The following is a 111,637-nucleotide window of genomic DNA, read 5'->3' on the forward strand; positions in this document are numbered from 1 at the left end:
GACGCGACAGCCGGGCCGTCAGCCTGCCCGCACCCGTCACAACAAAGCGAAACAGCCCACCAGTTGACCTGATGAGCCGTCACGAAACTTCGAGGCTAGCCGGGTGATCGAGGGGGACGCGGACGTGTTTTGCCTGCTGGTGGGCGGTGGCCCCTCTCCGACGCAGAGGGGCCACCGTTTCGGGTCCGGATCGGCGATTCAGATGCTGATGTCAGCGGTGAAGGCGGCCCACGCCGTCTCCGTGACCTTCAGCCCGGGGATGGCGGTGTCCTTGGAGTCCCGGATACGCACCATGGCATCGGCGCCGGGCAGGGCGACCTCGACGCAGGCACCACCGGAGTCGTTGCTGTACGAGGACTTGAACCAGGCGGGCTCTGCGGACATGGCGGGGTTCATGGCGTGTGTATTGATGGCTATTTCCACTCTCGTGCTAGTTGGTGCAGAAACCCGGCTGTGCGTGCCGGAGGCAGGGCGCTGTCGCGCATGGCGTCGAAGCGGCGGACGTTCCGCTGCACGTCGAACCGCTCGTCGGTGACACTGATCGTGTTCCACATGTCGACCTGGACCACGGGGTCGAGCGCACCCGCGAAGTCGAGCAGAATGAAGTTGCTCTCCGAGCGGTACGTGACCACGTCATGCGTCAGGATCTGGATCGTCACGTTGTCCAGCTCCCCGAGATCCGCGATCTCCTTGTACTGACCGAGCATGACCTCCTGGCTCCCGACCATCCGCCGGACGGCCGTCTCGTCCATGATGACGCGGAGTTCCAGAGGCTCTTCGGAGCGGGTGATCAGCTCTTTTCGTTCGAGACGAAGCCTCACGTTCTGATCGATGTACTCGCTGGTGGTCTCATCGACCGGTTTCGCGGTCTGGTAGAGCGCCCGCGCGTACGCCTCCGTCTGGAACAGGCCGAAGACGAAGCTCGGCTGGAAGGCCCGCATCACCGTGGCGTCCTGCTCAAGGCCCCGGTACGTCGGCATCTTTGACGGCATGAACGCCTTGTAGGGGGTCCAGGGCTCCTTGCTCAGCGACTCCCGGTGCAGCTGAAGCAGCGTTTCCAGGTCCTCCTTGGGGAGGTCCGGATCCAGGAAGTCGATGAGCGCTTCCAGATCACCCACCCGTGGCAGGTCGTTCTCACCGATTTCGACCCTGGCGAGCTTGGTGTGCGAGAAACCCAGCTCGCCCGCCACGTCCCCAAGGGTGAGCCCCTTCTTCTCCCGGAGCTTCCTCAGCTCCTTGCCGAGCTCCCTACGCCGGAATGTCGCTCCGCGCTTCGCTGCCACTGCTGCCCTCTCCCTGTTGGTGCTCGTCGCGCACTGTGCCCGGCCTCGGCAGGGGGCGTGTACCGAGTGTCCCACCCCGTACCCCCCTTTGAACAAGGCCCTGTTGGGGGTCAGGCATGTGCCAATTCCCCGGGAGTCACCAACGCGCTTGCACAGTAACTCTCCAATGCATCACGGTAGTCGCATCGGCACTTGCAGTGACTGTGAAGTGCAGAAACTCGCTTTTCTGTGCGAGAGGCACCCTCCTCCCGCTCCCCCTTCATGCCCCCACGGAGGACTGGCCCATGACTCTCGCGGAAGCGCACCGAGCACCCTTGCCTGGACGCCCCGAACCTCCCGACGCGACCGAAGCGGTCATCGGCGCCATGGAAGTGAGCATCACCCGTGCCACTCCCCCGGGCCGGTCGACGCTCACGGAGAGCGACCGGCGGTGGCCCGGCCGACTGCGCCTCATCGCCCGGTCGTACCTCCGGCTGTGGGCACTGGAGCGCCTGACGGACAGCGTCGAACTTCTGATCACCGAGTTGGTGACGAATGCTCTGCGGTACGGCCGCGCGGACGCGATCGGGGTGCGGGTACTCCGTACCGCACGCGTGGTACGCATCGAAGTGGCGGACGGGACGCCCGTAGCCCCGACGGTGCGACATGCCTCCGCCCTCGAAGAGTGCGGGCGGGGCCTCTTCCTCGTCGAGGCGATCGCGGACGACTGGGGAGTCGGCGACGGGGGCGCGGTCATCTGGTGTGCGCTCTCCCTTACCGAAGAGCCTTGCGCGTGAAGCCTGTTCCGTCGGAGCCGGTCCGTGAATCGCCCGTAGTGCAGGAATGGCTGATCGACCTGCCGCCGACCAGCAGTGCCGGCGGCCTCGCCCGCATTCACACACGTACCTGTCTGACCGTGCTCGGCTGGGACGGCAGCATCGGCGCCGCTACGGAGATCACGGACCGGCTCGTCCGTAACGCGCTCGTCCACGGATGCCCTCGCGCCGGGCATGTCATGGACATCCGACTGCGCCTCGCGCTCACCGAGACGCGCCAACTCCTGATCGAGGTCAGCGACCCCAACCCGGCGTTCCCGGACTTCGGCGCAGCCGTACGCGGACTCCGGGGGCGTGGCCTGTGGGAGGTCCACCGCCTGGGCGGCAGCGTCTCCTGGTTCCTCCCGCACCACACGAACGGCAAGACCGTACGCGCCCTGGTCAACCCTGGCCCGTCCGACTGAATGGAGAACACCGTGACAACCGCCGAGCAGCGCGAAGCGTTCCCCCTCACCCCGCCCGGAGGCCGTATCCCCTACAGCGCGGAGGCGCCTTCCGGTCCCCGGACCCGACCTTGGGCGCTGCGGTTCGCCCGGGTGCCCGAGGCGACCGGGGCGGTCCGCGTCCCTGCCCATTTCTACGACCACGAGCGCCAGGTCAACCTGTCGTACGACGGGGGCCTGCTGACATGCATGGCCAACACCCACTCGCCGACCGTCCCCGACGGCTCGACCACCAACCCGCCCCCGCTGGACGAGGGGCCGAAGGACTGATGGCCGCACCCATCCTCGTCATCGCCGCCGACGACGACTGGCCCACCGACCGGGTCGTCACCGAACTCCAGCGGCACGGGGCCGAGGTCTTCCGCATGGACACCGCGGACTTCCCGCAGCGGCTCTCCCTGGCCGGAAGGATCGACCAGGAGGCGGCTTGGACGGGCGGGCTGTCCACCGAGCACCGAGCGGTGGACCTGGTGCGGGTCGGCGCGGTGTACTACCGCTCCCCCGGCGCGTTCCGCTTTCCCGACGGGCTCTCCGGGCCCGAGGAGAGGTTCGCCGCGTCCCAGGCCCGGGCCGGGCTCGGCGGCATTCTCTCCTCGCTGGCGGCCGATGTGGCCCACCCGGGGTCCGACTGGTGGGAGCCGGTCCGGGGGACGCCCCGGCATGTGCTGGTCGAGCGGTGGTTCGAGCCCGGCGGAGGCGGGTGGCAGGCCGTCGACGGGCCGGCGGACGAGGAGGGCTGGGCGGGCGCCGTGTACGCGGACCGCACGCTGGTCACCAAGGTGGGGGCCACGCACGCGGACCGGGCCGACCCGGAAAGAGTCGTGACCGGGCATCCCACGTCGTCCTCGACCGCACCCGGGCTCGTCGTCTCGATGCTGAGGCACGGCCGCCTGATGCCTGGTCATCGACTGCTTGACCTGGCCACCGGGTCCGGATACAGCGCGGCGCTGGCCTGCCACCGGCTGGGCGACGACCGGCTGGTGACCACGTTGGACGTCGATCCATACCTGACCCGGGCGGCGGCCGAACGGCTCGACCGGATCAGCCGGCACCCGGTGGTCGTGACGGCCGACGGGACCGGCGAGCTGCCCGGCATCTTCGACCGGATCGTCTCCATGGTGTCGGTCCCCCGCATCCCCGCGTCCTGGCTCGCGGCCCTCGCGCCCGGCGGCCGGCTCGTCACGACGATCACGGGCACCGGCCTGATCATCACGGCCGACAAGACGGAGGACGGCGGTGCGCGCGGGCGGGTCGAGTGGGACCGGGCGGCGTTCATGGCCACGCGTACCGGCGACGCGTACCCGCCCCCGCTGAACGAGCTCTTCGCGAGCAGCTCCGAAGAGGACGGAGAGACGAGCGTGTCGCCATTCCCCGTGCTCGACGTCATGCGGGCGTGGGAGGTGTGGTCAACGCTGACTCTGCTCGCCCCGGGCATCGAGCACCGCACCGGCACGGGTCCCGGCGGCAGCCGCATGGCGTGGATGCTCCACCCCGACGGCTCCTGGGCCCGCGCCACCACGCACCCCGGCGACCACACCGCCACCGTCCACCAGGGCGGCCCGCGCCGCCTGTACGACCTGCTCGACGGGGTGCGGTGGCGGTGGATCGAGGAGGGCGAGCTGCCGGTGTACGGGGCGGAGGTCACCGTTACCCCGGAGGGCGTGACGACGCTGGCGCGTGGAGGGTGGACGGCGGTGCTGTAGGAACGTCGGGCCTGGCACTACAGATCGATCCGTCCGGTCAGCCGCCAGTCGAGGTACGTGGCCAGGTCGGGGGCCACCCAGGTGCGGCTGTCGTTCTCGCGGTTCCAGGCGAGGACGTCGGGGCGGTCGATCGTGGAGAGGAGCGCGAACAGGTTGCCGTTGCCTGCGTCCGCGAAGAAGAGAAGCGGGGCGAACGGCATGTAAAGGGTGGCGAACCAAGCGTCCCCGCGCAGACTCTGGCTTCTCGGCGGCGAGGCGCTCGGATGACCAGACGAGGCCGTCTCCGTACTCGTCCTCGATGCCGTTGTCTCTCATAGGAGGGCGGCGAGGTCCGTGGGGAGCACGTGGCCGAGAACCGTCGCGCAGTTGGTCAGCGACGGCTCGGGTGCGGGAATCTGGAGAACTGCCGTGCCGGGTAGGGCTGCAACGGCTTCGGTCCACACAGTTGCTTCGGCCTCCGGGATCAGCTGGTTGGTCGCTGGGTGGAACAGTACGGGTAGTCCGGCGCGACCTGACGAGGTAGGGAACCGGGGGAATCGTGGACCAGGGTTTTGACAAGTTCACCACTGATCCGGAGGCGGCGCGGGAACGCTATCGCTCCGATATGCGGGTGTCGCGCAAGGCTGTGCGGGAAGTGGCCCGGGCCGACCTGCCTGCCGCGCACTTCGGGCTGGGAATCACCCTCGTGGTCAGTGTGGTGACGGGGCTGTTCAGAGGCGCGATCATCGGAGGCTTCGTTGTCGGGTTCTTCGGCGCGGTGTTCCTTGCCTCCACGGCCGTCATGTTCCTTCGCGGAATCAGAGGGTTGGACGCAGGGCGACGGGCCTACCTTTCCACCTTTGGCTGGGCGAACTGGTTCTAGGGCCGCACCGCCCACCCCGGCACGCAGGATCCTGCCGCCCCGTCTCACGGCGTGCTTGTCCCCTTCACATTCACGCCGTCCTCCCCGCTCAGGAACGGTTCGGCCTCGGCCACAGAGCGGAACCTGCGACGTGGGTCGGCGTCGACTCCGGCGCGCGGAGGCACCTGAGCCGTTCGGCCCCCGGGCCGGACGGCGGAGCCCGGCACCGTCACCAGCCACTTCGCGTCGGTGCTTGATCAGGGGATCTCGGCCTGAACGTCAGCTGCTCCTGACTCATCAACAGCGTTTCGTGGCACTACTGCCACGAAACGCCAGGAGGTGCGTCAGTTGTGCAGGGCAAGCATCGAGACGGACCTTGGTCCCCGGCCGCTGATCGCCGGTGGCGGCTGTCCGGCACCTTGCGGCCCAGCCCGGCAATCTGACGCACCAGTGCCTTCGCTCTGGCTTGTACGTGCTCCCGTACGCGCGAAGCTGCGTCGCACCAGTTGGTGCGACGCAGCTTCGGTGAAGGCAAGAGGTCAGATTCGCCGGCGGGTGGCGAGATCAATGGGCGGCTCCAAGCGCCGTTGCCGCTCGGCGGCCTTGGCCTGCTTCTCCTGCTCGTGGGTCTCGATCTGCTGTTCGTAGCGTTCTTGGAAGTCGGGGTGGTCGAAGCGGTCGTCGTCGTTCATGGCCGCGATGGCCTGGAGCTGCTCGGCCGGGGTACGGAACCCGGCGATCAGCGGGCTGAGCCGGTAGGCACCGTTGCCTTCCTTCCACACCATCCGCGCGAAGCCGAGATGCTGGAGTGCGCGGGTGACCTTGGACCGGGTGATGCCGATCTCGGCGGCGATGGTTCCGTGGGTGACCAGGCAGCGCCCGCCCGGCTCCTGTCGGCCCAACAGATGGATCAGCACCGGGTAGGCGGCCGGGGGCATGCCTCGGGGTGCGAAGACGAGGGCATTGTTGGCCGTCCAGACGTATTCGGGGGCCGCGGGCTCCACAGCGATCGTCATGACGTCCTACCCTTCTTGACGGCGCGGGCCTGGGCGCGCGTCTTGTCCTCCCGGAGCGGCTTCTTCTCCGGATCCGGCAACTGCCGCAGTTCTTTGAACGCCCCGGGCAGATCGGGGTTGTCCTCGATGGCGTCCAGCAGCGAGAGTTGGTCCACCTTCAGTGTGCCCTGCGCCCTCATGCCCGGCCTCGGCTCCACCGGCACCCTGCCGCCGCGCAGCGAGAGCCGCGGGTGCAGCTGGTAGAGCCCTGCCTTCACCTTCGCGGTGACTCCGAGGCTCCCAGTGTCCTTGAGCGACCGGGAGATCTGCGACTGCTTCACCTTCAGTAGCTCCGCCAGCCTGCTCTGCGTCGCTTCGACCGTCCCGCCGGGCCTCTGCATTCCCATCATCCGGATGATCAGCCGCAGGGTGACAATGTCGTCCCGGTAGTAGTCCGACAGCCAGCACAGAAATTCCTGGCTGTCCATCACGAAAGCCTCGCCCAAAAACCCATCGCTGGTGACAGGCGGCTCGACACTGGCCCGGTAACCGTCGGGCAGGTTGACCACATTGGTGCGCCGCAATGCCCCGGGCGCCCGAAACGCGCTGGGCGGGGGAGGCGGAGGAGCTCCGGACGAAGCCGGCCTCCGGCGCGGCTGCTGCTGGGGCTGTGCAGTCATCGCGGCAATCCGCTCCTCAAGATCAGTGGAACCAGGCACCGGCAGCATACGCCCGCGATTGTCCCCCCGGTGCACTTTCGTGTTCCCCCGCTGCACTTTCGGCGTGTCGCTATCACCCGGGGGTAATAACTCGTTCCCTTGGCTGCCTGGAGGCGCCCACGGTGACCACCGCCCCGGATTGTCCCCCCTGTGCACAATCTGAGGGCCACTTCGCGCTACGCACCCGGCGAATTGTGCCCCCACTACACAAAGCGCCGTACCTTTATAACCCCCGGGTGATAACTGGCCCATCGATTTATCACCCCGGGGTGATATTCGAACCGCCACCAAAACCCGCTGACCTGGGGCGATGAAAAATCTTCCCCCCTTCTAGAGCGTGTGCGCGCGTGATACCGAAACCCGCAGGTGCAATCAACCACCGACACGCCCCTGCTTCGCTGCCGCTCTCGGGCGGTCTGGCCCCGAGCTGACGTGGCTGAGGCTGCTTCGCGTGCGGGCCGGTGAACCCGTACGGACCGTAGGCGGCATCAGCGGCTCTGAGTCTCGGGCGGTGCTGGCCGTGACGGACAAGCACCAAAGGGGAGTGGCTGATCCCTGTGGGGGGTTCCGCCGCCCGGCCCAGGGGGCCGGGCGGCTCCGGTGCCTCCGCGCCCCGCAGTTCACCCTCTCTCCTGTCGGGGGTGCCGTTCGCCGGCTGAGGCCCGAAGCGCTCGAAAGTCCAGAACTGGCCGAAAGAACCGAACGCGGCATCAGCACAAGAACGAAGGGACCCTGTCCGTACCTGGGTTCTAGTGGTTGTCGCCCTCCCCCCCCCATTTCAGGAGTGGCGATGGACTTCGACTTCCGGGAGGAGGGACCACCCCGGCACCCAACTCCCCGCCGCCCCGCACTCCCCCGCCGCCGCGTACGACCGCAGTGCCCCCAGCCCCGGGTGTGGGTTGTCGCGGTGCCAGAGGAGGGAGTGGGGGTAGACCGGGGTCGGGTTGGTGATCGGGATGCGGCGGAGGGCGTGGGTGTCGGGCCAGATGAGGCGAGAGTGTTCGCCCATGAACGTGGCCAGGGCCGGGGTGTCCGCGATGGTGTCCAGCAGGACGTCCGAGCCGAAGTTCGGGCCCGTCGCCTCGATCGTTAGGGCGAACTCCGCCGACAGCTCCTCGTAGTACGCGCCCCACTCCGTACCGGGGGCGATGCCCGGCATCCAGATGCGGTGGCCCACCAGGTCGGTGAGGGTCACCGAGGGGGCGTCGGCCAGGGTGTGGGCGGGGCCGGTGAGGAGTTGGAGGGGTTCGTCCAGGACGCGGGCGGACGCGATGTCGTCGGGGAGGGGGTGGCCGGGGGCGGCCACCGCGCGGAACGTCGCGTCGAGTTCGCCGGTGCGGAGCGCGGCGACGGCCGTGTCCATGCTGACCAGCATCATCACGTCGAGGGCGATTCCGGGGTGGGCACGGTGGAAGGCGCGCATCAGGCTCGACTGCGCGGTGCGGGACGCGATCACGTCGACGCGGAGCGGGCGGCTGCCGGGGCGTACGGACGCGCTCGCGCGCTCGGCGGCGGTCAGCAGTTCGCGTGCGTGGGGCAGGAACGCCCGGCCGTCGATGGTGAGCTCGGCGCCGCGCGGCACGCGCGTGAAGAGGCGTACGCCGAGGGCCGCCTCCAGGGCGGCGATGCGCTTGGACACGGCCTGCTGGGTGACCGCGAGGTCGGCCGCGGCCTTCTGGAAGCCGCCCGCTTCCGTGACGGCGACGAAGGTGCGCACTGCTTGGAGGTCCATGGTGGGCAGCCTAGTGAACAACCGCTGGTTGTGCCTCGGTCCGCCGATGGTTGTTTGACCTGCGGTTCCGTCGAGCGGTTAGCTCTCACCCGGTTATTTCGGGTTGTACGGGTGAGGCGGCATGGGCAGAAGAGCGTTGGGGCGGCCGTTCGGCTGGTTGTGGGCCGCCTACGCCGTGAGCGCGTACGGGTCGGGGCTCGGGTTCGGTGCCCTGCCGCTGCTCGCCGTGCTGGTGCTGGACGCCGGGCCCGCCCAGGTGTCCGCGTTGTCGGCGGTCGGGCCCGCCGTGGGGGCGCTGATCGCGGTGCCGCTCGCGCCGTGGGTGGAGTTCCGGCGTAAGCGGCCCGTCATGATCGGGATGGACCTGGTCCGGTTCGCTGCCATGGCGTCGATCCCGGTCGCGTACGCCTTCGGGCTGCTCGGGTTCGTCCAGCTGCTGGCGGTGTCGGCCGTGGTCGCCGCGGCGAAGATCGCGTTCGGCGCGGCGAGCGGCGCGTATCTGAAGATGCTCGTCCGCCAGGAGGACCTGCTCGTCGCCAACGCGCGGTTCGAGTCCACGAACTGGAGCTCCATCGCGGTCGGCCCGCCCCTCGGCGGCGCGGCGATCGGGGTCTTCGGGCCGGTCACCACCGTGGTGGCCGACGCGCTCAGCTATCTGCTCTCCGCGCTCGGCATCACCGCGATCCGGGGCAAGGAGGAGGCGCCACGACCCAAGGAGGAAAGCCCGCTCGGGGCAGGAGCGCTGCTCGCCGGCTGGCGGCACATCCTCGGACACCCCGTGCTGCGGGCGCTCTACCTCAACCAGGTGCTCGTCGGCGGCCTGATCATGGCCACCGAACCGCTGCTGGCGGTCCTCCTGCTGCGCCGGCTCGGGTTTCCGCCCTGGCAGTACGGTCTCGCCTTCGCCGCTCCGTGTCTCGGCGGGCTCATCGGCTCGCGGCTGGCCCGCCGGGTCGTCGCCCGCTACGGCCGCGACCGGGTCTTCCGGACCGTGGGCACCCTGCGCGCGGTCTGGCTGATCGGGCTGGTGTTCGTACGGCCGGGTGTCGTCGGGCTCCTCACGGTCATGGCCGTCGAGCTGGCCATCATCGTCAACATGAGCCTGTACGGGCCGGTGCTCTCCACGTACCGGCTGGAACACACGCCCAAGCACCTCGTCGCCCGCATGCTCACCGCCTGGTCGATCGGGCAGCAGGCGTCCATCGCCGTGCTCACGGCGCTCGCCGGGCTGCTCGCGGACGTCACCGGACCGCGCCCGGCCCTCGCGGTGGCGGGGGTGCTCATCCTGGGCACGCCGCTGCTGCTGCCGGGACGGCGGAGCCGTACGGCACGTCCCGAGGCCGAGGTGGCCCCCAGCCGCTCATGAGGACCTGGGCGCGGGCGACGGGCGGGCATCAGCGGCGCGGCCGTCATCGCCGTGGCCCCGCCGTGTTCCCCGGTCTCCGGCCGGCGAGGTCCCGGTCCGCGGAGGGCGGCACGGGACCTCGCCGGTCGGAGATGTTCTCACCGCGACGCGTCCCCGAAGCTGATCGGTGCGCCCGATCCGTTGACCGCGCGAAGGGCGCTCGGAAGGGCCTCCATGCTCTGGCCGTCCCAACCGGTGAGAGTGATGTCCACGCTTTCTCCGGGCAGCAGCGTCACCAAGCCGCGGTCCGCACGGGCCTCGGGGTGCAGGCGGTCGGCCTGGAGCAGCAGATCCCGTACCAGGGTGTGCGCGGTCACCGTCACCTGAGCGCCGCCGTCCTGCGGGGTGACCTTGACGACGGCCTCGGCCGGCGGGTACGCGAACTCCCGGTCCGCGACCGCGAAGTGCAGAGCGCGCAGGCCGTCCGCGTCGGCGACGAGGAACTCCCGTCGCGGGTCCTGCGCCGTGGTCAGGGCGGCGGGGAGTTCCAGATCGGTCACCCCGCGCGCGGGGACGTCGAGAGCGACGCGCTGCTCGGCCCCCACCGCGCCGTTGACGTCGAGGCGGCGCAGGGAAACCTCACCGCTCCAGGGCGTACCGCTCTGGTTGACCGCGGTCAGGGCCGGCCGGCCGTCGATGTGCCTGAAGGTGAGGAGGCGGTCGGCATAGAGGCGGCCGAGCGCGTGGTAGAGCGGCTTCTCGCGTTCGTCGCCGTCGATGGCGGCCCAGCTGGTGACCGGCCAGCAGTCGTTGAGCTGCCAGAGGATCACTCCGGCGCAGTGCGGCCAGTGCGCGCGCCAGTGCTCGACACCGGTGGTGACGGCGCGCACCTGGTTGACCTGGGTCAGGTAGTGCCAGGTGTCGTAGTCGGCGGGGGCCGCGAAGTGCGGGGCGAGCCCTCGGGCGAGCTTGCCGTTGCCGTCCTCGGCCTTCTGGTGGTGCAGGACGCCGGGGGAGTCGGGCGTCAGGGGATCATCGGTGACCGCACGCCTCAGCGTGGCGTGGGCCGGAGGAGCCTGCCAGCCGAACTCGGCGACGAAGCGGGGCACGTCGTCGCGGTAGGCGGCGTGGTCGAGGCGGTTCCACACCTCCCAGGAATGGCTGGTCCCGTGGCCGGGGTCGTTGGGGTGCAGGTCGCGCGAGCCGGACCAGGGGCTGCCCGCCCAGTAGGGCCGCGTCGGGTCGGTGGCGGCGACGACGCGCGGCAGGACGTCCAGGTAATAGCCCTCGCCCCAGGTCGCACCGGCCAGCTCGGGCTCCCAGTCCCAGTCACGGAAGCCCCACAGGTTCTCGTTGTTGCCGTTCCACAGGACCAGAGAGGCGTGCGGCATGAGGCGGACGACGTTCTCGCGGGCCTCGGCCTCGACCTCCGAGCGCAGCGGCTCCTCCTCGGGGTAGGCGGCGCAGGCGAAGAGAAAGTCCTGCCAGACCATCAGGCCCAACTCGTCGCAGATGTCGTAGAAGGCTTCGCTCTCGTAGACACCGCCGCCCCAGACGCGTACGAGGTCCACGCCCGCGTCCGCGGCCCGGGTCAGGCGGCGCCGGTAGCGGGCGGCGTCGACGCGCGTGATCAGGGCGTCGTCGGGGATCCAGTTCACGCCGCGCACAAAGGTCCGCACGCCGTTGACCACGAGAGTGAAGCCGCTGCCCGCGGCGTCGGGGGACGTGTCCAGCTCGACGGTGCGGAAGCCGACCCGGCGCTCCCACCGGTCCAGCGCCTCGGTGGGCGCGTCGGCGTCGGTGAGGTTCAGCGTGCAGGTGTACAGATGCTGTTCCCCGTAGCCGCGCGGCCACCAGAGGTCGGGGTCCGGCACCTCGGCCTCGACGATGGCCGTCGTGGAACCCGGCGGCAGGTGGACGCCCGTCTCGATGCCCGCGATGTCCAGCACGGCGTGCAGGGCGCGCTCGGCGCCGCGTGCGGAGCGCTCGACCCGCAGGTGCAGCCGTACGCGCCCGGTGCCGTCGGGGGCCACAGTGACCTCCGGGCGGACTTCGGCGATCCGGGCCACCGACCAGTGCTCCAGGCGTGCCTGCCGCCAGATGCCGGCGGTGACCAGGGTGGGCCCCCAGTCCCATCCGAATGAACTCGCCATCTTGCGGACGAAGTTGAAGGGCTCGGGGTAGGCGTTCGGACGTGGTCCCAGCAGGTCCCGTACGCGTTCCGCCTCCTGGTAGGCGGAGGTGAAGTCGACCTGGAGAGGCGTGTCCCGCCCGGGGTCCGTCCTGCCGGTGATGTCGTACCGGTAGGAACGGTGCATGTTGCGTGTGGTGCCGAGCAGTCGGCCGTCGAGGCGGACCTCGGCGACGGTGTCCAGGCCGTCGAACACGAGATCGGTGCGCTCGTGTCCGGTCGCGTCCGCCGTCGCGGTCAGACCGGTGCGGTAGGACCAGTCGGCACGGCCGACCCAGGCGACCTCCGTCTCGTTGAGGTCCACGAAGGGGTCCGGGATCAGCCCGGCGTCCAGCAGGTCCGTGTGCACGCAGCCCGGCACGGTCGCGGGCAGTCGGGCCGCCTCGCGCAGGGTGTCGGGAGCCTCGTCGGGGACGTGCCGGGTCGGGTTGAGGCTCAGGGTCCAGCCGCTGGTGAGGGGCGTGCTGACCTTCATGCGTACTCCTTGATCGCTCATTTGGTCGCGCCGGCGGCGAAGCCGTTGTAGATGAATCGCTGGAGCGCCAGGAAGACGGCGAGGCTGGGCACGATGACGAGTGCCGCACCCGCGGAGATGACTTCCCAGTGGGCGCCGTAGGGGCCCTTGAAGCGGAACAGCGAGGTGGAGATGGTGCCGAGGCCGTCACTCGGCATGTAGAGGAAGGGGATGTAGAAGTCGTTGTAGACGGCGACGCCCTTGACGATGACCACGGTGGCGACGGCCGGCTTCAGGAGCGGCAGGATGACGCGCCGGTAGATCGTGAAGGAGTTCGCGCCGTCCAGCCGGGCCGCCTCGTCGAGCGAGACCGGGATCGACCGGATGAACTGGAGGAAGATGTAGATCGACACGATGTCGGTGCCCATGTAGAGCAGGATGGGCGCCCACCGGGTGTCCATCACTCCCATCCCGTCGACGATCTGGTACGTCGCGACCTGCGTGGTCACGCTGGGCACCAGCGAAGCCACCAGGAACAGCCCCATGACCAGCTTCTTGAACGGGAAGTGGAAGCGGTCGATGGCATAGGCGGTCATGGACCCGATCAGGACGGTGCCCAGGACCGAGAAGACCAGGATGAACGCGGTGTTCCCGAGGGCGCGCAGCATGTGGCCGTCGGTGAAGGCGACCGCGTAGTTGTGCACGTTCAGCCAGTTGCCGGGCAGGGCCAGCGCACCGTCCTCCGCCATCTCCCCGCTGCTGCGGAGCGAGGTGAGGAGAACCGCGGCGAGAGGCACCAGGACCATGGCGCTCGCGAGCACCAGGGAGAGGTACTTGAGGAATGAAGCGAGGCGGCTGCGCAACGGCGTGTCCGCCCTGCGGGGGGTCGACGCCGATTCGGTGACCGTGATCATGACCGCTCCACCTTCTCGTCCGGGAAAAGGGCCCGCTGCAACCAGGTGATCAGCAGGACGAGCACCAGCAGGACGACCGCCGCGGCCGAGGCCAGGCCCGTCTTGTTGAAGTTGAACGCCAGCTTGATGGTCTGGATGACGAAGGTCTGGCTGTTGTTGGCGCCGCCGGTCATCACGTACGGGATCTCGAACACCGACAGAGCTCCTGAGACCGCGAGGATGACGCTGAGCGAGAGGATGGGGCGGATGCTCGGCGCGATGATGTGCCGGAACTGCTGCCAGCGGCTCGCCCCATCCAGCGCGGCGGCTTCGTACAGCTCCGGCGGAATGGACTGGATGGCGCCGATGAACAGCACCATGTTCAGCCCCATGAAGCGCCACACCGAGACACCCGCGAGCGAGGTGTTGACCAGGTCGGGATCGCCCAGCCACAGGTGGGGGCCGGCGCCGAACCAGTGCAGCACCGTGTCCAGGGTGCCGCCGGGCTGGAAGAAGTAGAGGAACACGAAGCCGATCGCCACACCGTTGATCAGGTAGGGGAAGAAGAGGATGCCCTTGAAGAGATTGCGCAGGCGGGTGTTGAAACTGAGCACGGTGGCGAAGTAGAGCGCCAGGCCGATCTGGACGGCTGATCCGGCGAGGTAGAAGAGGCTGACCCAGAAGACGCGGAAGAGCTGCGGCCTGGTGAACAGTTCCGTGTAGTTGTCCAGACCCACATAGGCGCTCGTCGGGCTCAGCCCGTCCCAGTCGGTGAGGCTGTAGGAGAAGAGGCTGACCACCGGCACGCAGGTGAACGTCACCAGGAAGGCGAGCGGCACGGCCAGGTAGAGCCACGGGGTGAACCAACGGTTTCCGCGGCCGCGGCGCGCCCGGACGGGGGGCTTGTGCCGTACGGCCTTACGAGCGGGTGCGGCGGACACGTCCGGCGGCGCCAGGTTACGAGCGGGAGGTGTGCGGCCCGCAGTGCGCGGTGCGCTCATCCGGTCCTTCTTCCGATCGCCGCTGCGGTCAGCGGCACAGGTGGGCTGCGTACGGTGGGGGCCTTCCGGCGGCCGGCCGCGCCCGGAGATGTCGTCGGCGCTCCGGGCGCGGCCGCTGCGGGAGTCCCCCGGTCTCTGCGGGTGGCCGGTCAGCCGATGGCCGCCTGGGCCTCCGACCACCTCTGGTTGAGGTCCTTCAGGACGCTGTCCAGGCTGCCCCCGGTGGTGCCCCGCGCCGTGTCGACGATGCGCTGCGGGTAGTCCTGGGCGTTCAGACCGACCTCGGACGCCTTGTCGATCTCGTCCACCTGGGCCGTCTTCTCGTTGACGAGGTGGACGAACTCGACGCCTGCGGCCTCGAAGGGCTTCAGGGGGGCGGGCAGTGCGGTGCCCTTGACCGAGGAGATGGACAGGGCAGCCTGGGCGTCACCGGACTTGTTGATGTACCAGTCCAGCCAGGCCCTCGCGGCCGCCTTGTTCTTGGAGTGGGCGCTGACGCCGTACTGGTAGTCGGGCCGCACCACCGAGCAGAAGTGGCCGTCTTTCTGGGTGGGGAAGGGCATGAAGCCGATGTCGTCGGGATTCCTGCCCGCCTCCTTCGCGGCGGCCTGCATCTGCACCACGGCCCAGGAGCCGAGCCACATGGTGGCGACCTTGCCAGTGCCGATCAGCTTCTTGGAGTTCTCCCAGTTGGTGGTGGTCGGATCGGCTTCGGTGAGTTTGTTGTGCACGATGTCGTACAGCAGCGAGTCCACGGTGTGCAGATCCTGCCCGGCCGCCCAGGGTTCCTTGGTGGTGGCGAGTTTGTCGTTGGCCGCCGGGTCGCAGCTGGGCGAACCGAGGGCGTTGCCCCAGTTCGTCATCGGCCACCCGTCGTGGTAGTTGGTGTAGTAGGGCGTCGCGCCGGTCTTGTCCTTGATGGCCTGCAGCGCGTCGATGAACTCCTTCGGTGTGGTCGGCCAGTCGGTGACGCCGGCCTGCTTCCAGACGGCTTTGTTGTAGACGAAGCCGTTGGCGGTACCGATGTTGGCGATGCCGTAGACCTTGCCGTCGACGGTGGCGCGGTCGGTGAAGTCGTACGTCTTCGACAGCTCGGCGGCGGAGCCGAGGGGAGCGAAGAAGGTCGGGTACTGCTTGAGCGGCACCGCGTTGGGGATGGACAGGACGTCGCCGTAGTTCTCGCTGTTCAGGCGGATCTTGACGTCGCCCTCGTAGTCGGTGAGGCCCTGGAACTTCACCGTGACGTTCGGGTACTCCTTCTTGAACCGCTCGGCGTAGCCCTTGAGCGTGCCGTCCTGCACCTGGTCGGTGCGGTTGGTGAGGACCGTGATGGTGCCGGAGACCTTCGCGGAGTCCTTGGGCGCGGTGGCCGTGTCGGACGAGGATGATCCGCCGCCCGATCCGGCACACGCCGTGAGGGTCAGTGCGAGGACGGCTCCGCCGGCGGCCAGGACTGTTCTTCGCATGCCGGATCCAACTCCTTGTGCTTGAGCTGTGCTTGATGGGACACGCCGCACGGGAGGCCACGCAGCGACGGTGTCCCGTCGTCGGGCGGAGGCGGCTGACAGGTGCCCAACGTAGAGGGAACATCGACCCGTGTCCATAGAACGTTTTAGTTCATCTTTTACGAGGTGGACGCGGACAGGAATCACGAGCGACGGGAAGTCGACCAGATCGTTCGAGTAGCGGACCAGGCGATCAGGGCATGGGGTGCCGCTGGAAGAAGTCCCACATGAGGTCGTTGGCGCTGATCTCGTGGGTGACCTTCCCGTTGCCGTTGTCCTGGGGCGAGTCCGGCCAGGTGTGCCCGCCGTCGGAGACGGTGTACAGCTCCACGTCGCCCTGCCCCCGGCAGCTGCTGTAGACGCTGCGCTGTACGTGTGCGGTGACCTGCGTGACCGCGGGGCCCGCGGTGCAGCCGTTCAGTGCCGCCCAGCGCTGTTGCGCCACGGGGACCGAGTAGCGCCAGGCGGTGTTGTCCCCGCCGCCGTCGTAGGGGTTGGTGGTGTCCTGCCTGCCGTGGAAGGCGATGACCGGCACCGCCCGCGAGGGCGTGCAGCTCGCGGGCTCGGGCCGGCCGCCGTTCGCCGGGTCCGGCCGTCCGGCGCGCAGACCGGCGACCGGTGCGATGGCGGCGATCCGGTCGGACAGCAGGCAGCCCAGCGCCGAGGTCATACGGCCGCCGCCGGAGTAGCCCGTGGCGTAGATCCGGCTGGGGTCGAGGCAGGCGGAGTCGGTGAGCGTGTCGATGACCTGGCGCAGGAAGCCGACGTCGTCCCGGGTGGCGCCGGACGTCACGTACGGCACGTTCCAGATGTAGCCGCTGCCGCTGGGCGTCGCCCCGGTCGGCGCCGCGACGACGAACCCCTTCGCGTCCGCGACGGGCGCCAGGTTGCTGTACGACAACTGCCCGGGGCCGGTGGACTGGCTGCCGTGGAGGTCGAGGACGAGCGGCAGCCTGGCACCCGCGGCGCGCTGCGGCACGTGGACACGTACCTGATACGTCTCGCCGCCGAAGGCGACCGGGGTGTCGTACTGGCCGCTGCCAAGTGCCGGTGTGCACGAGCCCGGTGGAGGAGTGGTGCCGTCGGGGAGGTGCCAGGTCTGCCAGGGGTTGGTGTTGCGGTCCCAGATCTGCAGGCGGGTGCCATTGGCGGTACTACCGCCGGGGGCGTCGAGATACCGGCCGGACTGGGGGTTCTTCAGGTGCCCATCGGACTCGGCGGTCCACTGCTGGGCGCCCGAGCCGTTGCAGTCCCAGAGCTGGACCTTGGTGCCGTTGGCGGTGCCCTGTCCGGTCACGTCCAGACACTTGCCCAGGGCACGGAGCGTGCCGTCCGTCCCCACGGTCCACTTCTGCGCGTTCGAGCCGTTGCAGTCGTACAACTGCACCGCGGTCCCGTTCCCCGTACCGGCTGCAGCCACGTCCACACACCTGCCGCCCACCCCCACAACCGGGCCGGAGACCAGCGCGGAGGCGGACGCGGCGGGTGGGGTGCAGACGGCGAGCAAGGCGGTGATCGCCAGGGCGGCGGCTGTGGCCGCCATGGATGTACGCATGGTGAGGGGCCTTTCCGTTGAGGGGCGGAGCGGTGCATGGGCAGGGCGGACGCAGGGAGTTGCGGGGCCGGCGAGGGGTCGCGTCACCGTAGGACGGGGAAGGAGCCGTGTCCATAGACCGTTCAAGTAGAGGGAGCGCTCCCACTCGGTCGCCGTAGGGTGCCGATCGCCCTTTCACCAGCGGAGAGGCGTCGATCGATCGGTTCGACAGGTCGATCAGGGGAACTAGTGCGTTTTATATAAGAGTCGTCGAATGCATTGACACGCCCCGCACCCCGCCCTAGCTTCCAGGCGTCGCTCCTCCCCCATCCGCCGCGCAGGACATCGATGTCATGCGCGCCCCCCGAGAGGGCCCCCTTGAGATCGCAGATCTTTACGCGCAAGCACCTGGCCGCACTCGCGGCCCTTCCTCTGGCCGTCGCCGGCTGGCTGGCCGCCGCCCCCTCACAGGCCGCCGTGCCGCCCGCGCCGACAGCGAAGGCCGCCGGTCCGTCCACGCCCCAGGCGGTGGTCGACTACCTGAAGCAGATCAGCGGCAATCACGTGGTGAGCGGTGTCCACAACAAGGAGCCGCTCAGCGATCCGTCGCAGTACACCGCGCAGGCGCACTCCCTCACCGGCAAGTGGCCGGGCCTGTGGGGCGGTGAACTGGGATTCCGGGCCTCCGACGTGGCGAACCGCCAGACTCTCGTCAACCAGGCCAAAACCGAGTGGGACAACGGCTCGCTCGTCAGCCTGACCTGGCACATGTGCCGCCCGGACGTGGCGAGCTGCGAGTTCGACGGCGGCATCAACGGCAGCCGGCTCTCGGACTCCGAGTGGCAGCAACTGATCACCGACGGCACGTCTCTGAACACCGCCTACAAGAACAAGCTGGAAGGGGCCGTCTCCTACCTGCGGCAGCTCAAGGACGCCGGCGTTCCGGTGCTCTTCCGCCCGCTGCACGAAATGAACGAGGGCTGGGCCTGGTGGGGCGGCCGCTCCGGTGCCAACGGCAGCGCCCGGCTGTTCCGGATCACCCACGACTACCTGACGTCCAAGGGCCTGGACAACATCGTCTGGGTGTGGAACGTCAAGGACACCGACGCCAACAACGGCTCCGCAGGCGTGTCCGGCTTCTACCCGGGCGACGACTACGTCGACGTCGCGAGCCTCGACCCGTGGAACAAGGGCTATCCGACGAACGACTGGTACCAGGCTCTGGTCAATGTCTCCCACGGCAAGCCCATCTCCCTGGCCGAGGTGGGCACTGTCCCGACACCGTCCCAGCTCGCCGCGCAGCCGCGCTGGGCCTGGTTCATGATCTGGGCCGAGTACCTCACATCCGCCAACTCCGCCTCCGGCCTCCAGACCACCTTCAACGACTCCCGTGTCCTGAGCCAGGGCCAGGTCAGCGTCCCGACCGGTGGCGGGGGCCCCACGACACCGCCCGCCGACCGCTCCGGCCCGGTTGTGGGGGTGGGCGGCAGGTGTGTGGACGTGGCTGCGGCCGGTACGGGGAACGGGACCGCGGTGCAGTTGTACGACTGCAACGGCTCGAACGCGCAGAAGTGGACGGTGGGGACGGACGGCACGCTCCGTGCCCTGGGCAAGTGTCTGGACGTGACCGGACAGGGCACCGCCAACGGCACCAAGGTCCAGCTCTGGGACTGCAACGGCTCGGGCGCCCAGCAGTGGACCGCCGAATCCGACGGACACCTGAAGAACCCCCAGTCCGGCCGGTATCTCGATGTGCCCGGCGGTAGTACCGCCAATGGCACCCGCCTGCAGATCTGGGACCGCAACACCAACCCCTGGCAGACCTGGCACCTCCCCACCTGACCGGGATCCACACATCCACGCGAAAGGCACAGCCATGTCCGCGCGCACCAGAATCCGAGCCGTGCTGTCCGGCACCGCAGCGGCCGCAGCCCTCGCTCTCGCCCTCACGACGGGCGGAACAGGGGCCGCCGCGGCACCTCCCGCCCCCTCGGAGGTGACCAGGGCCGATGTGCTCACGTACCTGAAGAGCCTCACCGGCAACCACGTGCTGTCCGGGCAACAAGGCGGAGCCAACAGTGACCCCGCCTACTGGACCCAGCGTGTCCACGACATCACCGGGAAGTACCCGGCCATCTGGAACGGCGACTTCGGGTTCAGCCAGAACGACATCGACAACCGCCAGAAGGTGATCAACCAGGCCAAGACCGAGTGGACCAACGGAAGTCTGCCCGGCCTGATGATGCACGCCTGCCGTCCCGACGTGCCCACCTGCAACTTCGAGGGCGGCTCCGACCCGGTGAAGGGCAGCAAGCTCTCCGATGCCGAGTGGCAGCAGGTGATCACCGACGGCACGTCCCTGAACACCGCCTACAAGCGCAAGCTCGACCAGTTCGGGACCTACTTCCAGCAGCTCAAGGACGCCGGCATCCCGGTCCTCTTCCGCCCGCTGCACGAGCTGAACGAGGGCTGGGCCTGGTGGGGCGGCCGCTCCGGTGCCAACGGCAGCGCCCGGCTGTTCCAGATCACCCACGACTACCTGACGTCCAAGGGCCTGGACAACATCATCTGGGTGTGGGCTCCCAAGGACGTCCAGGGCGGCGCCTCGCAGGCGGCGAGCTACTACCCCGGTGACGCCTACGTCGACGTGGTGGGCCTGGACGTGTGGTGGGGCAAGTTCCCCAGCACCGACTGGTACAACGCGCTGTCGAACATCGCCGGAACCAAGAAGCCGATGGCACTCGCCGAGGTCGGCAGCGTCCCCCAGCCCTCCCAGCTCTCCGCACAGCCCAAGTGGGTCTACTGGAACGTGTGGCTCGACTACCTGACCAACGCGTCGTACAACACCAACGACTCGGTCAAGGCCGGCTACTACGACTCCCGTGTCCTGAGTCAGGGACAGGTCAGCATTCCGGTCGGCGGTGGGGGCCCGACGACGCCGCCCGCCGACCGGACCGGGCCGGTTGTGGGGGTGGGCGGCAGGTGTGTCGATGTGGCTGCGGCCGGTACGGGGAACGGGACCGCGGTGCAGTTGTACGACTGCAACGGCTCGAGCGCGCAGAAGTGGACGGTGGGTACGGACGGCACGCTCCGTGCGCTGGGCAAGTGTCTGGACGTGACCGGGCAGGGCACCGCCAACGGGACGAAGCTGCAGCTCTGGGACTGCAACGGCTCGGGTGCCCAGCAGTGGACCGCCGAGTCCGATGGGCACCTGAAGAACCCCCAGTCCGGCCGGTACCTCGATGTGCCCGGCGGTAGTACCGCCAATGGCACCCGCCTGCAGATCTGGGACCGCAACACCAACCCCTGGCAGACCTGGCACCTCCCCACCTGATCCGACCGCATCTCCTCAAGCCCGGGGCCCCGTACGGCACCGAGCTCCTGCTCGGGGCCGTACGGGCACCGCCGCCGGCTAGCGAGCGCCGGCCGGGTGCCGGCCGGCGGCGAGGAACGCGGCTCCGACCAGACCGGCGTCAGCGCGCAAAGCGGCACGCTCGACCCGCACTCCGGCCGCGAACGGCAGCGCGGCGTAGGCGGCCAGGTGCTCCTTCAGCGGCGGGAACAGCACGTCGTGCGCCTCGGCCACGCCGCCCCCGATCACCGCCACCTCGATCTCGACCAGCGTCGCGACCGCCGCGATGCCCGCGGCCAAGGCCCGCGCGGCGGTGTCGAAGGCGGCGAGAGCGGCACCGATTCCGGCTCGCGCGTCCGCCGCCAGCGCCGCGCCGTCGGCCGGGCCCGACGGACGCCAGCCGCCCCGAAGAGCCTGCCGGGTGAGTGCCGTACCGCTGGCCAACTGCTCCACGCAGCCGCGCGACCCGCAGGCGCACTCTTCACCGAGGAGGTCCACGCATATGTGCCCGAGGTGTCCGGCGTTACCGGTGGGGCCGTTGCGGACCTCCCCGTCCAGCACGAGCCCGGCGCCGACACCGGTGGACACCACCAGGCACAGGGCGTCCCGGCAGCCGCGCGCCGCGCCGATCCAGTGCTCCGCGGCGGTCATCGCGACCGCGTCCCCGCACAACAGGACCTCACGGCCGGTCACCGCGGGCAGGGCACGCACCCGTTCGACCAGGGAGAAGTCCCGCCAGCCGGGAATGTTGACCGGGCTCACCCGGCCCCGGGCGATGTCGACGGGGCCGGCGCTGGCGATGCCCAGCGTCTCCACCCGCTCCCACTCGGGCGTCGCGGCCAGCTCCTCCAGCACCGCGCCCACAGCCCCGAACACCTGCGGAGCGGCGTCGGACGCCGGGGTACGCCTCTCGGCGCGGCACAGCACCGCGCCGCGAGCGTCCAGCACGGCACCGGCGATCTTCGTGCCACCGATATCGAGGGCGGCCAGGAGGCGGTCGTGGACCGGCTCCCGAGAAGTGGCCGGTGTGTCAAAGGTGCTGATGGCCATGACTGTTCTCCGTCCGGAAGGAAGGGCCTCCGCAGAAGCGCGGGAGCTGGAGGTAGCGAGAGTGGAGTATAGCGTTTTAGTACAGCAGATCCGGGACAGTACTGACTTTCAGATGCACTATTACTAGAACGTTCTATCAACTCAACCGGGAGCGACATGATCCACAGCACCACCTCTGACCGCCGCCGGGCCGCCGTACTGGCTGCCGGCTGTGCACTGCTGACCGTCCTGGCGACCGCCCACCCCGCCGGCGCACGGGTGCCGGGCGCGGAAGCCGCCGCCGGGGTCCGGCAGTGGACGACCGATGCCCGTACCACCGGCGCGCAGCTGGGCGCACCCGCCGCCGTGACACCGGCGTCCGCACCCGCCGACACCACCGTGTACGTCGAGCCGGACCTGCGCTTCCAGAAGCTCACCGGCTTCGGCGCGTCCATCACGGACTCCTCGGCGGCCGTGCTCCACCGCCTCGGCAAGAAGGACCGGGACGCGCTGATGAAGCAGCTGTTCAGCCCCCGGGAGGGCAACGGCTTCAGCATGTTGCGCCAGCCCCTGGGCGCCTCGGACTTCGCCACCTCGCAGTACAGCTTCGACGACATGCCGCCCGGGCGGACCGACTTCGGCCTCACCCACTTCTCCGTCGCCCACGACCGCGCCCAGATCCTGCCGCTGATCCGGCAGGCGAAGGCGCTCAACCCGCGCCTGCGGATCATCGCCAGTCCCTGGAGCCCGCCCGGCTGGATGAAGACCAACGGCTCGATGATCGACGGCAAGCTCATCGACGACCCGAAGATCTATGACGTCTACGCCCGCTACCTGGTCAAGTCCGTCCAGGCGTACGCGGCGGCCGGCGTCCCGGTGGACTACCTCACCGTGCAGAACGAGCCCCAGGCCCTGCTGCGCGCGGACTATCCGGGCACCGACCTGCCCGTGGCACAGCAGGCGAAGGTGATCGAGAAGCTCGGTCCGGCGCTGAAGGCCGCAGGTCTGCGCACCAAGATCCTCGGCTTCGACCACAACTGGGCCGAGCACCCCTTCGACGTGCAGGCCCACGTGGACGCGGGTGAGGACCCGGAGCTCGCCTACCCCCACGACCTGCTGAACTCCCGCGCGGGCAAGTGGATCGCGGGCACCGCCTACCACTGCTACTACGGCGACCCCAGCGCCCAGACCGCGCTCAAGGCGGCGTTCCCGGACAAGGACGTCTTCGAGACCGAGTGCAGCGGCGGTGGAATCACCCGCACCATCGGCGCCATGAACAACTGGTCGCGCAGCATGATCTTCTGGAATCTCGCCCTGGACGAGAAGCACGGCCCGCACACCGGCGGCTGCACCGGCTGCGACGGCGCGGTGACCGTCGACTCGGCAAGCGGGGCCGTCAGGTACAACACGAACTACTACACGCTGTCGCACTTCTCCCGCTTCACGCGCCCCGGATCCGTCCGGATAGCGGCGAACGTCGCAGCCCCGGAAGGCGACACCACCCCGCTCCAGACGTCCGCCTTCGGCAACCCGGACGGCAGCACCGCCTTGATCGTGCACAACCCCGGTGCAGAAGCCCGGACGACCGCGATCGTCGCACCGGGAGTGCGGCTGACCACCGAGGTCGCGGCGGGCGCGACGGTCACCTACACCTGGGGCCGCCGCTGAACCGGCGGGACGTCGTCGGACCGGTGGGCGCGGGGAAGTGCGGTAAAACGCTTGAGCGGTGGATCGGTCCCGGAACGATCACCCGTGCCTCGGTCCACCGGGACGGCAACGGCTAGGGTGGAGAAGCGCGGTGCTCGCACGCTCTATCACCACCGGCCCGTCCGGCACCCGCCCCAGGCACGACCACGACACAAAGGCGGAACTCCGGTGAGTCAAACGGCAGCGTCCCCCAGCGACCGGCGCAAAGCGACGATCAAAGACGTTGCCAGGCTGGCGGGCGTCTCGCCCTCCGCGGTGACCATCGCGGTGCACAACAAGCCGGGTGTTTCCGCGAAGACGAAGGAGCGCATCCTCCAAGCCGCCCGGGACCTCGGCTGGAGCCCGAACCAGGCCGCCCAGTCGCTGTCCGGGCAGGGCCTGCACACGGTGGGCCTGGCCATCGCCCGGCCGGCCCGGATGCTGGGCCTCGAACCCTTCTACATGGAGTTCATCTCCGGTATCGAGAGCGTACTGACCCGCCACTCCTGCTCCCTGTTGCTGAGACTGGTGGAGCCCGAGGAGGAGATCGAAGTACACCGGGAGTGGTGGCAGGCCAACCGGGTCAGCGGCAGCATCCTGGTCGACCTGCGGGTGGACGACCCGCGCATCCCGGCGCTCTCGGAGATCGGCCTGCCCGCCGTGGTCGTGGGTCATCCCTCCCTGGCCGGCCCCTTCACCTCGGTATGGACCGACGACGCGGCCGCGACCGCGGAGGCCGTCCGCTACCTCGCCGCGCTCGGCCACCGGCGCATCGCCCGGGTCAGCGGACCGGCTGAACTGGGTCACAGCGCCATTCGCACCAGGACCTTCACCGAAACGGCCGAGGAGCTGGGCCTCCAGGCGCGCACAGTGGTCGCCGACTTCTCGGCCGACCAGGGCAGCCGGGCATGCCGCACGCTACTGCTGGCAGCGGAGCGTCCGACGGCGATCGTCTTCGACAACGACCTGATGGCCGTCACGGCACTGGGTGTCGCCTCGGAGTTCGGCCTGTCGGTGCCCCACGATCTCTCTCTCCTCGCCTGGGACGACTCCCAGTTGTGCCAGCTCACCCGGCCCACGCTGTCGGCGATGCAACACGACGTGTTCTCCTTCGGGGCCGACGTCACGGAGACGTTGTACGACGTCATGACGCACCGGGAAGCCACGTCGCACGCGGCACAGGTCCCTCGCCTGGTGCCGCGCAGCTCCACCGCGCCTCCGCCACGGGACGCCGCCGGCCGCTGACCTCCACGTTCTTCGCACGCGCGTACGCATACGGCGTCGGGGCGCGGGGAGAAGGCGTCCTCCCCGCGCCCGGCGTACGTCAGGCCGCGTTCTCGTGCGGCCTCGGGGCGATGACCGAGAACGCCCCGCCCTGCGGGTCGGCCAGGACCGCCATGCGGCCGGCCACCATGTCGAAGGCGGGGGCCAGGACCGTGGCGCCGGCGCGGACGGCGGCCGCCTGGATGTCGTCCACGCTGTCCACCGCGAAGTACGGCTGCCAGTGCGGCGTGACGTTCGGCGGGAGCTTGCTCATGTCCATCATGCCGCCCACCGCCCGCCCGTCGACCTGGAACTCGACGTAGCCGTCGGCGCCCTCCATCTCGGAGGGGGTCGTCGTCACCGGCAGGGCGGCGGAGTAGAACGCGGACGCCGCGTCCGGGTCGGGGGTGGTCAGCTCGCTCCAGACCAGCGCGCCGTGCTCGTTGACGATGCCCGCGCCCCCGAAGGTGCCGGGCTGCCACAGGCCGAAGACGGCGCCCGCCGGGTCGGCGATGACGGCCATGCGGCCGAGGTCCATGACGTCCATCGGGGGGACGACGGCCGTGCCGCCGGCCTCGGTGACGGACCTGAGCGTGGCGTCGATGGCGTCGGTCGACAGATACGTCGTCCACGCCGTCGGCGGCATCGGATCCGGCACCGTACCGTCCTGGTTCATCGCCTTCATGATCCCGGCGACGGGCTTGCCCTTGAGCGTGCAGACGGAGTAGCCGCCCTGCTCCGGCGGGCCCACCTCGCCCTGCCAGCCGAAGAGGTCGCAGTAGAAGTCGATGGCCGCCTGCTGGTCGGGGACCATCAGGTCGATCCAGCACGGGGTGCCGGGCCGGTAGGGATCGTTCATTTCGGGCACGGGTGCCTCCGGGAGGCTGCTCGGGGGTGGACGGGCCCTCCTTACCCGGCCCCCGCGCGAGCGGAATCGACCCGTACGGGTGACAGCCCGTTCAGTACCAGGGCCGCTCGTCCGGCGTGGGCAGCGGGCGGAGGGCCGGCCAGCGTTCCAACAGGCGGGTGGCCAGGGCGGAGGCGAGGCCGCCGAGCGCGTGGAGGCGGTCGTGGTCGCGGGTCAGGTCCGCGACGACGCCCAGGCGGTGGACGAGGCGTTCGCGGGCGGAGACGTACCCCCACTCGAAGTCCTCGGCGGGCACCCGGGCGAGCTGGTCGGCCGTGCCCCGGTGCGCCCGTTCGACCAGCGCGTCGCCCTGGATCAGCCAGCCCGCGCACGCGTCGGCGAGATCGCCGGGCACGTCGCGGCCCGTGAGGTCGCGCCAGGTGGACCGGTAGACGGCCTCGACCTCCGTGAGCGGGGCGGCGGTGACCGACATGGCGCACCAGCAGGTGGGGAAGCCGATGCGGAAGTACGCGAGCTCGACCAGGCCGTTGCCGAGCGCGGCCCGCTCGAAGTCCACGAAGCGGACACCGTCCGGGGTGCGCAGATCGTTGCCGGGGCAGGGGTCGCCGTGGAGCAGGGCGTGGTGCCCGGCGGGGTCGAGCCGTTCCAGGAGCCCGGCGAGTTCGTCCGGGACGGCGGCCGGTACGGGCACGTCGAGCGCCCGGGCGAGGCCGAGGAAGGACTCCGCGTCGGCGGCCGTGGGGCCCGACCAGGCGGGGAGCGCGCCCGCGTCGGCGGGCCCGGTCAGGGCGTGCAGTCGGGCGAGCGCGTCGGCGTACCCCGGCATCCAGTCCTCGGTCCGGCCGAGGTCGTCCACGTACTCAAGGAGCATGACCCGCGCGCCCGGGTCCGTGGCGAGCAGCGCGGGGGCCACGGAGCCGCGCCCCGCGAGCCGCAGCCCGGCGACCTCCCGGGCGAAGCGCGCGTCCGCGTCGGCGGCGGTGTCCCCGCCATCGGTGATCTGCTTGACGATCACGGGCCGCCCGTCCCCCGCCCGCACCCGCCACACCCGCGACCGGGGGCTGCTGTCCAGGGGCTCGGCCTGCGCGGGGATGCCGCCCATGGCGGAGAGCAGGGGGGCGGTCAGCGGGAGGGAGTTCGGCATGGGAACGAGCGTAGCTGCGGGCTTCACCGAAGCTCGCGCCCTTTTTGCAGGTAGAACAGCTCCGGGTCGTCCTCGTCCAGGCCGTGGAGGAGGCCCGCCGGGGTCCAGCCGGCGCGTTGGAGGAGGCGTTGCATCGGCTGGTTGGAGACGTTGGTCGAGGTGAACAGCTTCGGGGTGCCGGCACCCCTTCTCGATGCTCGTACGCCGTACGGCGTCGATCCCCGCCAGTGGTCCATGCTGGACTGTTCCGGGGAGCCCGGGGCCGCGAGCGGCCGTGCTTGCGGGTGGGGGCCGTGGTCGCCGCGCAGACTGGGGTTTCCAGGACCGGGACGAGGGCGGAGTCATGATGAACGAACCCGTGGCGGAGCTTCACCCCGACTACAGCAGTGCCGGTGCCACGGCGACCCCGTGGGCCGAGGTGGTGGCCGTCCTCGAACGGGCCGAGGTCTTCTGGCTCTCGACGGTACGGCCCGACGGGCGGCCGCATGTGACGCCGCTGCCGGCGGTGTGGCTCGACGGGGCGCTGCACTTCTCGACGGGACTTGAGGAGCAGAAGGGCCGCAACCTCACCCGGAATCCGAACTGCGTCCTGACGACGGGCAACAACGCGTACGGGCGCGGCCTCGACGTCGTCGTCGAGGGGCCCGCGCTACGGGTCGCCGAGCGCGGGACGCTGGAGCGGCTCGCGGAGCTGTGGATGGCGAAGATCGGGTGGCCGTACGACGCGGTGGAGGGCGGTTTCCGGCACCGGCCGGAGGGACCCCAGCCGGAGACCTCCGGGGTGCCGGGCGCGATCGTCCCGGTGTTCGCGGTCCGGCCGACGAAGGTCCTCGCGTTCGGCCGGGGCGAGGCGTTCAGCCAGACCCGCTTCCGGCCGTGACGGGCTGAGCCACCCGCGCAGGCTGCCACAATTACGCCCCGCCGCCGCGGGCACCCCCGTACGCTGGACCCCGGCACTTGACCTTCCTGTTGCATTCCCTTTGCGCAGAGGAGAGTTGACTTGCGCAAGCACCGCCGCACCGGCAGAAGCTGAGGGGTCAGGCAATGGAGATCGCACAAACGCTCGCGCTCATCGCGGCCACCGTGACGACGGGGCTGGTCAGCGGGCTGTTCTACGGCTTCGCCATCTCCGTGATGCCGGCGCTGCGCGGTACGGGGGACCGTACGTTCATCGATGTGATGCAGCGGGTCAACGTGGCCATCCTCAACGGGTGGTTCGTGCTCGGCTATATCGGGGCCCTCGTGTTCACCGGGCTCGCGGTGGGGCTCCAGTTCGGCGGCGGGGACCGGGACGCGGTGGTGCCGACCGTCGCGGCGCTCGTCTGCTACATCGCGTCGATGGGGGTCACCAGCCGCCTGAACATCCCGCTGAACAACGCGCTGGACGCGGCCGGCCCGGTGGACGGGATCGCGCGGCCCGAGGCGGTGCGGGCGGCGTTCGAGGGGGCCTGGGCGCGGGGGAACGTGCTGCGGACGCTGCTGTGCGTCGCCGCCACCGGGCTCCTGTGCTGGGCCCTCGTCCTGAACGGCGGCAGCTGAACGCGCGGGAGGGCCGGTACGGGGCTCGTGCCCGTACCGGCCCTCCCGGAAGGCGTCGGCTCAGCGGCCGACGGACAGCAACGCCTCCGCGCGGCCGTGCAGCTTGGCGGCGTACGCCGCACAGCCCAGGGCGGCCGTGTTGAGGAGCGTACGGAAGATGTTGACGGACTCCCAGGTCCCCTTGAACTTGTCGACCAGGGAGAAGTCGTGGATCTTGGCCGGGGCGCCGAGGTCGGCGAGCTGGTTGTTGAGCGGGATCTCGACGCCCATCGTGAGCATCAGGACGACGAGGTAGAGGGCGGCGGCGAGACCGGCCCACAGGGCGATGGTCTTCCGTCCCCGGCGGAACTCCAGGAACGCGGCGAGGCCGGCGGCGACGATGGCCCCCATGAAGATGAGCGCGAACAGGCCGTTGCCGTCGATCTCCGCGTTGAACTGCTGCATCGAGGCCACGTAGGTGCGGTCGTCGGTGTTGGCGAGGCCGGGCATGACCGAGACGTCGAAGGCGAAGAACAGACCGGCCATGAGCCCCAGCGTGATCACCGAGATCATGTGCAGCCAGCCCGCGGCCTTGTTCGGGCGGTCCTCCCGCGGCGGCACGGGAGCGGCGGGCTGGCCCCACGGCTGCTGGTACGGCGCCTGCGCGCCGGTGGGGCCCTGCTGCTGCGGATACGGATTGGGTGTCATCGGTACGTCCTCGCTCTTGTCCGGTTCGTAAGTAGGGTGCCGAGGCGCGCTGTTGACGAGGATAGAGGTGCTTTTGCTCCCGCCGCGGGCGCGGAGGCCGCCCTGGACAGGATCACGAGCGTTCCTCCAGCGAACGTCGAGCGAGACTCGAACGGGCGTGCCCGGGTGCGACGGATCAGCGGATGCGCATCCGCGCCATCATGCCCATCGCCGAGTGGTCGAGCAGGTGGCAGTGGTAGACGTAGGTGCCCCGGTACGAGTCGAAGGTCGCCTGGAGTTTGACGGTCTCGCCGGGCAGCAGGCACACGGTGTCCTTCAGGCCCGCCTCCGCCCCGGTCGGCGACTTCCCGTTGCGCTCCAGGACGCGGAACTGCACCAGGTGCATGTGGAAGTTGTGCGGCACGTCGGTGTTGGTGTTGGTGACGGTCCAGACCTCGCTGGCGCCGTACGGGATCTCGGTGTCGATGCGCGCGGGATCGTAGACGCGGCCGTTGATGGTGCCCTGCGGTTCACCGCCGACGACGGCGACGTTCAGGTCGAAGGAGCGCCGCCCGGTCACCGGCGGCAGCGGCGGCAGTGTACGCAGTACGGACGGCACCCGGCTCGGGTCGGGCGCCTTGCCCACCACGTCGAAGCGCAGGACCTTGCCCGTCCGGTCCGGGTCGCCGGGGCCGAGGGTGTTCTCCAGGACGAGCTGGGTGCCGACCGGGTAGCGGGAGAAGTCGATGACGACGTCCGCGCGCTCGGCCGGTGACAGGAGCAGCGAGTCGGTGGTGAAGGGGCGCGGCAGCAGGCCGCCGTCGGAGCCGATCTGGGTGAACGGCGAGCCGTCCGCCAGGCGCAGCGCGAAGAACCGCAGGTTGGACGAGTTCAGCAGTCGGAAGCGGTACTTGCGGGCGGCGACCCGGAGATACGGGTACGGCTTGCCGTTCGCGAGGATCGTGGAGCGGCCCGCCGCGTCGTCCAGGATGTACAGCAGCTGCCCGTCGTCGCCGAAGTGGGCGTCGCGCAGCGCCACGGTGACGTCGTAGCGCCCGGCCGGCAGCGGCAGCGCCTCCTCCACGTCATCGGTGAGCAGATAGCTGCCCGACAGGCCCCGGTAGCAGTTCTCGGACTCCGAGTGGTGGGCGTGGTCGTGGTACCAGAGCGAGGCGTGCGGCTGCTGGTTCGGGTACGTGTAGGTGCGGCTCGTCCCGGAGGCGAAGGTGTTCATCGGGTCGCCGTCGCTGGTGACGGGCACCGAGGCGCCGTGCAGGTGCACCGAGGTGTCCACGCCCAGCTGGTTGTGCTGGCGCATCACCACGGGGCGCCCGGAGCGGGCCCGGACGATGCCGCCGGGGAAGTGCCCGTCGTAGGTGAGGACGTCGGTGCTCAGGTCCGGCAGGATCTCGGCGCGGGTCCGGCGCATGGTGATGTCGTAGACGTCGGCGCCGCCCCGCGTCGCGGCGGGGGTCAGCACCGGCAGCAGGGGCAGCGGCACCTGGAACGGCTGGACTGCGGGGCCGACGGGGACGGCCTGGCCGGTCGCGGCGGCCGTGTCGCGCGGGGCGGCGCCCGCCGTCATCAGCGGGGTGAAGGCCGCGCCGGTGAACAGCCCGGCGCCGGTGACGCTCAGGGCGGTCATCAGAGTGCGTCTGGTCACCATCACGGAACTCCTGCTGCTTGATTCGGCGGACGCGCCGAGTGCAGCAAGGCCGGCTCGCACGCTTCTCGGGGGCTGCTAGGGCGGGCACGAGGGCGCCCGTTATGGCACGAGGGATCCGGTATGGCGCTTGAGAACGCGTCCAGACCGGGCCCAGATCCGCCAGGGAATCGCTTGCGGTCGGCTTGCGCTCCGCTCCGTATACCTGAGCCGTCCGCTGCCCCACGCCCCTGCCCCCTGCCCCCACCGGAAGGCCGACCGTGGATCTTCGTTACTGGCTGCCGCGTGCCGTAGACGTGGCCGAACACTGGGGAGAGCGCTTCGGCCCGTACCGGGAGCATCCGTCGCACCTGGTCGGGGACGAGGAGTTCGACGCCGCGTTCGCCGCGTTCTCCAAGCGGCTGGACGACAACTATCCGTTCTTCCATCCGAGCTACGCGGGGCAGATGGTCAAGCCGCCTCATCCCGCGGCGGTCGTCGGTTACGTCACGGCGATGCTGTTCAACCCGAACAACCACGCCGCCGAGGGCGGTCCGGCCACCACCGAGATGGAACGCGAGTGCGTGGACCTGCTCGCCGGGATGTTCGGCTTCCGGGGCTCGCACCTGGGCCATCTGACGACGAGCGGGACCATGGCCAACCTGGAGGCGCTGTACGTGGCGCGCCAGACGCATCCCGGACGCGGCATCGCGTACAGCGCCGAGTGCCACTACACGCACGCCCGCATGTGCGGGGTCCTCGGCGTCGAGGGCCACCGGGTGCCCGCCGACGGCCTGGGCCGCATCGACCTGGACGCCCTGGAGAAGGTGCTCGCGACCGGCCGGGTCGGCACGGTCGTGGTGACCACGGGGACGACGGGGCTGGGGGCGGTCGACCCGGTGCACGAAGTGGTGCCGCTGGCCCGGCGGTACGGCGTACGGGTGCACGTGGACGCCGCCTACGGCGGGTTCTACGCGCTCCTCGGGCGCTCGGACCGGCCCGAGGGCATCGACGTACGCCCGTGGCGGGCCATCGCGGACTGCGACTCGGTCGTCGTGGACCCGCACAAGCACGGCCTCCAGCCCTACGGGTGCGGGGCGGTGCTCTTCAACGACGACGCCGCCCGCGACCACCTCGCGCACGACTCGCCGTACACCTACTTCACCGAGGCCGCACTGCACCTGGGCGAGATCAGCCTGGAGTGCTCGCGGGCCGGGGCGGCGGCCGCCGCGCTCTGGCTGACGCTGCACCTGCTGCCGCTGACCCGGGACGGCTTCGGCGAGATCCTGGCCGGCAGCCGCCGCGCGGCCGTCGGATGGGCGGAACGCATCGAGGAGTCCGAGGAGCTGGAGACGTACCAGGCACCCCAGCTGGACATCGTCAGCTACTTCCCCTCGACCCGGCCGCTGACGCTGTCCGCCGTCGACGCCGCGTCCGGCCGGCTGCTCACGGACGGCATGCACGCGGAACGGGACCCCGTGTTCCTCAGCGTGCTGCGGACCGACGCGGCGGACTTCGCCCGGCGCAGACCCGACGTGCTGGCCGACGCCGCCACGGCCCGGGTGATGCGCAGCGTCCTGATCAAACCCGAAGCCGAACTGCACCTCGACCAGCTGCACACCCGGGTGGAGCAGCTGGCGGCGACCGGGCGCGTCCGACCGCCGCGCCCGGCACACCCCTCATCGAACGGGAGGAGAACTTCGTGACCCACCTGTCCACGTTCCCGCCGCCCTTGCCGACAGCACCCCGGCCGGCTCTGCGGCGCGCCCGGCGAGCCGAAGCCGGCGCCCTCGCGGCGCTGCTGGCGGACGCGTTCCACGACGACCCGCTCACCCGCTGGATCACCCCGGACCCGGAACGCAGGGCGCGGGTGCTGCCCGGTCTGTTCGAGGTGTTCCTCGACATGTCGTTCGCGTACGACGCGGTGACCTGCACCCCGGACCTGGACGCCGTGCTGCTGTGGACGCCGCCGGGCGCCCAGGCCGAACTGGAGGCGCGGGGCGAGGAGTTCGCCGGGCGCTTCGAGGACGTCCTCGGTGTCCGCGAGGCCGCCTCGCTGGCGCTGATCGCCGAGCTCCAGGCGCCCCGGCACCCGGACCGGCCGCACTACTACGCGTCGTTCGGCGCGGTGCGCGGCGGCGCGCGCGGCCGGGGGCTTCTCGGCGCGCTCGTCGCCGAGGTGCTGCGGGAGGCCGACGCGGCGGGCTGCGGAGCTTACGCGGAGGCCAGCTCGCCCGGCGGCGAGGCGTCGGCGCGCGGCCAGGGCTTCGTCCGGCTGGGCGAGGACATCGTGCTGCCGGACGGCGGGCCACGCCTCCGGCCGATGTGGCGGGAGCCGCGATGAGGGGCGACAGCCGGCTGCAGATCTACACGCCGGGTCAGGTGGACCGCGGTCTCGTGCCGGCCGGACAGCTCGGGCCGCTGCGGGAGGTGCTGGAGTGGAGCCGGACCTTCCTGGTGTCGAGCCATCCCGAGCTGGGCCGAAGCGGTCCCGTCTGCCCGTACACCCAGCCCTCGCTGCGCGCCGGGCGGTTCCTGCTCGCCGTGCCCGCGCAGAGCACCCCGGCCGCGCTGCCCGGCGCCGTGGAGGCGCTGCGCACCTGGTACGAACGGCTGGCGGCGGAGCTTCCGGAGGACGAGCGGGAACTCCTCACCGTACTGATGATGCTCCCGGACCTCGACCACGCGGACCCGGCGGACCTGGACCTGTTGCAGGCGGACGCCAAGGACGACTTCGTGGCCCAGGGGCTGATGATCGGCCAGTTCCATCCGCTGTGCGCCGAACCGGGGCTGTGGAACGAGGACTTCGCGCCGCTGCGCTCGCCGGTGCCGCTGCTCGCGGTGCGCCGGCTGCTGGTGTTCGACCTGCCGTTCCTGGTGGGCGCGGACCGGCACATCGACCACTACCTGCGCCGGTTCGCCCCGGACATCCCGGCGCGGGTGCGCGACCAGCTGGTCAACCGCGTCGTCTCCTGAGGACGTGAAACGCGAAGGGGGCTCCGTGGCCACGGAGCCCCCTTCGCGCGGTGCGGACACTCACTCACGAGGGGTGGAGGGCCGGCTGTACGGTCTGCCGGCTGCTCTCCAGCGTACGAAGCCACTCGCCGGGGTCGCCGCTGCGCAGCAGGGCGGTGCCGACGAGGAGGCCCTTGTAGCCGGCGTCGAGCAGCCGGGCCGCCGTCTGCGGGCTGTCGATGGCGCTGGCGCTCACCGGGCAGGGGGTGCCGCTCGCACGCAGGGCGGGCAGCAGCTCGAAGCTGCGGGCCAGGTCGCCCCGGTCGCGCTCGCGGGTCTTGATGTCCTTGTTGTTGACGGCGATGACGCACTCGTCGGCGTGCGGCACGGACTCGATCTCGGCCTCGGTGGTGGCCTCGACGAACGGGGTCAGGCCCGTGCTGAGCGCCGCGATGGTGAGCCCGCGCAGCGCGGACGCGGAGAGCAGTCCGGCGGTGAGCAGGACGGCCGAGGCGCCGAGCTCCCGGGCGGTCTCCAGCTGGTCCTTGCGGGTGATGAAGTCCTTCTGGAGCAGGGGGAGTTCGGTCAGCCGGGCGACATCGCGGAGCAATTCGCGGGTGCCGCCGAACCAGCGTCCCGTGACGACCGAGATGCAGGGCGCCCCGGCCTTCTCGTAAGCGGTGACGATCTCTGCGGGGGTGTGTCCGGAGATGAGGTCGAAGCCGAACGCGTCGCGCCGCTTGACCTCCATCACCAGGGGCTGCGGGGCCGACAGCAGGGACTCGATGAAGGGAAGGCTCATGGCTGCTCCGTAGGCCGTGTGGTCGGGGTGTCCGTGGCGGAAGGAGTGCGGGGGGTGGGATGGCCCGGCCCGGTGTCCCAGGCGTGGGCCAGTGCGGCCACCTCGGGTGCGCCGAAGCGGCCGTCGCCGCCGCGCGCCGCGGTGTCGACGTCGATGCCGCGCAGCCGGGGGTGGCGCAGGACCCGTTCGTACGCGGGCCGGTTGGTCCGGTCGAGTCCGCCGGCGAGCCAGAACGGCAGGGTGAACCGTTCGGCCAGGCGGAGGACGGTGTCCTCGTCCAGGCGCTGCCCCGTGGAGCCGACGCGGCCGTCGGCGGTGGTGGCGTCGATGAGGAAGAGGTCGGTGCCGGCCCGCTCGTACGCCCCGATCAGGGGGCGTTCCGGGCAGGTGCCGTCCGCGACATGCAGCACCTTGACGATGACGGCGTCGGGCAGTGCCGTGCGCAGGGCGCGGACGGTGGCGGGCGGCTGGTAGGCGTGGAGCTGGACGGTGCGGATGCCGGTGCGGCGCATGACGTCGGCCACCGCGTCCGGGTCACCGAGGAAGGTGACCAGGACGGGGTGCAGGGTGCCGGTGGCACGGACGGCCGCCGCGAGGGCGGCCACCTCGTGCTCGGGCAGGTCCGCGGGGCCGCCGGGGACGCCGTGCCACAGGCCGACGAGTCCGGCTCCGGCGCCGGCCAGCACCTCGATGTCGCGGGTGCTGGTGGCGCCGCAGACCTTGAGGGTGCGCGGTGGGGACAGGGTGGTCATCGGCCCAGGCCCAGCTTGGACGCGATGCGGTTGTACTGGATCTCGTTGCTGCCCGAGTAGATCGTGCCGCCCACGGCGTTGCGGACGTCGATCTCCAGTCCGTACTCGCTCATGTAGCCGTGGCCGCCGAAGACCTGGACGGCGGTGAGCGAGCCGGCGAGGTTGGCCTCGCTGGTGATCAGCTTGGCGATGGCCAGGTCCTCGGTGACGTCCTCGCCCTCCTCAAGGCGTTCGGCGGTGTCGTACAGCCATTTCCTGGCCGACTCCAGGCCGATCTTGGCGTCCACGATCTTGTTGGCGACGGACTGGTAGGAGCCGATCGTCTTTCCGAACGACCGGCGGGTGCGGGCGTACTCGACGCAGCGGTCGAACCGGTGCTGCATCTCCCCCACGTTCACGATGAACGAGAGCAGGATCTCCCGCTTCATCACGTAGTCGAGGACGATGAAGCCGCCGCCCACCCGGCCGAGGACCCGGTCGCGCGGGATGCGGCAGTCGTCGAAGTACAGCTCGCTGAGCGGAGAGGTGCGCAGGCCCATCTTCTTGACGGGCTTGCCGACGGTCAGGCCGGGCGTGTTCCGGTCCACGAGGAACGCGGTCACGCCGAGAGCGCCGCCGTCGGGGTGGGTGCGGGCGTACACGACGAACACGTCGGCGACGGGGCCGTTGCTGACGAAGCACTTGCTTCCGTTCAGCACGAAGTCGTCGCCGTCGCGTTCCGCGCGCGTGGCCATGGCCATCGCGTCGCTCCCGGACTCCGACTCGGTGATCGCATGGGCGCCGATCGCCTCGCCGGAGCTGATCCGGGGAAGGTACTCCGCCTTCTGCGCGGGCGTCCCGAAGCGCATGAGGGGGACGCCCGTGCTGGCGAGCGTGGTGGTGACGCAGAAGTTCAGACCCGCGTCACGGCAGTGCTCGCCGAGCCCTTCCAGGACGTACATGGTGGTGAGGAGGGACTGGCCCAGGCCGCCGTGCTCCTCGGCGAAGGGCAGGGCGAGGATGCCGGACCGGCGCACCAGTTTCCACTTCTCCCAGGAGAACTCCGCTCGTTCGTCCTGGGCGATGTGGTCGGCGCTGAGTGCCTCGCCCCACCGGGCCAGGCCGGCCCGGAGGTCGGCCTGGTCGGTGTTCCAGCGGATCACTGGGACCCCTTTCAGAGGTGCGGGTGCCGTGCGGATCAGTAGGCGGACGAGGTGTGCGCGTCGAGGCTGTGCACCTCATCGCCCTGGAGCGCCGGGGTGAAGACGCAGACGAGTCTCAGGTCCTCGTGCGGGGAGGCGACGAGGTAGTGCGCGTCGTGCTCGTCGAGGGAGTAGAGCCGGCCCGGCGTGATGGGGTGCACGGTGCCGTCGAGCTCGACCACCTCGCCTGAGCCCTCGATGCAGTAGCAGGACTCCAGGTGGTTGCGGTACTCCAGGCGGGACTTCGTGCCGGCGCGCACCGTGGTGTCGGTGATCGAGTAGCCGACGCCGTCGGATTCGGTGAGGAAACGACGGCTGAGCCCGTTGCCCCAGTCGACGCTCTTGACGGTCTCCAGGTCACGGATGATCATGGTCAACTCCTTGTTCGGATAGGGGTAATGGCCGTACTGGTCTCGTCCGGTCCGGGCTGGAGCGACCGGACGAAGTCGCGCAGTGCCGTGGTGACGGAGCCCTCCTCGTTGAGGGCCTGCTCCACGCGCGCCACGCCCGCGGAACCGACGATCGCGGCGTCGGCCCCGCTCGCGGCGACCGCCGCGACGTGGTTGCGCGTACTGACCCCGAAGCCGACGGCGATCGGGGAGTTCGTGTGGGCCCGCAGCCCGGCGACGACCGGGGCGAGCGCGGCGTGCCCGGCGGGCGGCGCGGTGCCGCTGCGGCCGTAGTGCGCCACCAGATAGACGTACGCGGAGGCCTCGCGGGCGGCCCGGGCCCGGGTCTCCTCCGGGCTGGTCGGGTAGCAGGTGGTGACGACGGCGGTGCCCGCCGCCTCGGTCGCCTCGCGGTAGGCGTCACGCAGCCGGGGCGGCAGGCCGTGCACCAGGAGGCCGTCCGCGCCGGACGCGGTGATGTCCTTGACGGCCGCGCCCAGGTCCCGGTGCTTGAGGGAGTGGCTCCAGTCGGCCAGCAGCGCGATCCGCAGCCGCCGCAGCCCCGGCCGGACGCGGGCGACGAAGCCGAGGACGTCGTCCAGGCCGGTGCCCCGGTCCAGGGCACGGCGGGCGGAGCGGCGTACGACCGGCCCGTCGGTGAAGGAGTCCGGGAAGGGCACCGCCAGTTCGAGGCAGTCGACGCCCTCCTCGTCGAGCATGTGGACGACCTCGGCGAGCTCGTCCAGCGGCGGGTCGCCCGCGTTGAGGAACAGCGTGAGCCCGGGCCGGCCGGGTCCGCTCCCGGTGAAGAAGTCAGCCATGGCGGACCGCCCCCGCCGTCGCCGCGGTCCGCCGGGAGCGCAGCCGCTCGACCAGGGCCACGGCGGCCCCGCTGGTGACGGCGTCGTCCGTGGCGTCGAGCGCGTCGCGCCAGGTGGTGTGATGGCCGGCCGCGAGGGCGAGCGCGGCGGCGTTGAGGCGGACGGTGTGGGTGGCCGCCGGATGGGCGCGCCCGGCGAGCACGGCCAGGAAGTGGTCGGTGGCCGCGTCCTTGGGCGCGGGGGCCAGCGCCTCGAAGCCGCCGTCCGCCGGGATCAGCGCGCCGGGCTCCAGGACCTGGTCCTCGCCCCGCGCGATGTGCACGGTGTTGCGGGCGAAGCCGAGGAGTTCGTCGGCGCCCCGGTCGTTGCTGGTCAGCCACACCGTACGGCCGGTGACCGTGGCGGCGAGGCGGCGCAGGTCGTCCAGGGGCATGGTGTGCGAGACCCCGGTGACCTGGGCGGTGACCGGCAGATCGGCGAGGAGGGGGCCGAGCGCGTTGAGGAAGCGCCCGAACGGCTTCATGCTCACCGGTGCGATGAGGCGGGCGAGCCGGGCGAGCTCGACCGGGTAGACGAACGGCCCGGTGAAGGCGATCCCGTCCCGCTCCAGGTGCTCCTCGGTCTGCTCGTACGAGGAGGTGAGGCGGACCCCGAGGCGTTCGAGGAGGTCCACGGAGCCGAGGCTTGAGGTGTAGGCCCGGGAGCCGGACTTGACGACACGCACACCGGCGGCGGCCGCGACGAAGGCCGCCGCGGTGGAGACGTTGAAGGTGGCGGGCCCGCCTCCGGTGCCCACGACGTTGACCGTCGCGGGCCAGGCGGGCCCGGGGCGCGCGGGGCGCCGTTCCAGGAGTGTGCCGTGCAGGGCGGCAAGCGTCGCGGGGTCGGGGAGCCGGGTGGTCAGGGAGGCCAGCAGGGCGACGGCCTGCTCCTTGGGGAGCGTGCCGTCGCCGAGCCGGTCCCACAGAGACCGCCAGGTCTCGTGCTCGGCCACCGTGCGCCGCGCCAGCAGGCCGGTGAGCGCGTCGTGCATGGTTAGCCATTCACCTCCTGGCGGGCGCCCGCGACGAAGGTGTCGATGGCGGTGACGCTGCGGAAGTTGTTGGGGTCGAGGTCCGTGTCGTCCACGGCGAGGCCGAAGCGGTCCTCCACCCAGGCGATCAGCTTGAGCAGGCCGAGCGAGTCGATGGCTCCGCTCGACAGGAGGTCCTGGTCGTCGGCGAGTTCGTCCTGCGTGAGGTCCGGCAGGAACTCCTCGATCAGGAACTGCTTGATGGTGGCCGTGTTGCTCATGACGTCCTTCCTTCTACGGTGGTCAGCCGGCGGGAGTGGTCCGGTGCCGGGGACGGTCCGCGCAGCCGGTCGAGCGCGGTGCGGTCGACCTTTCCGGTGGCGGTCTTGGGCAGCGGTTCATCGGTGATCCGCAGGACCCCGGGAACGGCGGCCCTGGGCAGGGCGCGGGCGCAGTGTTCCTTCAGGAGCAGGCTGTTGAGCCCGCTGCCGGGTGCGCGCCGCACCCCGGCGACGAGCCGTTTGCCGGTGAGCGGGTCGGGATGTGCGGCGACCCCGGCCTCCAGGACGGCGGGGTGGCTCAGCAGCACCTGTTCGATCTCGGCGGTGTTGACGGCGACGCCGCGCACCTTGACCTGGAAGTCGCTGCGCCCGGTCAGGTACAGCAGCCCGTCGGCGTCGCGCCGTACGAGGTCGCCGGTGCGGAACCAGGTGCCGTCGTCGTGGCCGAGCGGGTGGCCGGTGAACCGGTCCCGGCTGCGGGCCGGGTCGAGGTAGCCGGCGGTCTGGAAGGGCGTCTTCACGTGGAGTTCGCCGGCGCCGGGCCCGGTGACCTCCTGGCCGTCGGCGTCCAGGACGAGCACGGAGACCCCGGGGAGCGGGGTGCCGATGGGCAGCGGGCCGAAGACGGTGGCCGTGGTGTCGACGTCGTACGTGAAGCTGTCGTTGGTCTCCGTGCAGCCGTAGATGTTGGTGAGGCGGGCGGCGGGCAGGACGTCGCGCAGCTCGGCCAGGGTCCGTTCGGGCAGGACGTCGCCGGTGAAGGCGGCGCGGCGCACCGAAGGCAGCAGCACGCCGGCCCGGCGGGCGGCGTCCAGCACGAGCCGGTAGAACATCGGCACGGCCTGGACGATCTCGACGTCGTGCCGGAGCAGCAGGTCGAGCAGATGGCGTCCGTCGACGGCCTTGTCCGGGTCCACGAGGACGACCCGCCCGCCGTGCGCGAGGGTCGTCCACACGTCGAGGAAGCACAGGTCGAAGTTGAGCGGCGCGTAGTTGAGGACGGTGGTCCCCGGCGCGATGGCGAAGGCGGGCCCGGCCCAGGTCACGAACCGGTCCACGGCCCCCTCGTCCAGCGGGACGGTCTTGGGCAGCCCGGTGGAGCCGGAGGTGGTGAGCATGAAGGCGGTACGGGGAGGCACCGGGTACGCCGCCGAGCGGGCCGGGACCTCCACACTCCTCGGTTCGCCGCCCGGGGCCAGCACGTGCCGGCAGCCGGCCTGCGCGAACAGCTGGGTCAACAGCTGCTCGCCCAGGTGCGCGGAGGGCAGCAGGAACGGGCGGTGGGCGAGCAGGCAGCCGAGGACGAGCGCGAGGGCGTCGGGCGACTTCTCGGCGAGGATGCCGACGGGTTCGCCGGCCGGCAGCCCGAGCAGGGCGAGCCGCTCGCGTTCGCGGCCGGCGCTCTCGTACAGCTCGCGGTAGCTGGTCTCCTCGCCGTGCCAGACCAGGGCGGGCGCGTCGGGGCGCTCGCGGACCTGGGTGAGGAAGCCGGGGAGCAGTCCGGTGGTGGCGCCCTGGCCGGTCATGGCCGCCGTCCGGCCAGCCGGGCCCAGCCGCTCTTCACGGCGATGCCCGTGGGGGTGCGGCAGGTGAAGCGGACGAGGGTGCGGTCGGCGTCCGGGGCCAGTTCGATCCGCAGCGGCACGTCCGGGACCACGGGGGCGGAGAACCGCCCGCTGACGTCGAGGACGCGGGTGACGTCGCCGTCCGCGTACCGGTCGGCGATCTCCTCGACGGCCAGGGCGAGCACGCTCATCCCGTGTGCGATGACGCCGGGGAAGCCGGCGTCCTCGGCCGCCCGGTCGTCCAGGTGGATCGGGTTGAGGTCGCCGGAGGCGTGGGCGTAGCCGCGGATCCAGGCGGGGGTGAGCCGGTGCTCGGCGGTGGCCGGTTCACCGGCTCCGCCGGAGGGTGCGGGCGCGGCCGGTGCCGGGATCTGGCCGAAGGGCTCGATGGCGGCGGCGCCCATCAGCAGGGCGCTGGTGAGGAGTTCGGCGCGCGGGGTGCCGTCGGCGCCGGTGAGGCGGGCCCGGACGGCGACGCGGGTGCCCCTGGGTTCGCGGCGGGCGCCGACCACGTCGAGGGCGACGGTGATCTGCTCGCCGGGCAGCAGGGGCCGCTCGATCCGGATGTCCTGGCCGAGGTGGACGACGGAGACGGGCTCGGGCTCGGCCGCGGCCAGGTCGCGTACGGTCGCGTCGGCGAGGGTGTGCGCGAGGACGAAGGCGTGCACCGGCGAGGCGCCGGGCTCCTGGGCGGCGGGCAGGTCCGCGCGGACGGCGGTCCGGAAGGCGACCACCTCGTCGGCGGTGAGGGTGCGGATCGCGGTGCGGGGCTGGGCGGTGGGCTGGTCGGCGGTCTGGGCCGTGGGCTGGGCGGTGGTCGTCATACCGGCGCCACCACCATGCTCGCGTTGTGGCCGCCGAAGCCGAAGGAGTTCGACAGCGCGGGTCCCAGGGCGACGGGCCGTGGACTGGTGTGCACCACGTCGATCTCCATTCCTGGCTCCAGGTGTTCGTGGTTGGCGGTGGGCGGCACCTCTTGGGCGCGCATGGCCTGGACGGCGGCGATGATCTCGACGGCGCCGGCCGCTCCGATGAGGTGGCCGATGACGCCCTTGGAGGCGGTGACCGGCGGCCCGTCGGAGCCGAAGACCTTGGCGAGGGCCGTGGCCTCGGCGCGGTCGTTGTGCGGGGTCGAGGTGCCGTGCGCGTTGATGTGGGCGATCTCGTCGGGGGCGAGCCCGGCGGCGGTGAGCGCGCCGGTCATCGCGGAGACCGCGCCCGCCCCGTCGGCCAGCGGCATCGACAGGTGGTACGCGTCCGAGGTGGCCGCGTACCCGGCGATCCGGGCGTAGGTGCGGGCGCCCCGGGCCAGCGCGTCGTCCAGGCGTTCCAGGACGACGAAGCCGGCCCCCTCCCCCATGACGAACCCGTCGCGGTCCCGGTCGAAGGGGCGGGAGGCGTGCGCCGGGTCGTCGTTGCGCCCGGAGACCGCGTTCAGGTTGCCGAAGGCGGCGAGGGTGACCGGAGTGAGGGTGGACTCGCAGCCCCCGGCGATCGCCACGTCGGCCTGGCCCGACGCCAGGAGCGCGGTGGCGTGCCCGATCGCGTCGACGCCGCTGGCGCAGGTGGTCGCGATGGTGGTCGCGGGGCCGGTCCAGCCCAGGCGCATGGCGATCTGGGCGGCCGCCGCGTTCGGCATGGTGAGCAGCGGCATCAGCGGGTTGACCCGGTGCGGGCCCACCTCGCTGTAGTGCGCGGACTCGCGGTCGCTGGTGGCGCGGCCGCCCACCGCGTTGCCGACGACGATCGCGGTGCGCCCGGGCTCGGGCACCGGGGCGCCGGCGTCGCGGTGGGCGGCGAGCGCGGCCGTGGTGCCGTACAGCGCGAAGGGGTCCATGCGCCGCGCGTCCTTGGCGGACACGAGGGCGTCGGGGCCCTGGGTGTCGAGTCCGCTGACCCGGCAGCCGATCCGGACCCGGTGGCGGGAGAGGTCCAGGTGGTCGAGCGGGGCCGCGGTGGAACGGCCGGCGCGGAGCGCGGCCCACAGGGCGTCGGGGGTGCACCCCGCCGGGGTGACCACACCGATCCCGGTGATCACCACCGGGGTGCGGTGGGAGGCTGCGGCTGTCATCTTCGGTCTCGTCTCCGTCCGGTGTCCCGGGGGGGGTGGACCGGCCGGTCAGGCCGGGATGATGCCGCACTCGCGGGCGGACTTGATGAACGCCTCGGCGGCGAAGTCGATGTCCTCGGGCGTGTGCCGCGCGGTCACCGCGATCCGCAGCCTGGCCAGGTCGTTGGGGACGGCCGGGGTGACCACGGGGATGCCGATGACGCCGTTGCGGCGGCAGGTGGTCGCCAGGTCGTACGCCTTCTCGTCGGAGCCGGCGATCAGCGGCAGCACCGCGGTCACGCTGTCCTGCGTGCGCAGCCCCTGGGCGTTGACCAGGGCGCGCAGCCGGGCGGACTCGTGCTGGATGTGGGTGACCCGCTCCGGTTCGCGTTGCAGGATGCGCAGGCTCTCCAGGGCGGCCGCGGCCTGGGCCGGGGCGAGGGCGGCGGAGAAGAGGAAGGGCCGGGCGGCGTAGCGCAGGTGGCCGATCAGTTCGGCGGGTCCGGTGACCCAGCCGCCCATGGACGGGATGCCCTTGGACAGGGTGCCGAGCTTGATGTCGGCCTTCACCCGGTGGTCGAAGTGCTCCTCGATGCCGCGCCCGGTGGCGCCGATGACGCCGAGCGCGTGGGCCTCGTCCACCATGAGCAGCGCGTTGTGCTCGTCGCACACCTTGCGCAGCTCGGGCAGCGGGGCGATGTCGCCGTCCATGGAGTAGACGCTGTCGACGATGACGAGCCGCACCCCGTCGGGCGAGGCCGCGGCCAGGCGCCGGTCGAGGTGGTCGACGTCGTTGTGCCGGAACCGGGTGACGGTGGCGCCGGAGAGCCGGCAGCCGTCCACGATGGAGGCGTGGTCGTACTTGTCGATGAAGACGGTGTCGCCGGCGCCGACGAGACCGCCTACGGTGCCCACGTTCGCCGCGTAGCCCGAGCTGAAGACCATGGACGCCTCGCGGTCCGCGAAGCTCGCGACCTCGGCCTCCAGTTCCTCGTGCAGCGGGATCGTGCCGGCCAGGGCGCGCACCCCGTGGTTGCCGCTGCCGTACAGGTCGAGCGCGGCCTTGGCGGCGGCGACGACGCGTTCGTCGCCGCCCAGGCCCAGATAGCTGTAGCCGGACATCATCAGCAGCCGTTGTCCGTCGAGATCGGCGTAGGCGCTGTCCCGCTCGACCGTGTAGGAGACGAAACTGTTGCGGCGCTCCGGCTCGGACTCCAGGGCCGCCACACGCCTGTTCGTGGCGGCCAGCTTCGGCGCCAGCCGTTCCCAACCTCCGGTTGCGTTCACAGTGGGTCTCCTCAGGCTGATTCAGTCGGCCGGCGGACGGCCTATTCATGACAGGATTTCTACGCCGCGCTCCGCAACGCGACCGCAACAAGGAAGCCGGAGCCCTTCTCGAATTACGCTCGAAGCCGCTCGGGATTCACTAGAAATCCCCTGGTGAATGCATGGAGAAGGGAAGAAACATGGACCCCCGATTCAGCGGAACTTGGGCTTCCACTCATTCCCTCCGGTATGTTCCCGGGCTCAATTGACACGGCCTGAACGGCCCTGCGAGGGTCACGACGACATCACGGGGAATGGCGAGAACTGAACGGCGCAATGCGAAAGCAACGGCGCCGTGTTCCCCGCTCGGTTCCTGATCCGCCGCAGGGGGAGTGTCGACGTGTTGATCCGGCTCGTAGGACTTGTCAGCATCGAGCACGAGGCGGAACCGCCCCGGCACCTGTCGAGCGCGCAGGCCCAAATCGCCTTCGCCCGGCTGGTCCTGGAGCGCTCCGCGGGCACCAGCCGCGACCAGCTCGCGGACACGCTGTGGCCGCAGGGGCTGCCCGACACCTGGGCGTCCGCGCTGCGCAGTGTCGTCAGCCGGGTGCGGTCCTTCGTGACCAGCGCGCACCAGAAGCCCGGCGAGACGCCGCTGGTCGCCCAGAGCGGGCGCTATCTGCTGCATCTGCCGAGCGACGCGCTGACCGATGTGGAGACGGCCGAGGCGTCGGTCTCCGAGGCCCGGCAGGCGTGCCGGGAGGGCGCGCACGCGGTGGCCCTGCAACTGGCCTCCGGCGCCGTCGCCAATCTGCGCGGCGCGTTCCTGCCCGCCCACGAGGGCGAGTGGGTGAACACCACCCGCGAGCGCATCGAGGCGGTACGCCTGAGCGCCCTGGAGCTCTCCAGCGCCTCGGCCGCCGCCCTCGGCAACAGCCACCACGCCCTGCGGTACGCCGACGAGGCGGTGCGCAGGGCGCCGTTCCGGGAGAGCGCGCACCGCTGCCGGATGACGGCGCACGCCGCCGCCGGCAACCGGGCCGACGCGCTGCGCGTCTACCAGCAGCTGCGCGAGCTCCTCTCGGACGAGCTCGGCATCGAGCCCGCCCCGTCCACCCAGACGCTCTATCTGGGCCTGCTCCGCGAGCCCGACCCGGCGCGCGAGGCGCCCCGTGCGGTGGCCCCGTACGGCGGCCCGGCCGGCATCGACCCGCTCCTGATGAGCGCGTACGCACCCCTGCTCCCGCCGGCAGCGTAGGCCCTGGCCGGGCAGGGAAACGTCCGCGGAATGCTCCTGCGAAATCCGGTTCGCAGGAGCATTCCGCGGACGTTTCGTGCGGAATTTTTTTCCCGGGGGGCTTTCCTCGGAAAGCCCCCCGGGGTGGGATATCAGGTGATGGTGACGCCGCTGTCGATGCTGATGACCTGGCCGGTCATACAGTCCTGGTCGAGGAAGAGGGCGGAGCTGCGCGCGACCTCTTCCACGGTCACGAAGCGGGGCACCGGTGCCTTCTTCTCCATCGATTCCACCACGTGGTCGGGGAGGGTCTGCGTCATGCCCGTGATCATGAATCCGGGCGAGAGCGCGTTGACCGTGACGCCCCGCCGTCCGCACTCGGCGGCCAGGGTCCGGGTGAAGCCGATCAGGCCGGCCTTGGACGCGGAGTACGCCGTCTGCCCGGCCGTCGCGATCAGACCCGAGGGCGAGACCACGTTGATCACCCGGCCCCACCGCTTGCGCAGCATGTGCGGGACGCACACCCGGGCCGTGTGGAAGGAGCCGATGAGGTTGGTCTGGATCACCGCCGCCCAGTCCTCGGGCTTCTGCATCGCCATGACCTGGTCACGGCGGATCGCACCGTTGTTGACGAGGACGTCGACCGGGCCCAGTTGCTCGGCGATCTGCGCGTGCATCGCCGTGACGGCCTCGTACGAGCCGACGTCGCCGGTCACCAGGACGGAGTCGTTGGTGAGCTTCTCCTGCACCGCGAGCGCGGCGTCCTTCGCGCTGTTGTAGTGGACGGCCACCTTGCAGCCGAGCGCGTCCAGTTCGAGCGCCAGCGCCTGGCCGAGCCCGCCGGAGGCGCCCGTCACCAGGGCGACGGGGTGCTCGGGCCGGGTGCCGGCGGGCTTCTGCGTACTCATCGTGTCCCTCCGCGCCATTCGAGGAGCATGGAGCCCCAGGTCATGCCTGCGCCGAAGCCGGCCAACAGGACCAGGTCGCCGTTCTCGATGCGGCCCTCGTCCAGCGCTTCGGCCAGGGCGATCGGGATGGAGGCGGACGCCGTGTTCCCGTACTTGTGCAGGTTGGCGACCAGGGCCTCGGGCCGCAGTCCGGTGTGGCTGAGGATCGAGTTGATGATGCGGATGTTCGCCTGGTGCGGGATGACGTGGCGTACGTCGGCCGCCTCGACCTTGGCGTTCTTCAGCGTCTCCCGGACCGTACGGACGGTGTACCGCACGGCGTTCAGATAGATCTCGTTCCCGTTGATCTGCGCGTAGTGCAGACCCTGGCGCACCGTTTCCTCGGTGGTCGGCATACGGCTGCCGCCCGCGAGGACCTTGAGGCTGCCGGTGCAGCTGCCGTCCGCGCCCAGGTTCCAGGCCAGGACGTTGCTGTCGGCCGCGGGGACGAGCACGACGGCTCCCGCGCCGTCCCCGACCAGGATCGACAGGTCCCGGTCGGCGGGGTTCGCGGTCAGCGTGTGGGTGTCGGAGCCGATGAGCAGGATCGGCCGGGGGTCGATCGCGATGAGGGCCATCGCGGAGACGAGCCCGTAGACGAAGCCCGCGCACTCGGAGTTGACGTCGTGCGCGCTGCCGGCGATGCCCAGTTCGTGGTGGACGAACGCGGACGTCGCCGGCGAGGGCTGCTCGGGCGTGGCGGTGGCGACGATCAGATGAGCGATGTCGCCGCCGCTCAGGCCCGCTTTGGCGAGGGCGCGCCGGCCGGCCTCGACGGCCAGCGAGGCTGTCGTCTGGCCGGGCCCGACGGCGCGCCGTTCACTGATCCCGCACCGGCTGGTGATCCAGTGCTCGTCGACGCCGAAGCGCTCGGCGAGCTCCGCACTGGTGACCACCTTTTCGGGGACGGATATGCCCCATCCGGTGATGTCGAAGCCGTTCATGCGCGCCCGCTCAGGCCTGCGCCGGCACGAGCGCCAGGATGCGGTCGTAGACGTGGCGCAGGGTCGTGGTGTCGTCCAGGTCGGCGAAGAGCGACTCGTCGGCCGGGATGTCCGGGTAGCTGTTCTGGAACCCGTACAGCCACTCCATGAGGTCCAGCGAGTCCACGTCCGGGATGTGCTGGAGCGGGTGGTCCGGGTCGACCTTCTGGGCGCCGGACACGGCCTCGAGCTGGCTCGCCAGTTCTTCGATGGTGGGCAGAGACATGAGGTGAGGTCCTTCCTCCGCGGGGCTTGGCCTTTTCGAAACGCATGGAACCCGTACGCACGCAACCGGCGCGCAACAGCCGGAGCGCCCGCCGTGTTGCACGTCTCTTGCGACGCGGGGGTTTTCTTCGTCTCGCGATGACATCGCAGGCACCACGCCATGAGCATGAGCCGGACGGGAGTTGAGGACGAAGATGACCACGGTTGCAAACCAGTCGGTCCCCGAGGTCGACGCGATCAGGCACCACTACGAGGTGAGCAACGACTTCTACCGCCTCCTGCTGGGCCCGACGATGATGTACTCCGGCGGTTACTGGGAGGAGGGCGAGGGTCTCACCGAGGCCCTCGACGAGGCCCAGGAGCGCAAGCTGGACAAGTTCGTCGAGCTGGCGGGAGCGGCCGGCGTCCGCCGGGTCCTGGACGTGGGCTGCGGGTGGGGCACCATGCTCAACCGCGTCACCACGGTGCACGGCGTCGAGCAGGCGGTCGGGCTGACGCTCAGCCGCACGCAGGAGCAGTTCATCGCCGGCCTGGACAACCCGCGGATCACCACGCGGGTGGAGTCCTGGGAGGACCACACCACCGACGACCCGTACGACGCCGCGTTCTGCATCAACGCCCTGGAGCACTTCGTCTCCTCGACGCTGCCGCCGCGTGAGCGCACCAAGAAGTACCGGGTGTTCTTCCAGAAGGTCGGCGCCGCCCTGAAGCCGGGCGCCCACTTCGTGCTGCACACCATGACGGCCGAGGCACTGCCCATGAACCGGCAGCTGCTGGACGACCTGAAGTTCCTGCAGCGCTCGGAGTTCGAGAACTGCCACATCCCGCACCTGCACGAGCTGACGCAGGCCGCCGAGGGCCTGTTCGACGTGGTCGAGATCGTCAACGAGCGCGAGTCGTTCGCGGTGGCCTGCCGTGCGTGGCTGAAGCTCCTCGCCGAGCGCCGTGACGAGGCCGTCGCCATGGAGGGCGAGGAGGTCGTGGCCCGCTTCGAGCGCTACCTCGACATCTTCGCGTACACGCTTGAGGACAAGTTCTTCAACAACTTCCGCGTCACCATCGCGCGCCGCTAGGAGGCTGACGTGACGAGCACTCTAGAGCCGCCGCGCAGCGACGAGGACACCCGCCCGGCCGGCGGCGGCGGACCGCAGCGGCATCTGCGCGTCGCCGTCATCGGCAGCGGGTTCTCCGGCCTCGGCATGGCGATCCGGCTGCTGCAGAAGGGCGTGGACGACTTCCTCGTCTTCGAACGCGCCGACGAGGTGGGCGGCACCTGGCGGGACAACTCCTACCCGGGTGCTGCCTGCGACGTGATGTCCCACCTGTACTCGTTCTCGTTCGCGCAGAACCCGGAGTGGAAGTCCACATTCGGCAAGCGCGACGAGCTGTACGCGTACCTGCGGGACACCGCCGACCGGTTCGGGGTGCGTCCGCACATCCGCTTCGGCCACGAACTGCTCGGGGCCCGCTGGGACGAGACGACCCGGCGCTGGCACATCGAGACCTCGCAGGGCGACTACACCGCGCAGGTCCTCGTGAGCGGCACCGGTTATCTCAGCGAGGCGGCGGTCCCCGACATCCCGGGCCTCGCCGACTTCGCGGGCACCGTCTTCCACTCCTCGCGCTGGCAGCACGACCACGACCTGAGCGGGCGCAACGTCGCCGTCATCGGCACCGGTGCCTCCGCCATCCAGTTCGTGCCGAAGATCCAGCCCGAGGTGGGGCGCCTGGACCTCTACCAGCGCACCCCGCCGTGGATCGGCCCGAAGAACGACAAGGCGACGAGCCCGCTCCAGTCCAAGCTGCTGCGCGGGGTCCCCGGCTACCAGAACTTCCGGCGCAACTTCAACATGTGGGGCCGGGAGATCCTGGCCTTCGTGATGAAGCGGCCCAAGGTCGCCGGGAAAATGCAGAAGATGGCCAGCGACCATCTGAAGAAGTCGGTCGCCGACGAGACGCTGCGCGCGCAGCTGACGCCCGATTACGTGATGGCGTGCAAGCGCCTGCTGTTCTCCAACACGTGGTACCCGGCGATCCAGCAGCCCAACGTGGACCTGGTCACCGACGGCATCGCGAAGGTCACCGCCCACTCGATCGTCACCTCCGACGGGGCGGAACGGGAGATCGACACGATCATCCTGGGCACCGGCTTCAAGGCCACGGACCGTCCGGTCGCCGGGCGGATCACCGGCCGCGAGGGCAGGTCGCTGCGCGAGGTGTGGCAGGAGCACGGCATGGCCGCGCACCGCGGCACCACCGTCGCCGGCTTCCCGAACCTGTTCCTGCTGCTCGGCCCGAACACCACCCTGGGGCACTCCTCGCAGGTCGTGATGATCGAGGCGCAGATCGGTTACGTGCTGGACGCGCTGAAGGTCATGGACCAGAAGGGCCTGGCCTCGGTGGAGGTTCGAAAGACGGTCCAGGACGACTGGAACGAGCGGCTGCAGGCCCGCCTCGATGGCACCGTGTGGAACGCAGGCAACTGCAAGAGCTGGTACCTCGACGCACACGGGCGCAACCCGTCGATCTGGCCGACGTACACCTGGCGCTTCCGCCGCCAGACCAAGCGCTTCACCCCTTCCGAGTACCAGCTCGCCACCCTCGCGGGCGCCGGCCTGCCGGCCCTGAACCACACGTAATGGACGGGAGACAGACCGAATGAGAAGCAGCAGCACCCCCTTCACGCGGCGCAGCATCCTCGGAGGCATGGCGGCCGCCACCGTCATCGGCTGGAGCACTGCGCACCAGGCGTGGGCACGTGAGTCGGACTCCTTCGCCCATACGGCGGCGAGCCTGCCGGCGCTCGACGGCACGCTGGAGACCTCGGCGGGTGTCACCTCCACGTTCAACCACGACTTCGGCCACATGGTGGCCGGCGCGTGCTGGGCGGTGCTGCGTCCCGGCTCGGTGCAAGACATCGTCAAGATGGTCAACTACGCCCGGGCCAACGGGCTGAAGATCGCGATGAACGGCCGCGGCGGGCAGAACGGCGACGAGGAGTCGCACTCCTGCTACGGCCAGGCGCAGGTGCCGCAGGGCGGCATCGCGATCGACGCGCGCGGTCTGACGAAGATCGTACGCATCGGCTCCTCGTCCGCCGTGGTGGAGACCGGCGTCACCTGGGCCCAGCTCACCGACGCCGCCCTCGCCCGCGGCCTGACCCCGCCGGCGCTGACCGACTACCTGCACCTGTCGATAGGCGGCACGCTCAGCGTCGGCGGCATCGGCTCCACGGTGGCGCGGTACGGGCTGCAGATCGACACCGTGAAGTCGATCGACATCGTCACCGGCACGGGCGAGCTGATCACGGCGAGCCCCAGCTGCCACGCCGATCTGTTCAACACGGCGCTCGGCGGCGGCGGCCAGGTCGGCATCATCGTGCGGGCCGAGGTCGCCCTGATCCCGGCACCGCCGAAGATGACCGTCTTCACCCTCTACTACAACGACGTGACCGCGTTCCTCGCCGACTCCGAGAAGCTCATGGCCGAGAAGCGGTTCGAGGGCCAGGTCGGCGAGATCGCCCGCACCCCGGACGACTCCGGCTGGTGGTACAAGCTGGAGGGCCAGGCGTACTGGAAGGGCAGCACCGCGCCCAACCGCACCGCGCTGCTCACCGGTCTGCACGACGTGCGGGCGTCCGCGACCATCGAGGACCTGTCCTTCCGCGAGGCCGTGTTCCGTACCGACGGCGACGAGGCGTGGCTCAAGGAGAACGACTTCTGGGGCCAGCCCAAGCCGTGGCTGAGCCTGTTCGTCCCGGCCTCGAAGGCGAAGGCGATGGCGGACCTGCTGACCGCCGAGCTGAACAGCGAAGACCTGGGCGCGGGCTTCCTGCTCTACTACCCGTACCCGACGTCGAAGCTGACCCGCCCGCTGTCGGTGCAGCCCTCCGAGCCGACCGCGTACCTGTGCGACGTGCTCCGCTTCCCCGCCCCGGGCGCGGACATCGCGCGGATGCTGGACCAGAACCGCCGCCTGTACGACAAGGCGGTCGCGCTGGGGGCCAAGCGGTATCTGGTGGGCGCGATCCCGAACATGACCTCGGCGGACTGGCGGGCCCACTTCGGCGCCCGCTGGAAGGTCCTCGTCGCGGCCAAGCGGCGTTACGACCCGGCGGGCATCCTCACCCCCGGTCAGGGCTTCTTCGGCTGATCCGGGACGCCCCGGCCGGCGAGACCCGGACCGCCATCCGGAACACCCCGACAGGAGAATCGGCATGACAGTTTACGACTTGATCGACGAGGCGATCGTGGACGCTCCGCCGGAGGCGGTGTGGGAGGCGTTGATCGCCGAGTTCCGCGGCGCCGGCCGCTGGTGGGTGCCGGCCAACACCTTCGCCACCGTGTCCGGTTCGCCGGACGAGGTGGGCGGCGAGGTCGCGGTCACGGTGCACACCAAGGGCGTCGACAAGGGCGGCCCGAAGCTGCGGTTCACCGCGCGCACCCGGGCCGTCGAGCCCCAGCGGCTGCTGTCGGTCGATTACGTGGCCGGGGTGTTCCGGGGCACCAGCGACTTCGTCCTGGAACCGCTGGACGGGGGCCGTACCAAGGTCGGCATGCACTTCGTGGGCCGCCCGAACGGCTTCCTGAAGATCCTCGCGAAGGTCGCCGACATCGGCGCGGAGCACTCCACCGCCACCCGCGAGGCGTTCGTCCGGCTCGGCGAGATCCTCGCGGCGGAGCGCGCCGCGGCGGTACGGACCGGTGAGGCGGCGGAGGCCCGGAAGCTGGAGGGCAGTACCCGATGACGACGGTGGCCGCCGCACCGGCGACCGAGACGCAGGTGCGCACCGACGACGGGGCACGCCTCGCGGTGTCCGTCCTGCCGCCGCTCACGCCCCCGACCGGCGTGACCGTGGTGCTGGTCCACGGCTGGGGCGCTTCGCGCCGGGTGTGGAGCACGGTGGCCGACCGGCTGATCCGCCTCGGTCACCGCGTCGTCTCCTACGACCTCCGGGGCCACGGCGCCTCCTCGCAGGGCGCCGAGCCCTTCGGGATCGCCCGGCTCGGGGCGGACCTGGGCGCGGTCCTGGCCCATGTGGAGGCGCCGGACGCGGTCGTCGTCGGGCACTCCGGGGGCGGGTTCGCCGCCCTGTCGTACGCCGCGTCGGAGAACCGGAACGCCGGCGCGCTGAGCGGCCTGGTGCTGCTGGCCACGGCGGCGCACGACCAGGACACGCCGGACAGCGAGGTCCGCATGATGGGCAGCGCGCTGTTCCAGCGGGCCGTCTCGCGCCCGGCCCTGGGCCGCAAGCTCCTCGGGCAGAACATGCTCGGCCCGAAGGCGGACCGCCGGCTGAGCGAGGTGAACCGCCAGATGTTCGCGGCGGCCGGGCCCGCGGTGCGCGCGGAGGCGTTCCGCTCCTCGCGGGGCATGGACCTGCGCGAGGCCCTGGTGTCGGTGACCGTGCCGGCGGTGGTCCTCGCGGGCACCAAGGACAAGGTGATCGCGCCGGAGCTCGGCCGGGTCGTCGCGGAGGCGCTGCCCCGGGCACGCTTCGAAGAGGTCCCGGACGCGGGGCACATGCTGCCTCTGGAGGCGCCGCAGACGGTGGTGGGCGCGGTCAGCGAGCTGACGCGGGACCACGGATAGCGCGGCGCATACGGAAGGGCGGCCGGTCCCGGGCGGGGGCCGGCCGCCCTTCCGTGTGCGCGGCGGTGGACCGAGGCCCGCAGCGGGCGTCAGCTCAGACGCTTCCGTGTCCACCGGACGGCCAAGGCTCCGAGACCGATGGCGAGGGCGAGGTAGACGCCGGCTTCGGCCCATTGCAGGGTCCAGAAGTTGTTGGCGGCCTGGTAGGTGATGCGCTGCTGGTAGCCGGCTCTCGTCAGGCTGCTGACGCATTCCTTGATTGATTCGCAGTCGGCGTATCCGGGTGGCATGGCGTGTGCGGGATGGCCAGTGCCGTCGAGGGTCTGTTCGGCGGTGACCCAGACGTCGGGTTTGCCGAATTCGACCTGGGAGACGGAGTCGAGCCCGTAGTTGGCCAGGCGGTCGGGGGTGAACGGAACCGTGATGGTGGTGGTGGGGGCCAAGTGCTCGCGGACCCACATCGGCATGACGAGCTGTAGCGTGGTGTACGTCGCAAGGGCGGCGGCCATGGCCGGCAGGGTGCGGCGGATGATGACGCCGAGGGTGACGCCCAGGACGAAGGCGAACACGGCGTAGCCGAGTGGCGTGATGCCGCGGATGAGGAACGTGGCGGGGGCGATGCGCGGGACGAAGTTGTCGCCGTTGTCCGAGCCGCCGGTGGCCACGGCTTGGTCGATGGGGTCGGCCCACCATGACACGGCGAGGCTGACCAGGCCCGTGGCGGCCATGGCGACGAGGCCGGTGAGGGCGAGTCTGGTCAGCAGCCAGCGAGTACGGGTGACGCCCTGGTTCCAGACGAGTCGGTGGGTGCCGGTCTCCAGCTCGCGGGCGACGAGGGGGGCGCCCCAGAACATGCCGAGGAGGACGGGGAGGACGAGGACGGCCACACCGCCGGCGAAGTACAGGGTTGTGTCGGTGCCGGTGAGCTGCTGGATCAGGCCGCGTCCCGCGGTGGTGTGCAAATCGGCCAGCTGCGGGCCGGTGGCGGCGAGGACGATCACCAGAACGGCCAGCACCGCGAGGGTCAGCGTTGCCTGCGTACGGAGCTGGCGCCAGGTCAGCCAGATCATCGGAGGGCCTCCAGGGCGGTGGTCGGGTGAGACGCGGTGCCGCGGCCCATGTAGGCGAGCACGATGTCTTCGAGGGGGAGCGGGCTGACGGCCCATGCGGGGTCGTGCGCCGCGCGGTCCGGGACGTCGGCGCGTACAACGAGGGTCGTTCGCGCGTCGGCATGGCTGGTGGACACGATGTGGCCGCCCGTAGGCGGGGCGGCCTGGCCGGCGTCCGTTGCCGTGAGCCGCTGGTGGCGGGCCACCAACCCGTCGATGTCACCGGCTACTTGAACGCGGGAGTTGACCAGGACGATGACGTGGTCGCAGACCCGCTCGACATCGGAGACCAGATGGGACGAGAGAACGACGCTCGTTTCCTGTGCTGCGATGGCATCGGTCAGGTCTTCCAGGAACTCGCGGCGTGCCAGTGGGTCCAGTGCGGCGACCGGCTCGTCGAGGATCAGCAGCTCGGGGCGCTTGGCGAGGCCGAGCGTGAGGGCGAGCTGGGCACGCTGGCCGCCCGACAGGCGCCCGGCGCGCTGGCCGGGGTCGAGTCCGAGGCGGCGAATCCGTGCGTCGGCAAGGGCCGCGTCCCAGACCGGGTTGAGGCGGGCGCCGAGCCCGAGGTGCTCGGCGACGGTGAGGCCGGCGTAGGTAGGGGTGTCCTGAGCGACGAAGCCGACCTTGGCGAGCTGCGCGGGACCGCCGGCGGGGTGGCCGCCGCACACCTCGATGGTGCCGGTCGTGGGGGCGAGCATTCCGGAGGCCAGGTTCAGCAGGGTGGATTTCCCTGCGCCGTTGGGGCCGACCAGGCCGACGATGCGCCCTGCGGGCACGTCGAGGGTGCAGTCCGACAGGGCCCAGCGTTGTCGGTATTTCTTGCCCAGGGATCGGGCTTGCAGTACGGCGTCCACGGGGATGGCGTCCTCTTCGGCAGGGAGTTCCGGCCTGTGCGGCCGACCTGAAGGACGCTATGAGCGGGAGGCGGGCACGCGCGTCCGGCGACCGACCCCTTTCCGGTCCTGCGTCAGGAGGACCCGGCACCGGGGTCCTCCGTGAGATGGAGACGGGAGACGTACGAGCGTGCCCGGTGACTGCCTGCGAGGACGATGAAGCGGGGGAAAGGGAGAGGCGACAATGAGGCAGTGAAGAACGCATCGGCCACAGAGGTACGCCGCCGGCTGCGGGCCGGACTCGTGTCGCTGACACGCCCCGGCGTCCCGCTGCTCCGGTGGACCCGGCGCAGCCTGGTCTTCGACGTGCTCCTTGCGCTGACCGCGGTCGTCATCGGAGTGGACGACGCCCTCAGTGTCGGCACTGGCACGACGTATGTGCTCGTCGACGGGGCGCGGGAGATCCGCCCGGAAGGGGCGAGCACCTGGTTCGCCGCGGTCGGCCCGATGCTGCTCGCGACGCTGCCGTTGGCGCTGCGCCGCCGGTACCCGCTGGCCGTGCTGTGGGTCGTGATGGTGGCGTCGCTGCTTGCCCCGGACAGCCTGGCCCGGTCCGTCTTCTACGTCTTCGTGATCGCCACGTACAGTGCGGTCGCGTACGGCCCCTACAGGATTCTGGCCGTGGCGAGCGTTCCTCTGGCGTTGTTCGTGATCAGCATTCCGCAGGGCAATCCCAACCTGCCCACGGTCCCGACCGAGTACGTTCCGGCCCTTATTCTGCTGCCCCTGGCCATGGCCGCGTACGGCATGCGGACGTGGCGACTGCGGGCCGACGAACGCCAGGAGCACATCGCGGCGGTGGAACGACAGCGGGCCGAGGAGCTGCGCCGGGCCGCCGAGCAGGAGCGCTCCCGTATCGCACGTGAACTGCACGACGTCGTCACGCACAACGTCAGCATGATGGTCATCCAGGCCGGCGGCGCCCGCAAGATGCTGGACATCGACCCCGATGACACCCGCGAGGCGCTCCTCGCCATCGAAGAGGGCGGGCGCGCGGCGATGGCGGAACTGCGCCACGCGATGGGGTTGCTCACCATGAATGCCGAGGACGCGGGCGGCAGCGCCGCCAGCCGCGCGCCGCAGCCCGGCCTCGGCCAGCTGCCGGCTCTGGTGGGGCGGGTGCGTGATACCGGCGTGAGCGTCGACTACACGGTGTCCGGCGAGCCGCGCGACGTTGCCCCCGGTGTCGGTCTGACCGCCTACCGCATCGTCCAGGAAGCGCTGACCAACACGGTCAAGCACGCGGCAGGTGGGCGAGCGACCGCCCTCCTCGCCTACGACGACGACTGTCTCCGTGTCGAGATCACCGACACCGGAGGGCCACCGAGCGCGTCCGCCGAAACCGGCAACGGCCACGGCCTCATCGGCCTGCGCGAACGTCTCACCGTCTACGGCGGAACCCTGGAAACGGGTCCGCGTCCCGGCGGCGGCTTCCGCGTCGCCGCCCTGATCCCCCTGGAGACAGCCTCGTGACCGGCCGCCCACTGCGCGTCGTGGTCGCGGACGACCAGGTGCTCGTCCGCACCGGCTTCCGCATGATCCTCAAAGCCGACGGCATCGAGGTGGCCGCCGAGGCGGGCAACGGGATCGAGGCCATCGAAGCTGTCCGCCGCACCCGCCCCGACGTGGTCCTGATGGACATCCGCATGCCGGAGCTCGACGGCCTGGAGGCCACCCGCCGCATCGTCACCGGCGCCCCCGAAGACCCACGCGTCATCATCCTGACCACCTTCGACCTGGACGAGTACGTCTACGAGGCCCTGACCGCCGGCGCCAGCGGCTTCCTCCTCAAGGACGTCACCCCGGAACTCGTCACCGCCGCCGTGCGCATGGTCCGGGCCGGCGACGCCCTCCTCGCCCCGACGATCACCCGCCGCCTTGTCGAGCGCCACGCCCGACCCGCCGCTCCCGAGCGATCCCCACTCCACCGCGACCTCGGCGCCCTGACCCCGCGCGAACTCGACGTACTGCGCCTGCTCGCGCAGGGCCTGAGCAACACGGAGCTCGCCGCACGCCTCCACCTGTCGGAGACGACGGTGAAGACGCACGTCTCCCGCATCCTGGGCAAGCTCCAGCTCCGCGACCGCGTACAGGCCGTGGTCATGGCGTACGAGACCGGTCTCGTCGGCCCGGGTGATGGATCCGCCGCCGGTCATCGGGGACGTGGCGAAGAGTGAGCCGTGAACTGCGCTGAAGCAGCCCGCAGGTGTCAGCCGCGGGCCCGCAGCGTCAGCGCCCGGCCCAGGCACGCCAGGGCTGCCGTGCAGGCCAGGGTGCGGGCGGCGTTGGCCGGGGTCCAGGCGCCCCGGAAGCGGTCGCGGATCAGGGCGATCTCGGGGCCCGACGCCTCCGCGGTCAGGCGGGCGAGCCGGCGGTTGAGGGGGATGTTGACCTTCATCGTGACGGCGACGGCCGCCGAGTACAGGGCGAGCGCGGCCCAGGTCCAGCGGGCGGCGCGGGTGTGGCCGAGGCGGCGCAGGGAGACGCCCGAGACCCCGGTGGCCAGGAACGCCCCGAAGAAGACGAGCCCGAAGAAGCCGTTCTCGATGGCGTCGTTGATGTGCCCCATGGCGCTGGCGAAGGCCGCGTCGTCGGTGCGGTCCAGGCCCGGCATGACGGACACGTCGAACGCGAAGTACAGCCCCGCGCTCAGCCCCATCGCGATGGTGGCCGCGTACAGCGAGGCTTCGGTGCGTCCGCCCGGCCGGGCCGGGAGGGAGGTGGTCGGCGCGGTGGCGGTCATGGCTTCTCCTCGGCGGTACGCAGTACGGGGGCGAGCAGCCGTTCGTAGCGGCGGCGCAGCACCGTCCGGCCGAGCAGCCGTACCGGTGGCGGGATGGTGGCGGTGACGTGGGCCACGGAGGCCGGGTCGGCCCCGTCGAACATCCAGGGCTGGAGGCGGCCGAGCACGCCGGGCGGCGCGGTCCGCAGCAACCGCCGTTCCACGGACGCGTAGCGCGAGGCGCCGAGCGCGGTGAAGGCGGGGAAGGCGATGCGCTCCTCGGCGGCGAGGTGGTCGCGCAGGACGGCGGCGAAGGCGTCGGCGGCGGGGAGCAGCGCCCCGGGGTCGGCGCCCGGGCGGAGCGCGGCGCCGACGGCGTCCATCGCCGCGTCGAGGCGTTGGTGGTCGCCGTCGATGGTGTCGGCGGCCCGGTCGAAGCCGGGGACGGCGCGCCGGAGTTCGGGCCAGAGGACGGCGTCCTCGCTGTGGTGGTGCCAGTCGATCACCTCGCGCAGGCTGTTCCACCAGGTGACCGTTCCGCCGGTGCGGGCGCCGGGCCCGGAGCGTGCGACGGCCACGAGGCGGGCGGCGTCGCGGCGCATCGCGATGTGCATCAGCGCGAATCCGTGGAAGTGCCCGGGCAGCGACGGAAGGTGTTCGCTCGTCATCGGTTCGGCAGCGGTCATGGGTGCGGCCTCCTCACGCGAGGGGGTACGGGGACAGGGACGGGGGGGGGGCGGGGGGGGGCGCCCCCCCCCCCCCCGGCCCGGGGGGGGGGGGGGGGGCCCCGGCCCGGGGGGGGGGGGGGGGGGGCGGGGGGGGGGGCCCGGCGGGGGCCCCCCCCCCGTCCCCACGGGTCCCGGTGTCGGTCAGGCGTTCCAGACACCGCTGGCGGCGGCGTCCCGGGCGAAGTCGGCGAAGTCCTTCGGCTTGCGGCCGGTGGCCTCCTCGACCCCGTGCACGAGGTGGGCGTTGCGGCCGTCGAGGATCAGCCCGAACAGGTCGGCGAACTCGACGGGCAGCCCGTTCTCCTCCAGGGCCTGGCGGTACTCGTCCACGCTGACGGGGATGTACGTGATGGTGCGGCCGGTCGCCTTGCCGAGCTCCTGGGCGATGTCGCCGAAGCTGAGCAGACGCGGGCCGGACAGCTCATACGTCTTGCCGATGTGCTTGTCGTCGGTGAGCGCGGCGACGGCGACGTCCGCGATGTCGTCGGCGTCCACGAAGGGCTCCACCGCGTCCCCGGTCGGCAGGACGATCTCGCCGGCCATGACCAGGTCGTGGAAGAAGCTCTCGCTGAAGTTCTGGTTGAACCAGCTGGCGCGGACGACGGTCCAGTCAGCGCCCGACTCCTTCACCTTGTCCTCGCTGATGACCGCGCCCTCCTCGCCGCGCCCGGACAGCAGCACCAGGCGGCGCGCCCCCTTGGCGACGGCCACCTTCGCGAACGCGCCGACGGTCTCGGCGGCCCCCGGGAAGGCGAGGTCGGGGTAGTAGGTGATGTAGACGGCGCTGACCCCGTCGAGGGCGGCGTCCCAGGTCGCGGGGTCCTCCCAGACGAAGGGGGGCGTGCCGGAGCGCGATCCGATGCGTACGGGGAGCCCCTTGGCGGACAGCCGATCGGCGACCCGCCGCCCGGTCTTGCCCGTGCCGCCGATCACAAGGGTCGTGTTCGTCATGTTCGTCCCGTCTGTCGTGGCCTGCGTGGTGGTGTGGTGCTCGTCGTTCTCGTCATGAGGGAGTGGTCGCGTGCGGACGGTGGTGGGGGTCCGCACGGTGGCGGCGGTGGCGGCGCTCTCCGGTGGGGGGTGACTGCGGAAGGACCGTCGGGTACGGCCTTCATCCGCAGCGTAGGCAGCCCCTCGCCGCACGAGCCACGTCACCGGGCCTCGTCTCTAGCGGTTCTCCAGAGGGTCTCTGGGCGATCACCTCGTAGGGCGGAGGGTCAGTAGCGGTAGTGGTCGGGCTTGTACGGGCCGTCGACCTCGACACCGATGTACGCGGCCTGCTCCGGGCGAAGGGTCGTCAGCTTCACGCCGAGGGCGTCGAGGTGGAGGCGGGCGACCTTCTCGTCCAGGTGCTTGGGCAGCACGTAGACATCGGTCGGATACTCCTCCGGCTTCGTGAACAGCTCGATCTGGGCCAGGGTCTGGTCCGCGAACGAGTTCGACATCACGAACGACGGGTGGCCGGTCGCGTTGCCCAGGTTCAGCAGACGGCCCTCCGACAGCAGGATCAGGACCTTCCCCTCCGGGAACGTCCAGGTGTGGACCTGCGGCTTGACCTCGTCCTTGACGATGCCGTCGATCTTCGCCAGGCCGGCCATGTCGATCTCGTTGTCGAAGTGACCGATGTTCCCGACGATGGCCTGGTGCTTCATCCTGGCCATGTCCGAGGCCATGATGATGTCCTTGTTGCCCGTCGTCGTGACGAAGATGTCGGCCTGCGAGACGACGTCATCGAGGGTGGCGACCTGGTAGCCGTCCATCGCGGCCTGAAGGGCGCAGATCGGGTCGATCTCGGTGATGATCACGCGGGCGCCCTGGCCGCGCAGCGACTCCGCGCAGCCCTTGCCCACGTCGCCGTAACCGCAGACCACGGCGGTCTTACCGCCGATCAGGACGTCGGTGGCACGGTTGATGCCGTCGATCAGGGAGTGGCGGCAGCCGTACTTGTTGTCGAACTTCGACTTCGTCACCGCGTCGTTCACGTTGATCGCCGGGAACAACAGGCTTCCGTCGCGGTGCATCTCGTACAGGCGGTGGACACCGGTCGTGGTCTCCTCCGTCACGCCACGGATCTCGGAGGCCAGCTGCGTCCACTTCTGCGGGGACTCGCCCAACGTGCGGTTGAGGAGGGTGAGGATGTACGCGTACTCCTCGCTGTCCGCCGTCGCCGGGTCCGGAGCCGCGCCGGCCTTCTCGAACTCGACGCCCTTGTGGACGAGGAGGGTGGCGTCACCGCCGTCGTCCAGGATCATGTTGGGGCCGCCGGTGGGGGTGTTCGGCCAGGTCAGCGCCTGCTCCGTGCACCACCAGTACTCCTCCAGCGACTCGCCCTTCCAGGCGAACACCGGGACGCCTGCGGGGGCCTCGGGAGTGCCGTCCGGGCCGACCGCGATCGCGGCAGCCGCGTGGTCCTGGGTCGAGAAGATGTTGCAGGAGGCCCAACGGACCTCCGCACCCAGCGCGACCAGGGTCTCGATCAGCACAGCCGTCTGCACCGTCATGTGCAGCGAACCGGTGATCCGAGCACCCGCCAGCGGCTGCGCTGCGGCGTACTCCTTGCGGATCGACATCAGACCGGGCATCTCGTGCTCGGCCAGGGTGATCTCCTTCCGCCCGAAAGCGGCGAGGGAGAGGTCGGCGACCTTGAAATCGATGGTCTCAACTGGCATGGAGGCTCCTAGTGCTCATGACGTTGCGGTGGATGTCGAGGGTCGCCGTCGATTTGTTCAGCGTGATGTAGTGCAGCCCGGGCGCGCCTTCGGCGAGCAGCCGGTCGGCCATCAGGGTCGCGTGGGCCACGCCGATCTCGTACGCGATGTCGGGCCGGTGCTGCGCGGCTTCCAGGCGGTGGGCCAGGTCCTCGGGGAACGCGGCGTCGGAGAGTTCCGCGAAGCGGCGGATCTGCCGGACGTCGGTGGCCGGCATGATCTCCGGGATGATCGGGGTGGTGCAGCCGGCGGCCGCCACCCGGTCCCGCAGCCGCAGGTAGTCCTCCACGTCGAAGAACATCTGCGTGATGGCGTAGTCGGCGCCGGCACGGCACTTGGCGACGAAATGCCGGATGTCGCTGTCCCAGTCGGGCGAGCGCGGGTGCCGCTCGGGGAAGGCGGCGACCCCGATGGTGAAGTCCCCGAGCGAACGGACCAGTTCGACCAGCTGGTAGGCGTGGTGGAAGCCGTCCGGATGCGCGGTCCACTCCCCCTTGGGGTCGCCGGGCGGGTCGCCCCGCAGCACCAGGACGTCCCGCACCCCGGCGTCCGCGTACTGGCCGATGATGTGCCGCAGCTCGGCCACCGAGTGCCCGACGGCGGTCAGGTGGGCGACGGGCCTCAGCGTCGTCTCGGTCACCAGGCGCTTCGTGACCTCGATGGTGCGGTCCCTGGACGACCCGCCCGCGCCGTAGGTGACGGACACGAAGTCGGGGCCCAGCGGCTCCAGGCGGCGGATGGCCTGCCACAGGGTCCGCTCGCCCTGGGCGGTGCGGGGCGGGAAGAACTCGAAGGAGAACATCGGACGGTCCGTGACCAGGCGCATCACCGACCACCCCCCGCCCGCCCCGCGTTGAAGTACGACGCCTCGGGGTGGTGGACGACGATCGCGTCCGTGGACTGCTCCGGGTGGAGCTGGAACTCCTCGGAGAGGTGCACCCCGATCCGCTCAGGCCGCAGCAGGTCCGCGATCTTGGCGCGGTCCTCCAGGTCCGGGCAGGCCGGGTAGCCCAGCGAGTAGCGGCAGCCCTGGTACTCGGTGCGCAGCATGCCGTCCAGGCCATCGGGTTCGCGGTCGGCGATCCCGAGTCCGGCGCGGACGCGCGCGTGCCAGTACTCGGCCAGCGCCTCCGCCAGCTGTACGGAGAGCCCGTGGAGTTCGAGGTAGTCGCGGTACGAGCCGGAGGCGAAGAGCTCCGCGGTGGCCTCGCCGATCTTCGAGCCGACCGTCACGATCTGGAGCCCGACGACGTCCGTCTCGCCGGACTCCTCCGGCCGGAAGAAGTCCGCCAGGCACAGGTGGCGGCCGCGCGACTGGCGAGGGAAGGTGAACCGGGTCCGTTCGTGCCCGTTCTCGTCCAGGATGATCAGGTCGTCGCCCTTGGACACGCACGGGAAGTAGCCGTGCACGACGGCCGCTTCGAGCAGGTTCTCCGTACGCAGCCGGTCCAGCCACATCCGCAGCCTCGGCCGGCCCTCCGCCTCGATCGTGTCGCCCTTCAGCCCCCACTGCCCCTTGAACAGGGCGGCCTCGTCCAGCCAGGAGGTGTACTCCTTGTGCGGGATGCCCTTGACGACCCGGCTGCCCCAGAACGGCGGGGCGGGGACGGGGTTGTCGACGGCGACGTCCGACCGGCCGACGTCCGCCGGCTCCTCGAACCTCGGCTCCTTCAGCGGTACGCGGCGCTGCTTGAGCGGGGGCAGGGTCGCGCCGGGGACGCCGCGCTTCACGGCGATGAGCGCGTCCATCAGACGCAGGCCCTCGAAGGCGTCGCGCGCGTAGCGCACCTCGCCCTCGTACAGCTCGTGCAGGTCCTGTTCGACGTAGGCACGGGTCAGCGCGGCGCCGCCGAGGATCACCGGGTAGTCGGCGGCCAGCTTGCGCTGGTTCAGCTCCTCCAGGTTCTCCTTCATGATCACCGTGGACTTCACGAGGAGCCCCGACATCCCGATGACGTCCGCCTTGTGCTCCACCGCCGCGTCGAGGATGGCCGAAACGGGCTGCTTGATGCCCAGGTTGACCACGTTGTAGCCGTTGTTGGAGAGGATGATGTCGACCAGGTTCTTGCCGATGTCGTGGACGTCGCCGCGAACGGTGGCCAGCACGATCGTGCCCTTGCCCTCCTCGCCCTCGGCCCGCTCCATGTGCGGTTCCAGATACGCCACCGCGGCCTTCATGACCTCGGCGGACTGGAGGACGAACGGCAGCTGCATCTGCCCGGAGCCGAAGAGCTCGCCGACGACCTTCATGCCCTCCAGCAGCGTGTCGTTGACGATGTCCAGGGCCTTACGGGTGGTCAGCGCCTCGGCGAGGTCGTCGTCCAGACCGTTCTTCTCACCGTCGATGATCCGGCGCTGAAGTCGCTCGTCCAGCGGCAGCGCGGCCAGCTCCTCGGCCCTGCCCTCCTTCATCGACTTCATGTTGACGCCCTCGAACAGCTCCATGAGCTTCTGGAGGGGGTCGTAGCCCTCGGCGCGGCGGTCGTAGACCAGGTCGAGCGCGACCTTGACCTGCTCCTCCTCAAGACGCGCGATCGGCAGGATCTTCGACGCGTGCACGATCGCCGAGTCCAGCCCGGCCTTCACGCACTCGTCCAGGAAGACCGAGTTGAGCACGACACGGGCGGCCGGGTTCAGGCCGAAGGAGATGTTCGACAGGCCGAGCGTGGTCTGCACGTCCGGGTGGCGCTTCTTCAGCTCGCGGATCGCCTCGATAGTGGCGATGCCGTCCTTGCGGGACTCCTCCTGACCCGTGCAGATCGTGAACGTCAGGGTGTCGATCAGGATGTCCGACTCGCGGATGCCCCAGGTGCCGGTCAGATCGGCGATCAGGCGCTCGGCGATGGCGACCTTGTGCTCGACCGTGCGGGCCTGGCCCTCCTCGTCGATGGTCAGCGCGATCAGCGCGGCACCGTGCTCGGCGGCCAGCTGGGTCACCTTCGCGAAACGGGACTCGGGCCCGTCGCCGTCCTCGTAGTTGACCGAGTTGACGACGGCCCGCCCGCCCAGCCGTTCCAGGCCGGTGCGCAACACGTCCACCTCGGTGGAGTCCAGCACGATCGGCAGCGTCGACGCGGTGCCGAGCCGCCCCGCGAGCTCGTCCATGTCGGCGACCCCGTCGCGGCCCACGTAGTCCACGCACAGGTCGAGCATGTGCGCACCCTCGCGGACCTGCTCCCGGGCCATCTCGACGCAGTCGTCCCAGCGGCCTTCGAGCATGGCCTCGCGGAACTTCTTGGACCCGTTGGCGTTCGTACGCTCACCGATCGCCAGGTACGCGGTGTCCTGGCGGAACGGCACCGTCTGGTAGAGCGACGCGGCGCCCGGCTCCGGCTGCGGGGTCCGGTCCGGCGGCACGTTTCCCCGTACGCGTTCCACGACGGCCCGCAGGTGGTCCGGCGTCGTCCCGCAACAGCCGCCGACCAGCGACAGCGCGTAGTCCCGTACGAACGCCTCCTGCGCGTCCGCCAGGCCGTCGGGCCCGAGCGGGAAGTAGGCGCCGTCCGCGCCCAGCACCGGCAGACCCGCGTTGGGCATGCACATCAGCGGGGTCGCCGAGTGGCGGGCCAGGTGGCGCAGGTGCTCGGTCATCTCGGCGGGACCGGTCGAGCAGTTCAGGCCGATGAGGTCGATGCCCAGCGGTTCCAGGACCGTGAGCGCCGCGCCGATGTCCGAACCGAGGAGCATCGTCCCGGTCGTCTCGAAGGCGAGCGAGCAGATCAGCGGGACCCGGACCCCCGTCGCGTCCATCGCGCGGCGCGCGCCGACCAGTCCGGCCTTCGTCTGGAGGAGGTCCTGCGTCGTCTCCACGATCAGCGCGTCGGCGCCCCCGGCGAGCAGCCCCTCGGCGTTCGCCTGGAAGCCGTCCCGGATCGTGGCGTACCGGATGTGCCCGAGCGAGGGCAGCTTGGTGCCCGGGCCCATGGAGCCGAGGACCCAGCGCTGTTCGCCGGTGGACACGGTGAACGCGTCGGCGGCCTCGCGGGCGATGCGCGCCCCGGCCTCGGACAGCTCGTGGACCCGCTCGGGGATGTCGTACTCGCCGAGCGCCGCGTGGTTGGCGCCGAAGGTGTTCGTCTCGACGCAGTCCACGCCCGCCGCGAAGTACGCGTCGTGGACCGAGCGCACGATGTCGGGGCGGGTCGCGTTGAGGACCTCGTTGCACCCTTCCAGCTGCTGGAAGTCCTCAAGCGTCGGGTCCTGGGCCTGGAGCATGGTGCCCATCGCGCCGTCGGCCACCACCACACGGGTGGCGAGCGCCTCCCGGAGCGCGGCGACCCGCTCCCCCGCGGTCATGACGCACCGCCCAGGACGGGAGCGAGCGCCGCCGCCGCCTCGGAGCCGTACTGCCGCCGCAGGATCTCCAGCAGCCGCCCGGCCTCCGGCTCGTACGCCTGGGACCCCACCGCGGCCAGGGCCAGCGAGGCGACCGCGCAGCCGAGGCGCGCCGCCTGCTCCGGGGCGGCGCCCCGGACGGTGGCGGCGAGGAAGCCCGAGCGGAACGCGTCGCCCACCCCGGTCGGGTCGGCGGTCTCGACGCCCTCGATGCCCGGCACGGTCAGGGCGGGGGCGCCGGCGCTCTCGATGCGGACGCCCCGCGCGCCGAGCGTGGTGACCCAGGTGCCGACGCGGCCCAGCACGTCGTCGCGGTCCCAGGAGGCGCGTTCCAGCAGGAGGGCCGCCTCGTACTCGTTGGTGAACAGCCACCGGGCGCCGTCGACCAGCTCACGCACCTCGTCGCCTTCGAGGCGGGCGAGCTGCTGGGAGGGGTCGGCGGCGAAGGGGACACCGAGGGTCCGGCAGGCCGCGGTGTGCCGGAGCATGGCGGCAGGGTCGTCGGGGGCGACGAGGACGAAGCCGACACCGCCGGCCCGGGCCGCCTCCGCCGTCAGATCGATCTCCCGGGCCTCCGCCATGGCGCCCGCGTAGAACGCCGCGATCTGGTTGTCGTCCTGGTCGGTGATGCACGAGAAACGGGCGGTCTGCCGCTCGTCGCTCACGCGCACCGCACCGGTGTCGACGCCGTGCTCCTTGAGCCACACCTCGTACGTGGCGAAGTCGCTGCCCACGGCGCCGACCAGCAGCGGATCCAGTCCGAGCGAGCCGAGCCCGAAGGCGATGTTGGCCGCCACTCCGCCGCGCCGCACCTCCAGGTCGTCCACGAGGAACGAGAGCGACACATGGGCGAGCTGGTCGGCGATGAGCTGGTCCGCGAACCGGCCCGGGAAGACCATCAGGTGGTCGGTGGCTATGGAGCCTGTCACCGCGATACGCATATGAATCCCTGTCCCTCTCGACGGGGCCCGTGGCCGCCGGTCACAGACCGGCGGCGGCCTTGAGCTGCTCGACGCGGTCGGTGCGCTCCCAGGTGAAGTCGGGCAGCTCGCGGCCGAAGTGCCCGTAGGCGGCGGTCTGCCGGTAGATGGGGCGCAGCAGGTCCAGGTCGCGGATGACGGCGGCCGGGCGCAGGTCGAAGACCTCCCGGATGGCGCTCTCGATCCGGGCCTGCGCGACCTTCGCGGTGCCGAAGGTCTCCACGAAGAGGCCGACCGGCTCCGCCTTGCCGATCGCGTACGCGACCTGGACCTCGCAGCGGGTGGCGAGACCGGCGGCGACGACGTTCTTGGCGACCCAGCGGGTCGCGTACGCCGCCGAGCGGTCGACCTTCGACGGGTCCTTGCCGGAGAAGGCGCCGCCGCCGTGCCGGGCGTAGCCCCCGTACGTGTCGATGATGATCTTTCGGCCGGTGAGGCCGGCGTCGCCCATCGGGCCGCCGATCTCGAAGCGGCCGGTCGGGTTGACCAGCAGCCGGTAGTCGTCGGTCTCCAGCTTGATGCCCTCGTCGGCGAGTTCGTTCAGGACGTGCTCCACGACGTGCTCGCGGATGTCGGGGGTCAGCAGGCCGTCGAGGTCGATGTCGGCGGCGTGCTGGCTGGAGACGACGACCGTGTCCAGGCGCACCGGGCGGCTGCCCAGGTAACCGATCGTCACCTGGGTCTTGCCGTCGGGGCGCAGGTAGGGGACGGTGCCGTTCTTGCGGACCTCGGTGAGGCGGCGCGAGAGGCGGTGCGCCAGGTCGATCGGGAGCGGCATCAGGCTCGGCGTCTCGTCGCACGCGTAGCCGAACATCAGCCCCTGGTCGCCCGCGCCCTGCTGGTCGAGCGCGTCGTCGCCGGAGCCGTCGACGCGCTTCTCGTACGCGGTGTCGACGCCCTGCGCGATGTCCGGGGACTGCGCGCCGATGGAGACGGAGACCCCGCAGGAGGTCCCGTCGAAGCCCTTGGCGGAGGAGTCGTAGCCGATGTCGAGGATGGCCTGGCGCACGATGCCCGGCACGTCCGCGTACGCCGACGTCGTCACCTCGCCCGCGATGTGGACCTGCCCGGTCGTGATCAGGGTCTCCACCGCGACGCGGGAGCCCGGGTCCTGTGCGAGGAGCGCGTCCAGGATCGCGTCGCTGATCTGGTCGGCGATCTTGTCGGGGTGTCCCTCGGTCACGGACTCCGAGGTGAACAGACGTGTCGTCATGACTCTCCTGAGGTGTGAGGTGGGGCGGTTGATGGTGACCGCGGCGGTCACCGGATGCGGCGGACCACCGCTTCGAGGGTGTGGGCGAAGGTCCCGGCCGGGGTCGCGGTGCCGGTGAGGACCACTCCGGGCGGCCTGGAACCGGCGGCGACGAGTTGTCCGGCGAGCGCGTAGGCACGCTCGCCGCCCCCGCAGAACGCGCCGAGCACGAGGGGGCCGCCGAGGTCGGTCAGCGCCCCCACCACGGCGTCGGCGGCCGGGGCGGAGGCGTCCGCGTACGGCGGTGGCCGCAGCAGCACCACGGCCTCCGGCCCCCGGTAGGCGTACGCGACCCGGGTCAGCGCGGACAGCGGGGTCCCCGGCGCCCGGACCAGACAGACGGTGCCACTTCCGGGGCGCGCGGCGGGGCGCAGCTCCGTCAGCGCGGCGGCCGCGCGCCGGGTGCCCTGCCGTCCGCGCGGTGTCCGGTCCGGCGGTCCCGCGAGGAGCGCGAGCGCCCCGCCGACCGTCGTCGCGGGCGTTGCCGTGCGCGGCAGTTCGCGCAGGGTGTGCGCGGTCCTGGTGAGCAGGTCCTCGGCCTGGGCGAGGGCCGTCCCGCGGCAGGTGGCGGTGAGCACGAGGCCTCCCTCGTCGTCCCGGTGGGCGACGAGCGTGAGCGGGAATCCGGTGCGCGCGCCCAGCGTCTCGGGGGTGCTGACGCGGACACCCAGCGCGGCGAGCGCCGGTGCGAGGTCGCCGGGCGGGCGCGGCCGGTTCTCGAAGACGACGAGGCTGCCGGTGCGCGGGACGGCGGCCGGGGCGGGCGCGGAGCCTGACGCGGCGGTGTGACCGGGCGCGGCGGTGTGGCCGGGCGTGGCAGGGCCGCCGGGGCGGGTCCAGGACCGGATGCGCCCCTGCGACACCCACTCGTACCCGGCCACGTCCAGGGCCTGGTCCCGCAGGCGGGCGGGGAGGTCGGCGAGCGGGGCGTACGGGTTGACGCCGGCGGTCATCGGCAGCGGGTTGCGCAGGGCCGCGGGGAGCCGTTCGACGCCGTCGAGGAGGATACCCCGGCCGGAGACCGCCGCGCTGAAGCCGATGTCGGCCGCGCCCTCGTGGCCGCCGGCCCGGTAGAGGGCCAGCGCCCACACGGCGTGCAGGGCGCTGCTCTCCGGGCAGCCGAGGCCTCCCGCCCACACGGCGAGCCGTTCGCTCTCCTCGGGCGTGATCCGGGCCCTGACCTGGCCGGTGCCGTCGCCGGCGGGAAGGTGGGTGGCGGGGCCGGGCGGCGCGTCGCGCCAGAACTCGCGGGCCGGGGCGGTGTCCTGGGCCGCGAGCCAGCGCGTGTAGTCGCCGAGGTCGGGGCGGCGGGCGCCGCCGGGCAGCTCACCGCCCGCCAGGTAGGCGCGGTAGAACTCGTGCAGCAGCAGCCGCACGCTCCAGTCGTCGAGGAGCGCGGGGTGGAAGCTCAGCAGGACACGGGTGCGGCCGGCCGCGTCCGGGCCGCCACCCAGGAAGGTGACGCGCAGCGGTCCCGGGCGGCGCGGGTCGAGGCCCCGGCGCCGGTCGGCCTCGACCAGTGCGTGCCAGTCCACGCTGCCGTGCGGGAAGCGCAGCACTTCGGGCCCGGCGCCCTCGTGGCAGACGATCCACGGCTCGGGCCCCTCCTCGAAGGCGGCCCGCAGCACGCTCTCGCGTTCGGCGACGGACTGCCAGGCGGCGGCGAGCCGTTCCGGGTCGAGCGGCCCGTACCAGGTGACGGCGAGCTGTTCGCACCAGCCCTCGGTGCCGGGGTGGGCGTCCGCGTCCGCGAGGAGTTCGCGTTGCAGCGGGGTCGGCTCGATCCGGGGCGCGGGCGCGGGGCCGCTCTCCGCGACGGTGAGCAGGTCCGCGAACAGCCCAGCGGGGAAGGGCGCGTCGGCGTCTGCGGCCGGCGGCCCGTCCGGGGTCAGGCACAGGGTGTGGTGTCCGTCGTCGGCGGGTTCCAGGCGCGGCCGCCAGGAGGGCGCGGGGCGCGTGCCGAGCCGGGCCAGGCGGTCGAGGGCAGCCTCGACGCGGTGCGGGTCCACGGGGCCCCGCAGTTCGAGGACGGGCGGGGCGGCCGGGTCCTGGCCGGTGAGGTCGAGGACGACGGTCATCGGGCCGCCGGGGGTGGCCCGGGCGGAGGTGGTGTGCGAGGAGTGGTCGGTGGTCATCGTCCTGCGGGGCACGCATGCGGGAGCGCGGCGGACCGGCTGCGACGCGCATGCGGGAGACCCCCTCCCTCCCCTCTGTCGGCGAATGCGGAACGAGTATGCGAGGGCCCGCCCACACGGGACCGACACGGCACTGACACGGCGGTGGTCCGGTGGTGGGGCGCCGTGGTCCCGCAGGATTCCGTCGGGGAGGCGACCGGCTCCGTACCGTACGCGGGCATGCGAAGGCCCCGCGTCTTCCTCCAGCGGGACTGGACGCGGGGCCGAGTGCGACACGATTCAGCCGAGTAATTCGGTGACCGCCCCCGCGAAGCCCGTGTCGAGCATGGTGCGGACCGTCGTGTCGGCGGAGCCGGCCAGGCCGGTGTCGTGGCAGGCGACGCTGAGCATGTACCGCCCGCCCAGGACCCGGTGGGTGTCGAACGCCCATTCGCCGTCGGCGGCGGGCCGGCCATCGGGCGCGAGGAGTTCGCCGCCGCCCTCGGCGAAGCCGAACTCGGTGAAGTCGAGCCGCAGCCCCTGCCCGAGCGCCTTGGTGTACGCCTCCTTGAGCGTCCACAGCCGCAGCAGCCGCGCCGCCCGCTCCCCCTCCGGAAGGTGTTCCAGCGCCCCGCGCTCGCCGGGTGTCAGGACGTGACCCTGGAGCAGGTCGTACGACATGGGCCGGGTGGCGGGTTCGACGTCGACGCCGATCCGGCCGTTGCGGCTGATGCCGACGGCGATCATGTCCTCGGTGTGGGTGAGGCTCACGTCGATCTGGTCGAGGCTGCGCAGATACGGGCGGCCGCCGATCCGGTACGCGAGGTCGAGTTCGGCCGGTCCGGTGCGCAGGGCGGCGGCCGCCGTGTACTTGGTGACGAGGCGCGAGGCGAGGAACCGGTAGCGCAGTGTGGGGTCCTGGGTGCGCCGGTAGCGCTGCCAGTCGCCGCCGAGCAGCCGGCGCAGGGCCGGCTGGGTGACGGCCGCCCCCAGCCACTCGCCCCAGGTGGTGTGGACGACGGCGTTGCCGTGGCGGTCCATGGCCTCGCGCACCAGGTGCCAGGGCGCACCCGGTCCCGCGACGTGGAGGGGTGCGCTGATCCGCCCGGCACCGGGCGCGGGGATGCTCGTCATGGCCTGCCTTCGTACGGGAGCGCGTCGAGGTCGTAGCCCAGACCCTGGCCGTGCCTGCGAAGCAGCTCGGCGAGCACCTGGTCCTGGACGCCGTCGGGCAGGGCGGGCACGGGGATGCCGAGGCGCTGCCCGGCCCGGGTGAGGGCGAGCACGGCCCAGGCGGGGTCGGCGAGGAACGGGTCGGCGCCGTCCTGGCCCTCCCAGACGGCGAGCACCGCGGCGGCGCCGACGATCCGGCTGTAGCGGTCGCCGAGCCGGACGACGGCCGGGTCGGCGAGGGCGGCGGGGCCGGGCGGGATGCGGCGGCACTGTGCGCGCAGCCCGCGCAGTTCGGTGGCGAACGCCTCGGCGAGCCCGGCCAGCGCGCCGGTGTGCCCGCCGGCTTCGCGGAGCGGGGCGAGCCGTTCGGCGGTCGCGGCGAGCGAGGCGGCCATGAAGTCGCCGCCGCCCGCGATGCCGAGGAGCCGGTAGTCCAGGTGGGGCAGCGCGGCGCCGGGCGCGAACAGCTCGGCGGGCGGCTCCGGTTCGGCGAACCAGGAGCGTTCGGCGAGGCCGCGCAGCTGGGGCACCAGGACCGACAGGCAGGAGGCGGATCCGGCGTGCCCGAGCCCGGCGACGGGCAGGTCGCGGCCGAGTTTGCCGAGCGCCCCGTACGCGGGGCTCGTGTGGTCGTAGCCCCGGGCGCCGAGGACCGTGGCGAGCTCTTCCAGGTTCTCCCGCAGCAGTTCGGGCACCACGTATTTGACGGCGGCGGCGAAGAGGTGGGCGCTCGCGGGCAGCAGGCTGAGGGCGCGCAGGACGGTGGTGGACATCGCGTCGCAGGCCAGGAGGTCGGCGAAGACCCCGGTGAGCGGCTTGTGCCGGCGCCGGGCGACCCCGCTCGCGCGGCCCTCCGTCGCGGCGCGCGCCGCGGAGTGCAGGACCGTTCCGGCGGCGGCGGTGACGAGCCCGCAGATCAGGCTCCGGTTCACCTGGAAGGCGCGCAGGGCGATACCGGCCCCGTCGCCGGGGTGGCCGACGAGCGCGTCCTCGGGCACGGGCAGCTCGGCGAATTCCAGCCCGGAGAACAGGGCCCCGCGCATTCCGGTGCTCTCCACCCGGGGCAGGTGGCGCAGGTGGGCCGGGTCCTGTCCGGCCGGGTCGAGCAGCAGGACGGAGTGGCTGCGCGGGCCGGGGGCCTCGTCGGTGCGGGCGTAGACGACGTGGAGGTCGGCGCGGGACGCGTTGAGGATGACGTCCTTGCGGCCGCTGATCCGGCGTCCGCCGGGGGCCGGGCGGGCGGTGAACTCGTGGCGCAGGATGGCGTTGGCGTGGGCGAGTTCGTGGTGCAGGATCGCGATCCGGCCGCCGTCCAGCAGCAGCCCGGCGGTCGCGCGGCGCTGCGGTTCGTCCCCGGCCGCCCACACGGCGCCCGCCGCGAACAGCGAGATGAGGCCGTGGCCCATGCCGAGGCCCAGGTCGCGCCGGAACACCGGCCGCAGGGCCCGGGCCAGCAGATCGGCACGGGCCAGCCGGCCGCCCAGGGCGACGGGCACGAATTCGGCACCGAGCCCTTCGTCACTGAGCAGGGCCTCGGTCGCCTCGGGCGGGGTGCTGCGGGCGTCGGCGTCGAACAGGGCGGCGAACCCGTGCGGGTTGGCGGGGTCGTAGGGGTCGCCGAGCCGTCCTTCCAGGCGCCGCGCCCGGTCGAGGGCGTCCGCGTCGGCGCGGTCGGGGGAAGAGGTGGCGGCGGGGCGCCCGGGGATCTCTGCGAGGGTGGTCATGACGGCGGCGTCCGCCTCCTTCGTCGTACGGGCACGGGGTACGGGTGGGCGTGGCTCGACCCTGCGGGCGGCCGCTCGCGACGCGGTGGAGAACGGCTCGGGAACCGCTCCACGGGCGCTCCGGAATCGGCCCAGCGGTGTCTCACAGCATGCGGACCGCGGTCTCCGCGTGCCGCTTCGCCAGGTTGAGCGTGGCCGTGGAATTGCGGCCCAGCGCCTCGCGTACGTACCGGCGGGCCTGGGGCAGTCCGGCGCCCGCGTCCAGCACCTGCTCGACGGCGCTCTCGCGGAGGACGACGGTGTGCTGGGAGACGACGGTGACGCCGGTCGCGTCGGGCACCACGGACCACTCGCCGGTGTGCGCCTCCATCAGGGCGGGGGTGGTGGTCTGCTTGTAGACGATGCGCCCGGCGTGCGGGAAGCAGATGCGGACGGACTCGGTGGTGTGCGTACCGCCGTCGGCGGTGACGGTGTCCATGGCCATGACCTGGACGCCGGGGGCGGGCTCGGTGAAGTCGAGGCGCGACACGTGCGGGACCAGCTCGGGCCAGTCGCCGATGCGGTACAGGAAGTCGTACACCAGCTCGGCGGGGCCGTGGACGCGTACCGAGTCCTCGAAGGACAGGACGAGGTCGTCCAGGAGGGTCCAGCGCTCCGCGACCCCCTTCAGACCGGCCAGCTCCGCTCGGGAGTTGGTGTCGCACGCGGTCTCGACCCACCGCACGTCCGCGGGGCCGTCCCCGGCGACGGTGAAGTCGTGCAGCAGGACCAGCCGGGTCCCGCCGCCGGGGCGTTCCTCCACGATCCAGGTGCCCTCCATGGTCTCGAGCGGGGCCTGCGGCCGGGTCTGCCGGAAGGTGACGCGGCGCGCCGCCGGGTCCTGGGTCCGCTCGGAGAGCCAGGACCGCACGTCGCCGTTGGCGGTCGCCCACATGCGCAGCCGCTCGTCGCGGCCGTCGAATTCCAGGCGCTCCACGTGCACGTTGGGCGGGAAGAACAGCGGCCAGCGCTCGGCGTCCGCGATCAGCCCGTAGACGACGCCCGGCTGGGCGTCCACGTCGACACTGTGCCTCGTCCGGTGCACACGTACGTCCGACACCACACACCTCTTTCTCGGTTGTTCGTGGACCCCGCCCGCGTGGCGCGGGCGGTCCGGGAGGGTCAGAAGTTGCCCAGGCCGCCGCAGACGTTGAGGGCCTGCGCCGTGATGGAGGCGGCGGGCCCGGACGCCAGGTAGCCGACCAGGGCCGCGACCTCCTCCGGGGTGGAGTAGCGCCCGAGGGGGATCTTGGCCTCGAAGCGGGCGAGGACGTCCTCGTCGGTGGTGTCCCAGGCGGCGGCGTATCCCGCGCGCACCCGCTGGGCCATCGCGGTCTCGACGTAGCCGGGGCAGACGGCGTTGACGGTGACGCCGGAGGGCGCCAGCTCGCGGCCGAGCGCCTTGGTGAAGCCGACGACACCGTGCTTGGAGGCGCTGTACGGGGCGCCGAGCAGGACGCCCTGCTTGCCGGCGGTGGAGGCGATGTTGATGATCCGGCCCCGGGCGGCGGCGTCCTGGAGCCCGCCGATCGCCAGGGCCTCGCGGGTCACCAGGAACACGCTGTTGAGGTTGGTGTCGATGACCTCGTACCAGAGCTCGTCGGTCAGCTCGGCGGTCACGCCGCCGCCGCTGCGCCCGGCGTTGTTGACGAGGACGGTGAGCGGCCCGTACGCGGTGACGGCGGCGCGCACCAGGGCGGCGACGTCCTCGCGGGAGCGCACGTCGGCGGCCTGCCCGGAGACGTCGAGTCCCTCGTCCCGCAGGGCGTCGACGGTCTCCTTGACGGCCGCGTCGGTCCGGGCGCACAGGAAGACGCGGTGTCCGGCGCGGCCGAGCGTACGGACCACTTCCAGGCCGATGCCGCTCGTGCCGCCGGTCACCAGGGCGACGGGACGGGTCTCGGAGGTGGCGGTCATGAGCGGTGCTCCTTCGTCGTGGCCAGGGGTACGGGGACGGCGCGCGGCTCCGCCCGGGCCGGCAGCGCGAGCGGGGCGGACGGCCCGACGGGTTCGAGGGCCCGGTCGAGCGCGGTCCGGCTGAGCACCGGGCCGCGCGCGGCGACGTATCCGTCGGGCCGCACCAGGAGCCAGGAGCCGGGGCGCAGGCCGAGCGCGGTGCGCAGCGCGGCGCCGGGGTCGGCGAGCGGTGCGGGGCCTTCGGAGCCGCCGAGGGTGCGTACGGAGAGCCATTCGGTGTACTGGGCGGCCGCGGTGACGGCGACGCCCACGGGCACGTCGCCGGGTCCGGAGCCGCCCGCCCCGAGGAGCAGGCTCCACCGCACGTCCCGCAGTTCGTCGGCGAACGCCTCGCGCACGGTGGGCTCCAGGCCGTCCAGCGCGACGGCCCGGGCGCGGTCGCCCGGGGCGGGCCCGGTGTCGGCGGTCGCGGCGGTGGTGAGCGGGGATGCGGCGTAGCCGATGCGCAGCCCGGACATCCCGCCGAGGACCTTGCGCTGAATGGCGCGGCGCAGCGGGGTGACGTTGCGTACGACGGTGAAGACGACGGGCAGCACGGCCGCGGCGAGCAGGTTCTTCAGCTGCACGAGGACGGTGGCGGTGCGGGTGGAGTCGAGGAGGGCGGCGCCGATGGGCACGCGCTCGGCGCCGTAGCTGTCGAGCAGCCGGTCCGCCGCGTGGCCCTGTTCGACCTGGGCGAGCTTCCAGGCCAGGTTGTACGCCTCCTGGATGCCGGTGTTCATGCCCTGGCCGGAGGCGGGGCTGTGCACATGGGCGGCGTCGCCCGCGACGAAGACCCGGCCCTCGCGCATCCGGTCGACCCTGCGCTGCTGGAACGTGAAGACGGACGTCCACTCACTGGGGCCCACGGTGACCTGGCGGCCCAGGCCCTTGGACAGCTTCGCGCCGAGGCGTTCCTCCGCGCCGGCGGGGTCGCGGTCCGGCACGGTGTCGAGGAGGCGCCAGTGGCCCTCGCGCGCGTACGGCACCATCATCAGCGCCTGTCCGCCGGTGTGCGCCCAGTAGATGGTGTCGGGCGGCAGGTCCATTGTGACGGGCACGTCGGCGAGCATCCAGGTCTCGCTGCTGGTGCCGGCGAGTTCCAGGCCGAGGAGCTTGCGGACGGTGCTGTGGCCGCCGTCGCACCCGATCAGCCACGAGGCGTCCGCGGTGCTCCGGGTGCCGTCAGCGTCCTCCAGGGTCACCCGCACCCCGTCCGAGCGCTGGTCGAGGCCGGTGAGCCGGACGCCCCACTCGATGTCGACGCCGAGCCGAGCCACCGCCTCGCGCAGCACGGCCTCCGTGTCGGTCTGGCCGATGACCAGCGTGAAGGGGTACGCGGTCGGCATCGACGCGTAGTCGGCCTGGAGGCGGACCAGGCGGCGGCCCTCGGCGTACATGGTGAAGGCGGCGTTGCGGCGGCCCCGGGCGAGCATGGCGTCCACGACGCCCATCTGGTCGTACGTCTCCAGGGTGCGCGGGTGGGTGGCGACGGCGCGGCTGGTGCGCGCGGGGCCGGGGGCCGCGTCGATCAGGCGGACCCGCAGGCCGCGGCGGGCCAGTTCGTGGGCGGCGGTCAGGCCGACGGGGCCGGCGCCCGCGATGAGCACCTGCGGCGGGGCGGCCGGCTCCGTGCCGGAGTTCACCATGGTCGGTCTCCCGGGGTGGGTGGCGGAACGGACGGTCGGGCGGTCACAGCGCGGCGCTGGCGCGCAGCTTCTGCCGCACGGCGCGCCGCCGGGGCTTCCCGGTGGGCGTGCGCGGCACGGTGTCGATCGCCTCGGCGAAGCGGATCTGCTCGAAGCGGCCGAGGCGGTCGTTGGCGCGTTCGGTGATGGCGTCGAGCACGTCGAGCACGCCGTGGCCGTACGGGTCGCCCTCCACCCCGGCGTCCTCGCGCAGCACGATCCCGGCCCATACCAGGGCCCCGTGCTCGGGGTCGGGCCAGTCCGCGACCAGGCAGTCGGCGACCCGGGGGTCGTCGGCGAGGATCCGCTCGACGCGGCTGGGCGAGACGATCTCGTTGTCGTACTTGAAGACGTCGGCGAGCCGGTCGACCAGGCTGAGGTTGCCCTCGTCGTCCAGGCGGCCGACGTCACCGGTCGCGAAGAAGCCGTCCGCGTCCACCTGGGCGGGGTGCGCCTCGTCCAGGTAACCGGCCATCAGCTGCGGCCCGCGCACCAGGACCTCGCCGACCGACCAGGGGCCGAGCGGGCGCCGGGTCGTCAGGTCCACGATGCGGCACTCGGTGCCCGCGACGACGGAGCCGACGGTGCCGGGGCGGTAGCGGCCGGGCCGCTGGCTGTGCGTGAGCGGGGACAGCTCGGCCATGCCGTACCCCTGGATGACGGGCACGCCGAGCCGTTGCTCCAGGACGCCCGCCGCCTGCGGCCGCAGCGCCGATCCGCCGGACAGCACGGCGGTCAGCCGCAGCCCGTCCGGCGCACCGCCCGCCGCGAGGCGCTCGTCGGCGGCCAGGGCGTGCAGCCGGGCGGGCAGCCCGTAGTAGTGCGTGGCCCCCGCGTCGGCGGCGGCGCCGAGCGAGGCGTAGGGGTCCGGGTCCTGGCAGAGGACCTGGCACGCGCCCGCGTACAGGGCCGAGTTCAGGTGCATGACGTGGTAGAGCGGCAGGTGGTTGAGGGTCACCGACGCGCCGGTCAGGCCGTGCGCGTCGGCGGTCTGCCAGGCGTTGGCGACCACGTTGCGATGGGTCAGCAGGACCCCCTTGGGGGCGCCGGTGGTCCCGGTGGTGAACTGCACGCACGCCACGTCGTCGGGCGATGCGGCGGGCCCGGCGTACGGCTGCGCCCCGGCGATCAGCTCGTGCAGGGGCACGGTGCCGGCGGGGGCCTGCCCGTCCATGGCCACCACGGTGCGCAAGGCGGGCAACCCGGGCGCGATCCTCGTCAGGGCGGCGGCGGTGGCGGCGGGCGCGAGGACGATCTCGGCGCCCGAGGTGGCGAGCACATGGCGCAGCCCGTCCGGCGGAATCAGCGGGTTGACCAGGACGACCGTGGCCCCGGCCCGCACGACCCCGTGGTAGGCGGCGGCGAACTCCGGGGTGAGGGCGTGGGTGACCCCGACCCGGGTGCCGCGGCCGACGCCCGCCGAGGAGAGCCGACCGGCGATCCGGTCGGCGTAGGCGTCGAGTTCGGCGAAGCGCAGCACGCGGGTCGCGGTGCGCACGGCGGTGCCGTCGGGGTCGCGCAGGGCGGCGCGGCGGAGCAGTCCGTCCACCAGGAGTTCGCCGTACGGGGTGTCGCGCACCGGGGGTCCCCTTCCGTTTCCGTCGTACACCGGCGGCCTTTACCTCCGGATTGCCTTCACCCTCCGCCGGTGCGCTTGAGGAATCTTCGAAGAGCGCTCGATCAGCACCACGGAAGGTGACGGAGAACCGCCCGAAGAACCCTGCGGAGGAAAAGGAAGACACGATGACGGCCGACACCACGCACCTCACCGGACCCGCGCCGGACACCTCGGAATTCGGTTCGCTGTACGCCGAGGTGCAGCAGTTCTACGCCCACCAGATGCAGCTCTTCGACCGGCACGAGGCCGAGCGCTGGGCCGCCACCTTCACCGAGGACGCCGTGTTCAGCGTGCCCACGCTGGACAGCCCGGTGCACGGGCGCGCGGAGCTGGCCGCCAACGTCCACCGCAACCGGGCCCGTCAGGAGCGCGAGGGCGGGCAGCTGCGCCACTGGATCGGCATGCTCGACGTGGACGTCCGCCCCGGCGGCGTCCTGCACACCCGCGCCTACGCCTTGGTCTTCGCGACACCCCGGGGCGGTGCGCCGGTGGTGTCGCGGTTCTGCGTGATGGCGGACGAACTGGTGCGCTGCCGGGGCCGGCTGCGGGTCCGGAGCCGCGTGGTGTCGCGGGACGACCTCACCGCCGGCTACCCGGCCCCGGAGCTCGTCTGAGGGATGCGCGGTGCGTCAGGCGCGGCAGACCGGCAGACCGCCGTGGTACCGCGCCATCTCCTGGAACAGCGCCCCGATGTCGAGGGGCGCGCCCGGGAGGGCGCCGCGCTCCTCCGCGTACGCCCGGTGCAGATTGGGCACCAGGCGCTCGGAGTCCAGGAGCCCGGCGTAAGGGCCGGGCCCCGCCTCCCGGGCGACGTCGTACGGGGTCAGGCCGGCGGCGACGCCCTCGCGGGCGAGCTCTTGGAGGCGGCGGAAGTACCCCGCGTCGGCGTCGAGGAGTTCCGGGCCGCCGACGGGCCCGTGCCCGGGGACGACCGTGAGCGGTTCCAGGGCGCGCAACTCGGCGAGGGCACGCAGGGAGCCGCTGACCGAGCCCATGGGGCAGAACGGGGTGACGCCGTTCATCACCACGTCACCGGCGAACAGGACGCGCCGCTCCGGCAGCCACACCACGGTGTCGCCGCAGGTGTGCGCGGGCCCCACGTGCAGGAGTTCGGCCCGCAGCTCCCCCACGTACAGCGTCATCCGCTCCTCGAAGGTGACCTGCGGGACGACGACTTCCAGGTCCCCCCAGCGCACCTCGGGCCAGAGTCCGGTCAGGTGCAGTCCGGCTGCGGCGGCCTCGTCCCGGGCCCGCGCGTGGCCGACGACGGTCGCTTCGGGGAAGACGCAGTTGCCGAAGGTGTGGTCGCCGTGGAAGTGCGTGTTGACCAGGTACCGGGGCGGCCCGTCCGCGACCGCCAGGACCCGGGCGCGCAGGGCGCGGGCCCGGTCCAGGGTGGCGACGGTGTCGATCAGCGCGCTCTCACCGCCGTCGGCGAGCAGCCCGGAGTTGTTCAGGCACCAGCCGCCGTGGCCCTGGACATGGGCGTGGACACCGTCGGCGATCTCAGCGAGCCGGTCCGGCATTCAAGCCGCCGACCGGGCGGCCAGCGCCCCGTTGACGAGGTCGAGGTACGCGCGCGGCGTCTGCGCCTCGTCCAGCGCCTCCTCGTCCAGCGCCACGTCGTGGTCGCGCTCGATGATGCCGGTGACCTGGAGCAGGGCCAGCGAGTCGTAGCCCAGGTCGAGAAAGAGGAGGTCCTGGGCGGCCTCGTCCAGCGGCACCCCCTCGTCGCTGCCGGCGGCGTCGCGCAGCAGGGCGGCAAGGTCGATCAGGTGCAGGCGGTCCACGGTGTTCCCCTCCTGGTACGGGTGTGCGTTCGGGTGGTGCTCAGAGGTGTACGGCGCTCACGCGCGGGGCGCGCGCACCACCGCCGCCGCGTTGAAGCCGCCCCGGCCCCGGGCGAGGACCAGCGCGTGCCGCAGCCGCGCCGGGCGTGGCGTTCCGGTCACCAGGTCCACCGGGCAGTCGTCGGCGAGCCGTCCGACCGGTGCGCCCGGCGGGACGACTTGGTCGCGCAGGGCGAGCAGGGCCGCCGCCAGATCGAGGGCGGACCCGCCGGAACCGAGGCGCCCGAACAACGACTTCGGGGCCGTCACCGGCACCCCGTACGGGCCGAAGAGTTCGGTGAGCGCGGCGGCCTCGGCGCGGTCGGCGTCCCGGTTCCCGGCGGCGTCCGCGAAGACCACGTCCACGTCCGCCGCGTCGACCCGGGCGTCGGCGAGAGCGAGGCGTGCGGCATCGAGCAGCCGGGGCGCGCCGCGTCCGGGCGCCGGGTCGAAGGTGGCGGCGCAGCCCTCGACGGTGCCGAGGACGCGGGCCCCCCTGGCGTGCGCGGCGGCGCCGTCCTCCACGACGAGCAGGGCGCCGCCCTCCCCCACGACGTGCCCGGAGGCGTCGGCGGAGAACGGCAGATAGGCGTCGGCCGGGTCGCGCCGGGTGCTGAGGCCTCCGGCGGCCAGCTGGGCGGTGAAGCCCCACGGGCACACCGTCGCGTCGAAGCCGCCGGTGAGGACGGCGCGGCCGCCCTTGCGCAGCTGGCGCCGGGCCTGGGCCATCGCGTCGAGGCCGCCCGCCTGCTCGGAGACGACGACCCCGCTGGGGCCGCGCAGGCCGTGCCGGATGGAGATCTGCCCGGAGTTGGCGGCGTAGAACCAGGCAAAGGACTGGAAGGCGCCGACGTACCGGCTGCCCTTGCTCCACAGCTCCTGGAGCTCGCGCTGGCCGAATTCGAAGCCGCCCGCGCCGTTGGCGGTGACGACGCCCATGCCGTACTCGGGCAGGGCCGACGGGTCGATGTCCGCGCTCGTGATGGCCTCGGCCGCCGCCGCGAGGGCGAGCCGGGTGACCCGGTCGGTCTGCGGCAGCAGCTTGGCCGGCACGTGCACCGCGTCCTCGAAGCCGGTGACCTCGCCGGCAAGGACGGCCGGGTAGCCGGAGGCGTCGAACCGGGTGACGGGGCCGATCGCGCGGTGGCCGCGCAGGACCGCCGACCACCAGGTCTCGGTGCCGACGCCGCCGGGCGCGGCGATCCCGATGCCGGTGACGGCCGCGGTCGCTGTCGCGGTGCGGGCGGGGGCGGTCAGCGGTGCCGGGGCGGTCATCGGCGTGCCTCCGTCCGGGGTGCGGTGAGCACCATCGCGCTCTGGAAGCCGCCGAATCCGCTGCCGACGCTGAGGACGGTGTCGGTGCGCTGCTCGCGGGCGACGAGGGGTACGTAGTCGAGGTCGCAGCTCGGGTCGGGCTCGTGGAGGTTGGCGGTGGGCGGGACCGTGTCGTGCTCGATGGCCAGCGCGCACGCGGCGATCTCCAGGGAGCCGATCGCGCCGAGCGAGTGCCCGATCATCGACTTGATGGAGCTGACGGGCACCCGGTAGGCGTGCTCGCCCAGGCTCGCCTTGAAGGCGGCCGTCTCGTGCTTGTCGTTCTGCTTGGTCCCCGAGCCGTGCGCGTTGACGTAGTCGACGGCGGTCGGGTCGAGCCGCGCCTCGTCCAGGGCGATCCGGACGGCCTCAGCCATCTCCCGCCCGTCCAGGCGCAGTCCGGTCATGTGGTACGCGTTCGAGCGGCTGGCGAACCCCGCGATCTCCGCGTACACATGCGCCCCCCGGCGTACCGCGTGCGTGTACTCCTCCAGCACCAGTACGGCGCTGCCCTCGCCGAGGACGAAGCCGCCCCGGGTCCGGTCGAAGGGGCGCGAGGCGGTCTCCGGCTCGTCGTTGCGCGCGGAGGTGGCCCGGATCGCGTCGAAGGAGGCCAGGGTGATCGGGGTGATCGGCGCCTCGGACGCACCGGCCAGCATCACATCGGCGCTGCCCTCCCGGATGAGCTCCGCGGCGTGCCCGAGCGAGTCGAGGCCGGAGGTGCACCCGGTGGAGACGACCGCGACGGGGCCGAGCGCCCCGGCGTCCCAGGCGACCTCGGCGGCCACGGAGCTCGGCACGAGGTAGTCCCCGAGCCGTTCCTCCGCGCGGGCCGGGTCCAGCAGCCAGTGTGCGCCGCCCTCGCTGACCTGCGCGTACACCTCGTCGAGCCCGCTGCTGCACCCGACCGCGGTGCCCAGCGAGACGCCGGTGCGCTCGCCCCCGGCCGCCAGGTCGAGGCCGCTGTCGGCGACGGCCTCGCGGGCGGCGGTGAGCGCGAACTGCGCGACGCGGTCCAGGCGGTGGACATCGGCCGCGTCGAAGCCGTGGTGCGCGGGGTCGAAGTCGGCCTCGGCGGCGATCCGGGACCGGAACGAGGTGGCGTCGAAGCGGGTGATGCGTCGGGTGGCGGTACGGCCCTCCGTCAGCAGCGACCAGAACGCGGCGGTGCCGGTGCCGCCCGGGGCGACCACCCCCACACCGGTGATGACGACCCGCCTCATCGGACACCCGCCGGCTGCGGGGCGAGCCGGCGCACCACGCGTGCGGCGCGGCCCACCAGCCGGGGCAGGTCGTGGCCCCGCAGGAAGAAGTGGTCGCCGGGCACGGTCCGGACGGCGAAGGGGCCGGTGGTCCAGGCGCGCCACTGCGCCATGGCACCGGGCTGCGCCAGCGGGTCGTCGGCGCCGGCCACCGCGAGCACGGGGACCGCGAGCGGCCCGGCCGACGAGGGCTCACGGGCGGCCGTCCGCAGCTCGTGGGCGAGGACGAGGTCGTCGCGGAGCACCGGCAGCACGGCCTGGTGCCAGAAGTCGCCGGGCTTGGCGCGCGCGGGCAGGGCGTTGGCCTCGCCGAGCAGGCGCAGCAGTTCCTCGTCGCCCGCCCGGCACTGGTCGGCCAGGGCGGACAGCCGGTCGGGCGGCGGGCAGGCGCCGACGACGAGCAGCGCGGGCCCTTGGAGCCCCGCCTCGTGCAGGGCCCGGGTGACGCTGTACGCGACGAGGGCGCCGAGGCTGTGCCCGTACAGGATGTACGGGGCTTCGCCGCCCTCGCCGCTCTCGCCGGTGAAGTGGGGCAGCTGGTCCGCGAGCAGGTCGGCGGGGCGGGTGAGGCGCGGCTCGGAGCGCCGGCGTTCGCGGCCGGGCAGCAGGTGCGGCACGGTCTCGACGCCGGGGCCGAGGCGCGGGCCCCAGCCGTAGAAGGCGGAGACGCCCGCTCCGGCGTGCGCGAAGCAGTGGAGCCGTACGGGCCGTTCGTCGGACATGGGCCGTCCTCTCGCATAGGGGTCCGGGCCCTCGGCCCGGGCCCTCGGCCCGGGCCCTCCCCGACCGCAGTCTGGTCATTCCCACTCGAACGGTGCTGGACCTCGGCTCAGGCGGCGTACAGATCGAACGTGGACAGCCCGCGCCGCCCGCTGAGCACATCGAGCGCCGGGTCGACGGTGAGCATGGCCCGGTGCAGCCGCTGCATCTGCGGCGACGGCTCCACGCCCAGCTCCTCCACGAGGCGGAGCCTCAGCCTGCGGTAGACGTCGAGGGCGGTGGCCTGGCGGCCGGACCGGTAGAGGGCGACCATCGCCTGCGAGTGCAGCCCCTCGTGCTGAGGGTGACGCATGACCAGGTCGGTGAGCTCGGCCAGGACCTCGGTGTGCCGCCCGCAGCGCAGATCCGCGTCGATCCGCCGCTCGACGGTGACCAGGCGCGACTCCTCCAGCCGCATCACCTCGATGTCGAGGACCGGGCCCAGCCGCACGTCGACCAGCGCGGAGCCCTGCCACATGCCGAGCGCCTCGCCGAACAGCGCGGACGCCCGGACGTCCTCGCCCCGGTCGAAGGCGCCGCGCCCGGCCGTCACCAGCTCCTCGTAACGGTGCACGTCGACGGCGTCCGGCGGGACCTGGAGCAGATAGCCGCCGTGCCGGGTGGCCAGGACGTCCTTCGCGGAGCCGGGGGTGTCGGGCCCCATGGCGGTGCCGAGCCTGCGGCGTAATTGAAGGATGTACGTCTGAAGGGTGGTCATGGCGCTCTGCGGCGAGTTGCTGCCCCAGATCTCTTCCATGAGGGTGGGCACGGGCACGACGCGGCCCGGATGGAAGGCGAGCAACGCGAGGAGCTGTCGCGGTTTGCCCGCGGTGGGCACGATCGACATCCCGTTGACCTCGGCACTCAACGGACCCAGAACCTGTATGCGCACGGTGGCCTCCCCAAGGACCGGCCAGGGTGGGCCCGGCCGTGATCGCGTGCGCCGGCGCCTTCGCCCCCGTGGCCGAAAGCCGTCGGCGCCAGGCACGCTAGCCCCGGCCACACCGTGCGCCTCATTCTCTCGATCAGCGTTCGAGCAGCTCTCCAAGCAGGCATTGCGGCCGAATTGCGGCCCCCGGAGCGCCGCCTCAAGAACACGCAGACGACGACTGGAGGGGCGCTCGGGCGGTCTCCCCCGGCCACCGGCCGGTGGTTACCGTCCATCGCGTGACCGGATTACGAGGGAGGGCCACCCGATGAGCGTCCTCGCCACTCCGCGCCCGGAGGCGGCGCGGTCCGCCGCCGCGAACAGCCCCGTGGAGTTCCGGCTGCTGGGTCCGGTCATGGTCCACGACGCCGCCGGGGGCGCGGACATCGTCCCGGCTGGCTCCAAACAGCGCGCGCTGCTCGCCGCGTTCGTCACGCACGCCGGGGTGCTGCTCGACGTGGACCGGCTGGCGGCGGAGCTGTGGGACGGGGCGGACGGGGCGCCTCCCGGGAACGCGGCGAACGCCCTTCAGGCCCATGTGGCCCGGCTGCGGCGGCTGCTGCCCGCGCCCGGCGACTACGGCCATGTGTGGATCAGCACCCTGCCGACGGGCTACCTGCTCGACCTGGGCGGCGCCTCCACCGACGTCCATCGCTTCACCCGGCGCTCGTCCGAGGGGCGGGCGGCCGTCGCCACCGACCCGGCCCGGGCGGCGCAGATCCTGCACGGCGCCCTGGAGTTGTGGCGCGGCCCGGCGTTGCAGGACTGCCGCAGGGGGCCGGTGTGCGCGGCGGAGGCCGACCGGCTGGACGAGATGCGGCTCACCACGCTGGAGGCGCTGTACGAGGCGCGGCTGCGCTGCGAGCGGCACGGCGAGTGCGTCGGCGACCTGGAACGGCTGACCGCCGACCACCCGCTGCGCGAGCGCTTCTACGACCTGCTCATGGTCGCCCTGTACCGCAGCGGCCGCCAGGCGGAGGCCATCGGCGTCTACGAGCGGGCCCGGCGCCGCCTGGTCGCCGCCCTCGGCATCGAACCGGGCCCGGCGCTGCGCGGCCGCCTGGAGTCGGTGCTCACCCACTCCCCCGGCCTGTCCGCGCCCGTGGCCCCCGGCGTCCTGGACGAACTGGACCGGCTGCGCCGCCGGGTGGACGAGCTGGGCAGGCAGCAGCTGGAGCTGACCCGCCGGCTGAACGCCGCGACGGCGGGCCCGCAGGCGGCGGGTGCTCAAGCCGCGGCCAGGTGAGCGGCGAGCGCGGTGAGGTCCGGGTGGTCGTGGAGGACGACGGAGCGCTCCCGTAGCCCGTACAGCCGGTTGACCGCCGTCATGAACTCCGCGCCCGCCCGGGCGTCGACCCCCAGATCGCTGAACGGGGTGCACGGGTCCAGGTCCCACGGATCGCAGGCCAGCACTTGCGCCAGCTCCTCGCGCAGTTCGTCGGCCGAAGGCAGCGGACGGCACGGCGGCAAGGCCGGGGCGACGAGGGGCGCGGGCCCCGCCACGCACCGCGCCTCCCGCGCCACATGCAGGGCGAACGCCTCAAGGCAGGGGTGGTCCAGGACGGCCGCGCCCTTGATGGCGGTGCCGAAGCGGGCGTTGACGGTCGCCACGAACTCCGTGCCGAGCAGCGAGTCGAGGCCGATCTCCGGGAACGGCTGCCAGGGGTGCAGGGTGCACGCGTCGCGCCGGATGACGTCCGCCAGCAGGCCGAGCAGCGTCGCCAGGAGTTCGGTGGGGGCGGAGACCATGTCACGCGGCCCGCACGGCCTCGGCCCGGGGCCGTGGCGGCACCGTGCGGTAGCGGTTGGTCCGCCCGGGGCCCACGAGCACCGGCAGCAGCAGCCGCCACAGCGCCCCGCCCTCCTCGGGCCGCACCCCGGCCCCGGCGGTCCGGTCGGTACCGGGCGGCGCGATCCCGTACAGGAGGGCGGCGAGCAGCGCCTCGGCGCCGTCGCCCCCGGCGTCCCCGCTCAGCTCCCCGGCCGCGTCTGCCTCGTCCAGCAGGCGCCGGGCCTCGGCGAGCCACGCCCGGCGCAGGCCGCCGGTGCCGGCCGGCCCGTCCACCCCGTCGTCGGCCAGCCGGAACGCGGCCCGGGAGACCGGGTCGTCGCGCCGGACCAGGGTGAGCCAGTGCGTCAGGTCGATGAGGCGCTGCACCGGGCCGTCGCCGGTCGCCCGGCGCTCGTCCAGGAACTCCCCGAGCAGGCCGCGGCCGTGCAGCACCACCGCGTCCGCCAGCGCGTCCTTCGACGGGAAGTGGAAGTACAGCGCTCCCTTGGTCACGCCCGCGGCGGCGGCGATCTCGCCGAGCGTGGCACTCGCGTACCCGCTCCGGGTGAACAGCTCCGCCGCGGCGTCGATGAGCCGGCGCCTGGTGCGCTCCGACCTCTCCTGCATTTCGCCCTCCCAGGACCGTGGGACCCCTGCGCTCGGCCGGCGCTCAGCCGACCTGGGTCAGCCGTTCGCCGGTGTCGGCGGCGGCCGTCCCGGGTGCCGGTGCGGACCCGGCCTTCAGAATGGAGCGCTGCAGTCGTTGCAGCCCTGCGGATGGCTCGAGCCCCAGCTCACCGACGAGCCTGGTCCGCAGCCGGTGGTAGGCGTCCAGCGCCTCGCTGCGCCGGCCCGAGCGGTGCAGGGCGACCAGGTAGTGGGCGTGCAGGTTCTCGTGCGTGCGGTAGCGGCTGACCAGGACCGTGAGTTCGCTCAGCAGCTCGCGGTGCCGGCCGAGGCGCAGGTCGGCGTCGATGCGCTGGTCCAGGGCGCACAGCCAGGTCTCCTCCAGGCGCCGGATCTCCATGTCCAGCCGCGGCCCCGTCCGTACGTCGACGAGGGCGGCGCCGGTCCACAGGGCGAGCGCGTCGCGCAGTTCGCGCGCGGCACGCCGAAAATCGCCCGCGTCGCTCGTGCGGTAGCCGCAGCCGACGAGCCGCTCGAACTCGCGGACGTCGACGGTGCCGCCCGAGGTGGCCAGCATGTACCCGCCGGGAGTGGTGACCAGGACGTCCTTCGCCGTACGCGACGAGGCGCCGCCCGGGGCGCGTTCCAGGGCCGCGGCGATGAGCTCGCGCACCTGCAACACGTAGGTCTGCAAGGTGGTACGGGCGCTGCGCGGCGGGTTCCCGCCCCACAGCTCCTCGATCAGGTCGGGCACGGAGACGACACGGTCGGCGTGCACGGCCAGGAGCGCCAACACCTGCCGGGCCTTCGGCGCCGTCGGGGTGACCGAGATCCCGCCCTCGGTGACGGCCAGTGCGCCCAGTACTTCGATGTCCATGGAGCTCCCCCTCTTCACGCACGACTCATCAGCGAAGCTAAAAACAGGGCACGCGGTTTGTCAATACCAAACCGCGTGCCCTGTTTACAAGGGATCTCCAGGAAGCCTCTACTGCGGGGGGTTGCCGTGCTTGCGGGCCGGCAGGTCGGCGTGCTTGGTGCGGAGCATCGCGAGCGAGGCGATCAGGACCTCGCGCGTCCCGGCCGGGTCGATGACGTCGTCCACGAGCCCCCGCTCGGCGGCGTAATAGGGGTGCATGAGCTCGGTCTTGTACTCCTTGACCATGCGGGCGCGCACGGCCTCGGGGTCCTCGGCCTCCGCGATCTGCCGGCGGAAGATGACGTTGGCGGCGCCCTCCGCGCCCATGACCGCGATCTCGTTGGTGGGCCAGGCGTAGGTGAGGTCCGCACCGATGGACTGGCTGTCCATGACGATGTAGGCGCCGCCGTACGCCTTGCGCAGGATCAGCGAGATACGGGGCACGGTGGCGTTGCAGTACGCGTACAGCAGTTTGGCGCCGTGCCGGATGATCCCCCCGTGCTCCTGGTCCACGCCGGGCAGGAAGCCGGGCACGTCGAGGAGCGTCACGATCGGGATGTTGAAGGCGTCGCAGAGCTGCACGAAGCGCGCGGCCTTCTCGGACGCCTCGATGTCCAGCACCCCGGCCAGGGACTTCGGCTGGTTGGCCACGATGCCCACCACCTCGCCGCCCAGCCGGGCGAGGGCGCAGATGATGTTGCGCGCCCAGTGCTCGTGGACCTCCAGGTACTCGCCGTCGTCCACCAGTTCCTCGATGACCTCCGCCATGTCGTACGGGCGGTTGCCGTCCACCGGCACCAGATCGAGGAGGGCGTCCGAGCGGCGGTCGGCCGGGTCGGCCGTCGGTGCCACGGGCGGGTTCTCGCGGTTGTTCTGCGGCAGCAGGGAGAGCAGATAGCGGACCTCGGCGATGCAGGTCTCCTCGTCGTCGTACGCGAAGTGCGCGACGCCCGAGGTCTCGGCGTGGACGTCCGCGCCGCCCAGGCCGTTCTGGGTGATCTCCTCGCCGGTGACCGCCTTGACGACGTCCGGACCGGTGATGAACATCTGCGAGGTCTCGCGGACCATGAACACGAAGTCGGTGAGAGCGGGGCTGTAGGCCGCACCGCCCGCACACGGGCCGAGCATCACGCTGATCTGCGGGATCACGCCCGAAGCCCTGGTGTTCCGCTGGAAGATCCCGCCGTACCCGGCGAGCGCGGAAACACCTTCCTGGATACGGGCGCCCGCGCCGTCGTTGAGGGACACCAGCGGCGCACCGGCCGAGATGGCCATGTCCATGATCTTGTGGATCTTCGTCGCGTGGGCCTCACCCAGCGCCCCGCCGAAGATCCGGAAGTCATGCGCGTACACGAAGACCGTCCGGCCCTCGACCGTGCCCCAGCCGGTGATCACACCGTCGGTGTACGGCTTCTTCGCCTCCAGGCCGAAACCCGTCGCCCGGTGCCGCCGCAGCTGCTCGACCTCGTGGAAGGAACCCGGGTCGAAGAGCAGCTCGATGCGCTCGCGCGCCGTCAGCTTGCCCTTCGCGTGTTGCACCTCGGTCGCCCGGTCACCGGGTCCGCGCTCCGCGGCCGCGTGGATCTCGCGCAGTTCCGCCACGCGGCCGCGGAGACCTGCCTGCCCCAGCAGTTCCGGGACGGGGGAAGTGGTCATCGACATGTCGTCAGGTCCCTTCCAGGAATGCGTTGCCGCACTATCGCCAGCTGCGCGGAGCTCGGTAGACGGGCTCCGGGCTCCACCCCGGGAGGCGCCCGGCCGGGGCCTCGTCCCACTGCCCGCCGGCGTCCGCGCGCAGGGCGAGCAGCACCACCGTGAGCGCGGCGAGCTCCTCCTCGGTGGCCCTCCCGCGCTCGATGCGCAGCGCGGACACTGCCGGTTCCGGACCGCCCATACCCCACCTCCAGCGTTTACGGCAGCATCGGCCACCCCGCTGGAGCACCGCTCCGGCTCCGCTGGAGAACCGCTCGACGAACGGTCAACGGCTCCCCGCACGTACGGACTTCAGCCCCTCCGCCAGTGCACGGGCACACCCCGTCCCGCTGCCGACCCCCGTCATGACGACGGCCGCGACCGTGCCCTCGGCGGCCGCGCACGCCATCTCGTACGCGGCCGCACCCCCCGGCCCGGCCCCGCACAGCACCAGCCGCCCGGCCCCCGCCACCCCCTCGGCCCCCAGCAGCCGGGGCAGCGACGAAGGGTCCCCCGGCCGCGCCGCCCGCAGGCTCACGATCCGTTCCGGGCCCCGGTGATGGCGTACCAGGGCCTCGTACGCACCCATGGGCACACCCGGTGTCCGCACCAGCACGATCGTGTCGGCCGACGGGTCCCCGGCGCGCAGCACCGCCACGTCGGGCCCCTCCGGCACGGGCGGACGGGGCAGCACGCGGGGCACCTCGAAGCCTTGGAGGAGTTCGAGGAGATCGCCGACGGCGGACTGCGGATCGCGGTGGTCCGGCAACGACCTCAGCAGCCGTACGCAGTGCGCGAGCAGCGCGGACGCCTCCCCGTCCCCCAGGCACCGGCGGTCGTAGCGCACCGTGAGGGCGAGCCCGCCGTCCGCGTCGTGCCGGGCGGCGAGGGTGAGCGGCAGTCCGGGGTGGGCGCTGATGCTGCGCGGGGCGTCCACCTCGACGTCCTGGGCGCGCAGCTCCGCGAGCAGCGCGGCGGGCAGCTCGACCCGGTTGTCGAACACGATGCCGGTCTCGAAGAGTTCGGCATCGGGGTTCCGGCCGGTCCAGACCCGGACCCGGTCGCCCGGCACCCAGGCGTGGACGGCCAGGTCCAGCGCGGCGTCACGCGCCTGCCCCAGAAGGCCGGCCACCGGCTCGGCGGGGTCGACGGTGACCGTCATCGGCAGCGGGTTGCCCAGCAGCCCCGGAATGCCCGCGGCGCCCTCCATCGGGATGTCCCGGGCCGACAGGTGCACCCCGAAGCTGACCGGCACCGGGCCGGCCGCACCGGCCGCCCGGTACAGCAGCAGCGCCCACACGGCGTGCAGGGCGCTGGACTCCCCCGCCCCGCGCATCGCGGCCCAGGTGCGCAGCCGGGCGGTCTGGGGCGGCCGCAGCCGCCGGTGGACGCGTCCGACACCGCTGTCCCCGACCGGGGTTCCGTCGTCCGGGGTCTCGGGCGCGGCCGGCTCCGGAGCCGGGGTGGCCGTCGACCAGTAGGCGCGGGCGCCCTCGGTCCGCTGCCGGGCCAGCCACCGGGCGTGGTCGCGCACATCGGGGCGCCGCTCGCGGCCTGGCAGGGTGCCGCCGCGCGCGTAGGCCCGGTAGAACTCCCGCAGCAGCAGGTGGACGCCGCGTTCGTCCAGCAGCGCCCGGTGATAGGTGAGCAGGACCCGGGTGGGCGCACGGGTGCCCCCGGGCCGGGGCGGTCCCTCCATCAGGGTCACGCGCAGCAGGCCGGGGCGGTGCGGTGCGAAGCCGCGCAGGCGGTCGCGCTCGATCAGGTCGCTCCAGGAGACGGCGCCGTGGGCGAGGTGGGCGACGTCGATCTCCGCCCACTCGTGCAGCACCAGGCGGGGCAGGTGCGTCCAGTCGAAGGCCGCCCGCAGCACGGTCTCCCGGTCGGCGACGGACAGCCAGGCGGCGGTGAACCGGGCGAGGTCGACGGGGCCCGTCCAGTTCCAGGCGACCTGCCCGACGTGGCCGCCCGCCGGCTCCTCGACGGCCGCGCGGATCAGGTCCTGCTGGTGGCCGGTCACCGTGACGGTGTCGCGCGCGCCGCCCGCCAGCGCCAGGACGTCGGCGAACACCGCGGCTCCGGGCCGGTCCCGGCCCCCGTGCGCGGGCTCGACGCGCAGGGTGTGGTGCCCGGTGCCGGACGCCTCCGCGGTCACCGTGCGGGCATGACGCTGGGTCACCCGCGCCGCCACCGCCTCGGCCCGGCCCGGGTCGAGGGGACCGCACAGCTCCGCCTCGACGGACGGGCCGGAGGCGGCGGGCATCGGTGCGAGGACCACCGCAAGCACCGGATCGTCACTCATCGGGGCCCTGACCCCGCGTGCACCGCATCACGTGCCCTCCCTCAGCCGGTACGGCTGCCCTCTCAGGCGAGCCGCACTCCGCTCGCCCCCGCGACGCCCTCGGGCCGGGCCATGAGGATCGAGCGCTGCAACTTGGCCAGCGCGGGCGAGGGTTCGAGCCCGAGCGTGCGGACCAGCGTGGACCGCAGCCGCTGGTAGGCGTCCAGCGCCTCGCCTCGCCGCCCCGAGCGGTAGAGGGCCAGCATGTACTGGCCGCACAGGCTCTCATGGGTGGAGTACCTGCTGAGCAGGACGGTGAGCTCGGAGAGCAGTTCGCGGTGGCGGCCCAGCTTGAGGTCGGCCTCGATGCGCTGGTCCAGGGCGCACAGCCGGCTCTCCTCCAGCCGCTTGATCTGGGTGTCGAGGTGCGGCCCGGTGTGTACGTCGGCGAGCGCCGGTCCGGTCCACAGGGCCAGCGCCTCACGGAGCAGCCGGGCGCCCTCGGGAAAGTCCTCGGCGTCCATGGCCCGGTATCCCATGCCGGCCAGCCGCTCGAACTCCTGCACGTCGTGGCTGCCTTCGCCGCCCTTGAGTAAGTAGCCCCCGGGGACGGTGAGCAGGACGTCCTTGGCGGTGCGGGTGTCGTCGCCGTGCTGTTCGAGCGCGGCGGTGATCAGTTCGCGCAGCTGGAGGATGTAGGTCTGGAGGGTGGGCCGGGCACTGCGCGGCGGCTCGCTCCCCCACAACTCCTCGGTGAGGGTGCCCACGGGCACCACCTCGTCTGCGTGGAGGGCCAGCAGGGCGAGTACCTGCCGGGGCTTGGGCGCGGTCGGTGTGATCGAAGCGCCCATTTCCCGCACGGCAAGCGTGCCGAGTACGTCGATGTCCACGCCGTCTCCCCGTCATCCCCCGGCCGTCGGACGGCGGCCCGGAACTTCTACTGACGGAACGATTTAAAAACAGCACGAGCGGTATGTCAATACCAAACCGTGCGCCCTGTTTAGTCTCGTGCGGAGGACCAGCGATCCTTGAGGCGCGGCCACCTTGATCCGATAAGTTTCCCCAAATACGGACATAGAGAAGGGCGCTGAGGGGCCCGCACCCCGCAAACGGCGCCCGAAGCACCAGACCGCGCGGACTGTTTTACGTGGTGGAGAGGGGTGGGGCGGTCCGCGACGAGGCAGCGGCGACGGCCGGCAAGGTACGCGGAAGCGCACCACGCCACGCGGTCTGCCGCGCTACTCCGCCGGGCTCAGCCTCGGCAGCGCGAACGACCACAACTGGACCAGCCGCTCGGCGGACCGCCAGTACCGGTCGACCGCGCCGAGGGTTTCCAGGCCGAGCGTCGCCGTCACGATGACCACCGCCGCGTCCTCGGCCGAGACGTCCTCGGCCAACTCCCCGTTGGCGCGGGCCTGGACGAGGGCGTTGCGCACCCACTCGTACCACCAGTCGTGCAGCTTGGCCTCGCTCTTGCGCGAGGGGTCGCCGCCCAGCCGGAAACCCGCGCGCACGACCGGATCGTCGGTGACCGCGTCCATCAGCCGGCCCACGGCGGCGACGAGCACCTGGAGCCGACCGCCCTCGGCGGTGCGCGCGCTCTCCTCGGTCAGCGCGAGGGCGGACTCCGCGGCGGCGTCCTCCACGGCGGCCGCCAAGGCGTCCTTGTTGGGGAAGTGGAAGTGCAGGGCGCCCGAACTCACGCCCGCCCGGCCGCTGATGACCGGGAGCGTCGCCATCGCGTACCCGTCGGCGCCGAAGACCTCCGCCGCGGCCGAGATGAGGGCCTGACGCGTCACAGCCGCTCGCGCCTGCTTCACCATCGTGTCCTCCTCCGGGCGGGGCGGGGGGAACCGGCGTAAAGCCGCCCGATTCACCCTGGATTCTCCATACTGACTCGTGCACACCCTAGCAAACCGCACGGCTGGTTGGTTTACTGCCGCGACGTGCGCCGCACGGGGGTTCAGCTGATCATTTTGCATACGGGCGGGGGCCTCGCGAGCCCGGGCCTTGGAAACAGTTGGTTTCTCCAGCCGTTCTCCCCGAAAGATGCACCGCGAACCAACAAAAGAAACCGCCCGATAGGTTTCTTCTTGCGGCGGTGAAGGCGGTGGCGGCGAGCGAGACGAAGGATCATGTGCCTTATGCCCGCTTTTCCACCCCATCGTGAGGGGTCAACTGCCCACCTGGAACGCCGAAACGGAACTTGATATTCAAGTAAACGCTTGGCTCTTGGTAAAGTCTTTACTTTTGGGCCGATTGAAGAAAACCGGTAGGTCCGTATCTTAAGTGGCGTCGCCGAACGCAGGTTTCAAGTCCAGACGGGGGCCCCATGAGTCTCACCACTGCTGAAGCCAGAACCGCACTCCCGGCCGCACCGCGGCTGACCAGCACGGTCGCGAAGGAGTACGTGCACCGTGACTCCGTCGCGGAGGTGTTCCTCACCGGATGCGACTCCCGGGACGGGATGAGCTTCGCGCTGACCGGCCAATGGCCCCGCGCGCACACCATGTTCCGGAGCCAGGACGGCACGAGCCACGATCCGCTCCAGATCGCGGAAACGTTCCGGCAGGCGGGCATCTACGTCTCCCACGTGGAGCTGGGCGTACCGCTCGGCCACAACTTCGTGATGTCGAGCATCACGTACACGGCCGACCCGGAGAACCTGCGCATCGCCTCGGGCCCCACCGACTTCGACCTCGACACCCGGTGCACGGACATCGTCCGTCGCCGGGGCGTCGCCAGCCGCGTCGCCTTCGAGTTCGCGATCCGCCGGGGCGGCCGCTCCCTCGCGGGCGGCACCGGGCAGATCTCCGTGATCCCCCCGGCCGTCTACAACCGGTTACGCCAGAACCGCGCCGTCCAACCCCCCGTCACCGAGCCGCACCCGGCCCGCAATCCGCTTCCGCCGGCCATGGTCGGACGGCCGTTCACCACGGACGTCGTGCTCTCCCCCGCCCCCGGGTCCGCACCCGGCGACAGCCCGCGCTGGCTGCTCACCCCGGACCTCGACCACCCGATCCTCTTCGACCACAAGGGCGACCACGTGCCCGGCATGGTCCTGCTCGAAGCGGCCCGCCAGGCCGCCTGCGCCGTGATGGCGCCCCGGACGTTCACCCCGGCCGCCGCCACCAACGACTTCCACCAGTACGCCGAACTCGACCGGCCCTGCTGGATCGAGGTGACCCGGGTGGAGCACGAGCCCGGCAACATCGTCACGGTGGAGGTCACCGGCCACCAGGACGGCAAGAACGTCTTCACCTCGGTGCTGACCGGCCCGGTCGACTAGGCGGCCCCGCCCGCCGCCCGGGACCTCACCCCCGTACCGCCTTGGGTCGCTACCCGCCCGCGCGAGAAAAACGCAGGTCACGCCCGTACGCGCCGCACCACAGCGACCGAAGCGACCGAAGAACCCGCTCTCGCGCCTGTACGCGGAAGGCCGCCCCCGCAAGAGGGGCCGTGTGCCTTCCGCGTACAGGCGCGTCGAACGACCCCTGAGCGACGCCCCGTCAGAGGTCGAAGGCCACATGCTCCAGGTCGGTGTACTCCACGAGCAGCCCCTGCGCCCGTCGCCCGCCGTCCTTGAAGTAGATCTCCTGCAACCCCTCGGCCGCGACCTCCTGAAGCTGCCGGTCACTGCCGCCCTGCTCCCGGAGCTCGAAGAGCCGGGCCGCGTACGCCGGCGGGAGCGCCACGGTGAGGTGGCGCAGCCGGGCGTCGTCGGTGGAGCCGGGCGCCGCCGAGTATCCGAACCGGGCCCGGGTGTCGATGACGATGCCCCCGGTGGTCGCCGCGGCCTTGCGGGCCTTCGCCTGGATCTGGGGCTGCCAGCGCCGCTTGACCTCCCGTTCCATGCGGGCGGCCAGCTCCGGGCGGGGCTTCTTCAGCTGGTTGCGTACATACCGCTCGACCGTGCGCTGGGTGATCCCCAGCAGTTCGGCGGCGGCCCTGGTGCCCTTGAGCTGCTTGACGAGGTACCGCATCTGCGCACCGGCCGACTTGGGCGCGGGCCGGGTGAACGCCCGCTGGACCGCCTCGTCGAGACCTTCCCCGACCGTGTTCATCGGCTGGTTCCCCTACTCTCCGTCGTCCTTGGCGGTGACGGCGCCGTCCTTGATGTACCGGGCCAGGTTGAGCTCCGGACCGTACTCCTCCCGGACGGCCTCCGCCCACAGCGTGGTCTGGGCACCCTCGTGCTTCACCATTCCCGGGCTGACCCCGAGCCGGAAGCCCCCGGGCAGCGGTTTGCCGTCCCGGTACGGCAGGAAGTCCAGCGGGGAGGGGCCGTCCGAGGCGTAGACCGCGCAGTCCGAGAGCACGGCCACCGGATACTGACCCGTCGCGGCCGCCATCCGGACCATCTTGCGGTGCATGTTGATCCGGGCCCGCGAGATGACGGCGGCCCGGATGTCGGGGCGCCAGGTCGGCCGGCTCAGCGCGGGCCACGGCTTGCCGGGCCGCCAGCCGCCGCCACGCGGCCGCTCCCTCAGCTTGCCGATGCCTCCCTTGACGGTCGCCTTGATCGCCGACAGGACCACCGCCAGCTGCGGATCACGGTCCCGATACCCCTCCATCGCCGTCAGGAACACGTCGGGCGCCAGCCCCTCGCCCACGCCCAGGTCCGCCATGGTCGCCACGTACGCGTCCCGCAGCCGCTTGTACCAGCCGTCCAGATAGCGCCCGTTGGCCGGGCGCACCCACGCCTCGACGGGCGTCACCTCGTAGCCGAGCTCCACCGCATAGGCCACGGTCGGCGTCGCGTACCAGGCGGGGCCCTCCGGGCGGTCGCCCTTCGGCGTGAAGGGGTTCGGCAGCAGGTCGCCGTCGAGCCGCCGCCACTCCTTGCCGATCACGACGTGCGACGGGTCGACGTGCGACAGGTCCACCAGCCAGGAGCCGGGCAGTGCCGGGTCGAACGCGGGGCTGTCGACATGCACCGGCGCCTCCAGGCCGACGACCGCCCCGTTGGCGGCCGCGCCGAAGGCGAGGTTGACGTCGATGCCGACCAGATGGCGCTTCAGGCACTCGTCGTCCGTGAGGGGCCGCGCCCAGTCGTACGCCTCCTCGAACAGCATCTCGGCCGGGCCACGCTGGTGGAAGCGGGGCAGATCGGCGAGGAGCGGATGCCCGTCGGGGGCCTCGCAGGGGGCGCACTCGACGGGCTCGGACCCCAGCGAGCCGGGGTTGCGCTCACTGTGCCGCTTGCCGTCCGCGTCCGGCGCGCTCGCCCGGGTCGGCGGGTGCAGCGACGTCATGAGTTCGAGCCCGGTGACGGCGGTGGAGCCCCGGGGCGTCATCACGCGCGAGGCGTAGGTCCCCAGCAGCCTGACGAGTTCGGCCGGCGGGAGCTGCGAGGCGCCGTTCCAGTGGCGGACGTCGAGCGCGTTCCAGGCCGGGATGCAGAGCTGGACACAGCTGCGGCGCGAACCGCGTGCGGGCCGGTAGATCCGGGCCCACGGGCCGAACCCGCGCCGGGTCAGCTTCCACTCCGCCCGCGCCAGCTGCTTGAGCACCTTGTGGTCCTCCGGCAGCCTCCCGGCCAGGCCCTCCTCCCGCGACAGCCGTACGGGCAGCCCGAACCGCTCGCACGCGGCCTCGGTGAGGACGAGCAGCGGATCGGCGTCCTGCCCGCTGGGGTGCAGCCGCTCGGCACCGAGGCACGCCTCCCCCAGCGCCCATTCGACCAGGACGGGCAGCGACTTGGCGGGCACGTCGAGCACCAGCCCGCCCACGCAGTACGCGAACACCTCGCCGCCGTCCACGTCGACGACGGCGAGCGGCCCGTGCTCGTACGACGGGGTGTCGCCCTTGGGCGTACGGGGCACGGGGACGGGGGCGGCAGGTTCGGCGTGCTCGGGGTCGGCGGGCTCCACGACAGCGGGTGCGACGGATTCGGCGGGCTCGGCGGGCTCCACAACCTCCGCCGGTTCCGCGGGCTCGACGGCCTCAACAGGCTCCGCAGGTTCGACGGACTCCTCGGCAGGCGCCGCCGCCTCCTCCCCCGGGTACCGCACGGCAAGTCCCTCCAGGAGCCGGGCGTACGCGGCGCGCTTCGGCGGCCGGGGCTCGCTGCGCCCGGACTCCCAGTTGCCGACCGACTCGCGGCGGCTCTTCAGCGCCTTCGCGACCTGGTCCTGGCTCAGCCCGGCGGCCTCGCGCAGCCGCTTGCGTTCGGCTGGCGGCGGCAAGGGGTCCTGCGCGATCTGCTCCAGCAGCGCGTCGACGGCGCTGAACAGCACCTGCTCCTCGTGGGACAAAACGATCACCTCGTGCGCCACCCTATCGAACCGCTCACCGGAACACTCATGGATGTCGCACGGATTGCGCATGTCGGGCAGCCGGGGCAGACGTCGCTGGAACCGGGGTTCAGCCCGACTGGAGACGACCGGACTGTTTTCCCGCATCCCGCGACCGGGGCGGAGCGACCGGAATCCCGCTCGGTAGCTGGATTGCTGGAGCGAGAACCGCAGGTCACGCGCCTGACCAGAGCGCTGAGCGACCGAAGCGACCCATGGGTCAGATATATGCAGCCATTGGCGTGTGCGCGCGTGTGCGTCATATATAGAAAGCTTGGGTCGCTTCAGTCGCTTTTCCCTCAGCCGTACGACTGTGACCTGCGGGTTCACGAACACCGGAGGCAGCGACCGAGTGACCGGTCCCCTCCGAGGCCCGGTCGCTGAGTAGCTGCGGGCACGTTCAGATGGGTACATCAGTTCTGTCGCATGGGCCTCTACACCCCCGAGGGTTTCGCTAATCTGATTTTGCGAGTTGAGTCGCTTCAGTCGCTGATGGGGGAAGTGAATGGCAGCTGAACTGCGGGTCTCGCGCGGCGACTCATGGCAGTTCACGGAGGCTGAGCCGGTCGTCGCGCAGCCTTTAACGACGGCATGGTGGTGTGCGCGCCAAGGGTGGCCGGTTCATCCCCTTGCGCCGGGCCGCAAGACACCGGTGGCCAACTGCGAGGCATGCCGCCGCCCGGACCACGACCGCACCCGGTGCGGCTGCCTGCGTGCGGGCCGCTGGTGCCACGGGTTCCACGCGGCGACGCTGGACCTCCACCGGATCGGGCAGTGGTGGGGCGTCCGCCCGGACCTCGGGGTCGGCGTGGCCACCGGCCCGGCGGGCCTCGTCGTCATCGACGTCGACGCGCACGCCCGCGGACTCCCGCGCCGGGACCGCCTGTTGCCGGGCGTCGGGATATCCCCTGGGATCGACCTCACCGGCCTGGCCAACGGCTTCCACACCCTGGGCCTGCTGGCCGCCCTGCGCGGCGCCACCAGCCCCGCGGACGACGCGTCCACGCTCCGGGTCCGCACCCCGTCGGGCGGCATGCACGTCTGGTACCGCAACGACGGCGGCCACCGCTGGCAGTGCTCGGCCGGTTCGGGCGGCGGGCGGGCCCTCGCCTGGCAGGTCGACGTCCGGGCGCACGGCGGGTACATCGTCGCGCCCGGCACCGTCACCGAGGCCGGGACCTACCGCCCGCTCGGAGCCGTACGCACCCCCGCCCCGCTGCCCGCTTGGCTCGCCCGGGAGCTCCAGCGCACCGGACACCTGCCCACCAGCCCCGCGCCGGGGCCAAGACCCGTGCCGCCCCGGGCCCGGCAGGCGGTGCTCGCGGCGGGCGGTAGGTCCGACGCGCCGGGCGAGCGCCTGCTGACGGGCCTCCTCGCCGAGGTCGCCGCCTGCGCCTCCGTTCCCGAGGGCGCCGCGTTCTCCGAGAAGCTCAACCGGGCCGCGTACACGGCGGGCGGTCTTGTCGCCGCCGGGCACATCACCGAGGACGAGGCCGTACGCGCCCTGCGCGAGGCCGCCGGACTGGCCCGCCCCGACCAGGAGCGGCGCAGCCTCGCCATCATCCGGGGCGGGCTGGGCGCGGGGCGGCTGCGGCCGCTGGCCCTCGGGGGGCGCACGTGAGCGCGGACCCGGACAGAGTGCTGCCCTCCCCCTCCTTCGACGTCCGGGCGGTGGCCGCGCAGATCCTCGCCCAGCCCGTCGCGCAGCCCCGGCAGCGCGACGACGCCTCCACGCCGTACGCCACGTCCGACGGGCTGCTGCCCGACACCCTCACCGACCGGGGCAACGCCAAGCTGTTCGTCAGGCTCTACCGCAACGACTACCGGCACGTGCCCGGCATCGGCTGGTTCCGCTGGGACGGCACCCGCTGGCAGTTCGACGAGGACGACACCGTGATGTGGTCGGCGGGCGACCTGGCGGAATCCCTCGCCACCACCGACCCGCGCGGCGTCTTCACCCCCGCCGCACTCCAGCAGCACCGCCGGCGCACGCTCAGCACGAGCGGGATGAACGCGATGCTGACCCAGGCCAGATCCGCGCCGGGCATGGTCCTCAACGCGGCGCTCCTGGACGCCGATCCGTACGCGCTGTGCACTCCGGCGGGCGTGGTGGACCTGCGTACCGGCTTCATCCGCCCCGCCGAGCCCACCAAGGACTTCCACTCCCGCTCCACCTCGGCCGCACCCCGGGCGATGCCCACCCCGCGCTGGGACCGCTTCCTGGCCGACACCTTCGGCGAGGGCCCGGACGGCGAGGAGATGATCTCCTTCCTCCAACTGCTGCTCGGCTACTCCATCACCGGGGACGTCGGCGGCCAGGTGATGCCGTTCCTGTTCGGCTCCGGCAAGAACGGCAAGTCCGTGCTGCTGGACGTCCTGATGAAGCTCCTGCGGGACTACGCGGACGCGGCGCCGCCCGGCTTCCTGATGTCACGCCCGTACGAGGGCCACCCCACGGACCTCGCCGAACTGCACGGCCGGCGGGTCATCGTGTGCAGCGAGGTCAAGCCGGGCGACCGTTTCGACGAGGCCCGGGTCAAGCTCCTGACCGGCGGGGACCGGATCAAGGCCCGCCGGATGCGGCAGGACTTCTTCAGCTTCGAACCGACCCACAAGATGTGGCTGCTGGGCAACCATCGCCCCGAAGTCGGCACGGGCGGCTTCGCGTTCTGGCGGCGCATGCGCCTCATCCCGTTCGAACGCGTCGTCTCGGACCACCGGAAGATCGACAACCTGGCGGACATCCTGGTCACCCAGGAGGGCCCGGGCATCCTCAACTGGCTGATCGAGGGCGCCCGCCGCTACCTGGGCGGCGACAAGGACCTCTCGGGGCCCGAGCGGGTGCGGATCGCGACGACCGTCTACGCGGAGACCGAGGACCACACGGGGCGGTTCGTCGGCGAGACCTGCCGACTCGACGCCGGGCTCCGCGCCGAACAGGCCCACCTCTACGCGGCGTACAAGCGCTGGTGCCAGAATGAGGGCGTTCCGGCGATTTCGTCGCGAGCCTTCGCGGCGCACATCCGCGAAGTGGTGGGGCTGGCATCACCGAAGGAAATGATCTTTTCCAACCAGCGCAAGTACTACCCGGGCATCGGCCTGCTCGCGGACGAGGAGACAGTATGAGCGCCCTCATCGCAGAAGACGAGATCGTCCACGAGGTCGACCTCGTGTGGCTTGAGGACATCAGCGTGCTCGACTACGTCCGTCAGAGCCTGGACCGCCTCCCGACGCGCCGGGGCAAGCCCGCCTACCACCGCGACGGAAGAATGGTCGGCTACGCCCTCCTCGGCCCGAAGGCCAAGCCGTCGCGCTCCTCCGGCACCTTCCGGCGCCGGGTGTTCTGGCTGCTCCCCCACGACCGGGACACCGAGCCCGACGGGCTGTACGCGCGGGGCGCACCGGCCGAGGCGGTGGACGTACGGACGCTTGCCCCGGGCAGCAAGGGGCACAAGACCGAGCGTTCCGAGGGCGGCCCGATGTCCTCGGCGGGCGCCCGGGAACTTCAGCCATAGCGGTACGCCCACGGCGGTCCCCGGTCCGGATCCGTGCCAGGATGGTTAAAAAACAGCACGTCCGGTATATTTTTGCGCGTCGGGGACAACCACGGACAGGAAGGGCACCGCCGTGCAGGGGGAACGTCTCATCCAAGCTCAGGTGCTCGTCGCAGGCGGTGGCCCCGTCGGCATGCTCGTGGCGGCCGAACTCGCCGCGTACGGCGTCGACACCGTACTGCTCGAACCCAGGACCGAGGTCTCCGACCAGCCCAGGGCAACCACGCTGCACGCCCGCGCGGTGCAGTCCCTGGCCCGCCGGGGCCACCTCCCGGGCCCGCCCCCGCCCTCGTACGCCGCCGAACCCGCCACCAGCGCCTTCCACTTCGCGGGGCTCCCCGGCCTGACCATCACCGCTCCCCCGGACGAACCCGAGCCGATCCTCAAGTGCCCCCAGGCCGTCCTGGAACGCCACTTGGAGGCCCGGGCACGCGCTGCCGGGGCCCGCGTCCTGCGCGGCCACCGCCTCACCGACGCCGTCCAGGACGAGGACGGCGTACGGGTCACGGCAGAGGGCCCCGAAGGGCCGGAGGTCTTCCGCGCCGGGTACCTGGTCGGGGCGGACGGCGCCCGCAGCACGGTCCGCGCCCGGGCGGGCATCGAGTCCGACACCTTTCCGGCAACGGTGTCCGCGCTGATGGGGACCGTCACCCTGGCCGATCCGGAGTCCCTGCCCAAGGGCTGGCACCGCACCCCGCGCGGCTGGATCGTCGCCAAGCACGACGGTGACCGCACCCACCTGCGGACGCTCAACTGCGACGGCGCCCACCCGGAACGCCAACGGCCCGTCACCCTTGAGGAGTTGCACCGCGAGGTGGCGCACATCGCGGGCCGCGACATCGCGATGCACTCCCCGCACTGGCTGAGCCGCTTCAGCGACTTCGCCCGCCTGGCCCGCACCTTCGCCCGGGACCGCGTCTTCCTCGTCGGCGACGCCGCGCACGTTCACTTCCCCATCGGCGGCCAGGGCCTGAGCACCGGCGTGCTCGACGCGCTCAACCTGAGCTGGAAGCTCGCCCTCGCGGTGCACGGCTCGGCGGGCCCCGATCTGCTGAGCAGCTACGACGCGGAACGCCGGCCGCTCGCCCGCCGCGTGCTCGACGGCACCCTGGCCCAACTCGCCCTGATGCGCCCGGGCCCCGAGGCGGACGCCCTGCGCACGGTGTTCACCGGCCTGCTCGCGGGCGAGGGGGGGGACGGTCACCTCGGCGGCCTGATCAGCGCCCAGGACACCGTCCTGCCCGACCCCACCGGCGCGGGCGGACCGGCCGCGGGGACGTACCTCGGTAACACCGTGCTCAGCACCCCGGACGGCGACACCGACGTCATCCGCCTGCTGCACGACGGGCGTCCGCTCCTGCTGCTCCTCGGCGAGAAGGCGGACGGCCACCGGGAGGAGGCCCGGGGCTGGGCGGGCATCCTGCGTACCGTGGAGGTGCGGCCCACACCAGGCGTGCCGTACGAAGCGGCGCTGCTGCGGCCCGACGGCTACCTCGCCTGGGTCCCCGGCGACGGCGGCCTGCGGCGGGTGCTGACGGCGTACTTCGGCCCGGGCGCCCCCACCGGGTGAGCCCGGCGGACGACGGGGCGCCCCACTGCTCTCAGCTCGCGGTCTCCAGGACATCGCGCAGGTCGGCCGCCTTCAGGGCCTCCGCGTACACCCTGGCGCCCCGGGAGTCGGACAGGTCCAGCGAGGCCAGCACCGACGGCACCACCGCACTGGGCAGCAGATGACGCATCAGGGCGGACACCCGCACCACCAGGTCGCGGTACTCGCACACGGCCTGCGACATGGACTGGATACCGGCGAAGGAGCCCACGATGACCTCGGCCGTCTCCGGCGGCGAGATGTGCGGCAGCAACTCGCCCTGGGCCTGCGCCTGCTGGAGCAGGTCGAGACCGACCTCGCCCCACCGCAGGAACGGACCGCTGCGGTCGAGGTTCTGCGTCAGCTGGTCCATCGTCAGCCGGACGCCCGCCCTCACCATCGGATCGGTCTGGAGCCGGTGCGCCTGGAGCATCACAACGTCCACGACCTCCTGCACCTTGGACGCGCGGATCGGCACGATGATGCGCTGGTCCTGCTCGGAGAGCACGCCCTGGGCCAGGTCTTCCTTGGAATGGAAGTGGAAGTACAGCGCGCCCTTGGTCACCCCCGCCTCGGTGAGGATCTGGGAGATCGTGGCCGCTTGGTACCCGTGCTCCTCAAAGATCTTGGCAGCCGCCGAAAGAATCGTCTGCCGGGTACGGATGGCCCGCAGCTGCTCAGCCACTGTGTCTCCTCCCTCCTCGGGATAGTCGAACGTGGGGGGATAAATAAACCGTCCAGTTCGTATCTTACAGGCCGGCCTCCTCCCTCCGCCCTGGTCGGGGAAATGTCCGGCAGGAAAGGGAAACCATGATCCTCGTCACGGGCGCAACCGGGACGATCGGCCGTGAAGTGCTCCGGCGTCTCCCCTCGGACCGGCCCGTACGCATCATGGCCAGGCACCCCGGGCGCGTCATCGGCGCCCCACCGGCCGCGCGGATCGTCCACGGAGACTTCACCGACCCCGCCTCCCTGACGGACGCTCTGCACAACGTCCACACCGCCTTCCTGGTCACGAATCCCGACGGCGACGACGACACGCGCTTCCTGGACCCGGCCCGCGCGTCCGGCGTCCGGCACATCGTCAAGCTCTCGGCGGCCGCCGTCACCGACCCCGCCGCCACCGACCTGATCACCCGTCGCCAGCGCCACAACGAGGACCTGTTGCGCGGCTCGGGCATCCCCTGGACCCTGCTGCGGCCCCGCGCCTTCATGTCCAACACCCTGTCCTGGGCCCGCTCGATCCGGTCCGGCCAGGTCGTGCGCGCCCCGTACGGCAGCTCCGCCAACGCCTGTGTCGATCCGGGGGACGTAGCCGAGGCGGCCGTCCTGGCCCTCACCGGGCGGGACCGGGACCACGCGGGCGGGGCCTACACCCTGACCGGCCCTCAGGCCCTGTCGGCCGCCGAGCAGACGTCCCAGCTCGCCGAGCTCCTCGGCCTGCCGCTGCGTTTCGAGGAGCTGAGCCCTCAGCAGGCCCGTGCGGCCCTGGAAGCGCGCTACCCGACCGATATCGCCTCCGCCCTCCTGGAGAGCGCCAGACGGCAGCACAGCGGCTCCAAGGCGGACGTGGACCCCACCCTCCCCGGCCTGCTCGGGCGCCCCGCCCGGACGTTCCGCGACTGGGCATCCGACCACCTGGACGCGTTTCGGCCCGACCCCACGGCAAGCGACTAGAGACCGGGGACCGTAGTCCGTTCAGTCCCTCGCCGTTCGGTCCCTCTTCGGTCCCTCTGGCAAAACCGCAGGTCAGAGGCTTGCGGTCCCCGAGACCCAGGGTCCAAAGGGACTGAAGGGACTCAAGGTCGGTAGTTATAAGCCAATTGTGTGTGCGTGTGTATGCGCACACGCGTAGAACAACCCTATATATCCCTTTGTACCTACTACTCTGGTCCTGAAGCGCTGATAACTACTGACCTTGAGTCCCTTCAGTCCCTCCGTTTTTCACCCGCAAGCCCCTGACCTGCACTTTCATCCGAGGGACCGAAGAGGGACTGAAACGTCCAGTCCCTCCGCCCCGCGTTCAGTCCCTCCCCTTCGGTCCCTCTTCGCCGCACCCGGCGCTCCGGTCCGACACGCCGAGCCCGGAGATACAACTCCGGGCGGGCAAGGGACCGAAGGGACTCGCGGAACGAAGAGTCCCGCCCGCCGCGGGACGCCTGTTGTAGGCTCTGGTCCGAATCTGAAAACTCAGTCCCTTCAGTCCCTCAGCCCAGCAGCGGAACCGCTCTGACCTGGGCTTTCCTTGGAGGGACTGAATCGTTCAGGACTGAACAACCTGTTGGCCCCTCGGCAAGGACGATCAGCGTGCCGCGTCAAAGAGAGACCAGTGGCCCGCGTGCGGCGGGACCCACGAGTCCCTTCGACATGGCCCGTTGGTGCGCGGCGAACGGCTGGCCCGTCCATCCCCTGGCCGCCGGCCGCAAAACTCCTGCGGGCAACTGCCCGGCCTGCCGCGAGGACCCCCACCGCCCGGCGGACTGCCCCTGCCTGCCCGCCGGCAAGTGGTGCCACGGCTTCCACGCCGCGACCACCGACCCGGAACGCCTGGCCGCCTGGTGGGGCGTCAACCCCACGCTCGGCGTCGGCGTCTCGTGCGGCCCGGCCGGCCTCGTCGTACTGGACATCGACGCACACAGTTCCGAAGTGCCGCACCGCGACCGGCTGCTGCCCGGCATCCCGATCCACGAGAGCGTCAACCTCACCGGCCTGGCCTCCGGCTTCGACACCCTCGCCCTCCTCGCTGCCCTGCGCGGCCACCCCAGCCCCGCGGACGACGAGGCCACCCTGCGCGTCCGAACCCCGTCAGGCGGCCTCCACATCTGGTACTGCACCGCACCCGGCGGACCGCCCTACCGTTCGTCCGTGGGCTCCAGCCCCAAGGTCGCCCTGGCCTGGCAGGTCGACGTCCGGGCCACCGGCGGCTACATCGTCACCCCCGCCACCCGCACCCCCGCGGGCACCTACACCCCCGTCGGCCCGGCCCGCATGCCCGCCCCCCTCCCCGACTGGCTCGCCGCCGAGCTCGTGCGCACCGGCCACGCTCCAAGTCCCGAGCCCGTACGAGTCCCCGCGCCCCGCCCCGTACGTGCGACACGCACCGCGCAGGGCACCACGCGCGCGCTCCGGGTTCTGGAGCCCCTGCTCGCCGAGGTCCGGGCCTGCGCGGCGGCCGCCGAGGGCACCGCGTTCACCGAGAAGCTCAACCGGGCCGCCTACACCGCGGGCGGACTCGTCGCGGCCGGACGCCTCACCGAGCCCCGCGCCCAGGACCTGCTCACCGAAGCCGCCGACGCCGCGCGCCCGCACCGCCACCGGCACAGCCTCACCGTCATCGCCTCAGCCCTGTCCGCCGGCGCAGCCCGCCCGCTCGATCCCGAAGGACGCCCATGAGCAGCGCCGACAGCGGCCCGCGCTTCGACGCCACCGCAGCAGCGCAGCAGATGCTCGCCCTCGAAGCAGAGGGCGGCCTTCCCGGCCTGCCCGCCCAGCAGAACGCCTCCGTGGTCAGCGAACCGGCCCCGCCCGACGGCCGGCTGCCCTCCCTCCTGACCGACCGGGGCAACGCCAAGCTGTTCGCCGTCATGTTCGGCGACCAGTTCCGGCACGTCGAGGGCCTGGGCTGGTACCACTGGGACCAGTACCGCTGGAAGCGTACGGGCGGCGAGAAAGCCGCGGTCTGGGCGGCGGGCGACCTGGCCGAGCAGATGCCCCCCACCGATCCCACCGGCCAGTTCACGGACCGGGAACTGCGCGCACACCGCCGCCGATCCATGTCGACCCCCGGCATCAAGGCCATGCTCACGCAGGCGAAGGCCTCCCCCGCCCTCGCCCTGGACCCTGACGTCCTGGACGGCGACCCCTACGCCCTGTGCACCCCGGCTGGCGTCGTAGACCTCCACACCGGGCACCTGCGCAAGCCCGACCCCGAGGGCGACATGCACTCCAGGGCCACGAGCGTCGCGCCCGAGGAGACGCCGACCCCGCGCTGGCACCGCTTCCTGCACGACACGTTCGGCGACGACGCCAAGGGCGAGGAGACGATCCACTTCCTCCACCTGCTCCTCGGCTACTCCGTCACCGGCGACGTCGGCGCGCAGGTGCTCCCGTTCCTGTACGGGACCGGCGCGAACGGCAAGTCCGTACTGCTGGACGTGATGACACAGATCCTCGGCGACTACGCGCAGGCGGCCCCGCCGGGCTTCCTCATGGAGAAGGGCAAGTTCTCCGAGCACTCCACCGAGCTCACCGAACTGCACGGCCGGCGCATCGTCGTCTGCTCGGAGCTCAAGCCGAACGACAAGTTCGACGAGTCCCGGGTGAAGCTGCTGACCGGCGGCGACCGCATCATGGCCCGCCGGATGCGTCAGGACTTCTTCAGCTTCAACCCCACCCACAAACTCTGGCTCCTGGGCAACCACCGCCCCGAAGTCGGCACGGGTGGCCACGCGTTCTGGCGCCGCATCCGCCTCATCCCGTTCGAACGCGTCGTCCCCGCGGCCCGCAAGATCGACAATCTTGCCAAGGAACTCGTGCAGAGCGAGGGCCCCGGCATCCTGCAATGGCTCATCGAGGGCGCCAAGCTCTACCTGGCCACCCGCGACCCGCTCGACGGCCCCGCCACGGTCCGCTCGGCCACCGCCGCCTACGCCACCACCGAGGACCACATCGGCCGCTTCCTCGTCGAGTGCTGCACCACCCACACCGCGGACCTCCGCGTGGAACAGGGCCTGTTGTACGCCGCGTACAGCAGCTGGTGCGGAGCAGGCGAAGGCATCCGTCCCGCCACGGCCCGCGCGTTCGCGACCCGGGTCCGCCAGGAACTCTCCCTCGCCTCGCCCGCCGACATGATGAAGTCCAGCGGCAAGAAGTACTACCCCGGCCTGGGCCTCCTCGCCGACGACGAATCCAGGACCGGCCATGCCTGACGCACGCACTGGGCACACACCCGCCCGTCCGGCCTACCATGAACACGGTGCCCCCACCAGGGAACGTGCTCACACCCACCCCGGCCTCCTCCCGGCCGGCCGACACACAAAGGGGCTGCAGCCATGAGCTCGCTGCTGAACGAGAGCGACCTCCACCACGAGAACGCCGTGGTCTGGCTGGAGAACCCCGACAACCTCGACTACGTACGCCAGGCGCTCGACAAGACCACCCGCCGCCGCGGAAAGCCCCGCTACGAACGCGACGGACGCATGGTCGGCTACACCGAGCTGGAGGCCCACACCGAGGCCGACCCCGACAGCGGACTCCACCTGCGCCGGGTCTTCTTCCTGCTCCCCCACGACCGCGACGCCGACCCCGACGGCCCGTACCACGAGGGCGCGCCCGGCGAGGCGGTCGACCCGAGCACCATCGAGCCGAAGCGCGTCGGCGACAAGACGCCCCGCTCGCAACGCGGCCTGGCCGCGACGGCGGAGACCGGCAGCTGAAGGGCGGGGCGGAGATTATTACGCCGTAATACTCCCCCCGCCCCGCCGACTTATTACGCCGTAATAACCGCGCCGCCCCCTCCCCCGGCCTCCCCGAGCCCGGCTCCACGCCCACCCAGGAGCCGGGCTCTTGAGCGTCCCTCAAACAAAAAACAGCCAGAACTAACGCGTCGATACCGAAATGGATCATCGGAGTTAGTAAGGTGGTCGGCATGACTTCGCCCTCCCCTGGCGACCGCGAGAAGGTCGTCTCCAAGCTGCCCCCGGTCCTGCAACAGGACCTGAAGATCCGGGCCGCCCAGCACAACATCGACATCCAGCACGCCGTCGAGGCAGGCATCGAGGCATGGCGACGGCTCGGCTCCAACCTCTCCCCCATCGACACCGCCGGCGCCAAGTCCTTCGCGACCTTCCTGCCTGACGGCCAGTGGGACGGCTTCCGTGCCGACTGCGCCTCCCGGGGCGTCTCCCTCATCCAAGGCCTCGCCCAGTCCGTCGTGATGTGGCTGGAGACGAACCCGGCGCCCACCGTCGTACGCCCCGAGCACCCGAAGCGCATCATCACCTGCAATCAGAAGGGCGGCGTCGGGAAGACCGCCATCGCCGCAGGCACCGGGGAAGCCCTCGCCGAGGACCCGGGCGCGCTCCACCCGGTCCGCATCTCCAAGCACTTCGCGGCCGCCCTCGCCGAGGACGCGGACCCCTCGCCCCTCGACTACGAAGACCTCCCCGGCCTCGGACTGCGCGTCCTCCTCGTGGACTTCGACCCCCAGTGCCACCTCACCAAGCAGCTCGGCCACCAGCCGCTGCCCATCGAGGGCGACAGCCTCACCAAGCACATGGCCGGTGAGGCCAAGGGCAGCCTCGCCGACCTCGTCGTCCCCATCGAGGACCCCCGCTTCGGCGACCGCCTCCATCTGCTGCCCGCCTGCACCGACGCCTTCCTGCTGGACGTCAAGCTCTCCGGGGTCCGGGCCCGCGAAGCAGCCCTGGAACGCGCCCTGTCCGCCATCGAGGCCGACTACGACGCCGTCATCATCGACTGCCCGCCGAGCCTCGGCCTCAGCATGGACGCCGCCGCCTACTACGGCCGCCGCCGCCAGGGCGAGGCCCCGGGCAACTCCGGCGTACTCGTCGTCGTCCAGGCCGAGGACAGCTCCGCCGACGCCTACGGACTCCTCACCTCCCAGATCGAGGACCTCCGCGACGACATGCACCTCGAACTCGACTACCTCGGCATCGTCGTCAACCACTACGACGCCCGCCGCGGCTACATCGCCACCTCGTCCCTCAACTCCTGGATGGACATAAAGGATCCGAGGGTCGTGGGCGTCATCGGCGATCTCAAGGAACAGAAGGAGGCCGTACGCGTGAAGCAGCCCCTGCTCGCCTACTCCCCCCGCTGCGACCAGGCCGTCGGCCTGCGCGCCCTCGCCCGGGAGATCTCATGAGCAAGGCATCCCGGCTCGGCGCCGGCTCCTCCTTCGGCCACACCCAGTCCATCAGCGCCCGCCGCGCCGCCATCAACCAGGTCGCAGCCGCCCCCACCGAGGGCGCCCCGCCCCCGGTCGAACTCGCCGTCGACATCATCAGCCTGAACCCCGACAACCCGAGGTCCGACCTCGGCGACCTCACCGACCTGGCCAACAGCCTCCGCGACCACGGCCAGAAGACCGCGATCAGCATCATGGGCCGCTTCGCCTACCTCGAAGGCAACCCGGGCCGAGAGGACGACCTCGAACCCGGCACGAAGTACGTCGTCATCGACGGCAACTCCCGCCTCGCCGCCTCCCGCGAAGCCGGTCTCACCGAGATCAAGGTGATGCTGGACGACAAGCTGGGCAGCAACCCCGACGAGATACTGGAATCGGCTCTCGTCGCCAACATCCACCGCCAGGAGCTCAACCACCTGGACGAGGCCAAGGCCCTGGAACAGCTCCTGAAGATCCACGGCACTCAGGAAGCCCTCGCCGCCCGCCTCCACCGCTCCCAGGGCTGGGTGTCCCAGCGCCTCGCGCTGCTGACCCTGACCCCGTCACTCAAGGAGAAGCTCCAGTCGGGCGAGGAATCCGCGGCCACGCTGCGCCTGGTCGGCAAGAAGAAGGCCGAGGACCAGGAGGCCCACCTCGAACAGCTGAAGGCGACCAGGACCCAGAAGCCGCGCACCCCCAAGCAGAAGCGGCAGTCCCCCTCGGAGCCCCCGACCCGACTGCCCTCGACCGACGCTTACACGCTGGCGAGCCTGATCATCGAGGAGCTCGACGTCTCGTCCCGCCGCAAGCTCACCGAGCTGCTCGTCGACTTCAAGATCGAGGAGTCGAAGCGGATGAGGGCGGAGAAGTAGCCGCCGCACGGGGCTGGGTGCGCATTATTACGCCGTAATAATGCGCACCCAGCCCTTCGACTATTACGGCGTAATAATCGAGGCCGCAGCAGCCTGCCTCCCACCCACACGGCGTCGGTGGTACGAGACGGTCACCGCACCGAGCAGCGGCCCCCAGGCGACCAGCGGCAGATAGAGCAGGCCCACGACCACGCTGCCGTGCGCGGTCAGATCGGGATGGGGAACCGCCCACCAGGCGACGAGCGGCGTCCATAGAACCGTCAGCGCCAGGGCCCCGAAGGCAGCCGGGACGACGACGGCGAGTCGGGGGAGAGGGCGCCCGCCGAGCAGGGGAATCCAGCGGGGGAGTACCTCACCCCACGGCCGTACGAGCCCGAGGGTCAGGAGCGCGACCGCTTCGCTCAGCAGGCTGAGGCCGAGCACGTAACCCGCGCCCCACCCGGTGAAGTCCATCGCCGCGTAACCCGAGTCGGTGTAGCCGGCCGTATGGCCTGTCGCCAGCAGGAGGCGCCAGATGCCGGTCGGCAGCGTGACGAGCGCGCAGAGGTGGGCGGCGCGGACTGCCCAGCGGGGCGGTGTGGAAGTCATGTGCACCATCCTGTTGGCACACCGTCCCACAGTCGTCGGTACCGGGTACGAGCTCTCTCCCGGCCCGGAACGAGATTGCGCCCCACCGCCTCACCCGTGCGGGGGAGACCCGCCTCCCCCTACGGACCGCCCGCAGTATTACGCCGTAATAATCCCGGCACAGGCCCCACCGGCCGCCGCATTATTACGCCGTAATACTGCCCCGCACCTCCCTCTCCTCAGACCCCGCCGCCCCGGCGCCCGGCGAGCACCACCGCACCACCTGCGATCGCGAGCCCCGCGAGGACGACACCGAACACCGTGGCGGCACCGGTCAGCCCCACGCCGTCGCTGAGATACCCGACGGACACGGGCAGCAGCCCCGCCGGCACGTAACCGCCCACGTTCAGAGCGGCATTGGCCTCGGCGAGGCGCCCGGGCGGAACGTTAGAGTTCAGCAGCGAGAGACCGCCGAGCTGCCCCATGCCCTGCCCCGCCCCGGCGAGCAGCGCGGAGGCGATCAGCGCCGCCACCGAGGCGCCCCGCACGGCGGCGATCAGGGTGACCATGCTCAGCACGGTGCTTACGGCCCCAGCGGTCAGAATGGCGGGCCGGGAAAGCCGCTGGACGGCGAACTGCACACCGGTGGCGGCGAGGAACATGGCGAAGGCCATGGCACCGGCAACGATCCGGCTGGACGTCCCGAGCAGCCCAGACAGCAGCGAAGGGCC

The 111,637-nt window shown here is 71.8% G+C and carries 103 protein-coding genes (1 of these 103 cut by a window edge); 36 read left to right on the forward strand and 67 right to left on the reverse strand.

Features of this window, described 5'->3' with window-relative positions; translation table 11 throughout:
* Positions 1–198: 198 nt before the first annotated feature.
* Positions 199–384 carry a DUF397 domain-containing protein gene (locus tag ACIQZN_RS30560; RefSeq protein WP_404000725.1) on the reverse strand — a complete coding sequence of 62 codons (186 nt, stop codon included), beginning with the start codon at positions 382–384 and terminating at the stop codon, positions 199–201.
* 29 nt (positions 385–413) lie between these two features.
* Positions 414–1,283, reverse strand: a complete 870-nt coding sequence (locus tag ACIQZN_RS30565) for a helix-turn-helix domain-containing protein (RefSeq protein ID WP_404000728.1) — start codon at positions 1,281–1,283, stop codon at positions 414–416.
* 284 nt (positions 1,284–1,567) lie between these two features.
* Between ACIQZN_RS30565 and ACIQZN_RS30570 the strand changes: the two genes are divergently transcribed.
* Genes ACIQZN_RS30570 through ACIQZN_RS30585 form a run of 4 tightly spaced genes read left to right on the forward strand, consistent with a single transcriptional unit; the run spans position 1,568 to position 4,244 of the window.
* Positions 1,568–2,059 (forward strand): ATP-binding protein, encoded by a 492-nt coding sequence (locus ACIQZN_RS30570; RefSeq protein WP_404000731.1) that lies wholly within the window; start codon positions 1,568–1,570, stop codon positions 2,057–2,059.
* Positions 2,056–2,502, forward strand: a complete 447-nt coding sequence (locus ACIQZN_RS30575) for an ATP-binding protein (RefSeq protein ID WP_404000734.1) — start codon at positions 2,056–2,058, stop codon at positions 2,500–2,502. Before ACIQZN_RS30570 ends, ACIQZN_RS30575 begins: the two co-directional genes overlap by 4 nt.
* 12 nt (positions 2,503–2,514) lie before the next feature.
* Complete coding sequence (gene tgmA / locus ACIQZN_RS30580) at positions 2,515–2,811, forward strand: putative ATP-grasp-modified RiPP (RefSeq protein ID WP_404000737.1); 297 nt, start codon at positions 2,515–2,517, stop codon at positions 2,809–2,811.
* Positions 2,811–4,244 carry an MvdC/MvdD family ATP grasp protein gene (locus ACIQZN_RS30585; RefSeq protein WP_404000740.1) on the forward strand — a complete coding sequence of 478 codons (1,434 nt, stop codon included), beginning with the start codon at positions 2,811–2,813 and terminating at the stop codon, positions 4,242–4,244. Before tgmA ends, ACIQZN_RS30585 begins: the two co-directional genes overlap by 1 nt.
* A gap of 17 nt (positions 4,245–4,261) precedes the next feature.
* Here the strand turns inward: ACIQZN_RS30585 and ACIQZN_RS30590 are convergent, their stop codons facing one another.
* Positions 4,262–4,444: an SMI1/KNR4 family protein gene (locus ACIQZN_RS30590; protein ID WP_404000743.1), complete on the reverse strand. Its 183-nt coding sequence runs from the start codon at positions 4,442–4,444 to the stop codon at positions 4,262–4,264.
* Between the two features lie 338 nt (positions 4,445–4,782).
* Here ACIQZN_RS30590 and ACIQZN_RS30595 point away from each other — a divergent pair, with 338 nt between their 5' ends.
* Positions 4,783–5,106, forward strand: coding sequence for a hypothetical protein (locus tag ACIQZN_RS30595; RefSeq protein WP_404000746.1), 324 nt, complete (start codon positions 4,783–4,785; stop codon positions 5,104–5,106).
* Between the two features lie 518 nt (positions 5,107–5,624).
* Here the strand turns inward: ACIQZN_RS30595 and ACIQZN_RS30600 are convergent.
* The 3 genes from ACIQZN_RS30600 to ACIQZN_RS30610 all read right to left on the reverse strand — a co-directional run bounded on the left by ACIQZN_RS30600 (position 5,625) and on the right by ACIQZN_RS30610 (position 8,531).
* On the reverse strand, positions 5,625–6,101 hold the full coding sequence (locus tag ACIQZN_RS30600; protein ID WP_404000749.1) for a hypothetical protein: 477 nt from the start codon (positions 6,099–6,101) through the stop codon (positions 5,625–5,627).
* Complete coding sequence (locus tag ACIQZN_RS30605; RefSeq protein ID WP_404000752.1) at positions 6,098–6,568, reverse strand: hypothetical protein; 471 nt, start codon at positions 6,566–6,568, stop codon at positions 6,098–6,100. The genes ACIQZN_RS30600 and ACIQZN_RS30605 overlap by 4 nt, the downstream gene beginning before the upstream one ends.
* Positions 6,569–7,577: 1,009 nt before the next feature.
* Complete coding sequence (locus ACIQZN_RS30610) at positions 7,578–8,531, reverse strand: LysR family transcriptional regulator (protein WP_404000755.1); 954 nt, start codon at positions 8,529–8,531, stop codon at positions 7,578–7,580.
* 121 nt (positions 8,532–8,652) lie between these two features.
* Here ACIQZN_RS30610 and ACIQZN_RS30615 point away from each other — a divergent pair, with 121 nt between their 5' ends.
* Positions 8,653–9,897: an MFS transporter gene (locus ACIQZN_RS30615; RefSeq protein WP_404000758.1), complete on the forward strand. Its 1,245-nt coding sequence runs from the start codon at positions 8,653–8,655 to the stop codon at positions 9,895–9,897.
* Between the two features lie 137 nt (positions 9,898–10,034).
* Here the strand turns inward: ACIQZN_RS30615 and ACIQZN_RS30620 are convergent, their stop codons facing one another.
* The 5 genes from ACIQZN_RS30620 to ACIQZN_RS30640 form a co-directional block, all read right to left on the reverse strand.
* Positions 10,035–12,542 (reverse strand): glycosyl hydrolase 2 galactose-binding domain-containing protein, encoded by a 2,508-nt coding sequence (locus tag ACIQZN_RS30620; protein WP_404000761.1) that lies wholly within the window; start codon positions 12,540–12,542, stop codon positions 10,035–10,037.
* A 17-nt stretch (positions 12,543–12,559) separates the two neighbouring features.
* A complete protein-coding gene (locus tag ACIQZN_RS30625) occupies positions 12,560–13,435 on the reverse strand; it encodes a carbohydrate ABC transporter permease (RefSeq protein ID WP_404000764.1) in 876 nt (291 codons plus the stop codon).
* Entirely contained in the window at positions 13,432–14,415 is a 984-nt protein-coding gene (locus ACIQZN_RS30630; RefSeq protein ID WP_404000767.1) for a carbohydrate ABC transporter permease, read from the reverse strand. Before ACIQZN_RS30630 ends, ACIQZN_RS30625 begins: the two co-directional genes overlap by 4 nt.
* Before the next feature lie 149 nt (positions 14,416–14,564).
* Positions 14,565–15,881: an ABC transporter substrate-binding protein gene (locus tag ACIQZN_RS30635; protein ID WP_404000770.1), complete on the reverse strand. Its 1,317-nt coding sequence runs from the start codon at positions 15,879–15,881 to the stop codon at positions 14,565–14,567.
* Positions 15,882–16,113: 232 nt separating this feature from the next.
* On the reverse strand, positions 16,114–17,463 hold the full coding sequence (locus ACIQZN_RS30640) for a ricin-type beta-trefoil lectin domain protein (RefSeq protein ID WP_404000773.1): 1,350 nt from the start codon (positions 17,461–17,463) through the stop codon (positions 16,114–16,116).
* A gap of 369 nt (positions 17,464–17,832) precedes the next feature.
* On the opposite strand from ACIQZN_RS30640, the gene ACIQZN_RS30645 reads away from it, so the two are divergent.
* Together ACIQZN_RS30645 and ACIQZN_RS30650 are read left to right on the forward strand one after the other, a co-directional pair.
* Positions 17,833–19,296 carry a glycosyl hydrolase gene (locus ACIQZN_RS30645; RefSeq protein WP_404000775.1) on the forward strand — a complete coding sequence of 488 codons (1,464 nt, stop codon included), beginning with the start codon at positions 17,833–17,835 and terminating at the stop codon, positions 19,294–19,296.
* A gap of 34 nt (positions 19,297–19,330) precedes the next feature.
* Positions 19,331–20,788, forward strand: coding sequence for a glycosyl hydrolase (locus tag ACIQZN_RS30650; protein ID WP_404000778.1), 1,458 nt, complete (start codon positions 19,331–19,333; stop codon positions 20,786–20,788).
* A 78-nt stretch (positions 20,789–20,866) separates the two neighbouring features.
* Here ACIQZN_RS30650 and ACIQZN_RS30655 read toward each other — a convergent pair whose 3' ends face one another.
* A complete protein-coding gene (locus ACIQZN_RS30655; RefSeq protein ID WP_404000781.1) occupies positions 20,867–21,856 on the reverse strand; it encodes an ROK family protein in 990 nt (329 codons plus the stop codon).
* 156 nt (positions 21,857–22,012) lie between these two features.
* Between ACIQZN_RS30655 and ACIQZN_RS30660 the strand changes: the two genes are divergently transcribed.
* Positions 22,013–23,503 carry a glycoside hydrolase family 30 beta sandwich domain-containing protein gene (locus tag ACIQZN_RS30660; protein ID WP_404000784.1) on the forward strand — a complete coding sequence of 497 codons (1,491 nt, stop codon included), beginning with the start codon at positions 22,013–22,015 and terminating at the stop codon, positions 23,501–23,503.
* A 207-nt stretch (positions 23,504–23,710) separates the two neighbouring features.
* Positions 23,711–24,766, forward strand: a complete 1,056-nt coding sequence (locus ACIQZN_RS30665; protein ID WP_404000787.1) for a LacI family DNA-binding transcriptional regulator — start codon at positions 23,711–23,713, stop codon at positions 24,764–24,766.
* 79 nt (positions 24,767–24,845) lie between these two features.
* Here ACIQZN_RS30665 and ACIQZN_RS30670 read toward each other — a convergent pair whose 3' ends face one another.
* The 3 genes from ACIQZN_RS30670 to ACIQZN_RS30680 all read right to left on the reverse strand — a co-directional run bounded on the left by ACIQZN_RS30670 (position 24,846) and on the right by ACIQZN_RS30680 (position 27,032).
* Complete coding sequence (locus ACIQZN_RS30670; protein ID WP_404000789.1) at positions 24,846–25,643, reverse strand: VOC family protein; 798 nt, start codon at positions 25,641–25,643, stop codon at positions 24,846–24,848.
* 100 nt (positions 25,644–25,743) lie between these two features.
* Positions 25,744–26,796: a phosphotransferase family protein gene (locus ACIQZN_RS30675; protein ID WP_404000791.1), complete on the reverse strand. Its 1,053-nt coding sequence runs from the start codon at positions 26,794–26,796 to the stop codon at positions 25,744–25,746.
* Between the two features lie 23 nt (positions 26,797–26,819).
* Entirely contained in the window at positions 26,820–27,032 is a 213-nt protein-coding gene (locus tag ACIQZN_RS30680) for a hypothetical protein (RefSeq protein ID WP_404000793.1), read from the reverse strand.
* A gap of 107 nt (positions 27,033–27,139) precedes the next feature.
* Here ACIQZN_RS30680 and ACIQZN_RS30685 point away from each other — a divergent pair, with 107 nt between their 5' ends.
* Positions 27,140–27,676 (forward strand): pyridoxamine 5'-phosphate oxidase family protein, encoded by a 537-nt coding sequence (locus ACIQZN_RS30685; RefSeq protein ID WP_404000795.1) that lies wholly within the window; start codon positions 27,140–27,142, stop codon positions 27,674–27,676.
* 164 nt (positions 27,677–27,840) lie between these two features.
* A complete protein-coding gene (locus ACIQZN_RS30690; protein WP_404000798.1) occupies positions 27,841–28,335 on the forward strand; it encodes a DUF1772 domain-containing protein in 495 nt (164 codons plus the stop codon).
* A gap of 60 nt (positions 28,336–28,395) precedes the next feature.
* Here ACIQZN_RS30690 and ACIQZN_RS30695 read toward each other — a convergent pair whose 3' ends face one another.
* Positions 28,396–29,022 carry a DUF1772 domain-containing protein gene (locus ACIQZN_RS30695; RefSeq protein WP_404000800.1) on the reverse strand — a complete coding sequence of 209 codons (627 nt, stop codon included), beginning with the start codon at positions 29,020–29,022 and terminating at the stop codon, positions 28,396–28,398.
* Between the two features lie 175 nt (positions 29,023–29,197).
* Positions 29,198–30,667: a multicopper oxidase family protein gene (locus tag ACIQZN_RS30700; protein WP_404000803.1), complete on the reverse strand. Its 1,470-nt coding sequence runs from the start codon at positions 30,665–30,667 to the stop codon at positions 29,198–29,200.
* A gap of 257 nt (positions 30,668–30,924) precedes the next feature.
* Between ACIQZN_RS30700 and ACIQZN_RS30705 the strand changes: the two genes are divergently transcribed.
* From ACIQZN_RS30705 to ACIQZN_RS30715, 3 genes are read left to right on the forward strand one after another with little or no spacing between them, the layout of a single operon-like run.
* Entirely contained in the window at positions 30,925–32,349 is a 1,425-nt protein-coding gene (locus ACIQZN_RS30705) for a pyridoxal phosphate-dependent decarboxylase family protein (protein WP_404000806.1), read from the forward strand.
* Positions 32,346–32,987, forward strand: coding sequence for a hypothetical protein (locus ACIQZN_RS30710; protein WP_404000810.1), 642 nt, complete (start codon positions 32,346–32,348; stop codon positions 32,985–32,987). The genes ACIQZN_RS30705 and ACIQZN_RS30710 overlap by 4 nt, the downstream gene beginning before the upstream one ends.
* Positions 32,984–33,619, forward strand: coding sequence for a DUF6875 domain-containing protein (locus ACIQZN_RS30715; protein WP_404000813.1), 636 nt, complete (start codon positions 32,984–32,986; stop codon positions 33,617–33,619). The genes ACIQZN_RS30710 and ACIQZN_RS30715 overlap by 4 nt, the downstream gene beginning before the upstream one ends.
* A gap of 64 nt (positions 33,620–33,683) precedes the next feature.
* Here ACIQZN_RS30715 and ACIQZN_RS30720 read toward each other — a convergent pair whose 3' ends face one another.
* Genes ACIQZN_RS30720 through ACIQZN_RS30770 form a run of 11 tightly spaced genes read right to left on the reverse strand, consistent with a single transcriptional unit; the run spans position 33,684 to position 43,738 of the window.
* Entirely contained in the window at positions 33,684–34,400 is a 717-nt protein-coding gene (locus ACIQZN_RS30720) for an indole-3-glycerol-phosphate synthase (RefSeq protein ID WP_404000816.1), read from the reverse strand.
* On the reverse strand, positions 34,397–35,152 hold the full coding sequence (locus ACIQZN_RS30725) for an N-(5'-phosphoribosyl)anthranilate isomerase (protein ID WP_404000819.1): 756 nt from the start codon (positions 35,150–35,152) through the stop codon (positions 34,397–34,399). The genes ACIQZN_RS30720 and ACIQZN_RS30725 overlap by 4 nt, the downstream gene beginning before the upstream one ends.
* Positions 35,149–36,294: an acyl-CoA dehydrogenase family protein gene (locus tag ACIQZN_RS30730; protein WP_404000821.1), complete on the reverse strand. Its 1,146-nt coding sequence runs from the start codon at positions 36,292–36,294 to the stop codon at positions 35,149–35,151. Before ACIQZN_RS30730 ends, ACIQZN_RS30725 begins: the two co-directional genes overlap by 4 nt.
* A gap of 35 nt (positions 36,295–36,329) precedes the next feature.
* On the reverse strand, positions 36,330–36,704 hold the full coding sequence (locus tag ACIQZN_RS30735) for an ectoine synthase (protein ID WP_161209518.1): 375 nt from the start codon (positions 36,702–36,704) through the stop codon (positions 36,330–36,332).
* 2 nt (positions 36,705–36,706) lie between these two features.
* Positions 36,707–37,543, reverse strand: a complete 837-nt coding sequence (trpA, locus tag ACIQZN_RS30740) for a tryptophan synthase subunit alpha (RefSeq protein ID WP_404000824.1) — start codon at positions 37,541–37,543, stop codon at positions 36,707–36,709.
* Complete coding sequence (locus tag ACIQZN_RS30745; RefSeq protein WP_404000827.1) at positions 37,536–38,576, reverse strand: hypothetical protein; 1,041 nt, start codon at positions 38,574–38,576, stop codon at positions 37,536–37,538. The genes trpA and ACIQZN_RS30745 overlap by 8 nt, the downstream gene beginning before the upstream one ends.
* Before the next feature lie 2 nt (positions 38,577–38,578).
* Complete coding sequence (locus ACIQZN_RS30750; protein WP_265546697.1) at positions 38,579–38,836, reverse strand: acyl carrier protein; 258 nt, start codon at positions 38,834–38,836, stop codon at positions 38,579–38,581.
* Entirely contained in the window at positions 38,833–40,362 is a 1,530-nt protein-coding gene (locus tag ACIQZN_RS30755; protein ID WP_404000830.1) for an AMP-binding protein, read from the reverse strand. Before ACIQZN_RS30755 ends, ACIQZN_RS30750 begins: the two co-directional genes overlap by 4 nt.
* A complete protein-coding gene (locus ACIQZN_RS30760; protein WP_404000833.1) occupies positions 40,359–41,225 on the reverse strand; it encodes a MaoC/PaaZ C-terminal domain-containing protein in 867 nt (288 codons plus the stop codon). Before ACIQZN_RS30760 ends, ACIQZN_RS30755 begins: the two co-directional genes overlap by 4 nt.
* The gene (locus ACIQZN_RS30765) at positions 41,222–42,472 is read right to left on the reverse strand and encodes a beta-ketoacyl-[acyl-carrier-protein] synthase family protein (RefSeq protein ID WP_404000835.1); all 1,251 of its coding nucleotides are present in this window, start codon (positions 42,470–42,472) and stop codon (positions 41,222–41,224) included. Before ACIQZN_RS30765 ends, ACIQZN_RS30760 begins: the two co-directional genes overlap by 4 nt.
* 48 nt (positions 42,473–42,520) lie before the next feature.
* A complete protein-coding gene (locus ACIQZN_RS30770) occupies positions 42,521–43,738 on the reverse strand; it encodes an aminotransferase class I/II-fold pyridoxal phosphate-dependent enzyme (RefSeq protein ID WP_404000838.1) in 1,218 nt (405 codons plus the stop codon).
* A 379-nt stretch (positions 43,739–44,117) separates the two neighbouring features.
* Here ACIQZN_RS30770 and ACIQZN_RS30775 point away from each other — a divergent pair, with 379 nt between their 5' ends.
* Positions 44,118–44,975 carry a BTAD domain-containing putative transcriptional regulator gene (locus ACIQZN_RS30775; RefSeq protein ID WP_404000841.1) on the forward strand — a complete coding sequence of 286 codons (858 nt, stop codon included), beginning with the start codon at positions 44,118–44,120 and terminating at the stop codon, positions 44,973–44,975.
* A 131-nt stretch (positions 44,976–45,106) separates the two neighbouring features.
* On the opposite strand, the gene ACIQZN_RS30780 is transcribed toward ACIQZN_RS30775, so the two are convergent.
* The 3 genes from ACIQZN_RS30780 to ACIQZN_RS30790 are packed head-to-tail and all read right to left on the reverse strand — an operon-like array spanning position 45,107 to position 47,110.
* Positions 45,107–45,862, reverse strand: a complete 756-nt coding sequence (locus ACIQZN_RS30780) for an SDR family NAD(P)-dependent oxidoreductase (RefSeq protein WP_404000844.1) — start codon at positions 45,860–45,862, stop codon at positions 45,107–45,109.
* A complete protein-coding gene (locus ACIQZN_RS30785; protein WP_330315567.1) occupies positions 45,859–46,845 on the reverse strand; it encodes a ketoacyl-ACP synthase III in 987 nt (328 codons plus the stop codon). Before ACIQZN_RS30785 ends, ACIQZN_RS30780 begins: the two co-directional genes overlap by 4 nt.
* 10 nt (positions 46,846–46,855) lie before the next feature.
* Positions 46,856–47,110 carry a hypothetical protein gene (locus ACIQZN_RS30790; RefSeq protein ID WP_073969551.1) on the reverse strand — a complete coding sequence of 85 codons (255 nt, stop codon included), beginning with the start codon at positions 47,108–47,110 and terminating at the stop codon, positions 46,856–46,858.
* 193 nt (positions 47,111–47,303) lie between these two features.
* Here ACIQZN_RS30790 and ACIQZN_RS30795 point away from each other — a divergent pair, with 193 nt between their 5' ends.
* The 5 genes from ACIQZN_RS30795 to ACIQZN_RS30815 all read left to right on the forward strand — a co-directional run bounded on the left by ACIQZN_RS30795 (position 47,304) and on the right by ACIQZN_RS30815 (position 52,701).
* Positions 47,304–48,182 carry a class I SAM-dependent methyltransferase gene (locus ACIQZN_RS30795; RefSeq protein WP_073969552.1) on the forward strand — a complete coding sequence of 293 codons (879 nt, stop codon included), beginning with the start codon at positions 47,304–47,306 and terminating at the stop codon, positions 48,180–48,182.
* A 9-nt stretch (positions 48,183–48,191) separates the two neighbouring features.
* Complete coding sequence (locus ACIQZN_RS30800; RefSeq protein WP_404000849.1) at positions 48,192–49,748, forward strand: flavin-containing monooxygenase; 1,557 nt, start codon at positions 48,192–48,194, stop codon at positions 49,746–49,748.
* Between the two features lie 19 nt (positions 49,749–49,767).
* A complete protein-coding gene (locus tag ACIQZN_RS30805; RefSeq protein WP_404000852.1) occupies positions 49,768–51,261 on the forward strand; it encodes an FAD-binding protein in 1,494 nt (497 codons plus the stop codon).
* A gap of 64 nt (positions 51,262–51,325) precedes the next feature.
* Positions 51,326–51,856, forward strand: coding sequence for an SRPBCC family protein (locus tag ACIQZN_RS30810; RefSeq protein ID WP_404000855.1), 531 nt, complete (start codon positions 51,326–51,328; stop codon positions 51,854–51,856).
* Positions 51,853–52,701, forward strand: coding sequence for an alpha/beta fold hydrolase (locus ACIQZN_RS30815; protein WP_404000858.1), 849 nt, complete (start codon positions 51,853–51,855; stop codon positions 52,699–52,701). The genes ACIQZN_RS30810 and ACIQZN_RS30815 overlap by 4 nt, the downstream gene beginning before the upstream one ends.
* 89 nt (positions 52,702–52,790) lie before the next feature.
* On the opposite strand, the gene ACIQZN_RS30820 is transcribed toward ACIQZN_RS30815, so the two are convergent.
* Positions 52,791–53,771 (reverse strand): ABC transporter permease subunit, encoded by a 981-nt coding sequence (locus ACIQZN_RS30820; RefSeq protein ID WP_404000861.1) that lies wholly within the window; start codon positions 53,769–53,771, stop codon positions 52,791–52,793.
* Entirely contained in the window at positions 53,768–54,667 is a 900-nt protein-coding gene (locus tag ACIQZN_RS30825; RefSeq protein WP_404000864.1) for an ABC transporter ATP-binding protein, read from the reverse strand. The genes ACIQZN_RS30820 and ACIQZN_RS30825 overlap by 4 nt, the downstream gene beginning before the upstream one ends.
* Before the next feature lie 231 nt (positions 54,668–54,898).
* Between ACIQZN_RS30825 and ACIQZN_RS30830 the strand changes: the two genes are divergently transcribed.
* Positions 54,899–56,179: a sensor histidine kinase gene (locus ACIQZN_RS30830; RefSeq protein WP_404000867.1), complete on the forward strand. Its 1,281-nt coding sequence runs from the start codon at positions 54,899–54,901 to the stop codon at positions 56,177–56,179.
* Positions 56,176–56,883 (forward strand): response regulator, encoded by a 708-nt coding sequence (locus ACIQZN_RS30835; protein WP_404000870.1) that lies wholly within the window; start codon positions 56,176–56,178, stop codon positions 56,881–56,883. Before ACIQZN_RS30830 ends, ACIQZN_RS30835 begins: the two co-directional genes overlap by 4 nt.
* A 32-nt stretch (positions 56,884–56,915) precedes the next feature.
* Here ACIQZN_RS30835 and ACIQZN_RS30840 read toward each other — a convergent pair whose 3' ends face one another.
* The 15 genes from ACIQZN_RS30840 to ACIQZN_RS30910 form a co-directional block, all read right to left on the reverse strand.
* Positions 56,916–57,449: a DUF1772 domain-containing protein gene (locus tag ACIQZN_RS30840; RefSeq protein WP_404000873.1), complete on the reverse strand. Its 534-nt coding sequence runs from the start codon at positions 57,447–57,449 to the stop codon at positions 56,916–56,918.
* Entirely contained in the window at positions 57,446–58,114 is a 669-nt protein-coding gene (locus ACIQZN_RS30845) for a hemerythrin domain-containing protein (protein ID WP_404000876.1), read from the reverse strand. The genes ACIQZN_RS30840 and ACIQZN_RS30845 overlap by 4 nt, the downstream gene beginning before the upstream one ends.
* Before the next feature lie 183 nt (positions 58,115–58,297).
* Positions 58,298–59,107: an NmrA family NAD(P)-binding protein gene (locus ACIQZN_RS30850; protein WP_199879221.1), complete on the reverse strand. Its 810-nt coding sequence runs from the start codon at positions 59,105–59,107 to the stop codon at positions 58,298–58,300.
* Positions 59,108–59,373: 266 nt separating this feature from the next.
* Positions 59,374–60,825: an adenosylhomocysteinase gene (gene ahcY, locus ACIQZN_RS30855; protein ID WP_404000880.1), complete on the reverse strand. Its 1,452-nt coding sequence runs from the start codon at positions 60,823–60,825 to the stop codon at positions 59,374–59,376.
* Complete coding sequence (gene metF / locus ACIQZN_RS30860) at positions 60,815–61,690, reverse strand: methylenetetrahydrofolate reductase [NAD(P)H] (RefSeq protein ID WP_404000883.1); 876 nt, start codon at positions 61,688–61,690, stop codon at positions 60,815–60,817. Before metF ends, ahcY begins: the two co-directional genes overlap by 11 nt.
* Positions 61,690–65,160, reverse strand: a complete 3,471-nt coding sequence (gene metH / locus ACIQZN_RS30865; protein ID WP_404000885.1) for a methionine synthase — start codon at positions 65,158–65,160, stop codon at positions 61,690–61,692. The genes metF and metH overlap by 1 nt, the downstream gene beginning before the upstream one ends.
* Complete coding sequence (locus ACIQZN_RS30870) at positions 65,157–66,140, reverse strand: carbohydrate kinase family protein (protein WP_404000888.1); 984 nt, start codon at positions 66,138–66,140, stop codon at positions 65,157–65,159. Before ACIQZN_RS30870 ends, metH begins: the two co-directional genes overlap by 4 nt.
* Before the next feature lie 40 nt (positions 66,141–66,180).
* Positions 66,181–67,392 carry a methionine adenosyltransferase gene (gene metK, locus ACIQZN_RS30875; RefSeq protein WP_404000890.1) on the reverse strand — a complete coding sequence of 404 codons (1,212 nt, stop codon included), beginning with the start codon at positions 67,390–67,392 and terminating at the stop codon, positions 66,181–66,183.
* Positions 67,393–67,439: 47 nt separating this feature from the next.
* The gene (locus ACIQZN_RS30880) at positions 67,440–69,566 is read right to left on the reverse strand and encodes a condensation domain-containing protein (RefSeq protein ID WP_404000893.1); all 2,127 of its coding nucleotides are present in this window, start codon (positions 69,564–69,566) and stop codon (positions 67,440–67,442) included.
* 279 nt (positions 69,567–69,845) lie between these two features.
* Entirely contained in the window at positions 69,846–70,679 is an 834-nt protein-coding gene (locus ACIQZN_RS30885; protein WP_404000896.1) for a 4'-phosphopantetheinyl transferase family protein, read from the reverse strand.
* Complete coding sequence (locus ACIQZN_RS30890; protein WP_404000899.1) at positions 70,676–72,442, reverse strand: acyl-CoA dehydrogenase; 1,767 nt, start codon at positions 72,440–72,442, stop codon at positions 70,676–70,678. Before ACIQZN_RS30890 ends, ACIQZN_RS30885 begins: the two co-directional genes overlap by 4 nt.
* Before the next feature lie 142 nt (positions 72,443–72,584).
* The gene (locus tag ACIQZN_RS30895) at positions 72,585–73,541 is read right to left on the reverse strand and encodes an aromatase/cyclase (RefSeq protein ID WP_404000902.1); all 957 of its coding nucleotides are present in this window, start codon (positions 73,539–73,541) and stop codon (positions 72,585–72,587) included.
* A 62-nt stretch (positions 73,542–73,603) separates the two neighbouring features.
* Entirely contained in the window at positions 73,604–74,398 is a 795-nt protein-coding gene (locus ACIQZN_RS30900; protein WP_404000905.1) for an SDR family NAD(P)-dependent oxidoreductase, read from the reverse strand.
* Complete coding sequence (locus ACIQZN_RS30905) at positions 74,395–76,086, reverse strand: FAD-dependent oxidoreductase (RefSeq protein ID WP_404000908.1); 1,692 nt, start codon at positions 76,084–76,086, stop codon at positions 74,395–74,397. The genes ACIQZN_RS30900 and ACIQZN_RS30905 overlap by 4 nt, the downstream gene beginning before the upstream one ends.
* Before the next feature lie 43 nt (positions 76,087–76,129).
* Positions 76,130–77,704 carry a class I adenylate-forming enzyme family protein gene (locus tag ACIQZN_RS30910; protein WP_404000911.1) on the reverse strand — a complete coding sequence of 525 codons (1,575 nt, stop codon included), beginning with the start codon at positions 77,702–77,704 and terminating at the stop codon, positions 76,130–76,132.
* A gap of 164 nt (positions 77,705–77,868) precedes the next feature.
* Here ACIQZN_RS30910 and ACIQZN_RS30915 point away from each other — a divergent pair, with 164 nt between their 5' ends.
* Positions 77,869–78,357, forward strand: a complete 489-nt coding sequence (locus tag ACIQZN_RS30915) for a nuclear transport factor 2 family protein (protein ID WP_404000914.1) — start codon at positions 77,869–77,871, stop codon at positions 78,355–78,357.
* A gap of 15 nt (positions 78,358–78,372) precedes the next feature.
* Here ACIQZN_RS30915 and ACIQZN_RS30920 read toward each other — a convergent pair whose 3' ends face one another.
* From ACIQZN_RS30920 to ACIQZN_RS30945, 6 genes are all read right to left on the reverse strand, one after another.
* Complete coding sequence (locus tag ACIQZN_RS30920) at positions 78,373–79,269, reverse strand: MBL fold metallo-hydrolase (RefSeq protein WP_404000917.1); 897 nt, start codon at positions 79,267–79,269, stop codon at positions 78,373–78,375.
* Positions 79,270–79,533, reverse strand: a complete 264-nt coding sequence (locus tag ACIQZN_RS30925; protein WP_404000920.1) for an acyl carrier protein — start codon at positions 79,531–79,533, stop codon at positions 79,270–79,272. It abuts the gene before it with no gap.
* 57 nt (positions 79,534–79,590) lie between these two features.
* Positions 79,591–80,847 (reverse strand): beta-ketoacyl synthase N-terminal-like domain-containing protein, encoded by a 1,257-nt coding sequence (locus ACIQZN_RS30930; RefSeq protein ID WP_404000923.1) that lies wholly within the window; start codon positions 80,845–80,847, stop codon positions 79,591–79,593.
* On the reverse strand, positions 80,844–82,109 hold the full coding sequence (locus ACIQZN_RS30935; protein WP_404000925.1) for a beta-ketoacyl-[acyl-carrier-protein] synthase family protein: 1,266 nt from the start codon (positions 82,107–82,109) through the stop codon (positions 80,844–80,846). The genes ACIQZN_RS30930 and ACIQZN_RS30935 overlap by 4 nt, the downstream gene beginning before the upstream one ends.
* Positions 82,106–82,870: a thioesterase II family protein gene (locus tag ACIQZN_RS30940; RefSeq protein ID WP_404000928.1), complete on the reverse strand. Its 765-nt coding sequence runs from the start codon at positions 82,868–82,870 to the stop codon at positions 82,106–82,108. Before ACIQZN_RS30940 ends, ACIQZN_RS30935 begins: the two co-directional genes overlap by 4 nt.
* A 107-nt stretch (positions 82,871–82,977) precedes the next feature.
* Complete coding sequence (locus ACIQZN_RS30945) at positions 82,978–83,799, reverse strand: BTAD domain-containing putative transcriptional regulator (protein ID WP_404000931.1); 822 nt, start codon at positions 83,797–83,799, stop codon at positions 82,978–82,980.
* Between the two features lie 304 nt (positions 83,800–84,103).
* On the opposite strand from ACIQZN_RS30945, the gene ACIQZN_RS30950 reads away from it, so the two are divergent.
* Positions 84,104–85,081 carry a BTAD domain-containing putative transcriptional regulator gene (locus ACIQZN_RS30950; protein WP_404000934.1) on the forward strand — a complete coding sequence of 326 codons (978 nt, stop codon included), beginning with the start codon at positions 84,104–84,106 and terminating at the stop codon, positions 85,079–85,081.
* On the opposite strand, the gene ACIQZN_RS30955 is transcribed toward ACIQZN_RS30950, so the two are convergent.
* The 8 genes from ACIQZN_RS30955 to ACIQZN_RS30990 all read right to left on the reverse strand — a co-directional run bounded on the left by ACIQZN_RS30955 (position 85,063) and on the right by ACIQZN_RS30990 (position 92,945).
* The gene (locus ACIQZN_RS30955) at positions 85,063–85,584 is read right to left on the reverse strand and encodes an acyl carrier protein (protein ID WP_404000937.1); all 522 of its coding nucleotides are present in this window, start codon (positions 85,582–85,584) and stop codon (positions 85,063–85,065) included. The genes ACIQZN_RS30950 and ACIQZN_RS30955 overlap by 19 nt on opposite strands.
* Position 85,585: 1 nt before the next feature.
* Entirely contained in the window at positions 85,586–86,233 is a 648-nt protein-coding gene (locus ACIQZN_RS30960; RefSeq protein WP_404000940.1) for a ScbR family autoregulator-binding transcription factor, read from the reverse strand.
* 43 nt (positions 86,234–86,276) lie between these two features.
* Positions 86,277–87,110 carry a BTAD domain-containing putative transcriptional regulator gene (locus ACIQZN_RS30965; protein WP_404000943.1) on the reverse strand — a complete coding sequence of 278 codons (834 nt, stop codon included), beginning with the start codon at positions 87,108–87,110 and terminating at the stop codon, positions 86,277–86,279.
* Between the two features lie 108 nt (positions 87,111–87,218).
* Complete coding sequence (locus ACIQZN_RS30970) at positions 87,219–88,805, reverse strand: acyl-CoA carboxylase subunit beta (protein ID WP_404001022.1); 1,587 nt, start codon at positions 88,803–88,805, stop codon at positions 87,219–87,221.
* 40 nt (positions 88,806–88,845) lie between these two features.
* On the reverse strand, positions 88,846–89,043 hold the full coding sequence (locus ACIQZN_RS30975) for an acyl-CoA carboxylase subunit epsilon (RefSeq protein WP_404000946.1): 198 nt from the start codon (positions 89,041–89,043) through the stop codon (positions 88,846–88,848).
* An 84-nt stretch (positions 89,044–89,127) separates the two neighbouring features.
* Positions 89,128–91,143 (reverse strand): condensation domain-containing protein, encoded by a 2,016-nt coding sequence (locus tag ACIQZN_RS30980; RefSeq protein WP_404000949.1) that lies wholly within the window; start codon positions 91,141–91,143, stop codon positions 89,128–89,130.
* 62 nt (positions 91,144–91,205) lie between these two features.
* Positions 91,206–92,012 carry a BTAD domain-containing putative transcriptional regulator gene (locus ACIQZN_RS30985; RefSeq protein WP_404000952.1) on the reverse strand — a complete coding sequence of 269 codons (807 nt, stop codon included), beginning with the start codon at positions 92,010–92,012 and terminating at the stop codon, positions 91,206–91,208.
* A gap of 348 nt (positions 92,013–92,360) precedes the next feature.
* Positions 92,361–92,945, reverse strand: coding sequence for a ScbR family autoregulator-binding transcription factor (locus ACIQZN_RS30990; protein WP_404000955.1), 585 nt, complete (start codon positions 92,943–92,945; stop codon positions 92,361–92,363).
* 509 nt (positions 92,946–93,454) lie between these two features.
* On the opposite strand from ACIQZN_RS30990, the gene ACIQZN_RS30995 reads away from it, so the two are divergent.
* Positions 93,455–94,411, forward strand: coding sequence for a ScbA/BarX family gamma-butyrolactone biosynthesis protein (locus tag ACIQZN_RS30995; protein ID WP_404000957.1), 957 nt, complete (start codon positions 93,455–93,457; stop codon positions 94,409–94,411).
* Positions 94,412–94,631: 220 nt separating this feature from the next.
* Here the strand turns inward: ACIQZN_RS30995 and tpg are convergent, their stop codons facing one another.
* Both tpg and tap read right to left on the reverse strand, forming a co-directional pair.
* A complete protein-coding gene (gene tpg, locus ACIQZN_RS31000) occupies positions 94,632–95,186 on the reverse strand; it encodes a telomere-protecting terminal protein Tpg (RefSeq protein ID WP_404000960.1) in 555 nt (184 codons plus the stop codon).
* Between the two features lie 12 nt (positions 95,187–95,198).
* A complete protein-coding gene (tap, locus tag ACIQZN_RS31005) occupies positions 95,199–97,379 on the reverse strand; it encodes a telomere-associated protein Tap (protein WP_404001025.1) in 2,181 nt (726 codons plus the stop codon).
* A gap of 544 nt (positions 97,380–97,923) precedes the next feature.
* On the opposite strand from tap, the gene ACIQZN_RS31010 reads away from it, so the two are divergent.
* The 4 genes from ACIQZN_RS31010 (at position 97,924) to ACIQZN_RS31025 (ending at position 102,542) form a co-directional block, all read left to right on the forward strand.
* Positions 97,924–99,039, forward strand: a complete 1,116-nt coding sequence (locus ACIQZN_RS31010; protein WP_404000963.1) for a bifunctional DNA primase/polymerase — start codon at positions 97,924–97,926, stop codon at positions 99,037–99,039.
* Between the two features lie 17 nt (positions 99,040–99,056).
* Positions 99,057–100,544: a phage/plasmid primase, P4 family gene (locus ACIQZN_RS31015; RefSeq protein ID WP_404001028.1), complete on the forward strand. Its 1,488-nt coding sequence runs from the start codon at positions 99,057–99,059 to the stop codon at positions 100,542–100,544.
* On the forward strand, positions 100,541–100,933 hold the full coding sequence (locus ACIQZN_RS31020; protein WP_404000966.1) for a DUF6009 family protein: 393 nt from the start codon (positions 100,541–100,543) through the stop codon (positions 100,931–100,933). Before ACIQZN_RS31015 ends, ACIQZN_RS31020 begins: the two co-directional genes overlap by 4 nt.
* A 112-nt stretch (positions 100,934–101,045) precedes the next feature.
* Positions 101,046–102,542 carry an FAD-dependent monooxygenase gene (locus ACIQZN_RS31025; RefSeq protein ID WP_404000969.1) on the forward strand — a complete coding sequence of 499 codons (1,497 nt, stop codon included), beginning with the start codon at positions 101,046–101,048 and terminating at the stop codon, positions 102,540–102,542.
* Positions 102,543–102,573: 31 nt separating this feature from the next.
* On the opposite strand, the gene ACIQZN_RS31030 is transcribed toward ACIQZN_RS31025, so the two are convergent.
* Positions 102,574–103,245: a ScbR family autoregulator-binding transcription factor gene (locus tag ACIQZN_RS31030; protein ID WP_404000971.1), complete on the reverse strand. Its 672-nt coding sequence runs from the start codon at positions 103,243–103,245 to the stop codon at positions 102,574–102,576.
* 125 nt (positions 103,246–103,370) lie between these two features.
* Here ACIQZN_RS31030 and ACIQZN_RS31035 point away from each other — a divergent pair, with 125 nt between their 5' ends.
* From ACIQZN_RS31035 to ACIQZN_RS31060, 6 genes are all read left to right on the forward strand, one after another.
* Complete coding sequence (locus ACIQZN_RS31035) at positions 103,371–104,237, forward strand: NAD(P)H-binding protein (protein ID WP_404000974.1); 867 nt, start codon at positions 103,371–103,373, stop codon at positions 104,235–104,237.
* Between the two features lie 690 nt (positions 104,238–104,927).
* Complete coding sequence (locus ACIQZN_RS31040; protein WP_404000977.1) at positions 104,928–105,953, forward strand: bifunctional DNA primase/polymerase; 1,026 nt, start codon at positions 104,928–104,930, stop codon at positions 105,951–105,953.
* On the forward strand, positions 105,950–107,488 hold the full coding sequence (locus ACIQZN_RS31045; protein ID WP_404000979.1) for a phage/plasmid primase, P4 family: 1,539 nt from the start codon (positions 105,950–105,952) through the stop codon (positions 107,486–107,488). Before ACIQZN_RS31040 ends, ACIQZN_RS31045 begins: the two co-directional genes overlap by 4 nt.
* A gap of 123 nt (positions 107,489–107,611) precedes the next feature.
* A complete protein-coding gene (locus ACIQZN_RS31050) occupies positions 107,612–107,995 on the forward strand; it encodes a DUF6009 family protein (RefSeq protein WP_018521694.1) in 384 nt (127 codons plus the stop codon).
* A gap of 212 nt (positions 107,996–108,207) precedes the next feature.
* Complete coding sequence (locus tag ACIQZN_RS31055; protein ID WP_404000982.1) at positions 108,208–109,446, forward strand: ParA family protein; 1,239 nt, start codon at positions 108,208–108,210, stop codon at positions 109,444–109,446.
* Entirely contained in the window at positions 109,443–110,339 is an 897-nt protein-coding gene (locus tag ACIQZN_RS31060) for a ParB/RepB/Spo0J family partition protein (RefSeq protein WP_404000985.1), read from the forward strand. The genes ACIQZN_RS31055 and ACIQZN_RS31060 overlap by 4 nt, the downstream gene beginning before the upstream one ends.
* 63 nt (positions 110,340–110,402) lie before the next feature.
* Here ACIQZN_RS31060 and ACIQZN_RS31065 read toward each other — a convergent pair whose 3' ends face one another.
* Positions 110,403–110,936: a hypothetical protein gene (locus tag ACIQZN_RS31065; RefSeq protein ID WP_404000988.1), complete on the reverse strand. Its 534-nt coding sequence runs from the start codon at positions 110,934–110,936 to the stop codon at positions 110,403–110,405.
* Between the two features lie 209 nt (positions 110,937–111,145).
* Positions 111,146–111,637, reverse strand: the final stretch of a protein-coding gene (locus tag ACIQZN_RS31070) for an MFS transporter (protein WP_404000991.1). 750 nt of this gene lie beyond the right edge of the window; only the last 492 of its 1,242 coding nucleotides appear in the window; its start codon lies beyond the right edge, outside the window; the stop codon is at positions 111,146–111,148.

This window comes from Streptomyces sp. NPDC097595 (assembly GCF_044761525.1).
Classification (GTDB): domain Bacteria; phylum Actinomycetota; class Actinomycetes; order Streptomycetales; family Streptomycetaceae; genus Streptomyces; species Streptomyces drozdowiczii_A.

Bases quoted from the DNA above. Each gene is read 5' to 3' on its own strand.
- ACIQZN_RS30970 (WP_404001022.1), bottom strand. From the start codon at position 88,805: ATGACCACTTCCCCCGTCCCGGAACTGCTGGGGCAGGCAGGTCTCCGC.
- ACIQZN_RS30785 (WP_330315567.1), bottom strand. From the start codon at position 46,845: ATGAACGGCTTCGACATCACCGGATGGGGCATATCCGTCCCCGAAAAG.
- ACIQZN_RS30880 (WP_404000893.1), bottom strand. From the start codon at position 69,566: ATGACCACCGACCACTCCTCGCACACCACCTCCGCCCGGGCCACCCCC.
- ACIQZN_RS31040 (WP_404000977.1), top strand. From the start codon at position 104,928: ATGGCCCGTTGGTGCGCGGCGAACGGCTGGCCCGTCCATCCCCTGGCC.
- ACIQZN_RS30815 (WP_404000858.1), top strand. From the start codon at position 51,853: ATGACGACGGTGGCCGCCGCACCGGCGACCGAGACGCAGGTGCGCACC.
- ACIQZN_RS30700 (WP_404000803.1), bottom strand. From the start codon at position 30,667: ATGGTGACCAGACGCACTCTGATGACCGCCCTGAGCGTCACCGGCGCC.
- ACIQZN_RS31020 (WP_404000966.1), top strand. From the start codon at position 100,541: ATGAGCGCCCTCATCGCAGAAGACGAGATCGTCCACGAGGTCGACCTC.
- ACIQZN_RS30955 (WP_404000937.1), bottom strand. From the start codon at position 85,584: ATGGTCTCCGCCCCCACCGAACTCCTGGCGACGCTGCTCGGCCTGCTG.
- ACIQZN_RS30750 (WP_265546697.1), bottom strand. From the start codon at position 38,836: ATGAGCAACACGGCCACCATCAAGCAGTTCCTGATCGAGGAGTTCCTG.
- ACIQZN_RS30745 (WP_404000827.1), bottom strand. From the start codon at position 38,576: ATGCACGACGCGCTCACCGGCCTGCTGGCGCGGCGCACGGTGGCCGAG.
- ACIQZN_RS30605 (WP_404000752.1), bottom strand. From the start codon at position 6,568: ATGGACAGCCAGGAATTTCTGTGCTGGCTGTCGGACTACTACCGGGAC.
- ACIQZN_RS30850 (WP_199879221.1), bottom strand. From the start codon at position 59,107: ATGACGAACACGACCCTTGTGATCGGCGGCACGGGCAAGACCGGGCGG.
- ACIQZN_RS30725 (WP_404000819.1), bottom strand. From the start codon at position 35,152: ATGACCACCCTGTCCCCACCGCGCACCCTCAAGGTCTGCGGCGCCACC.
- ACIQZN_RS30570 (WP_404000731.1), top strand. From the start codon at position 1,568: ATGACTCTCGCGGAAGCGCACCGAGCACCCTTGCCTGGACGCCCCGAA.
- ACIQZN_RS31065 (WP_404000988.1), bottom strand. From the start codon at position 110,936: ATGGTGCACATGACTTCCACACCGCCCCGCTGGGCAGTCCGCGCCGCC.
- ACIQZN_RS30780 (WP_404000844.1), bottom strand. From the start codon at position 45,862: ATGAGTACGCAGAAGCCCGCCGGCACCCGGCCCGAGCACCCCGTCGCC.
- ACIQZN_RS30630 (WP_404000767.1), bottom strand. From the start codon at position 14,415: ATGAGCGCACCGCGCACTGCGGGCCGCACACCTCCCGCTCGTAACCTG.
- ACIQZN_RS30870 (WP_404000888.1), bottom strand. From the start codon at position 66,140: ATGCGTATCGCGGTGACAGGCTCCATAGCCACCGACCACCTGATGGTC.
- ACIQZN_RS30590 (WP_404000743.1), bottom strand. From the start codon at position 4,444: ATGCCGTTCGCCCCGCTTCTCTTCTTCGCGGACGCAGGCAACGGCAAC.
- ACIQZN_RS31050 (WP_018521694.1), top strand. From the start codon at position 107,612: ATGAGCTCGCTGCTGAACGAGAGCGACCTCCACCACGAGAACGCCGTG.
- trpA (WP_404000824.1), bottom strand. From the start codon at position 37,543: ATGGCTGACTTCTTCACCGGGAGCGGACCCGGCCGGCCCGGGCTCACG.
- metH (WP_404000885.1), bottom strand. From the start codon at position 65,160: ATGACCGCGGGGGAGCGGGTCGCCGCGCTCCGGGAGGCGCTCGCCACC.
- ACIQZN_RS30690 (WP_404000798.1), top strand. From the start codon at position 27,841: ATGGAGATCGCACAAACGCTCGCGCTCATCGCGGCCACCGTGACGACG.
- ahcY (WP_404000880.1), bottom strand. From the start codon at position 60,825: ATGCCAGTTGAGACCATCGATTTCAAGGTCGCCGACCTCTCCCTCGCC.
- ACIQZN_RS30930 (WP_404000923.1), bottom strand. From the start codon at position 80,847: ATGACCGCCCCGGCACCGCTGACCGCCCCCGCCCGCACCGCGACAGCG.
- ACIQZN_RS30680 (WP_404000793.1), bottom strand. From the start codon at position 27,032: ATGGACCACTGGCGGGGATCGACGCCGTACGGCGTACGAGCATCGAGA.
- ACIQZN_RS30790 (WP_073969551.1), bottom strand. From the start codon at position 47,110: ATGTCTCTGCCCACCATCGAAGAACTGGCGAGCCAGCTCGAGGCCGTG.
- ACIQZN_RS30935 (WP_404000925.1), bottom strand. From the start codon at position 82,109: ATGAGGCGGGTCGTCATCACCGGTGTGGGGGTGGTCGCCCCGGGCGGC.
- ACIQZN_RS31060 (WP_404000985.1), top strand. From the start codon at position 109,443: ATGAGCAAGGCATCCCGGCTCGGCGCCGGCTCCTCCTTCGGCCACACC.
- ACIQZN_RS31045 (WP_404000979.1), top strand. From the start codon at position 105,950: ATGAGCAGCGCCGACAGCGGCCCGCGCTTCGACGCCACCGCAGCAGCG.
- ACIQZN_RS30920 (WP_404000917.1), bottom strand. From the start codon at position 79,269: ATGCCGGACCGGCTCGCTGAGATCGCCGACGGTGTCCACGCCCATGTC.
- ACIQZN_RS30650 (WP_404000778.1), top strand. From the start codon at position 19,331: ATGTCCGCGCGCACCAGAATCCGAGCCGTGCTGTCCGGCACCGCAGCG.
- ACIQZN_RS30980 (WP_404000949.1), bottom strand. From the start codon at position 91,143: ATGAGTGACGATCCGGTGCTTGCGGTGGTCCTCGCACCGATGCCCGCC.
- ACIQZN_RS30845 (WP_404000876.1), bottom strand. From the start codon at position 58,114: ATGACCGCTGCCGAACCGATGACGAGCGAACACCTTCCGTCGCTGCCC.
- ACIQZN_RS30915 (WP_404000914.1), top strand. From the start codon at position 77,869: ATGACGGCCGACACCACGCACCTCACCGGACCCGCGCCGGACACCTCG.
- ACIQZN_RS30675 (WP_404000791.1), bottom strand. From the start codon at position 26,796: ATGCCGAACTCCCTCCCGCTGACCGCCCCCCTGCTCTCCGCCATGGGC.
- ACIQZN_RS31035 (WP_404000974.1), top strand. From the start codon at position 103,371: ATGATCCTCGTCACGGGCGCAACCGGGACGATCGGCCGTGAAGTGCTC.
- ACIQZN_RS30670 (WP_404000789.1), bottom strand. From the start codon at position 25,643: ATGAACGATCCCTACCGGCCCGGCACCCCGTGCTGGATCGACCTGATG.
- ACIQZN_RS30900 (WP_404000905.1), bottom strand. From the start codon at position 74,398: ATGACCGCCACCTCCGAGACCCGTCCCGTCGCCCTGGTGACCGGCGGC.
- ACIQZN_RS30810 (WP_404000855.1), top strand. From the start codon at position 51,326: ATGACAGTTTACGACTTGATCGACGAGGCGATCGTGGACGCTCCGCCG.
- ACIQZN_RS30950 (WP_404000934.1), top strand. From the start codon at position 84,104: ATGAGCGTCCTCGCCACTCCGCGCCCGGAGGCGGCGCGGTCCGCCGCC.
- ACIQZN_RS30755 (WP_404000830.1), bottom strand. From the start codon at position 40,362: ATGACCGGCCAGGGCGCCACCACCGGACTGCTCCCCGGCTTCCTCACC.
- ACIQZN_RS30615 (WP_404000758.1), top strand. From the start codon at position 8,653: ATGGGCAGAAGAGCGTTGGGGCGGCCGTTCGGCTGGTTGTGGGCCGCC.
- tpg (WP_404000960.1), bottom strand. From the start codon at position 95,186: ATGAACACGGTCGGGGAAGGTCTCGACGAGGCGGTCCAGCGGGCGTTC.
- ACIQZN_RS30995 (WP_404000957.1), top strand. From the start codon at position 93,455: ATGAGTCTCACCACTGCTGAAGCCAGAACCGCACTCCCGGCCGCACCG.
- ACIQZN_RS30795 (WP_073969552.1), top strand. From the start codon at position 47,304: ATGACCACGGTTGCAAACCAGTCGGTCCCCGAGGTCGACGCGATCAGG.
- ACIQZN_RS30940 (WP_404000928.1), bottom strand. From the start codon at position 82,870: ATGTCCGACGAACGGCCCGTACGGCTCCACTGCTTCGCGCACGCCGGA.
- ACIQZN_RS30685 (WP_404000795.1), top strand. From the start codon at position 27,140: ATGATGAACGAACCCGTGGCGGAGCTTCACCCCGACTACAGCAGTGCC.
- ACIQZN_RS30600 (WP_404000749.1), bottom strand. From the start codon at position 6,101: ATGACGATCGCTGTGGAGCCCGCGGCCCCCGAATACGTCTGGACGGCC.
- ACIQZN_RS30560 (WP_404000725.1), bottom strand. From the start codon at position 384: ATGTCCGCAGAGCCCGCCTGGTTCAAGTCCTCGTACAGCAACGACTCC.
- ACIQZN_RS30720 (WP_404000816.1), bottom strand. From the start codon at position 34,400: ATGAGCCTTCCCTTCATCGAGTCCCTGCTGTCGGCCCCGCAGCCCCTG.
- ACIQZN_RS30635 (WP_404000770.1), bottom strand. From the start codon at position 15,881: ATGCGAAGAACAGTCCTGGCCGCCGGCGGAGCCGTCCTCGCACTGACC.
- ACIQZN_RS30805 (WP_404000852.1), top strand. From the start codon at position 49,768: ATGAGAAGCAGCAGCACCCCCTTCACGCGGCGCAGCATCCTCGGAGGC.
- ACIQZN_RS30965 (WP_404000943.1), bottom strand. From the start codon at position 87,110: ATGGACATCGAAGTACTGGGCGCACTGGCCGTCACCGAGGGCGGGATC.
- ACIQZN_RS30885 (WP_404000896.1), bottom strand. From the start codon at position 70,679: ATGACGAGCATCCCCGCGCCCGGTGCCGGGCGGATCAGCGCACCCCTC.
- ACIQZN_RS30890 (WP_404000899.1), bottom strand. From the start codon at position 72,442: ATGACCACCCTCGCAGAGATCCCCGGGCGCCCCGCCGCCACCTCTTCC.
- ACIQZN_RS30620 (WP_404000761.1), bottom strand. From the start codon at position 12,542: ATGAAGGTCAGCACGCCCCTCACCAGCGGCTGGACCCTGAGCCTCAAC.
- ACIQZN_RS30715 (WP_404000813.1), top strand. From the start codon at position 32,984: ATGAGGGGCGACAGCCGGCTGCAGATCTACACGCCGGGTCAGGTGGAC.
- ACIQZN_RS30625 (WP_404000764.1), bottom strand. From the start codon at position 13,435: ATGATCACGGTCACCGAATCGGCGTCGACCCCCCGCAGGGCGGACACG.
- ACIQZN_RS30840 (WP_404000873.1), bottom strand. From the start codon at position 57,449: ATGACCGCCACCGCGCCGACCACCTCCCTCCCGGCCCGGCCGGGCGGA.
- ACIQZN_RS30585 (WP_404000740.1), top strand. From the start codon at position 2,811: ATGGCCGCACCCATCCTCGTCATCGCCGCCGACGACGACTGGCCCACC.
- ACIQZN_RS30735 (WP_161209518.1), bottom strand. From the start codon at position 36,704: ATGATCATCCGTGACCTGGAGACCGTCAAGAGCGTCGACTGGGGCAAC.
- ACIQZN_RS30990 (WP_404000955.1), bottom strand. From the start codon at position 92,945: ATGGTGAAGCAGGCGCGAGCGGCTGTGACGCGTCAGGCCCTCATCTCG.
- ACIQZN_RS30960 (WP_404000940.1), bottom strand. From the start codon at position 86,233: ATGCAGGAGAGGTCGGAGCGCACCAGGCGCCGGCTCATCGACGCCGCG.
- ACIQZN_RS31010 (WP_404000963.1), top strand. From the start codon at position 97,924: ATGGCAGCTGAACTGCGGGTCTCGCGCGGCGACTCATGGCAGTTCACG.
- ACIQZN_RS30760 (WP_404000833.1), bottom strand. From the start codon at position 41,225: ATGACGACCACCGCCCAGCCCACGGCCCAGACCGCCGACCAGCCCACC.
- metK (WP_404000890.1), bottom strand. From the start codon at position 67,392: ATGACGACACGTCTGTTCACCTCGGAGTCCGTGACCGAGGGACACCCC.
- ACIQZN_RS31055 (WP_404000982.1), top strand. From the start codon at position 108,208: ATGACTTCGCCCTCCCCTGGCGACCGCGAGAAGGTCGTCTCCAAGCTG.
- metF (WP_404000883.1), bottom strand. From the start codon at position 61,690: ATGCGCCTGGTCACGGACCGTCCGATGTTCTCCTTCGAGTTCTTCCCG.
- ACIQZN_RS30905 (WP_404000908.1), bottom strand. From the start codon at position 76,086: ATGGTGAACTCCGGCACGGAGCCGGCCGCCCCGCCGCAGGTGCTCATC.
- ACIQZN_RS30640 (WP_404000773.1), bottom strand. From the start codon at position 17,463: ATGGCGGCCACAGCCGCCGCCCTGGCGATCACCGCCTTGCTCGCCGTC.
- ACIQZN_RS30820 (WP_404000861.1), bottom strand. From the start codon at position 53,771: ATGATCTGGCTGACCTGGCGCCAGCTCCGTACGCAGGCAACGCTGACC.
- ACIQZN_RS30975 (WP_404000946.1), bottom strand. From the start codon at position 89,043: ATGGGCGGTCCGGAACCGGCAGTGTCCGCGCTGCGCATCGAGCGCGGG.
- ACIQZN_RS30610 (WP_404000755.1), bottom strand. From the start codon at position 8,531: ATGGACCTCCAAGCAGTGCGCACCTTCGTCGCCGTCACGGAAGCGGGC.
- ACIQZN_RS30695 (WP_404000800.1), bottom strand. From the start codon at position 29,022: ATGACACCCAATCCGTATCCGCAGCAGCAGGGCCCCACCGGCGCGCAG.
- ACIQZN_RS30765 (WP_404000835.1), bottom strand. From the start codon at position 42,472: ATGACAGCCGCAGCCTCCCACCGCACCCCGGTGGTGATCACCGGGATC.
- ACIQZN_RS30660 (WP_404000784.1), top strand. From the start codon at position 22,013: ATGATCCACAGCACCACCTCTGACCGCCGCCGGGCCGCCGTACTGGCT.
- ACIQZN_RS30655 (WP_404000781.1), bottom strand. From the start codon at position 21,856: ATGGCCATCAGCACCTTTGACACACCGGCCACTTCTCGGGAGCCGGTC.